Genomic DNA, 115,343 nt, shown 5'->3' with positions numbered 1-115,343 from the left:
GGCGTCACCTTCTTGGCCGCGCCTTTCGCGGGCGTCACTTTCTTGGCCGTGCCTTTCGCGGATGTCACCTTCTTGGCGGTGCCCTTCGCGGATGTCACCTTCTTGGCCGTCCCGGGTGCCGTCTTCTTCGTGTTCTTCCCGTCGGCCGCCTTCGCCGCCGCCCCCGACACGTCCTCCACCGGCACCGGGCCTGCCGCTTTTGTCGGTTCTTTGGTTCCGTCGGGGACCTGTTCGCCCACAGCGGAATCGCGACGTACAACCACCCGCCCAGCCCCCTTGGCCTGTGCTCTCACCGGCGATTTGGACACCCGGCCAGCCTAAAGCCCGGCACCGACATCCGCCCCGGACCCTGAAGATCGGCCCCCAATTGGCCCCCTGCCGCACTCGTCGGGACGCCAGTGCGGCAGACTTGTGACTGATCACACTGTTTGGACCGTCCGGCAAGATGGGGAACACGGTCCCCTGGTACCAAGGGGGAGCACGGTCCCCTGAGCAGGTCGACAAGGAGAGAACTCGTGGACGACGTTCTGCGGCGCGCCCCGCTCTTCGCGGCGCTCGATGACGAGCAGGCCGCGGAGCTCCGCGCCTCCATGAGTGAGGTGACCCTCGCGCGAGGCGACGCCCTCTTCCATGAGGGCGACCCCGGCGACCGCCTCTATGTGGTCACCGAGGGCAAGGTGAAGCTCCACCGCACCTCCCCCGACGGGCGCGAGAACATGCTCGCCGTCCTCGGCCCCGGTGAACTGATCGGCGAACTGTCGCTGTTCGACCCGGGCCCGCGCACGGCGACCGCCACCGCGCTCACCGAGGTCAAGCTGCTCGGCCTCGGCCACGGCGACCTCCAGCCCTGGCTGAACGCGCGGCCCGAGGTGGCCGCCGCCCTGCTGCGCGCCGTCGCCCGGCGCCTGCGCAAGACCAACGACCAGATGTCCGACCTGGTCTTCTCCGACGTGCCCGGCCGTGTGGCCCGGGCCCTGCTCGACCTGTCGCGCCGCTTCGGTGTGCAGTCCGAAGAGGGCATCCACGTCGTGCACGACCTCACGCAGGAGGAGCTGGCCCAGCTGGTCGGCGCCTCCCGCGAGACCGTCAACAAGGCGCTCGCCGACTTCGCGGGCCGCGGCTGGCTCCGCCTGGAGGCCCGCGCGGTGATCCTCCTGGACGTGGAGCGGCTCGCCAAGCGCTCGCGCTGACACCGTTCGGCCGTACGACGACGGGGTCCCGCCTCCCACCGAGGCGGGACCCCGTCGTCGTACCCCGTGGACAACGGGCACCCGCGGCCGTCCGGCGTCGGCCGCGCGCCCGTAAATGATCTGCGCGACGGCGGCCCCTCCCGGCACAGTGGGCGCATGGACGTGCAGGAACACCGCGGAGGAATCGACGCCGAGGGATACATCGAGCGCGAGGGATCACTCGCGCGCGTGCCGCAGGCCTTCAGACAGGTCGTCGCGGCGGCCCGTGAACGCCTCCTGGGCGTCTTCGGAGCCCGGCTGGACGGCGCGTACCTCTACGGCTCGATCCCGCGCGGCACCGCGCGCGTGGGGCGCTCCGACCTCGACCTGCTGCTGTCCCTGCGCGCCGAGCCGACCGAGACGGACCGCGCCGACGCCCGCGCGCTCGAAGCGGCACTCGACGGGGAGTTCGCAGAGATCGACGGCGTGGGAACGCTGCTGTTCGGCCGCGAGCGGCTGCTGAGCGACCTGGAGAGACACGACCTCGGCTGGTTCGTCGCCTGCCTGTGCACCCCGCTCCTCGGCGAGGACCTGGGCGCACACCTTCCGCGCTACCGTCCCGACACACTGCTGGCCCGCGAGACGAACGGCGACCTCGCCCTGCTGCTGCCGGGCTGGCGCGAGCGGATCGCCGCGGCAGAGGACACCGACGAGGCCAGACGCCCCCTGGTCCGCTCGATGTCCCGGCACCTCGTGCGCACCGGCTTCACGCTCGTCATGCCGCGCTGGAACGGCTGGACCAGCGACCTGGGGGAGATGGCCGGGGCGTTCGGCGCGTACTACCCGGAGCGGGCGGCCGAACTGAGGAACGCGGCCGTACGCGGACACGAGCCGACCGGCGACCCCGCCGTGCTCCGCTCCTACGTTGACGATCTCGGCCCGTGGCTCGCCGCCGAGTACGCGCGCGTGCACGGCATCAAGGCGCCCCGCCCGTGAGTCCTCCCCCGGACCACTGGAGAACGCCACCAAGGCCCGGGTGACCTAGATCAGCCCGTGCTCGCGCAGATAGTCCATCTGCGCCCGCACCGACAGCTCGGCCGCGGGCCAGAGCGACCGGTCCACGTCCGCGTAGACGTGGGCGACGACCTCTTCGGGAGCCCGCAGGCCGTTCTCCACGGCGGTCTCGACCTGGGCGAGCCGGTGGGCGCGATGGGCGAGATAGAACTCGACCGCGCCCTGCGCGTCGTCGAGGACCGGTCCGTGACCGGGCAGGACGGTGTGGACGCCGTCGTCGACCGTCAGCGAGCGCAGCCGGCGCAGCGAGTCGAGATAGTCGCCCAGACGCCCGTCGGGATGGGCCACCACGGTCGTACCGCGCCCCAGGACGGTGTCCCCGGTCAGCACGGCCCGGTCGGCCGGGAGATGGAAGCACAGCGAGTCGGCGGTGTGCCCCGGAGTCGGCACGACCCTCAGTTCCAGCCCGCCGAGGCTGATCACGTCGCCGGCGGCCAGCCCCTCGTCCCCGAGGCGCAGCGCCGGGTCCAGGGCGCGCACGGAGGTCCCCGACAGCTCGGCGAAGCGCGAGGCGCCCTCCGCGTGGTCGGGATGCCCGTGCGTGAGCAGGGTCAGCGCGACGCGCTTACCGGCCTTCTCCGCGGCGCCGAGGACGGCGCGCAGATGTACGTCGTCCAGGGGGCCGGGGTCGATGACGACCGCGAGCTCGGAATCGGGCTCGGACACGATCCACGTGTTCGTGCCGTCCAGGGTCATCGGGGAGGCGTTGGGGGCGAGGACGTTCACCGCGCGCGCGGTGGCGGGGCCGGAGAGGACCGTGCCTCGCGGCTGGCCGGGGAGCGCTGCCGCGTCGCTCATGCGGAGGCTCCGCCGGTCGGGATGTGCTTGGTGAACTCGTCGTGTCCGGGCCAGGAGAGGACGACCTCGCCGTCCTCCAGCCGGGCCTCGGCCAGGACGGGGGTCAGATCACGGGCGGCCGCGCCCGCGAGGGCGTCGGCGGACCTCTCGTACTCCACGATCCCGCGCAGCGTGGCGATGGTGGGCGGCATCATCAGCAGCTCGCCCTTGTCGTAGCCCGCCGCCGCGTCGGCCGGACGGATCCACACCGTGCGGTCGGCCTCCGTGGACGCGTTCCGTGTGCGCTGGCCCTCCGGGAGGACGGCGACGAAGAACCACGTGTCGTAGCGGCGGGACTCGAACTCCGGAGTGATCCAGCGGGCCCAGGCCCCGAGCAGGTCCGAGCGGAGCACGAGCCCCCTGCGGTCGAGGAACTCGGCGAAGGACAGGTCCCTGGCGACCAGGGCCGCCCGGTCCGCCTCCCAGTCGTCCCCGGTCGTGTCACCGACCACGCTGTCCGGGCTGGGGCCGGCGAGCAGGACGCCCGCCTCCTCGTACGTCTCTCGTACGGCCGCGCACACGATGGCCTGCGCGGAGGTCTCGTCCACGCCGAGCCGCTCCGCCCACCACGCGCGCGTGGGCCCGGCCCAACGGATCTGCTGCTCGTCGTCGCGCGGGTCCACGCCACCGCCCGGATACGCGTACGCGCCCCCGGCGAAGGCCATGGAGGCGCGTCGGCGCAGCATGTGGACCACCGGGCCGGTCTCGCCGTCCTTGACCAGCATCACCGTGGCGGCACGCCGGGGCGTGACCGGTGTCAGCGTGCCCTCGGCCAGCGCCCGAATCCGCTCCGGCCACTCCGCCGGAAACCATTGCCCATTCCCCATGGCCGGAGGCTATCCCGAGCCGGGCGGATGTTCGAGGCCCCACCGCCCCAGAGGCGACAGTGGCCCCTCCGTCCCATCCCCCGCCCCTGGAACGCCGGAGGGGCTGAAACTCACGCACGTGAGGGACGGCACCCAAGCCACAGCACTCCCGCAGCCGGGATGGGACGCGAGGGGCCGTGCCGGTACATCGATGGCCGTCGCCACCGACGGTCACTCCTCACCCAACGGCGACGGCCTGATGCACCGGCACGGCTCCGACCCACCCACCGGACCGAACCCGCAGCCGGGTCAGGCGACACCCGGAAGGGCTACGCGTGCGTCAGCTCCACCTGGATCTCGACCTCCACCGGAGCGTCCAGCGGCAGAACAGCGACACCGACCGCACTCCGCGCGTGCACGCCCTTGTCGCCCAGCACAGCCCCGAGCAGCTCACTCGCACCGTTCAGCACACCCGGCTGCCCCGTGAAGTCCGACGCCGAGGCCACGAACCCCACGACCTTGACGACACGCGCGATGCGATCGAGGTCACCCACGACCGACTTCACCGCCGCCAGGGCGTTCAGCGCGCACGTACGGGCCAGTTCCTTGGCCTCCTCGGCCGTGACCTCGGCCCCGACCTTCCCGGTGACCGGGAGCTTCCCGTCCACCATCGGAAGCTGCCCGGCGGTGTACACGTACACGCCCGACTGCACGGCGGGCTGGTACGCGGCCAGCGGCGGGACGACACCGGGAAGGCTCAGCCCGAGTTCGGCGAGCTTCGCCTCGACAGCCCCGCTCATGCGGACTTCTCCCGCTTCAGGTAGGCCACGAGCTGCTCGGGGTTGTTGGGCCCGGGCACGACCTGCACGAGCTCCCAGCCGTCCTCGCCCCAGGTGTCCAGAATCTGCTTCGTGGCATGGACGAGCAGCGGCACGGTGGCGTATTCCCATTTGGTCATGTGGCCGACTGTAGCCGCTGGCGACCACCGGCTCCCGCCCGAGCCACCCCCCGCCCCGCCGCCGCAGGCACGGCTTGTCCACAGCCTCCTGCGTACTCCGGCGGCGGACTGGTTAGGCTCGAATACGTGAGCAGGCTCCAGGTCGTCAGCGGCAAGGGCGGTACCGGCAAGACCACGGTAGCCGCCGCCCTCGCGCTCGCCCTCGCGACCGAGGGCAAGCGCGCCCTTCTGGTCGAGGTCGAGGGCAGACAGGGCATCGCGCAGCTCTTCGAGACAGAAGCGCTGCCCTACGAGGAGCGGAAGATCGCCGTCGCTCCAGGTGGCGGGGAGGTGTACGCCCTCGCCATCGACCCCGAACTGGCTTTGCTGGACTACCTCCAGATGTTCTACAAACTGGGCGGCGCCGGCCGCGCCCTGAAGAAACTCGGCGCGATCGACTTCGCGACCACCATCGCCCCCGGGCTGCGGGACGTCCTCCTGACCGGCAAGGCCTGCGAGGCGGTGCGGCGCAAGGAGAAGAGCGGCCGCTTCACGTACGACTACGTGGTGATGGACGCGCCGCCCACGGGCCGCATCACCCGCTTCCTGAACGTCAACGACGAGGTCGCCGGCCTTGCGAAGATCGGCCCGATACACAATCAGGCCCAGGCCGTCATGCGTGTCCTCAAGTCCCCGGAGACGGCGGTCCACCTGGTGACGCTGCTGGAGGAGATGCCCGTACAGGAGACCGCGGACGGGATCGCGGAGCTGCGCGCGGCGAAGCTCCCCGTGGGCCGGATCATCGTGAACATGGTGCGCCCGGCACTCCTCGACAGCGTCGATCTGGAGCTGGCGAAGGACGCTCCCCGTTCGGCGATCGCCAAGTCGCTCTCCTCGGCCGGTCTCGGCGGCGCGCGCCGCGGCGGGCTCGCGGAAAGGCTGGTGGACCCGCTTCTCCAGCAGGCCGAGGAGTACGGCGAGCGGTACACGCTGGAGACCGAGCAGCGGAGCGTGCTGGCCGAACAGGGCCTGCCGTTGCGCGAACTCCCGCTGCTCGCCGAGGGCCTGGACCTGGCGGGCCTGTACGAACTGGCCGCACTGCTGCGCAAGCAAGGGATGTCATGAGCCTGGACCCGGCACGCGTCCTCGATCTGGACCCGCTGCTCGACGACCCGGAGACCCGCATCGTGGTGTGCTGCGGCTCGGGCGGTGTCGGCAAGACGACCACGGCCGCGGCTCTCGGGCTGCGGGCCGCGGAGCGCGGCCGCAAGGTGGTCGTGCTCACCATCGACCCCGCGCGCAGACTGGCGCAGTCCATGGGCATCGACTCCCTCGACAACACTCCGCGCCGGGTGAAGGGGGTCGAGGGGAGCGGCGAGCTGCACGCCATGATGCTCGACATGAAGCGCACGTTCGACGAGGTCGTCGAGGCGCACGCGGACGGCGACCGGGCGGCCGCCATCCTCAACAACCCCTTCTACCAGTCGCTTTCGGCGGGCTTCGCGGGCACGCAGGAATACATGGCGATGGAGAAGCTCGGCCAGCTGAGGGCGCGCGACGCGTGGGACCTGATCGTGGTCGACACACCGCCGTCCCGTTCGGCGCTGGACTTCCTGGACGCCCCGAAGCGGCTCGGTTCCTTCCTCGACGGGAAGCTGATCCGGCTGCTGACTGCGCCGGCCAAGCTGGGCGGCCGGGCCGGCATGAAGTTCCTGAACGTCGGGATGTCGATGATGACGGGCACCCTGGGAAAGCTGCTCGGGGGCCAGCTCCTGAAGGACGTGCAGACGTTCGTCGCGGCCATGGACACCACCTTCGGCGGTTTCCGTACGCGCGCCGACGCCACGTACAAGCTGCTCCAGGCGCCCGGCACCGCGTTCCTGGTCGTGGCGGCCCCCGAGCGGGACGCGCTGCGCGAGGCCGCGTACTTCGTGGAGCGGCTGGCCGCCGAGGAGATGCCGTTCGCCGGGCTGGTGCTCAACCGGGTGCACGGCAGCGGGGCCACCCAGCTCTCCGCCGAGCGGGCACTCGCCGCCGCGGAGGATCTCGACTCCGCGGAGGCGGAGAACCCCGAACCGGGCACCACGGAGCCGACCGAGCCCGGCGCATCGGATTCCGCCGACGCAGAAAATCTTGCCGACGCCCGCATTGTGGATCAGGCGGACGGGAAGGCTGGACTTCGTAACTCTCCTGGCACGTACGGCAGTTCAGAAGTACCGGGTTCCGGTGCTTCAGCTCCTGACGAAGGCTCCCCCGCCATCACGGACAGGACCGCCGCCACGGCCCCGGAACGATCCGTCGACCAGCTCACCGCAGGCCTGCTGCGACTCCACGCCGAGCGGATGCAACTGCTCTCCCGCGAGCAGCGCACGCGTGACCGCTTCGCCGCCCGCCATCCCGAGGTGCCGGTGGCCGAGGTGGCCGCGCTGCCCGGCGACGTGCACGACCTCGCGGGACTGCGGGACATCGGCAACCGCCTCGCGGCCCACCGGCCGGAGCTTCCCGAAAGCTGAACGCGGAGCTGAAGCCGGACGCGGAGCGAAAGCCGAGCACGGAGCGAAAGCCGAGCGCGGAGCTAAAGCCGAGCACGGAGCCCCCGAAGGGACGCTTGTGGAGCCCCCAGGACGCTTCGTGGTGCCCTTGAGGGCGCGTTGGAGGCCCAGCCCGGCCCCCGCGGGCCTCCGACGGGCCGGGTGGGCCCGTACGAGTCCGAGGGGCCCTGGAGCGGCGCCCTGGCCGCGTGCGCATGAACGCGACGCCCTGACCCTGACCACGGTCCTGACCCTGACCACGGTCCGAAGCGGCGTCCCCGTCCCGATGGACGAACCCCCACCGGACGAACTCACCGCGCCGGAGAAATCCCCCGCGCCGGACGGACGCCCCACGATGAGCGACCCCGCCCACGACGGGCGAGTTCCCCTCACCCCACCGCCGCGTAGCGCTCGTACACCTCTTCCTCGTCGAGGGGCAGCAGCCCCGCCCCGCGTTCGTACTCCGTACGCGCGGTCTCGAGCAGGCGCCGCCACGAGGTGACGGTCGGCCGCCGGCGCAGCAACGCACGGCGCTCGCGCTCGGTCATGCCACCCCACACGCCGAATTCGACGCGGTTGTCGAGCGCATCGGCGAGGCACTCCGTGCGAACCGGACATCCGGTGCACACTGCCTTGGCCCTGTTCTGCGCTGCTCCTTGAACGAACAGTTCATCTGGATCGGTAGTGCGGCAGGCCGCCTGCGCACTCCAGTCGGTTACCCAGCCCATACCGGCGCCGTCCTCTCCCGAATCGAGGCTCCCCCACGGCGGCAGCGGCATATTCACCGCCGCCAGTTGAGGACGTTACGGAAGGTGGGCACAGCGCAACACCCCCTTCGGGCCCAATCTTGAATGGCCCGAACGGACTATGCGTAAGCGGCAGATCACCCGGGGGAGTGAGCCGAGGACATGCGCGACCATTCCGGCGAACCGGGACAGTCAGGTCGAGTCACAACGGACGCCATGTGACACACAAGGCTGATTCGGACACGCGCTCCACAAGAACGCGGAACCTCCGGAACGATTCGGGTTCGCCGGACGTATTGATACGTGGCCGCACTGCTGTGACAGTTGAGAGCAGCTTAGGCCAAGGCATATACGCGTGTCCGGCGAATGAGAACGTAGGCTGCCCTCATGCCAAAGAAGCGCTCGGGCGGTGGTCTGTCCCCTACGCAGCAGGCCGCCAAGTTCCTCGGTGTCAGCGTGCTCGCGGGCGCCGTCATGGCCGGAATCGCGCTGCCCGCCGCGGGCGCGCTCGGTCTCGCGGCCAAGGGCTCGGTCCAGGGGTTCGATGACATTCCGGACAATCTGAAGAGTCCGTCACTGAGTCAGCGGACCACGATCCTGGACAGCAAGGGCGGTCAGCTCGCGACCGTGTACTCGCGCGACCGCACGGTGGTCGACCTCAAGAATATCTCGCCCTACATGCAGAAGGCGATCGTCGCGATCGAGGACTCGCGCTACTACCAGCACGGCGCGATCGACCTGAAGGGCATCCTGCGCGCGGTCAACCAGAACGCGCAGAACGGCGGCGTGGCCCAGGGCGCCTCCACCCTGACGCAGCAGCTGGTGAAGAACTACTTCGTGGAGGAGGCGGGCGACGACCCGACCAAGGTCGCGCAGGCCACCCAGCAGACCATCGGCCGCAAGGTCCGTGAGCTGAAGTACGCGATCCAGCTGGAAGAGAAGCTGGGCAAGAAGAAGATCCTCGAGAACTACCTGAACATCACGTTCTTCGGGGAGCAGGCGTACGGCATCGAGGCCGCTTCCCAGCGCTACTTCTCCAAGCCCGCCAAGAACCTGAACCTCCAGGAGGCGGCGCTCCTCGCGGGCATCGTCCAGTCGCCGAGCCGGTACGACCCGGTGAACGACGAGGAGGAGGCGATCAAGCGCCGCAACACCGTGCTCCAGCGCATGGCCGAGGTGCACGACATCTCCCAGGAGCAGGCCGACGCCGCCAAGGCGACGAAGCTCGGGCTGCACGTCAGCCAGCCGAAGAACGGCTGCATCACGGCGGTCGAGGGCGCCGGCTTCTTCTGCAAGTACGTGGAGAACGTCTTCCTGAGCGACCCGGTCTTCGGCAAGACCAAGGAGGACCGGGCGAAGATCTGGAACCAGGGCGGCCTGACGATCCGTACGACGCTCGACCCGCAGTCCCAGGCGTCGATCCGGACCTCGCTGAAGAAGCACGTCTGGAAGACCGACAAGGTCGCCGCGGCGGCCACCCTGGTCGAGCCCGGCACCGGGAAGATCCTCGGGATGGGCCAGTCGAAGCCATTCGGCTACGGCAAGAACGAGACCGAGTACAACTACTCGGTCAACTACGACATGGGCGGCTCGAACTACGGCTTCCCGACCGGTTCGACGTTCAAGCCGTTCGTGGCCGCCGCGGCGCTGGAGCAGGGCCGGCCGGCGACGCAGGAGTACTCCTCGCCGAACTCGATGCTGTACCCCAGCCCCGTCCAGACGTGCGGCAGCAAGCCGTGGACGAACCAGGCGAACGAGCGGGTCCCGAACGAGAGCGCGTCCGAGAAGGGCCCGTACCAGCTGAAGGAGGCGATGGCCAAGTCGGTCAACACCTACTTCGTGCAGATGATCTCCGACATCGGCCTGTGCCCGGTGATGAACCAGATCGACAAGCTCGGCGTGGTCCAGGGCAACGGCGACAAGCTCCCCGAGGTGCCCTCCATCGCCCTGGGCGCCAAGGGCATCTCGCCGCTCACCATGGCGACGGCGTACGCCGCCTTCGCCTCCCGCGGCATGTACTGCACCCCGGTGGCCATCGAGTCGATCAGCCAGAAGATCGGCGGCCGCGAGAAGTCCCTGGACGTGCCCAAGTCGACCTGCTCGCGGGCCATGTCCGAGTCGACCGCGGACACCGTCAACAGCCTGCTGAGCGGTGTGATCGACTCCGGTACGGGCCAGCAGGCCGGTCTCACCGACCGCGCCAACGCCGGTAAGACGGGTACGACCGACGAGCGCAAGAACGCCTGGTTCGTCGGCTACACGCCGAACCTCTCCGGCGCCGTCTGGGTCGGCAGCGCCACCCAGCGGGTCCACATGGTGAACATCCAGATCGGCGGCGTCTACCAGGCGAAGGTGTACGGCGGTCAGGTCCCGGGCCCGATCTGGCGCGACCTGATGACCGGCGCCCTCGTGGGCAAGGACGCGCCGTCCTTCAACCTGATCAACATCCCCGACCCCGACAAGAACAAGGGCCAGGGCCAGGACGACAACAACAAGGGCCGCGGCCGCCACGGCGGAGGGAACGGCAACACCACCGACGGCAACACCATCAGCGGTCTGACCGACGGCGGAGTGACGTTCCCGTCGCCCACGTTCTCCCTCCCCAACGGGTGGATCCAGGGCAACACGAACAACGGCAACGGAAACGGCGGCCAGCGCTGACCCGTACACCGCGAGCCGGCACGTGAACGCGTGAACGCCCCGTGGCCCAGGAGTCGATCCTGGGCCACGGGGCGTTCGGCGTAAGGGGTGTTGCGGGGCGTCCCGTACGGAGACGGGAGCCTGCGTCAGCCCGCGAGCAGCTGCTTCACGGCGGCGGCGACACGGCCGCCCTCGGCCTGCCCGGCCACCTTCGGGTTCACGATCTTCATGACGGCACCCATCGCGCGCGGGCCCTCGGCACCGGCCGCCTTCGCCTCCTCGACGGCCTGGGCCACGATCAGCCGAAGCTCGTCGTCGGACAGCTGCTTGGGCAGATAGGCGGCGAGCACCTCGCCCTCCGCGAGCTCACGCTCGGCCGACTCGGGACGCCCGCCCTGCGCGAAGGCCTCCGAGGCCTCACGCCGCTTCTTCGCCTCGCGGGCGATCACCTTCTGCACCTCGTCGTCGGAGAGTTCGCGCTTGGTCTTGCCCGCGACCTCCTCGTTGGTGATCGCGGAGAGGGTGAGCCGGAGCGTCGAGGAGCGGAGCTCGTCGCGCCCCTTGATCGCGGCGTTGAGGTCTTCCTGCAACTTCGACTTGAGCGTGGTCATGCCGTCAAGTGTCGCAGGTGCGGTGACGCGGACGCCTGTTGATTTCGCAGCGCGCCCGCCCGAGCACCCAAGTCCCGTACATGACCGTCTCCCCCGCGGTCCCCGAGGGCCGTACGTGACCGTCTCCCCCGCGATCCCGGAGGGCCGTACGTGACCGTCTCCCCCGCGATCCCGGAGGACCGTACGTGACCCTCTCCCCCGCGGTCCCGGAGGACCGTGTGCGACGGTCTCCCCCGTGCTCCCGTACGGGACTTCCGGACTGTCCACAGCCGGGTAAGAGCGCTCACCGGAGTCTGACACGATGGACGTATGCGCGCGCGATACGGAGTACCCCTGGGAATCACGGCGGTGGGCGCCGCCGGTCTGCTGTACTCGGCGGGGTTCGAGGCCCGTTCCTTCCGCCTGCGGCGGGTGACCGTCCCGGTGCTGCCTGCCGGGATGCGTCCGCTGCGCATCCTCCAGGTCTCCGACATCCACATGGTGGGCGGACAGCGCAAGAAGCAGCGCTGGCTGCGCTCCCTGGCGGGTCTGCGCCCCGACTTCGTGATCAACACCGGGGACAACCTCTCGGACCCGGAGGCAGTGCCCGAGGTGCTGGACGCGCTCGGCCCCCTGATGGAGTTCCCCGGCGCCTACGTCTTCGGCTCGAACGACTACTACGGCCCCACGCTCCGCAACCCCGCCCGCTACCTCTTCGAGAAGGCGGCGGGCCGCCACGGACTGAACGGCAACAAGCCGGTCGTGGGCGCCGTCCACAACCCGTGGGAGGACCTGCGCGAGGGTTTCGACACCGGGGGCTGGCTGAACCTGACGAACACCCGCGGGACGCTGAAGATCGAGGGCGCGGAGATCGAGCTGACGGGCCTCGACGACCCGCACATCAAGCGCGACCGCTACGCACGCGTGGCTGGCGGCCCGTCCGCGTCCGCCGACTTCTCGATGGGCGTGGTGCACGCCCCGTACCTGCGCGCCCTGGACGCCTTCACCGCCGACGGATACCCCCTGATCCTGGCGGGCCACACCCACGGCGGTCAGATCTGCCTCCCCTTCTACGGCGCCTTCGTCACCAACTGCGACCTCGACACGGACCGCGTGAAGGGCCTCTCCCGGCATACGGCGGAGGACCACACCTCGTACCTGCACGTCTCGGCCGGCTGCGGCGCGAGCCGCTACACCCCGGTCCGCTTCGCCTGCCCGCCGGAGGCGTCGCTGCTGACGCTGGTGGAGCGGGGCTAGGAACCCTCGGAGATCCTGTCCCGGCCCCGGTTCTGCGTACTGGGCGTACGCGGGCCCGGGGCCGGAAACGTTCCGGAGCGCGACCGGCCGCACGGAGCGGACCGGCCCCACCCGTGTCACGGCCACCGGGATGACGGAGACGACGTCCCGCACGCCCCCGTAACCCACCCAGTCGCCCCATATCGCCCGAATGCCCTGATCCGCTTAGCGTGAGGGCATGATCAACCCCATACCGAGGGACATACCCGATCTCCCCGCGATACCGGGCATGATCCCTTCGACCCGCCCCTACGTCCCCGCGACGGCGGTGGTGGCTCCCGCCCGGCGCCCCGCCACGGCGGCGTACCGCGTCCTGGTGGCGCTCGCGGCCGCGACGGGCGTGGCCATCGAGATGAAGCTGGGCTCCCCGGTCCGGGTGCTGAGCTACTTCACGATCCAGACGAATCTGCTCGTCGCCGTCGTCTTCGCGGTGTCGGCCCGCCGGGCCTGGTCGGCGCGCAGGCCCCTGCCCGGGGTCCTGGCCGGCGGCACGTTGATCTACATCTCGATCACCGGTCTGGTCTACCACCTGATCCTGGCGAACGAGTCGACCCCGTTCTCCATGACCGGAGGCAACGGTGCGCCCTCCGGCTGGCAGGCGCTCGCCAGCCAGCTGCTGCACACGGTCACACCGATCGCCGTCGCCGTCGACTGGCTGCTCCTGACGCGCCCGACCCCCCTGGCACTGCGCGACGCGGCGACCTGGCTGATCTACCCCCTCGCCTACCTGACCTTCTCCCTGGCCCGCGGTGCGGCGCTGAGCGCCGGAACACCGGCGCGCTACCTCTACCCCTTCGTCGACGTGGACCGACACGGCTACGGCGGCGTCCTCGGCAACACCGCCGTGCTGGGCGTCGCCTTCTACGCCCTGGGCCTGTTCATCGTCGTCCTCGACCACCTGCGCCCCGACCCCGTCCGACGCCGCCTGCGGCGCCCCGAAAACCGGATTTCGTCTCAGGCCAGCGGTGGGCTAAAGTAAACGACGTCGCCGCGAGAGCAGCGACGATCGGGGTGTAGCGCAGCTTGGCAGCGCGCTTCGTTCGGGACGAAGAGGTCGTGGGTTCAAATCCCGCCACCCCGACAGCTGAAACACCAGGTCAGGGCCGGTTTTCCTTCACGGGGAACCGGCCCTGACTCGTTTCTCGTCCGAGAGTTCGTCGGGTGACCGCGCTCGGAGTCCTGCGCCCCGGCAGCATGGGAGCAGCCGTAGCCGTCCAGGCCCTGCGTTCCGGTGCTGAGGTTCTGTGGTGCTCGGGCAACGGACGCAGTACGAGGACCAGGGACCGGCGTCTCCCCCGCGACGATGGTCAACATCAGCGGCATCTTGCAGCGCTCCGGGGCGATCGTGGTGGACGGCTCCGTAGTCGGCACTCCGCCGTCGGATTCGAAGAGTCCTCGCCTCTACCTCGCTGGACCGACCAAGGCTCTGCCGTCAGTCGTTTCCACCGGTCCGAATGCAGGCATCGACGCCCCGGCCCCTTCGTACGCCGGATCGGAGCCGACGACATCGCCGAGACCACCCGGGCGATCCCCAACGAGCACTCCCCCGTCCTGGGCATCACCAACAACCCGATAACTTAAGGAAGTTGATCAAGTCCTGCGCCAGTGCAGCACCCACGAGAGCAACGACCCACGGACAGCCGGCAGACTTCACCTCACCGCGTGAAGATCACCAAGTGCTGGAGTACTGGGGCACCAGCACCCGAACGGGCGACCCGATCCCGCCTGTCGCCACACCTCAGGTTTCGCTCAACCGTGCGAGCGGAGGCGGGAGTCGGCGCTAGGGTCTCTCCTCGGCGGCTGTAGAGGCCGTTGTCGACCAAAGAAAACCGAGGGGAAACGCGTGAGCCGAATTTCGCGAATCATGTCGGCAGGCTGTGTCGCAGGGGCACTGGCCGTCATCAGCTCCACACCTGCATCCGCGGCTGTGCCCATGAGTTGCCCGATGACCAAGGGCTACGATTTTTCCGGCAGTTACAACTACTACCGGGACCTGGAACCCCGTTCCGGCGGCGACAGCGGTACCACGATCAGCATCACCTTCCACAAGGGCAAGACGACGACGTCCACCGTGGGCGGATCGATCTCGGGCGAAGCGAAAGTGGTCTTCGTCAAGGCGTCGGCGACGTTCGACTACCACTACGCATGGCAGTGGACGAACGGCACGACCCACACGTGGTCGTGGACAGTGCCGAACAACATGCGGCACGGTTACCTCCACGCGGGCGTGAAGGTCCGGTACACGAAGTGGAACTACAACCAGACGCAGCCCAACTGCTCCACCAAGGTGCTGCGCAGCGGATCGGCGCGGCTGGTCTACAAGGGCCAAGAAACCTGGCACGGAAAGAGCTAATGCGCAGAAGACATCTGGCCGTACTGCCAGTCATCGTCATCCTGGCCGCCGGGTGTGGGGGAGGCGGAGGGGGAGGGGGAAACCGGGCTCCTGTGGGCAGCCCGCCGACATCAGTTCTGGTGTCTGATCCGGACCGTCCAGACAGCGGAAAGGCGACGCCGGGCCATCTCGGGCCCGGGACGGTCAAACTTCCTGTTCCTGTTGACCGGATCGCCGAACTGGGCGTCCGCTACGACTGTCTCGGACCTGGCGGTCTCACTGTCACCAGCGGAACCGGCCTCAGCGCCGAGGCCGGTGGCTGCGACGACAGCGCCACGTTCGGCGCCCGCATCAAGGCGAAGGATTTGCACGGCAGAAAATTCGCCGACACGGTCACCGTCACGGTCGGCAAGGGTACGAGGTGGCGTATGTCCGTGGACATCACCACCAAGGACGGTATCAAGCAGACCGTCCACGGCTGATCGCGTGACGACACCCCCGCTGATGCTGATCTCTGGCTACGGGCTGACGCGGGGGCGACAACGTTCCAGGCCGGCTCCGGCCAGGAAACCGATGAGGAGTTCGGGGTGGCGCTGGGCGTAGCGCAAGGTGCTCTTCGTGGCCCAGTACTCCAGTCGTACTTGGTGATCTGACGGATCAACGGGGTGGCGGGTTCAGTCGAGGTCGGTGCGGCGTCGCTTGCGGTGGGAAGCCGCATCTCAACCGTTCTCGCAACCTGCCGGCCCCACGGGCTGCGCCACAGTGCGGCGTCGGGCTGCGCCTTCGCCCTCGTCGGCGTTGGCCGGGCTGAGCCGCTCCGCAAGATGCGACACGACGAGGTCGGGGTCTCCGGCTGTTCGCGCCGGCGGGTGTCCCAGGGATGGGGCATGACAGCGCATGCCGGGGCGGCTTCAACGGTGCGGCCTGGGCTTCCAACCACTCCGCAGCCCATCCGCAACAGCGGAGCTTCGACTCCCTCTCGGTAATTCCTTGTCCACGCCGAGTCAAACCGAATTCCGCCCGCTATCAGCGCGCCCATGTGACCGGTCGTCAGCCGATCGGGCCGAAGCCGGGCCGTCCATGGGGCGTCCGAGGTTGCCCAACAGCGGCCACCGCGACCAGGCGCACCATCCCACCGCCCCCGAGACGGGAAGCGGCCGGTCACCAGGATCTCCGACAAGACCCGGGGCAGGACGACAGATCTTCGCTGCCCATGGCGACTCCGCCGGCTGCTACAACTGCCGCGGATCTGCCCCCAGGACGGCGGGGTCTTCGGAGCGCAGGCGGAATGTCGCGGTGACACCCAGGCTCTTTCGAGCGGTGAGGTAGAACATGTCGCGTTGCTCCTGGAACTGCCTGAAAGCCCGCGTCCAGTCCTCCGGTGTTCCCGAGCGCTGGTCACGAGCGAAGTGCTCCAGCACCCAGGCGTGGCGCTGTAGTGCCCTGGCCGCCGAGATGGTTTCGGCGTCCCCCATGAGGAGGACGGCCTCGAACGCGTAGCCCCGCTCCAGCTCTGCGTCGGCCAGCATCGCCAGGCCGGCTTCCTGTCCGAGCGGCTGGGGAAGATCGAACAGTCCTTTGCCCGCGGCCAGGCGCCCCGCCAAGGACGTGAATCTCTTGATCGCGTCCGCGTACCGGAGGTAGGACTCCAGGCGGCGTTCATCCCATCGCGTCGAGAGTTGGCGACGCCAGCGCGACCTTTCCATGAGGGCTCCGCCCACGTAGGACGCTGCGGCACCGACGAGCACGCCTATCAACGTGAACAGTTGCCCCGACATGGCCCCCCCTGTCGACCGGTTCGTTCCCGGGACGACCTTACTGTCAGCTTCGATCGTCCACGCGCTGACGAGCAGTGGTCCAGCAGGGCTCCCTTCAGGCGCCGCGGGCTCGGAGGTGTCCGGAGCGGGCGGGTGCTCAAAGGATGTGCGAACAGGTGCAGTTGGCGGCATCGGCCCGTTCCGGAAACCCCTTGCTGTCCTGTCGGTGGCAGGCACTAGAGTTCGACCCGTTGCGTCATGTTCACAGCAACCGTACAGAGAGCGCGGCCGGCCTCCGGATGTCCGGGGCGGCGAGGCCGCGCCGTTCCCGTGGGGGGAAATCCAGCAGTGAGATCACGCTCTTTGGTGTCGGCGGCCCTGTCCGCCGCACTGGGCGCCGCGCTCCTCGCCGCGCCCGCGCTGGCGTACGCGGCGGACGGCGGCACGCCCGCGCGGAACGCGGCGGCCGCCGCGACCGCGGACGAGACGCCCGGTCCGACGCCGACGCCGACGGACACGCCCACCCCGTCCGACACTTCCTCGGACACCCCGGCCCCGTCCGACACACCCTCCGACACCCCGGCCCCGTCCGACACACCCTCCGACACCCCGGCCCCGTCCGACACGCCCTCCGACACCCCGGCCCCGTCCGACCCGTCGGCCACCACCCCCGGTCCGCCCGTCGACGAACCGTCGCCGACCCCGACCGACCCGAGCGGCACCCCGACGCCCGACCCGAGCGGCAGCGCGCCCGGCGCCGGCGTCCCGGTGTTCGGCGACGTCGGCTCCGACCCTTCCGACACCGGCTTCCTGACGGTCGCCGTCTCCTCCGACTCGCCGATCACCGAGGTGTCCGCCGACCTCACCGAGCTGCACGGCGCGAACCCCGCGACCGTCGCCGTCACCGGCTTCACGCTCGTCTCCGGCACGCCGCAGGACGGCGTGTGGCGCTCGCCTCGCATGTCGCAGCTGCCTTCGTACGGCACCTACGACGTGACGGTCGGCGCCGAGGACAGCGACGGCGACAGCACCACGGCGGCCGGCGTCACCACCGTGGACGTCGAGCCGAAGCCGGTCTTCGCCGACCGCAGCATCAGCCCCGCCGTGCTCGACGTGGAGCACAAGCACGTCCAGCTCAGCGGCCGTATCTCGCTCTTCGACCCGATCACCGGCGACACCTCGCCGCTGGCCGGGAAGGCGCTGAGTGTGGTGGCCGAGTACTCCTACAGCGCCGTCACCGCCGCCGACGGAAGCTACGCGATCGACGTGGCGCCGCGGCTGAACGGCGAGAACGCCACCTCCGTGCCGGTCTCGCTCTCCTTCTGGATCGCCAACCCCGACGGCACGAACACCTATGTGCTCGTCGACAGCAAGACCCTGCCGGTCAAGGTCAGCCCGAGCCGGATCCGGCTCGACCACGCCGGCGCGCAGATCAAGTTCGGCGCCAAGGCCTCCGCGTCCGGTGTCGTGGAGTACCTGTACGACGGCACCTGGCGCCCGGCCAAGGGCGTCGCGGTCGACATGGGCTACTACGCCACGGCGACCAGCGGTACCGGCGGGCGCTTCACGCTCACCGATCCCTACATGCCGTACGACGACGCCACGTACACGGTCGGGACGAGCCGCGACAGCTACCTGGCCGACCCGTATCTGACCGCCTCGCACGCGCAGTTCAAGGTCGACGTCATCAACCGGACGAACATCTGCTTCTGTTCGAGCTGGATCGACGCGTACTCCAACCTGCACGTCCAGGGCAGCATGAGCGCCAGCAACGGCAAGGTGCCGCCGAACCACAAGCTGTACCTCCAGCAGTCGGCCGACGGCAGGACCGGCTGGAAGTCGCTCGGCTGGTTCACCACGAAGTCCGACGGGACCTTCAACCTCGACGGGTACGTGGCGGTGCCGAAGGGCTACTGGCGGCTGTACTCGGCGGGTTCGTCGGACTACCAGCCCGGCTACTCCAACTCCGTGCACTTCAACCGCACCGCCACCAGGATCACCGGCTTCAACGCCGGTCCCGAGCCGGTGCGCAAGGGCCACACCGTGACCGCCACGGGCACCTTGCAGCGGCTGAGCGGCACGAAGTGGGCGGCGTTCGGCAAGCAGCGCGTCTACATCCTCTTCCAGGCCAAGGGCAAGAAGTCCTGGACGCAGCTGGGTTCGGTCAAGACCGACTCGCACGGCCGCTTCACCGCCCGCTTCACCGCGAAGCAGGACGGCACCTGGGTCGGGGTCTACCTCGCGTCCGGCTCCTACGTGGACGCCGAGAGCTACCACGACTACGTGGACGTGCGCTGACCGGGACGTTCTGACCACCGACGCGAAGGGCGCCCCGGAAACCTCCGGGGCGCCCTTCGCCGTCACGGCCGACCGGCCGCGCACCGTCTCAGGTCTAACGCCCGCGCCGGCGGCCCCCCTTGGAGCGCCCCGGGTACGGGAAGAGGCGGGGCCGGCGCTTGGCGGCCACGTCCTCGATCCAGCCGAAGAGCACGATCGCCAGGCAGATCAGCGGAACCGCGACCGCCAGCGGGGTCCACTGGCTCACCAGCAGCCACTGCGCGTGGTCGTAGAAGAAGGTGTTGTTCCACAGCTGGTCGATCAGCGGCTCGGTCAGCACCAGCGCGAACGAGTGCCACAGATAGACGGTGACCGCGCGGGAGTTGAGCAGGCTGATCACGCCGTTGAACCTCTCCAGCGGCTTGGGCCACTGCTCCCAGGACGGGCTCAGGTGGAGCAGCAGCATCACGGCGCCGAACGACCAGATCGCCTGGGCGACCGGCACCGCTTCCAGGTCGTGCCCGATCCGGGGGTTGTCCACCGGCGCCCGCAGCAGCCACCACAGGCCGAACATGAGCACCAGCGGCGCCACGGACGGCACGATGTACTGCGGGATCCTGCGGAGCAGCCCCTCCTGGTGGGCCATGCCGAGCAGCCAGCAGGAGCCGAAGGTGGTGAAGTCGGTGGCGGCTTCCATCAGCCGGCCGGACTGGTCGATCAGTCCGGAGTTGATGAGGAACGCGAGCGCCAGCGGCACCAGCAGGGTGACCCAGGGCATTTTCCGCATCGCCTTGAGCAGGAGCGGCGACAGCAGTACGTACCAGAGGTAGGCGCGCAGGTACCAGAGCGGCACACAGATCTGCTCGGCCCAGGAGCTCGGCAGGTGCCCGCCGAAGGTGTGCAGCGTCGCCCCGAAGGGCGGTTCGCTGAACGGCAGGACCCAGTACGCCAGATCGGCCCACCACCAGTCGGGGTGGTGGGCGGCGTCGGGCCGCCAGCCCTGGAGCAGCATCAGCGGGACCACGACCGCGCCGAACAGCCACATCGGCGGCAGCAGACGGCGCAGCCGGCCGCGGATCACGCTCAGCGCCGGCCGGTTCAGGGAGCGCACCATCAGCGAGCCGGCGAGCGCGAACATCACGCCCATGGAGGGGAAGACGATCGGCAGCCAGGTCCAGCTGAAGTTGTGGTAGACCACCACGCGGACCAGGGCGAGCGCCCGCAGCAGGTCGAGGTAGCGGTCACGGCCGGGCTTCCGCGCGGGTGCGGGGGCGGCCTCCTCGGGCTGCGGGGCGCGCGGCGTGGGTATCAGGTCGGGGTCCACCCTCAGGGCGACCGTGTCGGAAGGGCCTCGGGTGCCGTAGGCACCCCGTTCTGCGGTACTCATGAAGTCATCGCCCCCGTTGTGACATCGAGCCCCACCTCGCCGGTGCGCTTCAGCTTCTGCCAGCGCAACCGGCCTCCCGTCAGAGCGGTGATGGCGGACTGCATCAGCACCATGTACATGAGCACGCGGTAGACCACCTGCTGGGCCGGCAGCGTGATCAGATGCCACGCCTTCTCCTTGTCCAGCCGGAAGGACCACCAGGCGCAGACGGCCTGGAGGGCCATCACCGCGAACCACGCGGCCAGGGTCTTGTAGGCGTCGACGAAGACCACGCCGTAGACCATGCCGATGTCGAAGGCGGGCGCGAGCAGCGGGGTGACCACCATGAACAGGGCGACGAACGGCAGGCCCACGCGGCCGAAGTGGCCGGCCGCGCCGCGCTCCAGGAGCGCGTGCCGGTGCTTCCACATCGCCTGCATGGTGCCGTAGCTCCAGCGGTAGCGCTGCGACCACAGCTGCTTCATGCTGACGGGCGCCTCGGTCCAGGCCCGGGCGTTCTCCGCGTAGACGACCCGCCAGCCGGCCCGGTGCAGGGCCATGGTCACGTCGGTGTCCTCGGCGAGGGTCTCGTCGCTCATGCCGCCGGCCTCCTCGAGCGCGGAGCGGCGGAAGCCGCCCACGGCGCCGGGGATGGTCGGCATGCAGTTGAGCACGTCGTACATCCGGCGGTCGAGGTTGAAGCCCATGACGTACTCGATGTGCTGCCAGGCGCCGATCAGCGTGTCGCGGTTGCCGACCTTGGCGTTGCCCGCGACCGCGCCGACGCGCGGATCGCCGAAGGGCTGCACCAGTTCCCGCACGGTGGACGGCTCGAAGACCGTGTCGCCGTCCATCATGACGATCAGGTCGTACGAGGCGGCGGCCACACCGGTGTTGAGGGCGGTCGGCTTGCCGCTGTTCGGCTGCCGGATCAGGCGGACCATCGGCAGGTCGAGTTCCTCGACGATGGCGGAGGTGTCGTCGGTCGACCCGTCGTCGACCACGATGACCTCGATGGGGTAGTCGCTCGCGGCCAGCGAGAGCAGGGTGTTGGTGATGCACTCCTGCTCGTTGTACGCGGGGACGACCACGGTGACCGGTTCGGTGACCGGATCACCCCAGGTGAAGCCCGGTTTGCGGATGCGCCGTACGTGGATGGCCGAGAGCAGCAGCATCAGCACGAACCGCGCCATGACCAGCGCGCCGACGACCGCGAGCAGCCCGACCAGGAACGGCATCAGCCACACCGAGAAGGTGGTGCACCACAGGAACGCCTTGCCGACCCACAGGTTGTAGCTGGTGACCTTCGTATTGGCGGAGCCGGTGCCGAGCGCCTCGCCGGTGGTCTTGAAGGTGTAGCCCTGGGCCTTGAGCTTCTCGATGATGATCGGCAGCGCGGTCAGCGTCTGCGACCGGTTGCCGCCCGCGTCGTGCAGCAGGATCATCTCGCCCTGGCCGGGCAGGTCGGGCATGGCGGCCTTGACGATGGAGTCGACGCCGGGGCGCTTCCAGTCGTCGGTGTCCTTGTTGATGAAGGTGGTCAGGTACCCCTCGGACCCGGCCTGCTTGGTCACCGGCCACGACCAGTCGTCCAGCGCGTCCACCGTGGAGGAGTAGGGCGGGCGGAACAGGCTGGAGTGGATGCCGGCGACACCGGCCAGCGCGAGCTGGGTCTCGCCCAGTTCCCAGGTGAGCCGGCTGCCGGAGTGCAGCGCGAGGTCGGGGTGGGTGAAGGTGTGCAGGCCGATCTCGTGGCCGTCGGCCACGATCCGCCGGATCAGCGCCGGGTTGCGCGTGACCATCGAACCGGTGACGAAGAAGTCGGCGCGGACGTGCTCGCGCTTCAGCACCTCGAGGATCTTCGGCGTCCACTGGGGGGACGGTCCGTCGTCGAAGCTGAGGACGACCGTCTTGTTCGGGATCGTGTAGCTGACCGGCTTGCCGTTCTTGTCGCCGCGCGCGTCGACGACCGGACCGCCTTCCAGCACGCTGGTCGGGACGGTGACCTTGTCCACGGAGGTGGCGATGCGCTCGTCGTGGAAGACCTCGTTGTTCGCCATGCCCCGGAGCACCATCAGGGCGAGCAGGGTCGTCAGTACGGTCACCGGCAGAAAGAAACGCAGGGGAGGCGCGGCCAGGCGGCGCGGTCGCGCGAGGGACTGCCGAGGGCGCTGATGGCGGGAGCGGGACATGGACTTCCTGGTCGGTCGCGTCTGGCTACTGCGCGGTGGCAGTCAAGGGGCTCGACGCCGCCGTACCGGCTGTCGTCGTCGCGGGGGCGTCGGTCGTGGAGCCTGCCGCCGTGCCGGCCCCCGTTGTCGCGGTGGCCGACGGGAGGCCGCCGGTGACGGACGCGGTGGCGTCGGAGGTGGCCGCCGTGGCGGGGGTGTTGCCCGCGGCGCCGGGAGCCGCGGGCAGCGGCGCGTTCAGGTACTGGCTGGGCGGTGTGGTGTCGGCGGAGGCGGGGACGGTGAGCGCGGGTGCCTGCGACTGCGTTCCGACCAGGCCGGAGACCATCGCCACCACGCACCCGGCGCAGAGGATGCCCACCAGCCAGCCGAGTCCTCGCAGGCGGCGACCGCGCTGACCGGTCTGGTCCACAAAGACGGGAGCGGGCTCGACCTCCGTGGAGGTACTGGTCATCGACAGCCTCGAGCCTTCGTTCATCGTGTTACGTCCGCCGCTTCGGCACGCCGAGGGCAGCGAGTAATACGGAAAAGTGATGTATGCGCGAGGAAAGGGAGATCATTCAACCAACCCCCGTCATGCGGCTAGATTAGTATGCAGATTCCGTGAATGTCACGCAGGTCTCGTAGAGTCCCGGCGACGTCGCTTGCTTTCTGCCCGATGGGACCTGACGCATGGCCATAGCCAGCCGCCGCAGCCGCCTGACGGTCGCCGCGATCCTCATGATCGCCGTCTCGCTCCTGGCGGACGCCTGCGGCGGCACGGGAAGCGGGAGCGGCGCGAAGACGGGTGCGACCACCGCCCCGGCCGCGCACTTCCAGGTCACGTCCCTGCTCAAGCCGTCCGGCCGCGCGCTGGGTGTCGTCGACGACAAGACGCCCTGGCAGTACGGCATCGTCACCACCTTCGCCAAAGAGGCCGGGCGGACCCCTGACATCCGCGAGTACTACAGCTCCTGGGGCGACGACTTCGACACCGAGGGCAACGCCTTCCTGTGGCAGCACGGTCAGCTGCCGATGATGGCGCTGGTGCCCTCCGACACCTCGCTCGCCGACATCGGCAAGGGCCAGGACGACGCGTACATCCGCCAGTTGGCGAGCCAGATCGCCGCCTACGACGGCCCGTTGGCCCTCTCCTTCGCCGGCGAGATGAACGGTCCGTGGAACTCCTGGGGTCCCGGGCACGCCAAGCCCGCCGACTTCGTCGCGGCCTGGAAGCACGTGCACGACGTCTTCGCCGCGCAGGGCGTCACCAACGTGATCTGGGTGTGGACCCCGCACGTGGTCGACTCGGGAACCACCGCGAAGTTGCGCCCCTACTACCCGGGCAGCGCCTACGTCGACTGGGTCGGCCTCATCGGCTACTACGGGCCCATCGACGGCGTCGCCTTCTCCAGCCTGTTCGCCCCCACCCTGCGCGAGGTCGCGGCCTTCTCCGGCAAGCCGGTGCTGATCGCCGAGACCGGGGTGGCGCAGAGCGAAGGCAAGGAGGCGCACATCCGTGACCTGTTCCAGGGCGCCGCGAAAGCCGGCGTCATCGGGCTCGTCTGGTACGACCAGCGCAAGGACTGGCCGGGCGGAAAACAGCTGATGGACTGGCGTATCAGCACGTCGGTGGGCTCGCTGGCCGCTTTCCAGGTGGAGTCGACCCGGAGCAAGTTCGGCCATTCGTTCAAGAACGGCTGACTCCTCACAATTACGTGAATTCGGGATGAATCCCGCAAGAAACATCATTTATCACGGCGCATCACTGCGGCTGGCGCAAGCGGATGCCCGACCAGGGGGGAACACGGAGATGACGACGGAATCGTCACCGGGCCAGGGGGCTCCGCAGGAGGACCAGGGCTGGGCCTTCCGGCCGCGCACGTCGGCTCCCGGTCCGCAGCCGTACCGGGAGGAACGGCGGGCGTACCGGCAGGAGCAGCGCGCGTACGGCGACGACCGGCGGACCTACCGCGACGACCAGTCGGCGTACCAGGAGGAGCGGCAGACGTACCGCGACGAGCAGCCGGCTTTCCAGGACGAGCAGCAGACGTACCGCGACGTGCAGCCGACCTACGAGGACGAGCGGCAGAGCTACCGCGACGAGCAGCAGAGCTACCGCGACGACCAGCGGGCGTACCAGGATCAGCGGCAGGCGTACCGCCACGGCCAGCCGACGTATCCGGACCAGCGGCAGGCGTACCGCGACGACCAGCAGCCGTACCAGGACCAGCGGCAGAGCCACCGGCACGGCCAGCAGCCGTACCAGGAGGAACAGCCGACGTATCGCCGCGAGGAGCAGCGGGCGTACCAGGGCGAGCAGCGGACGGCGCCGGCCGGTCAGCGGGACGACGGGTGGCCCGCCCCTCCGTACGGCGCGTCCCCCGGCACCCGCTGGGACACCACCATGCCGATGCGGGCCCCCGAACCCCGCACCGGCGCCCACGACGCCCTGGACGAACAGGATCGCCGGACACCCCGGCGCGCCCGGCGCGGTGACGGCTCGGCCGACCGCTCCGGACAGCCCTCGGCGACGGCCGGCGTTCCCGCCCCCGCGGCCCCGCGCCGCCCCGAGCCGGCCGCCGCGCAGCCTCAGCCCCGTACCGGCTCGGGCGGTGAACCGGCCGCGAAGCCCAGGTGGGTGGGCAGGATGGCGCTCGCCCTCGTCGTCCTCGTCGCCGCCGGCGGGGCCTCCGCCGTCCTGTTCGAGGAGGAGGACGCCGCCGCCGTCGCCTCCAAGCAGCTGACGCAGGAATGGCAGATTCCGGCGCCCGCCGCCGACGACGCGCTGATCGGCAGCTGGCTCACCGACAAACTGCTCGTCCGGGCCAGCAGCCGGGGCGGTCTGCGGGCCTACGACCTGACCGACGGCAAGCAGGTGTGGAGCGCCAAGTTCCCCGCGCCCGCCAAGTCCTCCGCATCCGCGGGGTCGTCCGGCACAGCCACGTCTTCCGGTACCACCACGTCCTCCGGTACCACCACCACATCCGCCGGCACCGCCAGTCCCTCCGGCACTGCCGCCGAAGCCGGCACCGCCACGCCCTCCGGCACCGCCTCGTCTTCGGACACCTCCGCCGAGGCCGGCACCGTCCCCTGCGCGATGTCGCCGACGCTCGGTGCCCACGGCATCGGCACGGTCGCCTTCGGCAAGGACGGCAGCACCTGCACCCGGCTGGCCGGTGTCGACGCGTCCACCGGCAAGATCCTCTGGTCCATGCCGCTGACCAGCACCAAGCACCCGGCGGCGGCGACCGCCTCGACCTACGTGCAGGGCAACGTCGCCACCATCGTCAGCGAGAACTTCCTCGGCGGTGTCGACCTCCGAACCGGCAGCCGCGTATGGGGCTACAAGGCCCGCGGCCACTACTGCAACGCCTACGACTGGGGCACCGCAGGCACCGTGCTGGTGGACGACTTCTGCCTCGACCAGAAGACCCGGTTCACCCTCACCGCGTACGACGGGAAGACCGGGAAGGTGATCTGGCGGAAGCCCGAGAGCGCGCACTCGGACGTGACGCACATCCTGTCCGGCTCCCCGCTGATCGCCTCCGTCCACACCGCCCGCCAGGACGCCGTACGCGTCTTCGACACCCACGGGACCGGCCGCAAACTGGCCGTGGGCAACGACGAGCTCACGTCCGGCAACACCACGGGCGCCGACCACTCCGCCCGGCTCTACGGCAAGGTCCTGGTCACCCCGGCCTCGGCCGCCGGCAGCACGCTGATCGACGCCTTCGACACCACCACCGGCGCCAAGCTCTGGACCGCCCGCTCCGCCGCGCTCGCCGTTCCCGCGTCCGGCGCGCACGACAAGGTGTACGCCGTCACGCTGTCCGGCTCCCCGCAGCTCATCGGCATCGACCCGCGCACCGGTCGCACCACCCCGATCGCCGGACTGCCGGTGGGGACCGGGAAGTGGAGCTTCACCTCGGGCACGGTGTACGTCACCCCGGACGGCGGTGTGCTGGTCCTCAACGCCCTCGGCTCGAACGGCGGTGTGCGGCTCTACCGGTAGGGCCACCCGCCGACAGGGCCGAGGCCCTCCGCCCATCTCCCCGTGTCCGAAGGGACTTCCCCCTGGGAACCACCGTCCCCGTGCGGCAGTCTTCTCCTTCGTGGGGAATCTTCCGTCTCAGAGTCCGCCGGGTGACACCGTCGAGCACATGGTGGTGGCCGGGGACGACGCCCTGGCCCACCGGCTGGCCGCCGAGCTGCGGGGGGTGTACGGCGAACGGGTGACCCTGGTCGTGCCGCCCGCGCAGGGCGGTGTGCGGCCGCCGGTGGTCGGACGGCCGCGGGCCACCGCCCTGTTCGACCGGGTCTCCGCGGCGGTGAACCGGGCCTCCGGGAACGGGAACGGGGGCGGCAACGGAGGCGGAGGAGCCGATGAGCCGCCCGCTTCGGAGCGACTCGTGGAGACCGCCGAACTCGGCGAGGCGGCGCTCGCCTACGCGGGCGTCGAACGGGCCACCGCGCTCGCCCTCGTGTACGACGACGACGAGACCAACATCCGGGCCGCGCTCACCGCCCGCCGGCTCAACCCGCGGATCCGGCTGGTTCTGCGGCTCTACAACCGGCGTCTCGGGCAGCACATCGAGGCCCTCCTCGACCAGGCCTCGGCGCTGGCCGCCGCGCACTCCGCCGGGGGCGCACCCGGGACGGCCGGCTCACCGGACGGCGGGAACTCCGAGGCCTACGACGCCTCCACCACCGTCCTGTCCGACGCCGACACGGCCGCCCCCGCCCTCGCCGCCACCGCCGTGGCCGGGACGAGCAAGGTCGTCCAGACCGACGGGCTGATGCTCCGGGCGGTGGAACGTCCGCCTCCCGGTCCCGGCCAGGTCGCCGATCCGGGTCTGTGCACGCTGGCGTTGCTGTCCGCCACGACCAACGACCCGGCTGGCGCGGACGGTTCGGAGAGCAGCGGCGCACAGGGCCCCCAACTCCTGCCCGACGAAAGGGCGGTGGCCGCCGCCACCGGACGCGGAACCGTCGTCCTGGAGAACGTGGCGTACTCGGGGCCCGAACTGAGCTCGGGGCGGGGCGTCATGCCGTGGTTCGGCTCGCTGATGTCCCGACGGCTGCGCCTGTCGTTCGCGGGGCTCGTCGCGTGCGTGGTCGGACTCGCCGTGGCGTCGATGCTGGTCACCGGGGAGCGCCCGCTCCAGGCGACCTATCTGACGCTCCTCGACCTCTTCGCCATCAACAATCCGGCCATCGGGGAGCCGCTGGGGCGCCAGATCCTCCAACTCTGTTCGGGAATGGTCGGGTTGCTGCTCCTGCCGGTGCTGCTCGCCGCCGTCCTGGAAGCGCTCGGCACCTTCCGCAGCGGCACCGCACTGCGCAAGCCGCCCCGCGGACTGTCCGGACACGTGGTGCTGCTCGGGGTCGGCAAGATCGGCACGAGGGTGCTGGCCCGGCTGCGTGAGCTGCGCATCCCGGTGGTGTGCGTGGAGGCCGACCCCGAGGCCCGCGGGCTCGCGCTGGCGCGAAGTCTGCGGGTGCCCGTGGTGCTGGGCGACGTCACCCAGGAAGGGGTGCTGGAGGCCGCCAAGATCCACCGGGCGCACGCGTTGCTGGCGTTGACCAGCGCGGACACGATGAACCTGGAGGCCGTGCTCTCCGCCCGCACCCTGCGCCCCGATCTGCGGGTCGTCCTGCGGCTGTACGACGACGACTTCGCGACCGCCGTGTACCGCACCCTCCGGGCCGCGCATCCCGGCGCGCTCACCCGGAGCCGCAGCGTGTCCCACCTGGCCGCGCCCGCGTTCGCGGGGGCGATGCTGGGGCGGCAGATCCTCGGGGCGATTCCCGTCGAGCGGCGGGTGCTGCTGTTCGCGGCGATCGACGTGGCCGGGCATCCGCAGCTGGAGGGGCGCACGGTGGGAGAGGCGTTCCGGGCGGGGGCCTGGCGGGTGCTCGCGCTGGACACCGCGACCCCCGAGGAACGCCGGGCGGCATCGGCGTCCTCCCCGGGCGGTCCCCGGCTGGTGTGGGACCTGCCCTCCACCCATGTCCTGCGGCCCCAGGACCGCGTGGTGCTCGCCGCCACCCGCCGGGGCCTGGCCGAACTGCTCGGCCGACGGCCCCGGCAGCGGGCGGGGGCCTAGGGCCGGTCCGGCAGGTCCCGCCTCCCGGCGACGCCCACCGCTGCCTCTGACGCGCTGCCCCGCCCGGACCCGCGGACAGCCGGCGGGTGCACAGCCGGCGGGCGGGCCGGCGCGGTCCCGGGCGTCTCCTGAGCCCGGGCCCTCCCCGCGTCACCTCGGGGTCAGCGGCCCAGGTGCCGCTCCGCGAAGTCGAGCTCCAGGCGGACCTGCTTGATGCGTTCGTCGACGACCAGGGAGCCGTGGCCCGCGTCGTAGCGGTAGACCTCGTGGACGGCGTCGCGGGCGGCGAGACGGGTGACGTAGTTGTCGATCTGGCGGATGGGGCAGCGGGGGTCGTTGACACCGGCCGAGATGTACACGGGGACCTTGACGGCGTCGACGTAGGTCAGCGGGGAGGACGCCTCGAAGCGCTCGGGGACCTCCTCGGGGGTGCCGCCGAGGAGCGTGCGGTCCATGGCCTTCAGCGCCTCCATCTCGTCGTGGTACGCCGTCACGTAGTCGGCGACCGGGACGGCGGCGATGCCGAGGGCCCAGGCGTCCGGCTGGGTGCCGACACCGAGGAGCGTGAGGTAGCCGCCCCAGGAACCGCCGGTGAGGATCAGCCGGTCGGGATCAGCCAGTCCGGACGCGACCGCCCATGCGCGGACCGCCGCGATGTCCTCCAGCTCGATCAGACCGACGCGGTGCTTGAGCGCGTCGGTCCACGCGCGGCCGTAGCCGGTGGAGCCGCGGTAGTTGACCCGGACCACCGCGTAGCCGTGGTCGACCCAGGCCGCCGGGCCCGCCGCGAACGAGTCGCTGTCGTGCCAGGTCGGGCCGCCGTGGATCTCGAAGACGGTGGGCAGCGGGCCGGTGGTGCCGGCCGGCTTCTGGACCAGGGCGTGAACACGGCCGCCCGGCCCCTCGACCCACACGTCCTCCACGGGAACGGATCCCGGGGACTTCTCCCCGGGCGGGTCCAGGACGATCTCGCCGGTCGTCGAGCGCACCGCCGAGGGCTCGGCCGCCGACGACCACAGATACTCCACCGTGCCGTCCGGGCGGGCCGTCGCTCCGGAGACCGTGCCCGGCGGGGTCGGGACCTCGGTCAGCTCGCCGGTGGCGAGGTCGTAGCGCCACAGGTCGCTGCGCGCCTCGAAGCTGTGGGCGATGAGCAGGCCCGAGCCGTCCGGATACCACTCGGCGGCCACGTCACCGGGGAGGTCGAGGCCGAGGTCGGTCTGCGCGCCGGTCGCCACGTCCCACACCAGGGGTTCCCAGCGGCCGCGCCGCTGGTGCCCGATGAGCAGTCGGCTGTCCCCGTCCACGGGGGCGAAGCCCAGCACCTCCAGGCCCAGCTCGACCGTGCCGCCCTCGGTGTCGTCCAGTTCGGCGACCGCCGAACCGTCCGGGCGCAGCACCCTGAGCGCCGAGTGCATCGCGTCGCCGTGCTCGGTGTGCTCGACGGCGATCAGCGAGCCGTCGTGCGAGAGGTCGCCGACGCCGGCCGACTCGCGGTGGCGGTAGATCTCGACCGGGGTCTCGCCGGCGCGGGCCACGTGGATCGTCGATCCGTCGTCGTCCGTCGAGCGGCCGACCACGGCCGTACGCCCGTCGCGGCCGATGGCCAGGCCCGCCGGGTACGAGGGGTCGAGGCCGGGAACCGCCGGCTCGTCGACATCGCCCACGACCAGGGGCGCCTCGAACGGGCGGCGCCGCCAGACGCCGAACTCGTCGCCGTCCTTGTCGTCGAACCACCAGATCCACGCGCCGTCGGGCGAGAGCACCCCGTCCGTCGTGCCGTTCGCCCGGTGGGTGACCTGGCGCTGCTCGCCCGTCTCTCGGTCCCACGCGTACAGCTCGTACGTCCCCGTCGCGTTCGAGACGAACAGGGAACGGTGCGGGGCGTCCTCCGCCCAGTCCGGCAGCGACACCCTCGGTGCCCGGAAGCGCTTCTCCCAGTCGGGCATGTCCTGCTGCTGCGGCTCGGTGGACCTGGTGCTCTCAGTCATGGCCCCATAGTGCCTGGCCCGGCCCTCCTCGCGCCGACGAGGTCCCCAGCCTGTGGAAAACTTCGCGGACCCCGCGCCCACCTGACGCCCCGGACCCCGAGCCCACCCGACGTCCCGGACTCCGGGCCCTCCACCGGACCGGGGCCGTTGTCAGTGGCGGGGTGCAGACTTTTTCGCATGACCGATCTGCGCAAGGCCGTCGAGAGTTACTGGGCCGCCGCGGACGCCCGGGACTGGGAGGCGTTCGCCGACCTGCTCGCCGAGGACGTCGTCTACACCCTGCCGCAGACGCGCGAGCGCATCAGCGGCAGGGAGCGGTACGTCGAGTTCAACCGCGAGTACCCGGGCGACTGGCACGTCCGGACCGAGCGCGTCCTGGCCGAGCCGGGACAGGCCGTCACCTGGACCCTCTTCACGGTGGGCCTGGAGGAGATGCACGCGATCACGTTCTTCACGGCCGACGAGCGGGGCCTCATAGCCACCGTGACCGACTTCTGGCCCGACCCGTACGAGCCTCCGGCGGGCCGGGAGCATCTGGCCGAGCGGTACTGAGCGGGCCCCACGGCCGAGTCCGGCTCGGCCGCCCCGTACCGTGGACGGCGTGTACCGGTTCCTGCTGACGCCCCGCTGGTGGGGGATCAACGTCTTCGTGCTGTTGGCCATCCCCTTCTGCATCTTCATGGGCTCGTGGCAGTTGGGGCGGTTCGAGGACCGGGTGCGCGACCACCGCACGGCGGAGGCGACGGCCTCGACGGCCAGGACCGAACCCGCCCGGCCGCTGGCCACGATGCTCCCCGTGACCACGGAGACGTCGGGCAAGCAGACCATCGCCAAGGGGCGGTACGGCAAGCAGCTCCTCGTGCCCGGCCGGGAACTGGACGGCAGGAGCGGGTACTACGTACTGACGCTGCTGCGGGTCGACGGCGGCAAGGCGCTGCCCGTCGTCCGGGGCTGGCTGCCCGGCACGGCCGATCCGGCGAAGGCCCCGGCCGCGCCCACCGGCGAGGTCACGGTCACGGGCGCGCTCCAGGCGTCCGAGAGCCCCGGGTCGAACGGTGTCAGCACCGCGGGAGGACTTCCGGCGGGGCAGACGGCCGCGATCAGCGCCGCGTCGCTGGTGAACCTCGTGCCGTACACCCCGTACGACGCGTGGATCACGCTCGACAAGGCCGACTCCGGGATGAAGGCGGTGCCCCCGGCCGCGCCGGACAACACCGGCCTCGACCTCAAGGCGTTCCAGAACCTGGGTTACACCGGCGAGTGGTTCGTCTTCGCCGGCTTCGTCGTCTTCATGTGGTTCCGTCTGCTGCGCCGCGAGGTGGAGTTCGCCCGTGACGCCGAACTGGGACTGCTCCCGGAAACGCAGGGAGCCGAGGGCTCCGCGGAAGCCGGGGAGAAGGCGTCCGAGGAATCGGGCACCACGCCCGCGACGCCGTCCGCCACGGCCTGACGCACACGATCTGACCCGCACGGCTTGGCGCGGACGTTCCGACCTGCACGGTCCGACACCGACGGCGTGACGACCACGGCCTGACACGACCACGGCCTGACACGGCGAAACGGACCCCGGGCCCGGGAACAAGCCCGGGGCCCGGAGTCCGGAAGCCGGAGTCCGTCAGGACGAGGCCAGGATCCCCGTGTGGTAGACCGTGCCCGCGCAGGCGTCGGCCACCGTCACCGACGCGCCGGCGCCACCCGTCGAGGCCGTGCTGGAGACCACGACGCTGCCGTCCAGCGTGCCCTCCCCGAGGAAGAGCTGGGGTGCGGGGTTGGCGACCGCGGAGCCGGTGGTCGTGCCGCCGGTGTCGGTGGTGCCCTGTGTCGGGGTCGGGTCCGGCGTGGGCTCCGCGGCCGTCGGACACGTCGACGAGGGAACCCAGGCGAACTTCACGACGTACGAGGCGCCCGGCTGGAGCACCATGGACGTGACCTCGGTGGAGGGGTCCGGCAGGCCGGTGGCCGCGTCGCCCCCCACATGCGTCGCCACCCCGACCTTGGCGGGGTCCGCCGCGCCCTGGGCGAGCGCGGTGACCGTGCCGGCGCCGGTGACCGTGCAGGCCGTGGCGGAGACGTTCGAGACGGTGAACGAGCCGTAGACCGCGCCGGTGGAATCCGGTGCGGCGGCCGTGCCGGACGCCCCGCCGAGCTGGTCCGCCGTGCACGTGAGGGCGGCGGAGGCGGAGGCCGAGGGATCGGCACCGCCGGTGACGGCCCCGTTCGCGCCCTTGTCCGTGCCGCCCGGAGCCTGCGTCCTGCTGTCGGAGCCGTGGTCCTTGGAGGTGCCGCCCGAGCCGCCCGCGTCCTTGCCGGAGCCGCCGTCCGAGTTCTTGCCCTGGTTCGCGCCGCCCTGGGCCTGTGAGCTGTTGGCCGCGATGGACGGGTCGGGGTTCGACCCCGAGGAGTTGGAGACGTGCACGAACGCGGGGATCGCCGTGCCCATGAAGAGCGCCGCCGCCGCCATGCCGACCACGGCCTGCCGCTTGCGGGCGCGCCGGGCCGGTACCGCGCGGCGCAGATGGTCCAGGGTGCCGTCGGCGGGTTCGATCTCCTGAACGGCCTGGTGCAGCAGCCGGCGCAGGGCCAGCTCGTCTCCGCCGAGCCCTTCGGGTCCCAGTCCGTCCATGTCCGGTGTTCCGGGCTGTTCGTCGGGGCCGTGGTTCACATTTCCGTTCCCAGCGTGCGATTGCTTGTGCTCGTGTTCCGGGCTCCCCTGGTCCTCGGGGTGCCGCCGGTCGTCGTTGCCATTCATGCCGAAGCCCCCATGGCGACGCGGAGCGCGGCGATGCCCCGCGAGCCGTACGCCTTCACCGAGCCCAGCGAGACACCGAGCGTCTCGGCGACCTGGGCCTCGGTCATGTCCGCGAAGTAGCGCAGGACCAGGACCTCGCGCTGACGGCGCTGGAGTCCCTTCATCGCCTTGATCAGGGCGTCGCGCTCCAACTGGTCGTAGGCGCCTTCCTCGGCGCTCGCCATGTCGGGCATCGGCTTCGACAGGAGCTTGAGGCCGAGGATGCGCCGGCGCAGGGCCGAACGCGACAGGTTGACGACGGTCTGACGCAGATAGGCGAGCGTCTTCTCCGGGTCCCGGACGCGTTTGCGCGCCGAGTGCACCCGGATGAAGGCCTCCTGGACGACGTCCTCGCAGGAGGCGGTGTCGTCGAGCAGGAGCGCCGCGAGACCGAGGAGGGAGCGGTAGTGCGCCCGGTAGGTCTCGGTCAGATGGTCGACCGTCGTGCCCGCCGCCAGGCTGTCCTGGGCGCCGTCACGCTGATTCGGGATGCGGGCGGGCCGCGCTGAGGGCATGGGCGCGATCACCGGCATGCCGCCGGGCGCGCCGGGGCTGCGGGGTCGGCGGGGTGGACGCAGGGCCATGCCCCTCGTCTGGACCGCGGTGAATTCGAGTACCTCTGCCACGCCAGTTGGACACACGTCCCCCCGGCAGGGTTGTACGCGACGGGCATCACATTCGCGCCGGACACCACTTCGGCCGGAATCCTCTCCCCCGGAACGCCCCCCGGACCCCCCGCCGTTACGCCGCCGCGCCGACGCGACAGTGCATCAGATGCCCTCATGCGTAACAGCTCTTCTCCTGTGCCCAATGCTCCGCCGCCCCCCGGACGCCCCTGAATGGCGACGGCGAAGACGCTCCCCGTCCGCCGCGCGGTTGCGGGGACGACACCGAAATCTTCGAACGCCGACCCGAGTCCGTTCAAGTGGTCAGGACCATTAAGTTGATCACTGAACCGATAGAGATCCTACAAAGCCGTCCTTCGCGGGGCACCGGATTTACGGTCCCAGAGCACAAGGAACCCTCACCCGCGACGCTCTGACCAGCGACGACGCCGAATCCTGCGGGTCCGGGACCGGCGGAGGGCAGGCGCTAAGGGGTCTTGATGATCTCCGCCGCCACCAGCTCGGCGATCTGAGCGGTGTTCAGGGCGGCGCCCTTGCGCAGGTTGTCCCCGCAGACGAACAGTTCGAGGGCGGTCGGGTCGTCCAGCGCACGGCGGACCCGGCCCACCCAGGTGGGGTCGGTGCCCACCACGTCCGCGGGTGTGGGGAACTCACCGGCGGCCGGGTTGTCGAAGAGGACGACGCCGGGCGCGGTGTCCAGGATCTCCCGGGCCTTCTCGACCGTCACCTCGTCCTGGAAACGGGCGTGCACGGTCAGGGAGTGCGTGGTGACGACGGGAACGCGGACGCAGGTGACCGCGACCTTCAGCCGGGGCAGCCCGAGGATCTTGCGGGTCTCGTCGCGCACCTTCATCTCCTCCGAGGACCAGCCGTCCTCGGCGAGCGACCCGGCCCACGGCACCACGTTCAGGGCGACCGGCTCCGGGAAGGGTCCCGTGTCGTCGCCCACGGCCCGGCGTACGTCACCGGGGCTGTTCCCCAGTTCCGTGCCCGCGACCAGGGACATCTGCCGCCGCAGGGTGTCGATGCCCGCGCGGCCGGCTCCGCTGACCGCCTGGTACGAGGAGACGACGAGTTCCCGCAGCCCGAACTCGGCGTGCAGGGCACCCAGCGCCACGATCATGGACAGGGTGGTGCAGTTCGGGTTGGAGACGATCCCGCGCGGGCGCACCCGGGCGGCGTGCGGGTTCACCTCGGGGACGACGAGGGGCACCTCCGGATCCATCCGGAAGGCGCCCGAGTTGTCGACGACGACCGCGCCCTTGGCGGCGGCGATCGGCGCCCACTGGGCGGCCACCTCGTCCGGGACGTCGAACATGGCGACGTCGACCCCGTCGAAGGCCTCCTCCGACAGGGCCGCCACCTCGACCTCCACACCGCGCACGGCCAGCTTGCGGCCGGCCGAGCGCGGCGAGGCGATCAGTCGGATCTCACCCCAGATGTCCGCGTGCTGGGACAGGATCTGGAGCATGACCGTGCCGACGGCTCCGGTCGCTCCCACGACCGCGAGCGTCGGTCGCCGGGTCATCGCCCGGTGCCTCCGTAGACCACGGCCTCGTCGCTGTCGGAGTCGAGGCCGAAGGCGCTGTGCACGGCGCGGACCGCGTCGTTGACGTCGTCGGCGCGGGTGACGACGGAGATGCGGATCTCGGAGGTCGAGATCAGCTCGATGTTGACCCCGGCGTCCGTGAGCGCCTCGAAGAAGCCGGCCGTGACACCCGGGTTGGTCTTCATGCCGGCGCCGACGAGGGAGATCTTGCCGATCTGGTCGTCGTAGCGCAGCGACTCGAAGCCGATCACGCTCTTCGCCTTCTCCAGGGCGTCGATGGCCTTGCGGCCCTCGGTCTTCGGGAGGGTGAAGGAGATGTCCGTCAGGCCCGTGGTGGCCGCCGACACGTTCTGCACGATCATGTCGATGTTGATCTCGGCGTCGGCGATGGCGCGGAAGATCGAGGCGGCCTCGCCCGGCTTGTCCGGGACGCCGACGACCGTGACCTTGGCCTCGGAGGTGTCGTGAGCGACACCGGAAATGATGGCCTGCTCCACCTTCTGGTCCCCTTGCTTCATCGGTGCGCTGCTGACCCAGGTGCCCTGAAGTCCGCTGAAGGACGACCGCACGTGGATCGGGATGTCGTAACGGCGGGCGTACTCCACACAGCGGTGGAGCAGCACCTTGGAGCCGGAGGCGGCGAGCTCCAGCATGTCCTCGAAGGCGATCCAGTCGATCTTCTTCGCCTTCTTCACCACGCGCGGGTCGGCGGTGAACACGCCGTCCACGTCGGTGTAGATCTCGCACACCTCGGCGTCGAGCGCCGCGGCGAGCGCGACGGCCGTGGTGTCGGAGCCGCCGCGGCCCAGCGTGGTGATGTCCTTCTTGTCCTGCGAGACGCCCTGGAAGCCGGCGACGATGGCGATGTTGCCCTCGTCGAGCGCCGTACGGATACGGCCCGGGGTGACGTCGATGATCCGCGCTTTGTTGTGGACCGAGTCGGTGATGACGCCTGCCTGGCTGCCGGTGAAGCTCTGGGCGCTGTGGCCCAGGTTTTTGATCGCCATCGCCAGCAGGGCCATGGAGATCCGCTCTCCGGCGGTCAGCAGCATGTCGAACTCTCGTCCGCTGGGCATCGGAGATACCTGCTCGGCGAGATCGATCAGCTCGTCCGTCGTGTCGCCCATCGCGGAAACGACGACGACCACCTGGTGGCCGTTCTTCTTCGCTTCCACGATCCGCTTGGCGACGCGCTTGATGCCCTCGGCATCGGCTACGGAGGAACCTCCGTACTTCTGCACGACAAGGCCCACGTGCGCTCCTCGCTCAGTCCGTCTCTGCACCGCACTACTGCGGTCGGCTCAGTCTAACGAGCGGCCGGATTTCCCTTCCGGGGTATCGCATCGTGAGATGTCCCGCTCACGACGTGATCACTCCGGGCTGTCAGGTGGATAGGGAGATCCGGCCGCTCCGAGACGGCACCTGCCCGTGCCGGCGCCCCGCCACTCCGAACGTGCCTCAGCTCACACCGGGTGCGGGCCGGGAAGGGGGCGGCGGGGCCGGGAGGGGACGGGCTACTTGACCGTGCGCAGGCCGAGCGGTCCCGCGATCTCCTCCGCCATCACCTTGCCTGCCTCCTCCGCGAGCACTTCCTCGCCGAGGTCCTGGTCGGTGTCGAGGCCGTCCAGCTCCTCCAGGGGCTGGTTCAGCCGGACGTGGGCCACCACGGACTGGAGCGCGCGCAGGGTCGCGGAGGCGGTGGAGCCCCAGTTCGAGAAGTAGGAGAACTGCCACCACCACAGGGCCTCCGTGGTGCGGCCCGCACGGTAGTGGGCCATGCCGTGGCGCAGGTCGGCGATGACGTCGGCGAGGTCGTCGGAGATACGGGCCGGGACCGGGGCCTTGCGGGGCTCGTACGGGTCGAAGACCTCGGAGTAGACGTCGATCGGCTCCAGCATCACGGCGAGCCGCTCGCGCAGTTCGTCCACGTCCGCCTCCGGGCCGAGGTCCGGCTCGTAGCGCTCGTCGGGGACGATGTCCTCGTGCGCGCCGAGACGGCCGCCGGCCAGCAGGAGCTGGGAGACCTCCAGCAGGAGGAAGGGCACGGCCGAGTCCGGCTCGTCGCCCTTGGCGACCTCGGCGACGGCGACCAGGAAGCTCTCCACCTGGTCCGCGATCTGGACCACGAAGTCGTCGGGGTCCGGGCTCGTCTCGTGCAGCGTGGCGTCAGACATCTAGAAGTCGTCTCCCCTCGAAGGCGCGGCCGAGTGTGACCTCGTCCGCGTATTCCAGGTCGCCACCCACCGGGAGGCCGCTGGCCAGGCGGGTGACCTTGAGGCCCATGGGCTTGATCATGCGGGCGAGATACGTGGCCGTGGCCTCGCCCTCCAGATTCGGGTCCGTGGCCAGGATGAGCTCGGTGACCGTGCCGTCGGCCAGACGGGCCAGGAGTTCCCTGATCCGCAGATCGTCCGGGCCGACCCCCTCGATCGGGCTGATCGCGCCGCCGAGCACGTGGTACTTCCCCCGGAACTCACGTGTCCGCTCGACGGCGACCACGTCCTTGGGCTCCTCCACCACGCAGATGACCGTGAGGTCGCGGCGCGGATCGCGGCAGATGTTGCACAGCTCCTCCTGCGCGACGTTGCCGCAGGTCGCGCAGAAGCGGACCTTCGCCTTGACCTCCATGAGGGCCTGCGCGAGCCGGCGGACGTCCGTGGGCTCCGCCTGGAGGATGTGGAAGGCGATCCGCTGCGCGCTCTTGGGACCGACGCCGGGGAGCCGCCCCAGTTCGTCGATGAGGTCCTGGACAACGCCTTCGTACAACGGACTGCCTTCCGATTGCTCCGGTACCGCCTGGTCCCGTCCCGCTTGTCTTCCTGCTGTTTCTTCCTGGTGCGTACGGTAGTTGGATGCCGCCGGTCTTAGAAAGGCAGACCGGGGATGCCGCTGCCGCCGCCGAGCCCCTGGGTGAGCGGGCCGAGGGTCCGCTGCTGGAGGTCCTGCGCGTTCTCGTTCGCCGCGTGGACGGCCGCGACGATCAGATCGGCGAGCGTCTCGGTGTCCTCGGGGTCGACCGCCTTCGGGTCGATCACCAGGGCGCGGAGCTCTCCGGAGCCCGTCACGGTCGCCTTCACCAGGCCACCGCCCGACTGGCCGCCGACCTCCGTCCGCGCCAGCTCCTCCTGCGCGTTCGCCAGGTCCTGCTGCATCTTCTGGGCCTGCTGGAGCAGCTGCTGCATGTTGGGCTGGCCACCACCGGGAATCACGATCAGCTCCTGGTTACGAGTACGGCTGTCCGAGCGTTTTTTCCTGTCCAGCACGAGCCTACGTGGTCCACGGGCCCGTCGCCCAAGCACTCTTTCGAGTGACATCACAGCCGCTCCTATACCTGATCAAGGCCCTCTTCCGGGCGGAAAAGCCGGTAAACCCGGTCCATCGCCACCCATTGGGCGGTAGGAAGGGGGCGGCGCAAATGCACCACGTGTCACAGGACGTCACGCAGTGTCAGTGCCGTCACCGTCGTCACCGTCGTCCGTCATCACCGTCGTCAACTAGGGAGTGCCGGGTGAGTCAGCCGGAGATGCAGCCGGAGGGGCCGCTCCAGGACGGGCGGAACGAGTTCGCGGCGGGGCTGCGGCCGGGGGATCTGCTCGGCCGGCCGTTTCCGCTCGGCGACTGGGAGGAACCCGCCGAGCGGCTCCACGAGCTCTACCGATGGGTGGAGCAGGGGGCGCTCGACACGGCCGCCTGGTATCTCTCCGACCGCGTGTGGAAACGGCGGGCGGCGCGGGCGCTGCGCTGCGGTGCCTCGCTGGGGGCCGTCGCCGGGGCCGCGCTGCCGCTGCTCGACCTCACCGGCTCGCTGCGCGGGGTCGCTCCCTGGGGCTATCTGGCCCTGCTGCTCGCGGTCTCCTGCGCGGCCGTCGACCGGTTCTTCGGCGTGACCTCCGGATGGATAAGGGACGTGGCCACCGCGCAGGCCGTACAGCGGCGGCTTCAGGCACTTCAGTTCGACTGGGCGTCCGAGAGCGTCAGGGAGGTCCTCGGACCGGCCGACGGAACGGCCAGCGAGGCGGCCGACCGGTGCATCGGCGTGCTGCGGAGGTTCTCCGAGGACGTCACCGAGCTGGTGCGCACCGAGACGGCGGACTGGATGGTGGAGTTCCGCACCGGACCCGCGCCGCTGGGGATCCAGTCGGCGGCGGGAGCGCCCCGGCCCGAAGGCCCGCCGCTGAACGGCCGCACACCGCTGCCGCCCGGCACGCGCCCGAACATGCCCCGCCAGCGCCCGCCCGAGCCGCGCTAGAGGGGCTCGGGCGTCTCACCCGGCCCCGCAGATCCTCAGCCCGACCGGTGTCCCGCAGGGCAGATGGCCATGGGTGCGGACGACGTCCTGGCCACTGCCCCGGCCGATGTAGGAGAGGAAGCTGGAGGCGAGGGAGTCGGCGGGCGGCTGCCCGTAGGTGTAGGCGTACTCGATCTCGCGGTACGGGTAGTCCGAGGTGCCGTGCTCCAGGTCCTCGACGGAGGCCGCGTGACCGTCCAGGCCGATCCTGTGCAGGCCCTTGTGGCCGGTGGCGTCGTTGAGCTCGCTGTAGCCGATCGCGCCGCGCAGCCGGGCGACCGTGGCCAGCACCTGCTCGGTGGAGTCGAGTTCGCAGCGCACGAGCGGCGCCGTCGCGTCGTCCTTGTGGACGCAGTCCAGCGAGGAGTTGGCGATCTCGCCGCGCCCGAGCACCCGGCGCTGGAACACCTGCCGGGTCCCGGAGTCGGCGTCCCTGCTGACCAGCACGACGGGCAGGTCGGGGCCGCCGAGCTGGTCCCAGTTCCCGATCTCGCCGCGGTACAGCCGCCGTACGTCGGTCAGCGACAGGTTCCGGACCGGCACGGCGTCGTTGACGACCAGCGTGAAGACGGAGACCGCGATCCGGTTCTCCCGCAGTCGGGGGAAGTCGCCCGGCTTGGGACCGTCGGAGAGCGCGACCAGCGCCGGAGACCCCTTCTTCGACGCGCGCCCCGCCGCGTCGAGTTCACGCACGCCGGCCGTGCTGCCGTGGGCGTCCACCGTGATGGTGGAACCCTGGCAGTCGTGCTCGTACTTCTGCGCCAGTTCGCGGGCCACCGGCTCGAAGGCGGTCGAGCCGGTGACGGCCAGCGTGCCCCGCTCGCAGCCGATCGGGGGCGGGGTGCCGTCGCGCAGGACGACGATCAGGGCGAGCGTGACGACGCACACCGTCAGCAGCACGGTGAACAGCCGCGCGGCCCGGCTGAACAGCGGCGGCTGGTCGTCCGGTGTCGTACTGCGGTTGGGCCGGACCTCGCCGTCCCGGATGCCGCCGACGATCCGGACCGGACATCCCACGTCGCCGCCCGACAGCAGGACGAGCAGCTTGAAGTGCTCGCCCCGGTTCAGCGGGACCCGCGGGATGCGCAGCGTGCCGTTCTCGTAGCCGAGCCCGGCGGCCGGGGTGAAGTGGTCCATCAGATGGTCGGTGCCGGGTGGCTGGGTCACGGACACACCGCGGATGGTGCGGTCGGTGAACACCGCGGTCAGACCGTGCCGTTCGTGGCTGGTGTAGTCCTCCCCGGCGATGCTCTGCGAGCCGTCGTTCTCGATCCGCAGCAGCACGAGGGTGGCGTCGGACATGCCGGGCGTCTCGTCGAACAGCCCGAGCCGCACGTTCGCGCGTCCCGAGCGGACCCCGTCACCGATGGGGTTGTCCATCTGGACGCGGTAGCCGACGGTCTTGCGGCGCGGCACCCTCCGCTCGTACCAGACCATCACGGCGGAGGAGACGACGCCGATGACGGCGGTCCCGACGGCCACGACGTTCTCTGCGCTCAGCCACTCCACGTGAGCCACTCCCCCGAGCACTGCCCTGCGGTGCGGTCACCGTACGGCCCTGGCCGGAAACAGCCCACATACGGGGAGTGAACTTCGGCGGCCGCGGGCAGCGCGGCCGCCCGGGGCTCAGCCGCTCTTCGTGTAGGTCAGCTCGGCCTCGGCCGCCGAGCCGGTCTTCGCCCGCCGCAGCCGGCCGTCCGGCAGGAGGCTGACCTCGGAGGCGTCACCGGGCTTGCAGGACGGCGGTCCGCCGACGGTGACCGAGGAGGGGCCGATCTCCAGCGGCCCGCTCGGGCCCGGGGCCGAGGAGAGAGCCGCCTCGAAGACACAGTGGTAGCCGACCGAGCCGTCCGCGACGATCGTGAGCACCGTGTCGCCGACACCGCCCTGCTGGATCGTCATGCGGCGCGTGTGGTGGCCGGTGTCGTTGTCGATCACCGCGTCCCAGGTGCCGAGGAACGCCTGCGGGATCGTGCCGCCCGGGGTCGCCGGGGCACTGGACAGCAGCGGGGAGGCGGTGGTCGGCACCTGCGAGGCGCTCTGCCCCGGGGTCGTCCCGCCGGCGGCCGTGCTGGACGCCTTGGGGTCGTCCGTGCCGCCCCCGTTCCCCCGGCCGTTCAGCAGCGCGAACACACCGCCGCCCGCGCCGAGCGCGACGACCAGGGCCACGGCGACGAGCAGGGCGGTGGACCTGCTGTTGCGGTGCGGGGCCTCCGGGCCGAGCGGGGCGACACCGTGACCGTACGGAGGTGTCGGTCCGAAGGGCGGGGTCGCGCCGCCGGGACCGTACGGGTTGGCCGTCACGCCCGGACCGTAGGGAGGCGTCGAGCCGTACGGGGGCTGGGTGCCCCAGCCCGCCTGCGGATAGCCGTACGCGGGGTGTGCCGGGCCCTGCCCCGCGGGCTGCGGGTGCTGCTGCGGATAGCCGTAGGCGGGGTGCGGACCGGCCGGAGCCGCCGGAGGGGGCGTCGCGCCCGAGCCCGCGATCATCGTCGGCAGATGGTTCACCGGACCGGGCTGCCCCGGGGCGGGCGGGGTGGCGCCCCCGTCGGCGGGCGTGGACGCGTGCTCCGACGACACCTCGGCCGACGCGGCGGGCGCCGAGGAGGAGGCGGAAGGCGTCGAGGAGGAAGCCGAGGACGAGGAGGCGGAGGACGATGACGCGGGCGCGGGCGCGCCGGACGGCGGCTTGGAAAGGTCGGGGGCCGCGGCCGGGGCCGGCGGCAGGGCGAGCGCGGCACCGGGGGCCACGGCGCCGGGCGGGAGCTGCGGCGGTCCCGCGTCGGGGTTCTCCGTGTCGAGCAGCTGCACGGCGTGCCGCCCCAGCTGGGCCACCAGCGAGCCGGGCAGCCACGGGTCGAGGGTGCGTCCCTCGGCGACGGTGTCCTCCGCCCCCGTGCGCTCCAGGATCTCGTCGAGACCGGGCCGGGCGCCGGGATCCTTGCGCAGACAGTCCCGCACCAGGTCGGCGAGGCCCTCGGGCACCCCCGTCAGGTCGGGGTCCTCCTGCGCGATGCGGAACATCATGGCGTGCACACCGCTGTTGGCCGCGCCGAACGGAAGGGCGCCGGTGGCCGCGTACGACAGGACCGAGCCGAGGCAGAAGATGTCGCACGCGGGCGTGACCCGGTCGCCGCGCACCTGCTCGGGGGCCATGAACCCGGGGGAGCCGACGAGCGCCCCGGTGTGGGTGAGGCCGCCGTCGGTCACCGTCTCCAGCGCGCGGGCGATGCCGAAGTCGATGACACGGGGGCCGTCGATGGTGACGAGGACGTTCGAGGGCTTGAGGTCGCGGTGGATGAGGCCCGCGGCGTGGATGTCCTGGAGCGCGTGCGCGAGGCCCGCGGCGAGGATGCGCACGGAACGCTCGGGCAGCGCCCCGTGGTCCCGCCCGACGACACCCTGGAGCGAGGGACCGGCGACGTAGCCGGTGGCGACCCACGGGATCGGGGCCTCGGTGTCCGCGTCCAGGACGGGCGCGGTCCACAGTCCGCCGACCCGGCGGGCGGCCTGCACCTCCTGGCGGAAGCGGGCCCGGAACTCCTCCTGCTCGGCGAGTTCCGGCCGGACGAGTTTGACGGCGACGGTACGTCCCCGGTCGGACCGCGCGAGATAGACGTGGCCCATGCCGCCGGCGCCGAGTCTCGCCAGCAGTCGGTACACGCCGATCTGCCGCGGATCCCCTGCCCCCAGTTTCTCCATGACGGTGCCCACCCTCCCCCATATGTGTGCAACAGACCGAGGATAGTGCGCCGTTGCGGGAGGCGTGCCGAGCGGTGTCTACGGTTCCGTCACGACTGGTGCCGTTTTGGTAACGGCTCCCCCCGTTGTCCACGAGGTCCTCCGCCGGGAAGCGCACGGCAGCTGTCACCCAGCGCTCGCGGCGCCGTACGCGCCGGTGTGCGCGCCGGTGCCGCCGGTCCCCGCACCCGCGGCCAAGCCCGACAGTCTGTCGCGGAAAGCCCCCGACCGCAGACAGGACGCCGATACCGCGCCCGGTCCGTGGACATTTACGCTTCGCCGCATGACCCCTCAGCCCAACCCCCAGGCCGGCGCCGCCGTGAAGGCCGCGGACCGCGCGCACGTGTTCCACTCCTGGTCCGCGCAGGAGCTCATCGACCCGCTCGCCGTCGCCGGTGCGGAGGGGTCGTACTTCTGGGACTACGAAGGCAAGCGGTATCTGGACTTCACCAGCGGGCTCGTCTTCACCAACATCGGCTACCAGCACCCGAAGGTCGTCGCCGCGATCCAGGAGCAGGCCGCCACCCTGTCCACCTTCGCACCCGCCTTCGCCGTCGAGGCGCGCTCGGAGGCGGCCCGGCTGATCGCCGAGCGGACCCCCGGCGACCTGGACAAGATCTTCTTCACCAACGGCGGCGCGGAGGCCGTCGAGAACGCCACGCGGATGGCCCGGCTGCACACCGGCCGTCCCAAGGTGCTCTCCGCCTACCGTTCGTACCACGGGGCCACCTCCACGGCGATCAACCTCACCGGTGACCCGCGGCGCTGGCCGAACGACATCGGCGCGGCCGGTGTCGTCCACTTCTGGGCGCCGTTCCTGTACCGCAGCCCCTTCCACTCCGACAGCGAGCGGCAGGAGTGCGAGCGAGCGCTCCAGCACCTGGAGGACACGATCGCCTTCGAGGGACCGGGGACCATAGCGGCCCTGATCCTGGAGACGATCCCGGGCACCGCGGGCATCATGACGCCGCCGCCCGGCTACCTCGCCGGAGTGCGGGAGATCTGCGACCGGTACGGGATCGTCTTCATCCTGGACGAGGTCATGGCCGGGTTCGGCCGCACCGGCAAGTGGTTCGCGGCGGACCACTACGAGGTGACGCCGGACCTGATGACCTTCGCCAAGGGCGTGAACTCCGGCTATGTGCCGCTGGGCGGTGTGGCGATCTCCTCCGCCATCGCCGAGACCTTCGCCCGGCGGCCCTACCCGGGCGGGCTCACCTACTCCGGCCACCCGCTGGCCTGCGCCGCCGCGGTCGCGACGATCAACGTCATGGAGGACGAGGGGATCGTCGGCCAGGCGGCCGCCATCGGCGAGACCGTCCTCGGACCGGGTCTGCGCGCGCTGGCCGAACGGCACCCGAGCGTCGGCGAGGTACGCGGCACGGGCGTCTTCTGGGCCCTGGAGCTGGTGAAGGACCGCGAGACCCGGGAGCCGCTGGTCCCGTACAACGCCTCGGGCGAGGCGAACGCCCCGATGGCCGCGTTCGGTGCCGCGGCCAAGGCCCGTGGTCTGTGGCCCTTCATCAACATGAACCGCACCCACGTCGTCCCGCCGTGCAACATCACCGAGGCCGAGGCCAAGGAGGGTCTGGCGGTCCTGGACGAGGCGCTGTCGGTGGCGGACGAGCACACGCTGTGAGGCCGTAGGACGCGTCCGCGCCCCCGTGGGGGCCGGCCGCCCGGCACCCCGCGCCCCTTCGGGGGTGCCGGGGCACCGGGCCGCCGGCCCCCACGGCGTATGGTGGCCTGCTCGACGGGATACGCGAGCGGACACGCGCACCCAGCGACGCGACGGGGAGTGAGAACACCACCATGGCCGGGACCGGCGGCAGCGGCGCCGTCACACGCAGCACCCTGCGGCAGCAGATCGCGGACGCGCTCCGCGACGAGGTGCTCGGGGGTCGCCTCCGGCCGGGCCAGGAGTTCACGGTGAAGGAGATCGCCGAGCAGTACGGCGTCTCCGCGACCCCGGTCCGCGAGGCCCTGGTCGACCTGTCGGCCCAAGGTCTCCTGGACGCCGACCAGCACCGCGGCTTCCGGGTCCACGAGTACTCCGGCGCCGACTACCGCGGCATGATCGAGGCCCGCAGCCTGATCACGGAGGGCATGTTCCAGCACCTCGTGGCCAGCGGGATGCCGCAGGCCGACGACCCCGGGGCGCTCGCCGCCCTCGCGGCCGTACGGCGCCGCGGCGAGGAGGCCCAGCGCGCGGCCACCGCGGGTGACCTGAACATCCTCATCGGCTACGACCTCCGTTACTGGCGCGAACTGAGCAACCTGTTCGGCAACACCTACCTGGCCGACTTCCTGCACCGGATGCGGGTCCAGTCCTGGGTCTGCACGGTCCAGCACCTGCGCCACGTCTCGGACCTCAAGGGCCATCTGTGGTCCGGCCACACCCAGTTGGTGGACGCCCTCGCCCGCCGCGACGCCGACGGGGCACGGGCGATCGTGACGGCGTACAACGAGCACGCCCTCACCCTGATCGAGCGCCTCGACGCACCCTGAGCCACTGCCCGGGGCGGCGGCCCGCCGGTCCCGCGTTTGAGGACGCCCTCCGCGGGCGATCGAGGGGATGGGGGCGCGACCCCGGGGACGGACAACCCCGGTCCCTCGGGGGACGTACTTGTGTACCGGCCTCTTCACAGGACCGCCACGCGCATTACGCTGCCCTGACCACCCTGCACCCCAAGGAGCAAGAGGAGCCGTCTGTTGGCCTGTGACCTGTGGTTGGTCCCGCTCGTCGACGTGCTGTGCCACACCCCCGACAACCCCTTCGCCGAGGAACTGGCGCTCTACGACAAGGTGCTCGCCGAGGCCGGGCTTCCCCCGGTGCCGGTGTACGCGTACATGCCGGGCCTGTCGGGCGACGTGGCCCCGGTAGCCGGCTTCGACTACGACGCGCTGCACTTCCTGCGCCGCGCCTACCTGCTCCAGATGTGCGGGCTCGCGGTGGCGCCGGTCGACGAACTCGGCGGCGACTACGAGCAGTTGCTGGAGATGTTCGAGACGAACGCCCAGCAGTCCCATCTGGTCTGGCACTACGACCACGCGGGCGCCTACGTCCCCGTGGAGTTCCCCCACCCGCTCGCCAACGACGAACTCCTCGCGGGCGGCGGCCCCTTGGGCTCCTCGCAGGTTCTCCTGCGCGAACTCGAGTTCGTGGCGCCCTCCATCGGCATCGACCCGGCCAACCCCCCGGCTCCGCCGCTGCCTCCGAGCGCCCCGACGGAGCTGGAGGAGCCCGCGGCTCCCGCGCCCTACGACTCCAGCCCCTTCGCCCGCGAGCGCCATGTGTGGCTCGGTCTGCACGCGGCGGCGACCCGGAGCCTCGCCCAGGGCTCCATGATCGTCTTCAGCTGATCCGCGCTCCCGGCGTCTCCGGCTGCGGGCCCTCTTGTCCGGCCCCGCACCCGGAGACGCCGTGCGCCCGGATGTCAGCCCAGCTGCGACAGGCCCTTGTGGAGGTCCTCGGGGTTCATGACGGGCGCGAGATCGATCTTGGCGCCGAGTTCCATGAAGAACGGCTCGGCGATCACCGGGATCTGGCTGGTGTCCTCCAGGTCGAAGACCATGTAGCAGGCGCGGCTGCCCTCGTGGGTCGTGAAGTAGGACGCCTCCGGCTTGAGCCGCTCCATCGTCCGCTGCATCAGTTGCGGGAGCTTTCCGCTCCGGATCAGCTCATTCGCCTTCTCCGTGTCCATGGTCGCCCTGAGCATCACGCGCATCGCAGTCTCCTAGTCCGTCGGCCGACGCACGCAGAAGCACCCGCACGTGCGCTTTCAGGCTGTTCCCCCCACGGACGACCTCCTCACGGCGGCGGCCCGGACGTCACTCTCTCCAGTGAGGTCCGGGCCGTGCCGGTCAGGGGTGGCGCGTCGAGCGGGCGGGTCAGAAGACCGGCGTGCCGCCCTGGGTCAGCTTCCAGTTGACGGCCGCGAAGTCGGCCGGGTTCAGGGCTCCCTTGGCGATGACGTAGGCGATCATCAGGTCGCGGACCTGGTCCGGGGCGCTGAAGGCGGTCTCCGCGGCCGCGATGTGCGGGTAGCCCGAACCGCCGTTGGCGCGGTAATTGTTGACCGCGACGACGAAGACCTGGTCGTCGGCGACGGCCGCGCCGTTGTGGGTGAGGTTCTTGATCCGCGAGCCCTCGGCCGCGGCGATGTCGATCTCGTAGTCGACGCCCGCCGCGGTGTCGTACATGTAGTCCCAGAAGCTGTTGGCGTTGGTGAGGGTGGCGGTGTCCACGGCCGTGCCGGCCGGCACCTGGTGGTAGTACTTCGCCGCGTACTCCAGGTAGTCCTTGAGCTGGGCGCCCGTCAGCTTCTTGCCGTAGAGCGTGTTGTCGTAGATGTACAGCCCGGCGATGTCCTTGATGGTGACGCTGCCCGCCGGGATGTCCGCGGTGCGGCTGAAGGGCGCGGCGACCGAGATCAGCGGCAGCGCCGCGTCCGCGGTGGACAGGCCCGCCTTCACGGCTTCCGTCTGGACCTCGTGGATGAAGTCCATGACCGGGACGTCCTTCCAGCAGGACTCCGCGGCCGAGAGGTCCTCGGTGCAGGTGCCGACCGCCGTGTTGACGTACTTCACGACGAGCTCGTGGTCGGCTTCCAGGTGCTTCTTGATCTGCGGGTCCTCGTCCACCGCGGCGGGGTTGAGGGTCTGCGCGGTCTTGCCGACGACCTTCCAGCGGCCGTGCTCCAGCTCCATCTCGAAGTCGAAGACGCTCAGCCGGTAGCCCCAGCAGTAGGGCTCCGAGAGCAGGACGTCCTCGCCGGTCTCCGCGTTCTTCACCGTGTAGGAGGGGACCTCCACGTGGGTGTGGCCGACCAGGATCGCGTCGATGCCGGGCACCTGCTCGGCGACCAGGTTCGAGGCATTCTCCACGTACGGCAGCGCGTCACCCCACGACGACGAGCCGTCGAGGCCCGAGTGGTCGGTCAGGAAGACGACGTCGCAGCCGAGCGCACGCAGCCGGGGCACGTACTTCTTCGCCTGCTCGACCAGGCCCGGGAAGACCATCCTGCCGTTGACGTTGTCCTTGTCCCACAGCGCGATGCCGGGGTTGGTCAGGCCCATGATGCCGACCTTGATGTCGGGGGCCCCGGGCACACGGATGTGCTTCACGGTGTACGGCTGGAACGCGGGCCGCAGCGTCTTGGCGTCCAGCGCGTTCGCGGCGAGCAGCGGGAAGTCGCACTGGCTCTCGAACTTGCGCAGCGTCTCGATGCCGTAGTTGAACTCGTGGTTGCCGAGCGCGGCGGCGTCGTAGCGCATGAGGTTCATCGCCACGGCCATCGGGTGCTTGGGGCCCTTCTTGCCCTTCGCCCCGGTGATCGGGTCGACCCGCGCGAAGTAGTAGCCGAGCGAGGTGCCCTGGATGATGTCGCCGGCGTCGACGAGGAGCACGCGGTCCTCGCCCTTGGCGGCGCGCTGCTGCTTGATGAGCGTGGCGACCTTGGCGACGCCGACGGAGTTGCCCTTGGTGTCGGAGTAGGCGGCGTCCTTGTAGTAGTCCCAGTCGAAGACGTGGCTGTGCAGGTCGGTGGTGCCCAGGATCGAGAACGACCACGTCCGCGGCTTCTTGGGCGGCTTGCGGTCCGCCGCCTGCGCGGGCGTCGTCAGTGCGGCGCCGCCGACGGCCACGGCCGCGCCGGTGACGGCCGACGTCTTGACGAACTCCCGGCGGTTCAGGGGATTGACGGGCATACGGGCTCCTGGGACTGGGGTGTCGGGGCAGGGGGACGTGCCGTGCGTGCCGTGCGGAACTACACGCGTAGAGCGTGGTCGCCCGCTTGCCCCTCGAAAACCAGGAGAAGCCCATCTCCCGGTCAATAAAAGGTCAGTTCACGGCTCCACCGGACGCCGGAGACCGGGATGTCGAACCGTGTTCACCCCGATTCACCCCGTTGGCACACACCTTTGTGCCGCCGCGGTCGTCGACCGCTCGCACCGCGCCCCCGACTCCCGTGCCGCACACCCGCCTTCACCGGCATACGCGTGCGCCCCCGGCCGACGGCCGGGGGCGCACGCGTGGAACTGCCGGACGGACCCTAGATGAACGAGTTGATCTCGATCGTCTCGTCGCGGCCCGGTCCGACGCCGATCGCGGAGATCGGGGCGCCCGACATCTCCTCCAGCGCCTTCACGTAGGCCTGCGCGTTCTTCGGAAGGTCACCGAAGGTCTTCGCCTTGGTGATGTCCTCCGACCAGCCGGGCAGGGTCTCGTAGATCGGCTTCGCGTGGTGGAAGTCGGTCTGGGAGTACGGGAGTTCCTCGACGCGCTTGCCGTCGATCTCGTACGCCACGCAGACCGGGATCTCCTCCCAGCCGGTCAGGACGTCCAGCTTGGTGAGGAAGAAGTCGGTCAGCCCGTTCACGCGGGTCGCGTAGCGGGCGATGACCGCGTCGAACCAGCCGCAGCGCCGGTCACGGCCGGTCGTCACACCACGCTCGTGTCCGATGCGCCGCAGCGCCTCGCCGTCCGCGTCGAACAGCTCGGTCGGGAACGGACCCGAACCCACCCGGGTCGTGTACGCCTTGAGGATGCCGATGACCCGGCTGATCTTGGTCGGGCCGACACCGGCACCCGTGCAGGCGCCGCCCGCGGTCGGGTTCGACGACGTCACGAACGGATACGTGCCGTGGTCGATGTCCAGCAGCGTGCCCTGGCCGCCCTCGAAGAGCACGACCTTGTCCTGCTCCAGCGCCTGGTTGAGGATCAGGACGGTGTCCGCGACGTACGGCTTGAGCCGGTCCGCGTAGCCCAGCAGCTCCTCGACGACCTGGCCCGCCTCGATGGCGCGCCGGTTGTAGAGCTTGGTGAGCAGCTGGTTCTTGACCTCGAGAGCCGCTTCGACCTTCTGGGTGAGGATCGACTCGTCGTAGAGGTCCTGGATGCGGATGCCCACGCGGTTGATCTTGTCCGCGTATGTCGGACCGATCCCGCGCCCGGTGGTGCCGATCTTCCGCTTTCCGAGGAAGCGTTCCGTCACCTTGTCGACAGTGACGTTGTAAGGCGTGATGATGTGAGCGTTTCCGCTGATCAGCAGCTTGGAGGTGTCGACGCCGCGCTCGTTGAGCCCGTTCAGCTCGGAGAACAGGACGGACGGGTCGACGACGACTCCGTTTCCGATCACCGGAGTGCACTCCGGCGTGAGGATTCCGGAAGGGAGGAGGTGGAGGGCGTATTTCTGGTCGCCCACGACTACCGTGTGGCCGGCGTTGTTGCCGCCCTGGTAGCGCACCACATAGTCCACGGATCCACCGAGCAGGTCGGTGGCCTTTCCCTTGCCCTCGTCACCCCACTGAGCACCGAGCAGCACAAGTGCGGGCACAGGCGTACACCCCTTCCGGGCGGGGCATGTCCAAAGTCGGGGCGTACGCGGCCGGATCTGGCTGCGACTGCGTACACCGGCGACCACCATTGGCCGCGACCGTCGGACCGGATGCCCCGGAATAGACGAAGCCCCTGGCGCAAAGGCGCAAGGGGCTCTTGCAGAAAGATGCTACCCGAGGAAGCGAGGCAGGACCGAGGTGGCGGCTTCCGACCAGCTCCTGGTGGTCATCGACCCGGTCGCCCGACGGACGGACGGCGAGTCCGTCCGGATCGCGAAAGACGTGCTCAGCGCGGGTGCGGCGACGAAAGTGTGCCTCCCGGAGGGGCCCGAGGAATTCGCTCGGGCACTGATCCGACGGGGTGCCCGCAGACCCGTGGTCATCGGCGACGACGGCGCCCTGCTGCGGGCGGTGTCCCTGCTGCACCGGCGGCGGGAACTCGCCGCCTGCGCACTGTCCTTCGTACCGGTCGGGGGTGCGCTGTCGCTGTCCCGGTCGCTCGGGGTGCCGATGGGGGCCGTCGCGGCGGCCAGGGCGGTCCTCGACGGGGCCGAACGACGGCTCGACCTGCTCGTCGACGACAGTGACGGCGTGGTGCTCGGCGCACTGCGCATCCCCTCGCTGCCCGCGCTGCCCTCCCGGCCCACCGCGACCGCGTTCGCCGACCTGCCGGGGGAGGAGGCCGGCGGGCATCCGTGGCTGCGTACGTGCCAGTCGCTCGTACGGACCCTCGCCTCCCGGCCGTCCCGGCTCGCCGCGCCCCCGACGGGGCCCTCCCGGCTGCGGATCGAGGTCGACGGCGTGTGCGTCGTGGACCTGGACCAGCCCGTGGAGGCCGTGTCCGTGACACCGGGCGGCTCGGGAACCGGTGCCGAGATCGAGGTCCGCGCGGTGTCCCCGGGGGCCGCGCCCTCGCCCCTGCGGCTGCTGGGCCACAAGGTCACCGTCTCCGGCGCGGACTTCCGCTACGGCGCGGACTCCGTGGTGAGCGGCCCTGTCCGGACCCGGACCTGGACGGTGAGGGAATCGGCCTGGGGCCTGACCCTGCCGGCCACGACATGACAACACCCCCGCCCTGCCCCCTGACGTGGCCCTGAAGGGCCGGGCACCGCGGATAGGGGGCCCCGGGCCTCTGGGCGCGCCGGGGCCGGGCCAGGGCTCGGTTCTGGACGCCCCGGGCCGGGGCCGGGCCGACGGCACCGCAGGTGGCGCGAGCAGTCCGACGCGTCGGGGGTGGTCCATCCGGGGGGCGGGGCATCTGGATGGGCGGGCTTCCGGGCGCGCGCTGCCGGGAGCCCTGGTCACGCGCGTTGGGCGGCAGTCCACCAAGGGATGCTCCACCCGGGGGGCGGGGCGCCTGGGCGGGCGAGGCGTCCGGGATGCCCGGGCTACCGGGGGCGCTGTTGGGCTCGCCCCCCCCGTCAGGCATCGTCGTCGGCCAACCGCTCCCGTTGCGGCGCCCGGGCTGCCGGGGATGCGCTGCCGGAGTCCCCTGGTCAGGCGCCGTCGCCGAACAACTGCTCGCGGTGCGCTCGCCAGTGCTCCATCATCGCCGCGATCTCCCCCTCGACGAACTCGAAGAACGCGAGGGTCTCGGAGAGCCGCCGGCCCGCGGGCGTCGCGGAGCCGAGGGAGTCGACACCGGCCCGCAGGGCGAGTTCCCACCGCTTGAGCACCGCGTCACGGTTGGTCAGGGCCTCGTACCACTGGTTGCTGTGCACGCGGTACCGCTCACGCCGCGAACCGGGTTCACGCTCGCGCGCGACCATGTGCTGCTGCGCGAGATAGCGCACCGCGCCGGACACGGCCGCAGGGCTGACCTGGAGCTGCTCGCCGAGTTCTGCGGAGGTCATGGCCCCGGAGTCGGAGGCCAGCAGCGCGGCGAAGACACGTGCGGGCATCCGCTGCATCCCCGCCTCGACGAGCTGGGCCGCGAAGCCCTCGACGAACTGCGAGACCGCCTCCGGGTCCCGTTCCGCCGCACTCGGTTCCGCCATCTGCCGATCATCTCCCCTGCTCACGCATCGCCGTCGAGTGTATCCAGGGTTTATACGTTTCCTTAACTTCACAAACTTCTGAAGGAAGCGTACGTTCGGGCCATGACGAAGGCAATCAGCGTCGCCGGACTGCACAAGTCGTTCGGCAGGACGCACGCACTCGACGGCCTGGACCTTGAGGTCGGGGCCGGCGAGGTGCACGGCTTCCTCGGCCCCAACGGCTCCGGGAAATCCACCACCATCCGGGTCCTGCTGGGCCTGCTCCGTGCCGACTCGGGCACCGCCCGGATGCTGGACATGGACCCCTGGGCGGACGCGGTCGAACTGCACCGCCGGGTCGCCTACGTCCCCGGCGACGTCACCCTGTGGCGCAACCTCTCCGGCGGCGAGGTCATCGACCTGTACGGGAGGCTGCACGGCGGAGGCCGCGCCCGGCGCGGTGGACAGGGCGGCGGACGGACCGGCGGCCTCGACCCGGCGCGGCGCGCCGACCTGATCGAGCGCTTCGAACTCGACCCCACCAAGAAGGGCCGCACCTACTCGAAGGGCAACCGTCAGAAGGTCGCCCTCGTCGCCGCCTTCGCCTCGGACGTCGACGTCCTCATCCTGGACGAGCCGACCTCGGGCCTCGACCCGCTGATGGAAGAGGTCTTCCAGAAGTGTGTCCGGGAGGAACGCGACCGCGGCCGCACGATCCTGCTGTCCTCGCACATCCTGAGCGAGGTCGAGGAACTCTGCGACCGCGTCAGCATCATCCGCAAGGGCCGGACCGTCGAGAGCGGCACCCTCGCGGACCTGCGCCACCTCACCCGTACCAGCGTCACCGCGGAGCTCACCGGCCCGCCGAACGGACTGGCGTCCCTGCCCGGAGTCCACGAACTCGACGTCCAGGAAGCCGGGTTCCGGCACGACGGGGTCAGCTGCCGGGTCCGGTTCCACGTCGACACCGACCAGCTGAACGCCGTACTGAAGTCACTGACCGACTCCGGCGTACGGTCCCTCACCTCGACCCCGCCGACCCTGGAGGAGCTGTTCCTGCGGCACTACCAGGAGGACGGCGTCAGGGCCGGGGACACCCAGGAGCACGACGGGCACGCGGACGGATCCGAGGAGACGGTGACCCGATGACCGCCACGACCACCTCGGCCGCCGGCCCCTCCACCGCCCGCGTCGGCGGCTCCCGCCCCCTGGCCGGCACCGGAACCCTGCTGCGCTTCGCGCTGCGCCGCGACCGCGTCACGACACCGCTGTGGATCGGCGTGACCGCCCTGATGGTGCTCTCCCTGCCGGCCTCGCTGAAGAGCGTGTACAGCACCCCGGCCGAACGCGCTTCCCTGGCACGGCAGATGCTCGCCAACAACTCCCTGCGTGCCACCTACGGACCGGTGTTCAGCGACTCGCTCGGCGGACTCACCGCCTGGCGCATCGGGGCCTACGCGGGTGTCCTCGCCGCCATCATGAGCCTGACCATCGTCGTACGGCACACCCGGGACGAGGAGGAGAGCGGGCGTCAGGAACTCGTCTCCGCCGCGATGGTCGGGCGACGGGCCCCGCTGACGGCCGCCCTGCTCGCGGCCCTCGTCGCCAACGGCGTCCTCGCCCTTCTCGTCACGGGCGGCCTCGCCGGACAGGGCGCTTCCGGGGCGCTGGCGCTGGGGCTCGCGATCGGCGGAACCGGAATGGTCTTCGCGACCATGGCGGCGATCGCCGCCCAGCTGACGGAGAGCGCCCGGCTCGCCAAGGGACTGACGGGCGGTCTGATCGGCGCCGCCTTCGTCCTGAGGGCGGCCGGCGACTCCGCGACCGACGACGGATCGTCGGTGCTGACCTGGATCTCGCCGGTGGGCTGGCTGGAGAACGTACGCGCCTACGCGGACGAACGCTGGTGGGTCCTGCTGCTGTTCGTCGCGGCCGTGGCCGCGCAGGGTGCCACCGCCTACGTACTGGCCGGCCGGCGCGATGTCGGCATGAGCTTCCTGCCGACCCGTCCCGGACCCGCGACCGGTCGGCTCGGCTCGGCCGGAGCACTGGCCTGGCGGCTCCAGCGGGGTGCGGTGCTCGGCTGGAGCCTCGGCTTCCTCGCGGCGGGCGCCGCGTTCGGAGCCATCACGAAGGGCGCCGCGGACCTGGTCGGCGGGAACGCCAAGACCCGCGAGATCGTCGAGCGGATGGGCGGACAGGCCGGGATCACCGACGCGTTCCTCGCCGCCATGGTCGGCATGCTGGGCATGGTCGCCGCCCTGTACATCGTCTCCTCCGTACTGCGGCTGCACGGCGAGGAGACCTCTCAGCGCGCCGAGCCCCTGCTCGCGACCGCCGTCGGCCGGCTGCGCTGGGCCGGCGGCCATCTCGTCCCCGCCTTCGGCGGCACGGTTCTCATCATGCTGCTCGGGGGACTCGGCCTCGCTCTCGGCTACGGCTCCGCATTCGGCGCCGTCCTCGGCGCCAGTCTGGTCCAGGTCCCGGCGGTCTGGACCGTGGGCGGTCTCGCGGTCCTGCTCTACGGACTCTCGCCCCGGGTCGCCCGCGGCGCCTGGGCCGCTGCCGGCCTCGCCCTTCTCCTCGGCTGGATCGGCCCCGCCTTGAAGATCCCCCAGGCCGTCATGGACCTCTCCCCCTTCGGTCATCTCCCGAAGCTGCCGGGCGGCACCATGACCTGGACACCGGTCCTGGTCCTCACGGCGATCGCGGCGGCCCTGACGACAGCGGGACTGGCCTGCCTGCGCAGACGGGACATGACCGCATAGGAATCCGGTCCTGGAATTGGCAGGGCGGTTGCAAGTTCGAGCACTCCCCCTCCTGGGCATCACCAACGGTCCAGGCACCCACGGAACTTGATCAAGCCCGGTCCTTCAGGGACTGCCACAGGCCTGCCAGGGACACCTGCGCATCGAGGTGCCCCAGCTTCGCCCGGCGGAACCACGAGATCGCGTTGTCGAGGTCACCGAGATCGACGTAGACGAGCCCCAGGTTGTACTGAGCGTTCACGCTGCCGGACTCCGCCGCACGGAGGTACGCGTCACGCGCTTCCGTCAGTCCCTAAACGCAGAAAACCCCCGTACCGGTATCCCCGGCACGGGGGTTTTCTCAAAAATTGTTCGGCGGCGTCCTACTCTCCCACAGGGTCCCCCCTGCAGTACCATCGGCGCTGTGAGGCTTAGCTTCCGGGTTCGGAATGTAACCGGGCGTTTCCCTCACGCTATGACCACCGAAACTCTATGAAACTGTCAACCGGAGCCGTGGCATGGCTACGACGGTTGTTCGTGGTTTCAGAACCAACACAGTGGACGCGAGCAACTGAGGACAAGCCCTCGGCCTATTAGTACCAGTCACCTCCACCCGTTACCGGGCTTCCAGATCTGGCCTATCAACCCAGTCGTCTACTGGGAGCCTTAACCCCTCAAGGGGGTGGGAATACTCATCTTGAAGCAGGCTTCCCGCTTAGATGCTTTCAGCGGTTATCCCTCCCGAACGTAGCCAACCAGCCATGCCCTTGGCAGGACAACTGGCACACCAGAGGTTCGTCCGTCCCGGTCCTCTCGTACTAGGGACAGCCCTTCTCAATATTCCTACGCGCACAGCGGATAGGGACCGAACTGTCTCACGACGTTCTAAACCCAGCTCGCGTACCGCTTTAATGGGCGAACAGCCCAACCCTTGGGACCGACTCCAGCCCCAGGATGCGACGAGCCGACATCGAGGTGCCAAACCATCCCGTCGATATGGACTCTTGGGGAAGATCAGCCTGTTATCCCCGGGGTACCTTTTATCCGTTGAGCGACGGCGCTTCCACAAGCCACCGCCGGATCACTAGTCCCGACTTTCGTCCCTGCTCGACCCGTCGGTCTCACAGTCAAGCTCCCTTGTGCACTTACACTCAACACCTGATTGCCAACCAGGCTGAGGGAACCTTTGGGCGCCTCCGTTACTCTTTAGGAGGCAACCGCCCCAGTTAAACTACCCATCAGACACTGTCCCTGATCCGGATCACGGACCCAGGTTAGACATCCAGCACGACCAGACTGGTATTTCAACGACGACTCCACCCGAACTGGCGTCCGAGCTTCACAGTCTCCCAGCTATCCTACACAAGCCGAACCGAACACCAATATCAAACTGTAGTAAAGGTCCCGGGGTCTTTCCGTCCTGCTGCGCGAAACGAGCATCTTTACTCGTAGTGCAATTTCACCGGGCCTATGGTTGAGACAGTCGAGAAGTCGTTACGCCATTCGTGCAGGTCGGAACTTACCCGACAAGGAATTTCGCTACCTTAGGATGGTTATAGTTACCACCGCCGTTTACTGGCGCTTAAGTTCTCAGCTTCGCCACCCCGAAGAGTGACTAACCGGTCCCCTTAACGTTCCAGCACCGGGCAGGCGTCAGTCCGTATACATCGCCTTACGGCTTCGCACGGACCTGTGTTTTTAGTAAACAGTCGCTTCTCGCTGGTCTCTGCGGCCACCCCCAGCTCATGGAGTAAATCCAATCACCAGTGATGGCCCCCCTTCTCCCGAAGTTACGGGGGCATTTTGCCGAGTTCCTTAACCATAGTTCACCCGAACGCCTCGGTATTCTCTACCTGACCACCTGAGTCGGTTTAGGGTACGGGCCGCCATGAAACTCGCTAGAGGCTTTTCTCGACAGCATAGGATCATCCACTTCACCACAATCGGCTCGGCATCGGGTCTCAGCCTTAATGTGTGACGGATTTGCCTATCACACGGCCTACACCCTTACCCCGGGACAACCACCGCCCGGGATGGACTACCTTCCTGCGTCACCCCATCACTCACCTACTACCACCTTGGGTCGGCGGCTCCACCACTCCCCTCAACTCCGAAGAGATCAGGGCGGCTTCACGGCCTTAGCATTAATGGGCTCGATGTTTGACGCTTCACAGCGGGTACCGGAATATCAACCGGTTATCCATCGACTACGCCTGTCGGCCTCGCCTTAGGTCCCGACTTACCCTGGGCAGATCAGCTTGACCCAGGAACCCTTAGTCAATCGGCGCACACGTTTCTCACGTGTGTATCGCTACTCATGCCTGCATTCTCACTCGTGAACCGTCCACCACTGCCTTCCGGCGCGGCTTCACCCGGCACACGACGCTCCCCTACCCATCACAGCGGGCGTTGGCCCTATTGCTGCAATGACACGACTTCGGCGGTACGCTTGAGCCCCGCTACATTGTCGGCGCGGAATCACTAGACCAGTGAGCTATTACGCACTCTTTCAAGGGTGGCTGCTTCTAAGCCAACCTCCTGGTTGTCTCTGCGACTCCACATCCTTTCCCACTTAGCGTACGCTTAGGGGCCTTAGTCGATGCTCTGGGCTGTTTCCCTCTCGACCATGGAGCTTATCCCCCACAGTCTCACTGCCGCGCTCTCACTTACCGGCATTCGGAGTTTGGCTAAGGTCAGTAACCCGGTAGGGCCCATCGCCTATCCAGTGCTCTACCTCCGGCAAGAAACACACGACGCTGCACCTAAATGCATTTCGGGGAGAACCAGCTATCACGGAGTTTGATTGGCCTTTCACCCCTAACCACAGGTCATCCCCCAGGTTTTCAACCCTGGTGGGTTCGGTCCTCCACGACCTCTTACAGCCGCTTCAACCTGCCCATGGCTAGATCACTCCGCTTCGGGTCTTGAGCGCGCTACTGAATCGCCCTGTTCGGACTCGCTTTCGCTACGGCTTCCCCACACGGGTTAACCTCGCAACGCACCGCAAACTCGCAGGCTCATTCTTCAAAAGGCACGCAGTCACGAGGCAAGCACAAGTGCTTGCCCGACGCTCCCACGGCTTGTAGGCACACGGTTTCAGGTACTATTTCACTCCGCTCCCGCGGTACTTTTCACCATTCCCTCACGGTACTATCCGCTATCGGTCACCAGGGAATATTTAGGCTTAGCGGGTGGTCCCGCCAGATTCACACGGGATTTCTCGGGCCCCGTGCTACTTGGGTGTCTCTCAAACGAGCCGTTGATGTTTCGACTACGGGGGTCTTACCCTCTACGCCGGACCTTTCGCATGTCCTTCGCCTACATCAACGGTTTCTGACTCGCCTCACAGCCGGCAGACTGTGAAAGAGAGATCCCACAACCCCCCAAGCGCAACCCCTGCCGGGTCTCACACGCTTGAGGTTTGGCCTCATCCGGTTTCGCTCGCCACTACTCCCGGAATCACGGTTGTTTTCTCTTCCTGCGGGTACTGAGATGTTTCACTTCCCCGCGTTCCCTCCACATACCCTATGTGTTCAGGTATGGGTGACAGCCCATGACGACTGCCGGGTTTCCCCATTCGGAAACCCCCGGATCAAAGCCTGGTTGACGGCTCCCCGGGGACTATCGTGGCCTCCCACGTCCTTCATCGGTTCCTGGTGCCAAGGCATCCACCGTGCGCCCTTAAAAACTTGGCCACAGATGCTCGCGTCCACTGTGCAGTTCTCAAACAACGACCAACCACCCATCACCCCCGGTTACCACCGGAGTTCACTGGGGCCGGCACTGAAGGCAGCCGATTCGGCCGTACCTTCAGACACCCAACAGCGTGCCCGACACCCTCGCCACTCGTGATCAGCTTTCCACGCTCCGAAGAGCAGTACTGGCAGCCCGAGATGACTGAAAGTGCCGAATAATCAACGTTCCACCCATGAGCAACCAGCATCGAACATTCGCCGATGTACTGGCCTCTGACCGAGCGAACTCGGTAAGAAGTGCTCCTTAGAAAGGAGGTGATCCAGCCGCACCTTCCGGTACGGCTACCTTGTTACGACTTCGTCCCAATCGCCAGTCCCACCTTCGACAGCTCCCTCCCACAAGGGGTTGGGCCACCGGCTTCGGGTGTTACCGACTTTCGTGACGTGACGGGCGGTGTGTACAAGGCCCGGGAACGTATTCACCGCAGCAATGCTGATCTGCGATTACTAGCAACTCCGACTTCATGGGGTCGAGTTGCAGACCCCAATCCGAACTGAGACAGGCTTTTTGAGATTCGCTCCGCCTCACGGCTTCGCAGCTCTTTGTACCTGCCATTGTAGCACGTGTGCAGCCCAAGACATAAGGGGCATGATGACTTGACGTCGTCCCCACCTTCCTCCGAGTTGACCCCGGCAGTCTCCTGTGAGTCCCCATCACCCCGAAGGGCATGCTGGCAACACAGAACAAGGGTTGCGCTCGTTGCGGGACTTAACCCAACATCTCACGACACGAGCTGACGACAGCCATGCACCACCTGTACACCGACCACAAGGGGGGCACTATCTCTAATGCTTTCCGGTGTATGTCAAGCCTTGGTAAGGTTCTTCGCGTTGCGTCGAATTAAGCCACATGCTCCGCTGCTTGTGCGGGCCCCCGTCAATTCCTTTGAGTTTTAGCCTTGCGGCCGTACTCCCCAGGCGGGGAACTTAATGCGTTAGCTGCGGCACCGACGACGTGGAATGTCGCCAACACCTAGTTCCCACCGTTTACGGCGTGGACTACCAGGGTATCTAATCCTGTTCGCTCCCCACGCTTTCGCTCCTCAGCGTCAGTAATGGCCCAGAGATCCGCCTTCGCCACCGGTGTTCCTCCTGATATCTGCGCATTTCACCGCTACACCAGGAATTCCGATCTCCCCTACCACACTCTAGCTAGCCCGTATCGAATGCAGACCCGGGGTTAAGCCCCGGGCTTTCACACCCGACGTGACAAGCCGCCTACGAGCTCTTTACGCCCAATAATTCCGGACAACGCTTGCGCCCTACGTATTACCGCGGCTGCTGGCACGTAGTTAGCCGGCGCTTCTTCTGCAGGTACCGTCACTTTCGCTTCTTCCCTGCTGAAAGAGGTTTACAACCCGAAGGCCGTCATCCCTCACGCGGCGTCGCTGCATCAGGCTTTCGCCCATTGTGCAATATTCCCCACTGCTGCCTCCCGTAGGAGTCTGGGCCGTGTCTCAGTCCCAGTGTGGCCGGTCGCCCTCTCAGGCCGGCTACCCGTCGTCGCCTTGGTGAGCCACTACCTCACCAACAAGCTGATAGGCCGCGGGCTCATCCTTCACCGCCGGAGCTTTTAACCCCCACCCATGCGGGCAGGAGTGTTATCCGGTATTAGACCCCGTTTCCAGGGCTTGTCCCGGAGTGAAGGGCAGATTGCCCACGTGTTACTCACCCGTTCGCCACTAATCCCCACCGAAGTGGTTCATCGTTCGACTTGCATGTGTTAAGCACGCCGCCAGCGTTCGTCCTGAGCCAGGATCAAACTCTCCGTGAATGTTTTCCCGTAATCGGGACGACACCACGAGAGCGGAACCGGAGGGAGGAATAATCCCTCGGTTCACAGCGTCCTCGCTGTGCGCCTACCCCAGAGGGGCAGGACTTTTTCAAAGGAACCTCGCCCCAGCCATGATGGCTGGAGACGGGGTATCAACATATCTGGCGTTGATTTTTGGCACGCTGTTGAGTTCTCAAGGAACGGACGCTTCCTTTGTACTCACCCTCTCGGGCTTTCCTCCGGGCGCTTCCCTTCGGTCTTGCGTTTCCGACTCTATCAGACTCTTTCGGGCCTGACTCCCGGTCAGCGGGGTTTGTCTTCCCGGCCGTTGGGCCGTTCCGACGTCTCAAACTTTAGCGGATCTTCCCGGCAGTTCCTAATCGGGCCGCCGGACCCAAATCGAATTGAATTCGGGCACGCCGAATTCATCCCGGCTGGGAGATCGTGCTGGTGGTTTGATTGCCGCTACAGCGGCGGAGGTGCCGTCGCAGAACCGTTCCGGTCCCGCGACAACTCGAAGAACTCTACGGATCCGCCAGGGCCGTGTCAACCGCCCCTGTCAAGATCTTTTACAGGGGCGGTGAACGGCGGCGCGGCCCTCAGACCTCGACCGTCAGGCCCTCCAGGCCGCGGATCACGAAGTTCGGCTTGCGGACCGGTTCCTCGGCGAGGCTGAGGCCGGGGGCCTTGGTCAGCAGCGCCGTCATCGACGCGGCCAGTTCGAGCCGGGCCAGCGGAGCACCGATGCAGTAGTGGATGCCGGCGCTGAAGGAGATGTGCGGGTTCTCCGTCCGGGACAGGTCCAGCGTCTGCGGGTTCCCGAACGCCTCGGCGTCATGGTTGGCGGAACCGAAGAGCATGGCGATCTCGGCGCCGCGCGGAATCGTCGTACCGTCGATCTCGATGTCGTCCAGCACCCAGCGCTCGAAGAGCTGGAGCGGGGTGTCGTAGCGCATCAGCTCCTCCACCGCCGTGGGGATCAGCGCGTGGTCCGCCCGCAGGGCCGCCAGCTGCCCGGGATGACGGAACAGGGTCCACCAGCCGTTCACGGTGGCATTGACCGTGGCCTCGTGCCCCGCGTTCAGCAGCAGCACACAGGTGGAGATCATCTCCTGCTCGGTGAGCCGGTCGCCCTCGTCGTGCGCCGCGATGAGCCCCGAGATCAGGTCGTCCGCCGGTTCCTTGCGGCGGGCCTCGATCAGCCCGCGCAGATACTCGGTGAATTCCTCCGACGCCCGCACCGCCCTGCGTGCCACGTCCTCGGACGGATTCAGCTCGTACATTCCGCAGATGTCCGCCGACCAGGGCCGCAAGGGTGCCCGCTCGGAATCCGGGACACCCAGCATCTCCGCGATCACGGACACCGGCAGCGGCTCCGCCACATCGGTCAGCAGGTCCCCGCCGCCGGCCTCCACCAGCCGCTCGACCAGCTCACCCGCCAGACCCTCCACATAGGGCTTCAGCCGCTCCACCGTGCGCGGTGTGAACGCCTTCGACACCAGCCGCCGGATCCGTGTGTGGTCCGGAGGCTCCAGATCGAGCATCCCGTGGTCGTTGAGCACATGGAACGGCTCGTGTTCTGGCGGCGGCGCCGTCCGCCCGAAGTCCTCGTGCGTGAACCGGTGCTGATAGGTCCGGCCCAGCCGGCGGTCCCGCAGCAGTGCCGAGACATCCGCGTGGTGCGGCACCAGCCACTGGTTCGTCGGCTCGTAGTAGTGCACCCGGCCTCGCGCGCGCAGTTCCTCGTACGCCGGGTACGGGTCGGCCAGGAAGGCCGGATCCCACGGGTCGAAGGCCCGCGAACTCTCCATAGCTGCCATGAACGGACGCTAGCCCGGCCCGGCACCCGCTGACCAGGGCCGACCCGGACCGCGAGCGCCGGACGCCGTCAGCGGGGAGTGACCAGCCGTGCCTCGTACGCGAAGACCGCGGCCTGCGTGCGGTCCCGGAGCCCCAGCTTCACCAGGATGCGGCTCACGTGGGTCTTGATGGTCGACTCCGCGACGACGAGCCGCTCGGCGATCTCCGCGTTCGACAGCCCCTGCGCGATCAGCACCAGCACCTCCGTCTCCCGGTCGGTCAGATCCCCGTACGCCCCGTGCGCCGCCGACATCCGGGGCTCCTCCGCGAGCTTGGAGAACTCCGTGATCAGCCGCTTGGTGACCGAGGGGGCGAGCAGCGCCTCCCCGGCCGACACGACCCTCACGCCGTCGGCGAGCTGGCGGGCCGAGGCGTCCTTGAGCAGGAAGCCGGAGGCCCCCGCGCGCAGCGCCTGGTACACGTACTCGTCGAGGTCGAACGTCGTGAGCACCAGCACCTTCGCGGCTCCGTCCGCGGCGACGATCTCCCGGGTCGCGTCGATGCCGTTCATCTCCGGCATGCGGATGTCCATCAGGACGACGTCCGGTTGCAGCTCGCGGACCCGGTCGACGGCCTCCCTGCCGTTGACCGCCTCGCCGACCACCTCGATGTCGGGCATGGCGCCGAGCAGGACGGAGAAGCCCTCGCGGACCATCATCTGGTCGTCGGCGATCAGCACACGGATCGCCCGACTCGTGCCGCCCGTCATCCGCTCTCCTCCCCCGAGGGCACCGGCAGGAACACCGCCACCTCGTAGCCTCCGTCGTCCATGGGGCCCGTCGTCATCTCGCCGTCCAGCATGGTGACCCGCTCGCGCATGCCCGTGATGCCGTGTCCCGCGCCGTGCGTCGACTTCTCCAGGTTCGTCACCGGTGCGGGGCCGTTGACTATGCGCAGGCCCAGTCCGCCCAGCACATAGCCGATCTCCACACGGGCCGAGGCGCCCGGAGCGTGCCGCAGGGTGTTGCTGAGAGCCTCCTGCACGATCCGGTACGCCGAGAGCTCGACGCCCTGCGGCAGTTCGCGCACCGCACCGGTGACCGCCTTCTCCACGCTCAGACCCGCGTCGCGCACATTGGCGAGGAGTCCGTCCAGATCGGCGAGGGTGGGCTGCGGCGCGTCCGGCGCCTCGTAGTCCTCGGCCCTGACGACACCCAGCACCCGGCGCAGCTCGGTCAGCGCCGCCACCGCGTTCTCCCGGATGGTGACGAACGCCTGCTCCAGTTCCGGGGGCGGGTTCTCCACCCGGTAGGGCGCGGCCTCCGCCTGGATGGCGACCACCGACATGTGGTGGGCCACCACATCGTGCAGTTCGCGGGCGATCGTCGTGCGCTCTTCGAGCAGGGTGCGCCGGGAACGTTCCTGTGCCGTCTCCGACTGCTGGGCCGTGACCTCCTGCGCCGCCTCCTTGCGGATGTTCCTGACCGTGACGATCAGGAGGATCAGCGCGGACACGAACAGGAGCGGGAAGGAGTTGGCGCTGTAGTACCCCCCGCCGAAGAAGGTCTCGGCCGTCAGGCTGTACGCGGCGGTCAGCAGCCACATCCAGACCGCGACACGAGGACGCGACCGCAGGGCGACGACCGTCAGCACGGTGACGTGGGCCACGAAGCTGCCGGGCGCCCACGGCCAGTCGCCCCACGCGCCGTCGAAGACGGAGACGACCGGGACCGCCGCGATCGAGAACCAGAAGGCGCCGATCGGACGGACGAGGGTCGCCAGGACGGGGAGCAGGGCGAGGAGCCCGCACAGCAGGGACGCGAACGGTCCACTGCCGGGGCCGCCGGCGGCGGTGGAGCCCGCGGCCATGGCCAGCAGGCCCAGCGCGGCCACCACCGCGTGCGGGGTCCAGGCGGCGTACCTGCGCAGGCCCGGAGACAGGCGACGGGTGATGGGGCCGTCCGTGCGCATGCGGGGCAGCGGGCGGTAGGCGAAGGCGTCGTGGAACATGTCCTGCCGCAGGCCGCGCACGGCGTCCGCCGCGAGGCGGTACTCCGGGCTGTGGGGCTTGGCCCCGGCGCCGCCGGGGGGCGGGGACGTCGTCTGCGTCTGGGTCGTCTCGGTCACGTTCAGAACGGTAGGCCGGACGGGGGCCGCGGTCGTCACCTGCGAGGAGGGTCCTCGGGGATCCGTCTCAGGTACTACGAGGTGGGGGTTCGCCGGACGCGGACCACCCGGGAGGGGCGGCCGGCGGGGCGGCGGGGTGCCCGCTCGTGGACGCTGAAGGCGAACCAGCACAGGGTGAGGGCGCAGCCGAAGACGGGCAGCCAGGCGGCTCGCGCGGCCACCCAGACCAGGGAGTCGGGGACGGTGTGCAGGCCGGGAAGCCGGCCCGCGAGCAGGCCGAGGGCGGTCACCGCCATCAGGGACGTCTGGTGCCAGAGGAATATCGTCATCGCGGAGAGGTTGGCGAAGGCGATGCCGGCCCAGAGCACGGGCCGCCGCATCCCCCGGCGCAGCGGTTCGCGCAGCAGCAGTGCGAGGCCGCACTGGGCCAGTCCGAAGGTCACCGCGGCCAGCGTCGGCGGGTCCAGGTTGGAGACCGCGGCTCCCGGGACGCCGACCATGGACGCCGGATAGCCGGCCCACGCCACGAGGGCGGCCGTGCCCACCGCGCCGCCGCCGAACAGCACCCAGCCCGCACGCCGCCGCTCCAGTTCGCCGCGTGTCCAGGCGGCGCCCAGGGTGTACGGCACGAGCCAGCCCGCCGCGACGTTCACCCAGCCGAGCCAGGCCGGGCCGCCGAAGCCGAAGCGGACGACGTCCACATGGAGGACGACGGCGAGCGGCCACAGCGGGTTCAGCCGGGTCAGCAGGGGTGTCGCCGCGGTCAGCCCGGCGAAGACCACCAGGAACCAGAGCGGGGACAGCGCCAGTTTCACCAGGGTGTGGACCGTGCGGAAGTCCGCTCCGGACAGGAGCAGGCCGGCGGTCGCCACCGTCCAGAAGGTCAGCACGGCCGCCACCGGCCGCAGCAGCCTGCCCATGCGGGCGCGCAGCCACCGGCCGTACGTCGTGCCGCGGGCCCGCGCCGACGTGTAGCTCCTCGTCGCCACGTGGCCGCCCACGAGGAAGAAGACGGCGAGCGTCTGGAAGGCCCAGGACACCGGGGTCAGCCAGGGCATGTACCCCAGCGGGCTCGCCGTGCGCAGGGCGCCGCCGTCCGCGACGAGCGCGGTCACCAGCCAGTGGCCCAGGACGACGCCGAGGATCGCGAGGGCGCGCAGGGCGTCGACGGCCCGGTCCCGGTGCGTGGGGGTGGCCCGGTCGATACGTCGGATCGCGGCCCGTAAGCCGGTCGGGGCGGGCGTGCCGCTCGTACCCTTCCGTGCGGGCGTGCCGGGCGTGCCTTTCCGTGCGGGCGTGCCGGTCAGATCACGCACGGGTCACCTCCGAGGTGTCGCCGAGGACGATGCGGGTGAGGTTGGCCAGGGATGCGGACCCCGGCGCGAAGTAGTCGCTGTGGCCGGCGGCGCCCGCGTTGAAGACCCGGGCGCCGAAGGCGGGGGACACCGGGTCGGTGCCGAAGCCGACGGTCGTGCCGAAGAGGCCGAGGCTCGTGTGCGGGACGTGCGCGACCCAGTCGGCGGAGCCGCGGGCGGCCCAGACGCGGGCCCGGGTGCGCAGGGCGGCGGCCGAGGGGGCGCCGGTGCCGGGACTGCCGATGACGACGAGGTCGCTCACGTCCAGGCCGGGGGCGGCCCGGCCGCAGACCACCGAGCCGTACGAGTGGCAGAGCAGGGAGATGTGCGCCGCCGGGCCGACGACTCCGCGCAGTCGGTGCAGGAACGCCGTCAGCAGGGGAGCGGCTTCCTCGGCACGGCCGGGCGTCAGGACCGTCGTGCTGACGGTGCCGGGTGTCTCGTAGCCGAGCCAGGCGAGGACGGCGCCGCGCGGGCCGAGGCGCCGGTGCAGAGCGAGGGCGCCGGCGCGGAACCGGTCGTAGGTCTCCAGAGAGGTGTCCGAGCCGGGGACCAGGACGGCCACGCGGTCGGCGTGGGCGAGATCGCCGAAGACCTCGACGGCCCGGCCCGGACCGCGGCCGTCGTAGAAGAGGAGACGGCGGGAGGGCGCGGCCATGGCGCGGTCGGCGGCGGCGCGGGTGCGGTCGCCGTGGGCGGCGGCCATCCGGGCCGCCTCGGCGGCGTCCGCCCGGTTGGCCGCGTACGCCCCCTCCAGGTTCGACGCCGTCGGCGGTGGCAGGACCGCGGGCGGCGGTGCGGGGATCCGGGGGCGCGCGGCGGCGGACACCGGGACGACGACGGCGGCGGTGACGACCGCGGCGAGCAGCGCCCGCCGCAGCCGCCGGACGAGTCCCGGCCGGCGCCGCCGACCGGCGAGTCCCGCAGGGCCCGGGGTGTCGGTTTCGGGGCGGGGGTGAGGGGGCGCGGGGGCGTTTCCCCTCCGCACGGTGGCCGGTGTGGAGCGGTGATCCATGGTGTCCGTCCCTCCCCGTCCGCCCGGTCATCGGGCGTCGCTGGGAGGGAAATTACGGATCGTCACCTGTCGCCCGCGTCCCGCTGCGGACCCCATTCGAGACATACCTCTCAGGTACTACGGGTATGACAGGGTCGAGCAAAAGCCCTGGCTACCAGGCCAGTTGGGCGATCTCTTCCGCCACCACGGCGCAGGCGTCGGCCGCCGGGTCGATCAGCGGGAAGTGGCCGACGTCCTCCAGCAGCGTCAGCCCCACCACCTCGCCCGCCTTGGCCGCCGCGTCCGCGTACGACTCGGCGACCGCCTGCGGGACGACGACGTCGGTGCGGCCCTGGACGAGCGTGGTGGCGATGCCGGTGGGCAGCAGCCGCACCGGGTCGGCGTAGGGCAGCCGCTCCGCGAACGTGGTCTCGTCGCCGAGGAGTTGACGGGAGGCGCCGCCGCACACGGAGAGCTTCTCCGCGACCTCGAAGTCGGCGATCGGCGCGAGGGCGACGACGCCGCGCAGGGGTGCGGGGCGGTCCGTGTGCCACGGCGCGTCCTCGGGCAGGAGGTGACGGGCCGCGACCCAGAGCGCCAGGTGACCGCCCGCCGAGTGGCCGGTGATCACGATGCGCGCGGGGTCGGCCTGCGGGAGCGCGCGGCGGACGAGCGCGGGCAGCGCGTCGAGTGCGGCCGCGACGTCGTCGAAGGTGTCGGGCCAGCGGCCTGCCACCGGGGCTCCGGCGGCCGCGTCGGTCCCGGGCGAGGCCGCGGCGTCCGCGGGGCCGCTCTGCGCGGGGATCACGGACCCGGCAGGAGCAGGGGCCTCCCCGCGGCGGTACTCGATGTTCGCCACGGCGAAACCGCGTCGGGTCAGGAAGTCGGCGAAGGGGGTGATGTGGCGCCGGTCGTACGGGGCCCGCCAGGCACCGCCGTGCAGAACGGCCACGACGGGGGTGGGGACCGCCGGGTCGGGATCGCGCGGGGCGTAGAAGTCGATCACCTGGTCGGGGTGGTCGCCGTAGGCCAGGGTGACGTCCGGGTCCACGGCCGGGTGCGAGAAGGCGGACGCCTCCTCGGCGGCGTCGCGCGCGATGGCGGCGGCGTCGGCGTCGCCGTCCCGGGATGCGGCGTCGTCCTGCATGCTCCAACCTCTCAGCGGTGAAACGGATTTGGCGGGCGAGGGCACAATTCGGCCGTTTGCGGGGACGGTATCAGGCCGGTGACATGGGCCGAGCTGTTCGGGTATCCGGCGTACGGGTAGGGGCGGAGGGGATTTCGCCCCCTCCGCCCCTACCCTTCCCGTACCTGGGGCTCCGGCCCCGGACCCCCGCTCCTCAAACGCCGGAGGGGCTGAAACGTCCCCGGCCGGGGCTGAACTCAGCCCAGCGTCTCCGCCAGGATCCTCGCCGCCCGTTCCGCGTCCGCGAAGCCGACGTACAGGGGGGTGAAGCCGAAGCGGAGGATGTCCGGGTGGCGGAAGTCGCCCACGACACCCCGCTCGATCAGGCGCTTCATGACGGCGCCCGCGTCCACGCAGCGCAGGGCCACCTGGCTGCCCCGTTCCGCGTGGGCGAAGGGGGTCACCGACTCGACCCGGCCCTCGGGCACGTACGCGGAGACGCACTCCAGGAAGAAGTCCGTCAGGGCGAGCGACTTGGCACGGACGCTCTCGACGGAGACGCCGTCCCACACCTCGAGCGCCGCTTCCAGGGCCAGCATCGAGAGGATGTCCGGTGTGCCGACCCGCCCGCGCAGCGCACCCGGCGCCGGCTCGTACGACGCGCTCATGGCGAAGGGCTCGGCGTGCGAGTTCCAGCCGGGCAGCGGGGAGTCGAAACGGTCCTGGAGGTCCGCGCGGACGTAGAGGTACGCGGGCGAACCCGGGCCGCCGTTCAGGTACTTGTAGGTGCAGCCGACCGCCAGGTCCACCCCGTGCTCGTCGAGGCCGACCGGCAGGGCGCCCGCGGTGTGGCACAGGTCCCAGACGGCGAGCGCGCCCGCCGCGTGGATCTCGGCGGTGAGGGAGGGCAGGTCGTAGCACCGGCCCGTGCGGTAGTCGACGTGGTTGAGCAGCACCGCGGCCGTACGGGGGCCGAGCGCCGAGGACAGCTCGTCCGGGTCGACCGGGCGCAGTTCACAGCCCGTCATCCGTGCCGCCGAGGCGGCGATATACCCGTCCGTCGGGAACGTCGTCGCGTCGACGAGGATCTCGTCGCGGCCCTCGCCCGCCAGCCGTACCGCTCCCACCAGGGCCTTGAAGACGTTCACGCTGGTCGAGTCGCCGACCACGATCTGTCCGGGCGCCGCGCCGACCAGCGGGGCGATCCTGTCGCCGATCCGCTCGGGCGCGGTCCACCAGCCGCTCTCCTCCCAGGAGCGGATGCGCAGTTCGCCCCACTGCCTGCGCACGACGTCCTCGACCCGGCCGGGGACCTCGACGGACAGCGCGCCGAGCGAGTTCCCGTCCAGGTACACCACGTCGTCGAGCACGAACCGCTTGCGCAGCGCGGCGAGTTCGTCGGCCGCGTCCAGTTCCGCCGCCCGCGCGGCGAGCGCGGACGCGTGGGCTCGCTCAGACATAGGACCTCGCTGTCCACAGCTCGGGGAAGACGTTCTTCTGCGCGCGCTTCTCCAGCCAGGCCACTCCCGCGGAGCCGCCGGTGCCGGTCTTCGAACCCATCGCCCGCCGGGTAGCGACGAGATGGTCGTTGCGCCAGCGCCACACCAGCTCGGCCACATCGGTCAACGCCTCGCCCAGACGGGCGAGTTCGTCGCTGTCGTCACCGGAGTACAGGGACGTCCAGACGGCCTGCACCTCGGGCACGGGCTCGTAGCGGAGCGACACGTCACGGTCCAGCACCGAGGCCGGGATCGCGTGGCCGCGCCGCGCGAGGAGCCGCAGCACCTCGTCGTACAGGCTCGGCTCGTGCAGCGCCTTCTCCAGCTCGGCGTACACGCGCGGCGCGCCCCGGTGCGGGACGAGCATCGACGCGGACTTCTCGCCGAGCAGGAACTCCATGCGCCGGTACATCGCCGACTGGAAGCCGGAACCCTCGCCGAGGGCCGAGCGGTAGGAGTTGAACTGCGCGGGGGTGAGCTGTCCGAGCGGACGCCAGGAGGCGTTGAGCGCCTCCAGCTCACGCACGGACCGCTTCAGCGCGGCCACCGCGACGGGGATGTCGTCCGCGCGCAGCGCCTTGGCCGCGGTCTCCCACTCGTGGACGATGACCGTGAACCACAGCTCCATGACCTGGGTCGTCACCAGGAAGACCATCTCTCCGGGGTCGTCGGAGAGGGTGTGCTGGAGGTGGGTGAGCACGTCCGCCTGTACGTAGTCCTCGTACGGGGTCGTGCCCTGGAAGTCGAGATGCGGGGTCTCGGGCTCCTGAGCCTGCGCGGGCTGAGCCTGGTGGGACATCGCTGTCTCCCTGAATCGTGCTCCGGGTAGCGGTCCGCCCCTGCCGTTACCGACACGGGGGCCCCGGTCCCCACCGGGCATCCTCCACAATCGTCCCCCGAAACCGCAAGGTCCGCCTGGTCACACCAGACGGACCCCCTTCGGGAGGCCTCGCGGAGAGGCCCCGCACAGGCGCGCGGCCTAGCCCAGGGTCTGGGCCGCCGTCGGCGAGGAGTCCTTCAGGAACTGCGAGCAGCGCTCGTACTCCTCCTGCTCGCCGATCGCCTGCGCGGCGCGGGCGAGGCCGTGCAGGGCGCGCAGGAAGCCGCGGTTGGGCTCGTGCTCCCAGGGCACGGGACCGTGGCCCTTCCAGCCGTTGCGCCGCAGGGAGTCAAGACCGCGGTGGTAGCCCGTACGTGCGTAGGCGTACGACTCGACGACGCTGCCCCGCTCGAACGCGTCGTCGGCGAGCTGCGCCCAGGCGAGCGAGGAGGTCGGGTACTTCGCGGCGACATCGGCGGGGGCCGTGCCGTTCGCGAGGAGCTCGCGCGGCTCGGGGTCGTCGGGGAGACGGGTCGGGGGCGGTCCCCCGAGGAGGTTCTCGTGAATCGTCATGGGTTCCAGTCTGCTGCATCCTGCGTGATCGGTGACGGTTGCCCGGCGTGGTGGGGGAACGATCGGTTCCGCGGCCGGACCGCGATCCGCGCATGCCGGACGTGTTCACGCCCGACCAGGAGAGCACCCGGACCCGCCCACCGGACCGACGGATCCGGCGCGGTCACGAAGCTGGATCAGTGCTGGACGGCCCGGCGCTCCGGGGACCCGGGGTCCCGAGGGTGCCTCGGGAGCGTTGCGGTTCCAGCGGGGGTGCCGTCAGGGAGCCGTGTCTGCGGCACTCGGGGCGCAGGCAGCCCGGCGGCGGGCGGCGCACGGTCGTGAAGGCCAGCACCGCGCCGACCACCAGCACCCCCGCGCAGAGCGGCATCGCCCGGCGGAAGGCCGCGTCGAAGGCGTCCGCCGAGCGGTAGGCCTCCGGACCCATCCCGGTGAGCAGCGGCAGCGCGGCCACGGCGACGAGCCCGGCCGCGCGGGCCGCCGCGTTGTTGATCCCGCTGGCCAGACCGGCCCGCCCGGTGTCCACGGAGGCCAGGACGGTCGCGGTCAGCGGCGCGACCAGGGTCACCATGCCCAGGCCCATCACCAGCAGCGCCGGAAGCACGTCGGCGACGTACGACGCGTCCTTGCCCACCCGCAGCATCAGCAGCATGCCCGCCGCGCACAGCAGCGGTCCGACGGTCAGCGGGATGCGCGGCCCGATGCGCTGGGACAGTTCGCCGGAGCGGGCCGAGAAGAGCAGCATCAGGACGGTGGTCGGCAGGAGGGCCGTGCCCGCCTGGAGCGCCGAGTAGCCCGCCACGACCTGGAGCTGGAGCGCGGTCAGGAAGAAGAAGCCGCCGAAGGCCGCGTAGACGCACAGGGTCACCAGGTTGACGGCCGTGAACTGGCGCGAGGCGAAGATGTCCAGGGGCATCATCGGGTCGGGGCGCCGCCGCTCGACGTACACGAAGGCCACGCCCGCCGCCACGCCCGCGACCGCCGCCACCGGAACGAGCGGGGAACCGCCCTTGGCCTCGATCAGGGCGTACGTCACCAGGGCGAGCGAGAGCGCGCCGAGGACGGCTCCGAGGACGTCGAAGCCGCGATGGGGCGTCGCCTGCGCACCGGTCTTGTCTCCGGCCCCGTCCCCGGCCCCGTCTCCGGCCCCGTCCCCGGCCCCGTCTCCGGCCCCGGTTCCGGCCCCGGACCTGCTTCCGGCCGCGCGGAAGCCCGCCCCCATGGACTCCGGGACGTGGCGCAGGGCGACCGGGGCACACACCAGCGCCACGGGGATGTTCAGCAGGAACACCCAGCGCCAGCCGGGACCGTCCACCAGCCAGCCGCCGAGGAACGGCCCGACGGCGGCGCCCACGCCCCCGAAGCCCGACCACAGGCCGATGGCGCGGGACCGGTCGTCCGGATGGAAGGAGGCCTGGATGATCGCCAGCGAACCGGGGGTGAGCAGCGCCCCGCCGACGCCCTGGAGGACACGGGCCGCGATCAGCACGCCCACGTTCGGGGCGAGCCCGCACAGCAGCGAGGCGGCGGCGAACCACATCACCCCGAGGACGAAGATCTTCCGGCGTCCGAAACGGTCCCCGAGCGAACCGCCCAGCAGGATCAGCCCGGCCAGCGACAGCATGTAGCCGTTCACGGTCCACTGGAGGGCGGCGAGGCTCGCGTTCAGGTCACGGCCGATGGTGGGCAGGGCGACGTTGACGACGGTCGAGTCCAGCAGAGCCATGCTGGAGCCGAGGACGGTGGCCAGCAGGATCCACTTCCCCGTAGGGGAGGCGATCCGTACCGCAGGTCTGCCGTCCGCAGACATGCCGTCCTCGGGTCTGCCGTCCGATGCGTCCCGCGCGGGCACAGCCATACCTCGGAGCATACGGAAGGGCCCGGCACCATGGCAGGTGCCGGGCCCTTCCCGGGGGACGGTCACGAGGCGGTCGTACGACCACCGGACGGTCCCCGGCCGACTACTTGAGGCGGGTGCCCGTGGAGCGCAGGGCGGCGCAGGCCTCGGTCACACGCTGGGCCATGCCGGCCTCGGCGAGCTTGCCCCAGGTGCGCGGGTCGTACTTCGACTTGGTGCCGACCTCGCCGTCGACCTTCAGGACACCGTCGTAGTTGCGGAACATGTGGTCCACGACCGGACGGGTGAAGGCGTACTGGGTGTCGGTGTCGAGGTTCATCTTCACGACGCCGTTCTCCAGCGCGGTGGCGATCTCCTCGGCGGTGGAGCCGGAGCCGCCGTGGAAGACGAAGTCGAACGGGCTCGCCTTGCCGTACTTGGCGGCGACGCCCTCCTGGAGGTCCTTGAGGAGCTCGGGGCGCAGGACGACGTTGCCCGGCTTGTACACGCCGTGGACGTTGCCGAACGACGCGGCGAGCAGGTAGCGGCCCTTGTCGCCCAGGCCCAGGGCCTCGGCGGTGCGCAGCGCGTCGTCGACGGTCGTGTACAGCTCGTCGTTGATCTCGTGGCTGACGCCGTCCTCCTCGCCGCCGGTCGGGGTGATCTCGACCTCGAGGATGATCTTCGCGGCGACGGCCTTGGCGAGCAGCTCCTGGCCGATGGCCAGGTTGTCGGCGAGGGTCTCGGCGGAGCCGTCCCACATGTGGGACTGGAACAGCGGGTTCTCGCCCTTGGCGACGCGCGCGGCGGAGACGTCGAGCAGCGGACGTACGTAGCCGTCCAGCTTGTCCTTGGGGCAGTGGTCCGTGTGCAGCGCGACCGTGATGTCGTACTTGGCGGCGACGATGTGCGCGAACTCGGCGAGGGCGACGGCGCCGGTCACCATGTCCTTGTTGTGCTGGCCGCCCAGGAACTCCGCACCACCGGTGGAGATCTGGATGATGCCGTCGCTCTCGGCCTCCGCGAAGCCGCGCAGCGCAGCGTGCAGGGTCTGGGACGAGGTCACGTTGATGGCCGGGTAGGCGAACTTGCCTGCCTTCGCCCGGTCGAGCATCTCGTTGTAGACCTCGGGGGTTGCGATGGGCATCTGTCCGCTCCTTGTATGTGCGGGTCTGCGTACTGCTGCTGCGGTACGACGGGACTGGTGCTTCTGGCCCTGACCTAGGGGGGCGACGTCATCGTCGGCCCCATCTTTCCAGACATCGCCGGATGCTCCAGCCCCCCATCCGACATGCGGGACCCCACCGTCGGCGGGGTCCCGCGGGAGCTTCGTCAGTCGAGCCCCAACTCGCCCTTGGAGTAGGCGAAGAGGTACGGGACACCGGCTCCGGCCTCGATCTTCTCGGCTGCGCCGGTGGCGCGGTCGACGATCGTGGCGACGCCGACGACCTCGGCACCGGCCTCCCTGACGGCCTGGACGGCCTCCAGCGGGGAGCCGCCCGTGGTCGAGGTGTCCTCGACCACGAGGACGCGCCGGCCCTTGATCTCGGGGCCCTCGACACGGCGCTGGAGACCGTGCGCCTTGGCGGCCTTGCGGACGACGAAGGCGTCCAGCCGGCGGCCCTGCGCGGCGGCGGCGTGCAGCATCGCCCCGGCGACCGGGTCGGCGCCCATGGTCAGCCCGCCGACCGCGTCGAAGTCCAGGCCGGCGGTGAGGTCGAGGAGGACCTGCCCGACGAGCGGGGCGGCCTCGCCGTCCAGCGTGATCCGGCGCAGGTCCACGTAGTAGTCGGCCTCGAGACCCGAGGAGAGGGTCACCTTGCCGTGCACCACGGCCTTGTCCTTGATCTGCTTCAGCAACTCGCCACGTACTTCACTCATGGACGTCAGCTTAGAGGCGCCGCCAGCTCCAGGCCGTGGTGGCTTCGAGGGGTTCGATGGGTGTGACCAGCCGGGGGTGGGTGTTGAGCCCGTTCGGCGGACCGGTCTGCGGCTCCACGCACACGGCGGCCTCCTGCTCGTCGTAGACGACGACCCACCGCTCACGGCTCGCGACCTTCAGCTCCAGCCGGCCCGGCCAGGTGAGGGTGACGTCGACGCCCTCCGGCATGCCGAAGCAGTCGTCCCAGGGGCCGGGTGCCGGATCGACGCGGCGGCCGGTGGGCAGGTGGTCCTCGCCCCGCTCCTCCTGCCAGGCGGGGTGGAAGTCGACCCGGACGTCCTCGCCGCCGTCCCCCAGGTTCCTATTGAACCAGGGATGCCAGCCGATCTGCGCCGGGAACGACTCCCCGTACGTCTCCACCGACATGGTGACCGTCAGGCCGTCCGCGGTCAGCGCGAAGGCCTGGGTGACGCGGGCGGGGTGCGGCCAGGGCTCGACCAGGTCGTACGTGATCACGGCCTCGTCCGCGGTGACGCGCGCGGTCTTCCAGGCACCGTCGCGGGCGGTGCCGTGGATGGCGTGCGGCGGGGAGTTGAGCGGCATCTGCCGGACCGTGGCCCCGTCGAGGAATCTTCCGTCGCGGATCCGCCCGCACCAGGGGACCATCGGGAAGCACCCGAACTTGGCGCCCTGCCGCAGCAGTTCGGCGCCGCCGACCCGCAGACTGCCGATCCGTCCGCCGTTGCCCGGCGACACGGTCACCTCCGCGTCACCCGCGGTCAGCGTGATGTCTTCGTTACTCACGGGGTCGACCCTACTGGGGCGGGGGCGCCGCGGGGTTTCCCGCCCTCAACGACGTTTGCGCAGTGCCCGGGACAGGGCGAACGCCGAGGCCAGCGCGAGGGCCGCGGCGGGGGCCGCCCAGCGCAGGGTGGCGCGCGCGGTGGTGGCCTCCGGGGGCGGTACGGGGGCGTAGCGGCCGCGCGGAGGGGCGTGGTCGACCTCCTCGGCGCTGCGTCCGATCATCGTCCGGCGCGCGTGGGCGGCCTCGGCCATGGCGTCCGCGCGCCCCGGCACCGCCGCTTCCGCCACGAAGTCCTCCCCGTCGAACGCGCCGCCCTCGCCCGCCGGATCGGGAGACCGGGACGTCACGTCCGCCTCGAAACCCGCGGGGGTGTCGGTGTCGGCTTCGAGTTCGGCTTCCGTGTCGAACTCGGCTTCGGCGTCCGGCTCGGGTTCGGTTTCGACATCCGGCTCGGGCTCGGGTCCGGCGTCGATTTCGGGGCCGCGTCCCGGTCGCGCTTCGGGCTCCGTGCGGGCCGCAGGCTGGGCCTCGGCGTCCGGTTCGGCGCCGAGGCCCTGTCCGGCTTCGGGCTCGGGCACGGAGCCGGGTGACGGGGCGAGGTCCGTGGTCAGGGATTCGGCGAAACGGGTCAGCAGGCGCAGGCCCGTCGAGGACACCGCGTCGTGCGGGAGTTCCGCCACCCGGCCGTCCCCGGAGGCCGTGCCGCCGAACACGAGGGTGGTCCCGCCGTCGGCGGGAAGGAGCCGCAGGGTCAGCGCCAGCTTCACCGCACCGACGCCGCGCACCTCCGTGGCGTCGCCCTCGACGGCGTACGTGTCGCCGTCCTGCGCGATGACGCGGAACGCACCGCGATAGGTGATCGTGTGACCGGCGACGCGGACCTTCAGCCGCCCGGCGACCCGCGCGTCCCGCCCGGCCCCGGAGGCGGAGGCGGGCGGCGAGCCCGGGGCCGCGGACCCGGCGCCGTCGGTGACCGCCGACGCGTCCTGCTGGAGACCCGGGACGGCGCGGGCGACGCGGACGGGATCGGCCAGCGCCTCTCTCAGCCGCCCGGCCGGAAACGGAACGAACACCTCATGCTCCATGTCAGCCGAGCCTACCCAGCACGACCCGGACCGCACCCGCGTATCCGGGATTCCCCGGCCTCTCCCTCAGTCGGTGTAGCGCGGATGCACCAGCGTGGAGGGCGGGAGCGGACGGCGGGGGCGGCCGCGGGAGGCGGTGCGCGCGTCCGCCGTCAGGGCCGCCTGGGTGAGGGTGCGCGGGCGCGGGCAGGACGGGTCGAGGCGCAGGGGCGGGGGCGTACGGGAGGCGAGGACGAAACCCCAGTCGTTCCCGGACGGGCCCGTGCCCGCGGGACCCGGGGTCCGGCCCGGGCGGCGGCCGATCCCGGCCGAGGGGCCGGGGCGGGCGACTCCGTAGGGCCTGGTGGACAGACCCGCCGCGCGGATCGTGGCGTCGACCGTCCAGAAGGCCCGGTTCCGGCCGGCGAGCGGGCCCGCGTGGACCACGAGCCGTCCGCCGGGGGCGAGCGCGCGCCGCGCGAGGCCGTAGAACTCCTGCGAGTACAGCTTGGTGGCGGCGGTGACGCACGGGTCGGGCAGGTCCGAGATGACGACGTCGTACGTCGACCGGTCCCCGCGCAGCCGGCCGAAGGCGTCGGCGGTCACCTCGTGGACCCGGGGGTCGTCGTACACATGGCGGTTGAGGGCGGACAGCGCGGCGTCGTCGCGCGCCAGCCGGACCACGTCGGCGTCGGGTTCGGCGATGTCGACGCGGCGCACACCGGGATGGCGCAGCACCTCGCGGGCGGCGAGTCCGTCACCGCCGCCGAGGATGAGCACGCGCGCGTGCGGGCCGTTCATCGCGGGGTGGACGAGCGCCTCGTGGTAGCGGCGTTCGTCGCGGCCGGTGAACCGCAGCCGGCCGTCGAGGAAGAAACGGAGCGGACGGCCGTGGCCGCCTCCGCTGAGAACGGCCTCCTGGGCGCCGGTGCGCTGCGCGACCCGCGCGTCCGCCCCGTACAGCGCGTGCCGCGCGGCCCGCTCGAAGTCGTCGACCAGCATCGCGGCCGAGGCGAGGAGGCCGAGCACGACGACGTTGGCGACGACCAGGGTCCAGCGGGCGCGGCGGGTCAGGTCGCCGCGGAACAGGCCGAGCACGAGGGCGGCGCCGGCGACCACGTTCACCGTCCCGGTCAGCAGGGCGCCCGTCAGCTGACCGAGCCGGGGCAGCAGCAGGAACGGGAAGGCGAGGCCGCCGAAGAGGGCGCCGACGTAGTCCGCGGCGAACAGGTCCGCGACCGCTCCGCCGGGGTCCTGGCGGCGGATGCGCTGTATCAGCTCCATGAGGAGCGGCACCTCGGCGCCGATGAGCAGGCCGATGGTGAGCGCGAAGACCACGAGCAGACAGCGGGGCCCGTCGGCCCACAGGCCGCCCCATCCGCCCGTCCACGCGAACACCGCGTACAGGGCCATCGCGCTGCACCCGCCGACCAGGGCGAGCACCGCCTCGACGGCGCCGAATCCGGCGGCGGCGCACGGTCGCAGCCGTTTCGCGGCGAGGGAGCCGATGCCCATGGCGAAGACCATGACGGAGAGCACGACGGACGCCTGGGTGACGGAGTCGCCGATCAAGTACGAGGCGAGGGCGACGAGTTCGAGTTCGTACACGAGTCCGCAGGCCGCGCAGACGAACACTCCCGCGAGGACGAGGAACCTGCCGATGCCCGGACGGACGGGCAGCCGCGCCTGGCCCTGGACGCCCCAGGGCGGCGGCGCGCCGGGTGGGGCTGGCGCGTGCGGTTCGATCACGCCGTGAACGCTACGTCACGCCGCCACTACGTCTCGTCACCCACACGTGTGGAAAGCATCGCCCTTGGTGGGGTGCGGAGTTGACTTGGGCGGCTTCCCGCCACACCCTGCCCGAACTCCTTTGCCGCGCACGGCCGTCCGGCCCGCACCTCGGCGCCCGTACCTCCACGCCCGTGCCTCGCGCGCGCACCTCGCCGTGTCCGCCCGCGCGCTTCGCGGTGTCAGACGCCGGACGGGCTGAGGGCTTCCTTCCGTACGCCGACTCGCGTACGCGTCGCCACCAACTGGCCGTCCTGCGGGTACGCGTGCCACGTACGCCAGTGGACCTGGCCCTCATGACGCTGGGCGAGCATCGCCGTGAACGCGTGCGGGCTGCCGGGGAAGACACCGGCGAGACCCTGGGGGTGGTCGGAGACGAGGGCCAGCAACTCCTGGGCGCGGCCCGCGAAGGAGCCGGGCGACAGGATCTCGACGCGGGCCGCGAACTCGTACTCCCAGTCGCCGAACCTCTTCGCGACGCCGAGCGGCAGGGGGGTGCTGCTGCCCGCGATGCACGCGACGGTCTCCGAGCAACTGCCGCGCTCCTCCTCGAGAAGGACCTGGTGGGAGGCGCCGAGCAGTCTCAACTGGAGTTTCGCCCCGGCCAGTTCGAGATCGAGGGTGGCGAGGGCCGGCAGCGGTTCGCGGCCCAGGGCCCAGGCGAGATCGGCCGCGCGCGTGTCGGTGTACGAGGTGTTCAGGGTCGTGAGCATGGGTCGGCTCCGCTAACACGCAAAGGTGAGGTGGGGTTCATGCGCACCCGGTCAGCACCGGGGGAACGGCCCGGCCGGCCCGGCCGGAAGGGCATCCGGCGGACGCGTCCGATAGGACCATCCGATGGACTTCCAAGGCCTGTCGGCCCAGGGCTGCTTGGTGATGTACCAGGGCCGCTTTGGTGGTTTAGAGGGAATCATGAACTGTGCTGCCGCCACAGCGTTTTTACCCAACTTCGTGGGGTTTCCATCCCCCCGAGGGCTCCACAGCTCAACTGTTCAACCACGACGTGCGCCCGGCGCGCGAACGCGCCCGCCGGCCGACCGCCGACGGGCACCTCCGTGCTCCGGACGCGTGTGCCACCGGGAGACCGGCCGCCCGGTGTCAGTTGCCTCCGCCGCACCCGCCGCCACCGCACGAGGACCCGCCCCCGCAGGACGAACCTCCGCACGACGAGTGCCCCCCGCAGGAGTGACCCCCGTGTCCCCCGCCCCCTCCGTGGTGCCCGCCCCCTGAGTGGTGCCCGCCCGACGAGGCACCGCCGGCCCACCAGCTGCTGTCGCCCCCGCCCCCGCTGCCCTCGGACCGGCGCCTGCCCTTGGCGGAACCGCCGAAGGCCTTCATCACGACGACCAGCACAACGACCCCCAGGATGATGCCGAAGATCATGGCGCCACCCTCCTTCCATTCCCTGGAAGCGGCCCCCCGTGGGCCGTTCTCCTCGAATCCGCTCTCGCGTGACAGGGGGATGCCCTCATGCTTCCGGCCCCAAAACAGAGTTGAGGAAGTCCTGAGGATGTAATCGCGGGCACCGGCATGCCCCTTGTACCCCCACACGAAAGGCGCCACCCGGACCCTTTGGTCGAGTGACGCCGATGGTGCCCCCGGAACTCGGCTCCGGGGCGGTTGCCGATCAGGTGGAGGCCGATTTACCCCTGGAGCGATTCGTCTTCGCGAGCAGGAAGAAGACGACCAGACTGGAAACGAGCGTGAACGCGTATTCCGGCCAGCCGTCCGCGAGTACGAACTTGTTGACGGAGTAGAGAACTGCCGCCCATGCGAAGAATATTGCGAGCTTCAACACAGTTGACGCCTTTCATGGCCTCCCGGCCGAGATCAGAACCTAGCCGGCGAGAGCCGAGATGCAGGCGGTCGCACCCGCGGCCACGGTGTTCCGGGCTATCTTCTCGGCCAGGTCCTTGTTGAACCGCCCCACGATGAGGGCTCCGGCCCCTGCGACGGCTCCCTTGATCAGGCAGTCCTTCGCCTTCTTGGACATTTTGAGACCCTTGATCATGATCTCGCAGGACTCTTTGTCGCCGTAGTAGCACTTCCCGGCCGCAATATCCTGCCAGGTGTCGATCGCCACGACAGAAGAGGTCCGTCTTCCCGGCGCCTCGCCCTGAGTCTGGGCAGCGGCAGGCGCAGCTCCGAATGCCAGCGCACCCAATACGGCCATGGAAACGAGCTTGGTCTTCATTTTTCCCCCAGTTTTCTCTTGTACGGCGCGAAACGCGCCCACACTGCTCCGTGGTCAGCGGTGCAGTGGATGGGATCAACCTAGGAAGCCGACGCACGCAAGATCAACTCAATTGATCAATATTTGAGGTTGCCCCGGGCAACGGGAGAACACGTGACGAAGGCGCCCCCTGATCAGAGGCGACGCACGGCGCACTCGCGCAGGCCGCCGTCGCCACAGGTGAGTTGAGGAACTCCGGAGCTTGGGCGGAGGATGGCCGGTATGACCTCCAGCGTGCGACCCCTTTTGAACCGTCGGCTCGCCGAGTTCGGGACGACGATCTTCGCCGAGATGTCCGCCCTCGCGCTGAGCACGGGCTCGATCAACCTCGGCCAGGGCTTCCCCGACACGGACGGGCCCGAGGAGATCCGGGAGGCGGCCGTCCGCGCACTGCGGGACGGGCGCGGCAACCAGTACCCGCCGGGTCCCGGCGTGCCCGAGCTGCGCACCGCGATCGCCGAACATCAAAAGCGCCACTACGGCCTGTCGTACGACCCCGACACCGAGGTCCTGGTCACGGCGGGTGCCACCGAGGCGATCGCCGCCTCGCTGCTCGCGCTCCTGGAGCCCGGCGACGAGGTGATCGCGCTGGAGCCGTACTACGACTCGTACGCGGCCTCGATCGCCATGGCGGGCGGGACGCGCGTGCCCGTGACCCTGCGTCCCGACGAGGCCGACGGCGACGGCCGTCGTCGTTTCCGGCTCGACCTCGACGAACTGCGCGACGCGATCACCGGACGGACCCGGCTGCTGCTGATCAACACCCCGCACAACCCCACCGGTACCGTCCTCACCCGCGCGGAGCTGACGGAGATCGCGCGGATCGCCGTCGAGCGAGATCTGCTCGTGGTGACGGACGAGGTCTACGAACACCTCGTCTTCGACGACGCCGAGCACGTGCCGATGGCGAGCCTGCCGGGGATGCGCGAGCGGACGGTCACCATCGGCAGCGCGGGCAAAACGTTCTCGTTCACCGGCTGGAAGGTGGGCTGGGTGACCGCGCCCCCGGCCCTGGTCGGCGCCGTACGGTCGGCGAAGCAGTTCCTGACGTACGTGGCGTCGGGGCCCTTCCAGTACGCCGTCGCCGAGGCGCTCGCACTGCCGGACGCGTACTTCGAGGACTTCCGCGCGGACATGCTGCGCAAGCGGGACGTGCTGACGGCGGGTCTCACCGAGGCGGGCTTCGCGGTCTTCCGGCCGCGCGGGACGTACTTCGTCACCACCGACATCCGGCCGCTCGGCGAGAGCGACGGCTTCGCCTTCTGCCGCGCCCTGCCCGAACGCGCCGGTGTCGTGGCCATCCCGAACGCGGTCTTCTACGACCACCGCGAGGCGGGCGCGCCCTTCGTCCGGTTCGCGTTCTGCAAGAGGGACGAGGTGCTGCACGAGGCCGCCGGGCGGCTGCGCAGCCTGTCGTCCTGAACCCGGCTGCCGTCATGGACTCCCCCCGGCCCGGCGGGACCTGGGCCGGGGGGACGCGTCCCGCACCTCAGTGGAAGGCCCAGGCCAGGGCCACGGCGCCGCCGAGGACGAGCAGCGCGGGACCGAGCGGGACACCCCGGACGCGGCCCGAAACGGCTTCGGTGGGCCGCAGTTCCGGGTGGTCGCGGAGCGCGGCGACCTCCTCGGTCATCCGGACGTAGGAGGGGTTGCGGCCGAAGCGCCGTTCCAGCATCGGCATGCCGAGGCCGGGCAGCCGCCAGTCGTCGCCGTACGGCATCCCTATCTCCACGCCCCCGTCCCTGGTGTAGCGGGCCGACCGCAGGTGTTCCCACGGCAGGTGCCGCAGCTTCCACCCCCCGGACAGCCACAGGCCCGAACTGTCCGCGGTGACACGCCAGTTGAGCAGTTGCGCGGCGGTCGCGAGCAAGGACAGGAGGAGAAGCACGTAGAGGGCCGCCTTCACGCCGAACCCGTCCGTCACGAGCGTGCGGGCGTTCGCGGCGGCCCCCACGATCGCGACCAGGGCCAGGGCCGCGCCGACGGAGCGGCCGAGGTGGCCCGGTCCCCAGCTCAGCGGGCGTCCCGTCGTGATCAGAGTCGCCGGAACCGCGGCGGCGACGCCGCCGGCCGCCGCACGGGCCTCCGTTTCCGGGTCGGCCTGCGGTTCCCGGCCGGGGCGCGGCAGCCGGACGGGTCCGCTCGTCCGGACGACGGCGCTCCCGCCGTCGCGGAGCGTGGTGACGAGCAGCAGTTCACCACCGTCGCGGGGGGCGCCGAACATCACGGCCTCGCGCGGGAGCGGGGAAGCAGGGTTCAGCTCCTCCCCGCCGCCGGGGCGGACCCGTCCGCGTGGGTTCGGTGCCTCCTCGCCGCCGGGGCGGAGCCGTCCGCGCTCGTCCTCGCCCGGCGCCTCGGCGACGAAGCGCGCGGTGAGAACGGGCCTGCGGGCGGAGGTGTCGTCGCCCGCGTAGATCCACAGGAGGCCGTCACCGTCCCTGCGTTCCAGCACCCGCAGGACCGGGACAGGACCCCGTCGCAGGGCGGCGGCGCGGCGCCGGGCGAGCAGGCCGGTGACGAGCAGGGAGAGGCCGGGAAGACCGGCGGCCAGAAGCCCCAGCTGAGGGCCGGTGGCGTCGTACGGCTCGGCCGCCAGGCGCCGCCACGACCCGTCCTCCAGGACGGTCGGCGCGCTGCCCTTGCTGTAGTCCTCCGGAGAGAGCGAGTCGAGCCGCAGCAGCCGTCCGTCGTCGGTACGCACCCGGACCGACTCGTCGTCACGGCCGACCACCTCGGCCGCGGTGCGGACCGCGCGGTCCGCGTGCCGCGTGTCGTCGTGGACGCCCGCGATTCCCTCGGCCGCGCTGAAGGCGGCGACGGCCAGGAGCACGAGGCCCGCGCCCGTGGGGATCAGTCCGCGCCACAGCGGGGCGAGGGGCCCGGGGACAGGGTGCCGTGCGGTCGCGGCGGCCTCCGCCAGGTCCCGCTGCCGGCGGCGGGACGCGAGCCGTTCCGCGGCGGCCGCCCAGCCGAAGCCCAGAGCCGCGAGGACGCAGAGGTTCGCTGCCAGGGAGTTCGGCCCCGCGTCCGGTAGCTCCAGCCGGGCCACGATCGCGGCCAGGACGGGGGCCGCGACCAGCGTCACCTCCGGCAGCCGGGCGAGCCAGTACAGCAGCCCCGCGGCCAGACCCGTCTCCGTCATGCCGAGCCAGTCCGCACCGCACGGCGCCGCGTCGGTGCACGGCGGTTCCGGCGCGGCCGCGATCGCCCACACCACGGTGATCAGCAGCGCGAGCACCGACCAGAGCGGGCGCGCCCAGGGCCCGGGGCGGGCGCGCGACCAGCGGGCCGCGTCGCCCGAGGACCAGACGCCCGTGTCCGCGGGAACGGACGGGAGCGGTGGAGGAGCCGGGGCGGGGATCGGGACCGGTATGGGGGCCGGAGTCTCTGACACGCGAGGATTATGCGGGATCCCGTCCCGCCCGCCACTGCCCGGGGACGGCAGCGTTCCGGTCCCCACGGCTGCCCGAGGACGGCAGCGCCCGGGAACCCGGGAACAGCAACGCCCGGGAACCCGGGAACTGCCCGGGAACAGCAGCGCGGGAGGGGGCGGGATAGGGCGTTCCGGACCCCGGAGCCCCCCGGGAGACAGCAGCCCGGGAGGGGACGGGAAGGGGCCGGGACAGCAGCGTTCCGGGCCCCGGAGCCGCCGGGGACAGCAGGTCGGGACGGGGCGGGAAAGGGGCGTTTAGCATTGTCGGCACCCCGTCCCCGGGCGGCGCGCCGAAGGCCCCGCGACGGAACCCGCACGGACGATCAAAGCTCGCGAATACCCCGTACGGAACGCACAGTTCGGGGTGTGACCCACCCGAGTACCCTCGCTCGCCCCGCTCTCCAGGAGCCCCGCGACCGTGCCGTCCGCCCGTCCCGCGCCGCACGCAGCCTGCCGTACGCCGCGATCACGGCGCTCGGACTGTTCGCCGCCGCGCGCCTGGCCGGCCTCCTCGTGCTCGCCGGGACGGCCTGGGCCACCGGCAGACACCCGGTCGCCCTGCTCGCACGGTCCTGGGACTCGGCCTGGTACCTGGGCATCGCCGCGCACGGCTACGGCAGGACGCTCCACTTCCACCCCACGGTCGTCCACAGCGACCTCGCGTTCTTCCCGCTGTACCCGGCCCTCGTCCGGGCCGTGACCACGCTGACCCCGCTGACCGGGGGCTCGGCGGGCCTGCTGGTCTCCTGGGCCGCGGCGGCGGCCGCCGCGTGCGGGATGTACGCGATCGGCGCCCGGCTGCACGGCCGGGCGGTCGGTACGGCGCTGGTGCTGCTGTGGGGGCTGCTGCCGCACTCGGTGGTGCTGTCGATGGCGTACACCGAGCCCGTACTGACCGCGTTCGCCGTCTGGTCGCTGTACGCGGTGCTCGACGGGCGGTGGCTGTGGGCCGGCTCGCTGGCCGCGCTCGCGGGACTGTCACGGCCGAACGGCTTCGCGGTGGCCGCGGCGGTCCTCGTGGGGGCGGCGCAGGAGGTCTGGCGTCACCGCGGAAAAGTTTCCCACAGGGTGTGGACGGGCGCGGCGCTCGCGCCCGCGGGCTGGACCGGCTATGTGCTGTGGGTGGGCCACCGCGAGGGCCACTGGCTCGGCGGCTACTTCCAGGTGCAGCGGCTGTGGGGCTCGCGCTTCGACCTCGGCCGGGGGTCGCTCCACTTCGTCAAGCACCTGCTGCTGCACGGGGACCGGTTCGTGTTCCCCATGACGATGGTGATCGTCGCCGCGGCCGTCCTGCTGTACGGGCTGCTGATCGCGGACCGGGCACCCCTGCCGCTGCTGGTCCACAGCGGCGTCCTGCTGCTGATCGCGCTGGGCGGTTCGGGGTTCTTCGAGTCGAAGCCGCGCTTCCTGCTCCCGGCGTTCCCGCTGCTGCTGCCGCTGGCCCGCGCCCTGGTGCGCACGGCGAGAGCCCGGCCCTGGCACGCGACCCTGGTGGTCGGTGCCCTGGCCGGGCTCTCGTTCGCCTACGGCGCGTATCTGGTCGTGATCGCGCACACCCCGCTGTAGGACAGGGCATGGTGCCCGTCCCAGGGGCCGGTGCACGCGTGGAGAAGCGCCGCCGCGGGGGACGGACGGCCGCGGGAGGCGGACCTACTCGTCCTCGTCGTCCTCGGGCTTGTCCGCCTCGTTGATCTCCTGCTCGAGGCCGAGCTGCTCGACGAGCCACTTGTCGAACTCGATCGCGGCGCGCACCCAGCTGACCGTGGAGGACACGAAGTGCTCCAGGCTGACGCCGGTGCCGATCAGCATCTGCGCCTCGCCGATCAGGCGGACGGTGCCGTCGTCGTGGGTGTGGCTGTAGACCTTGGGCCACAGCGTGCGGCGGTTCCAGTCGTCGATCGACTCAAGGAGCGCGGGCTTCTCCTCGAGCTGGTGCGGCCGGTCGTAGAACGTCCGCACCGAGAAGACCTGCTGGTCCGCCTCGCCACGGAACATGAAGTACGTACGGAACTCCTCCCACGGCGCCGCGAGGTCACCCTCGTCGTCGACGACGTACTTCAGCTCCATCTGCTCCAGGAGCTGCTTCACGAGGTCCTGATCCGGGACCACGGGGCCGGCGGGGCCGCCGGACTGCGGCTCGGGCTGGCCCCCGAAATTCGGAATCGAGGACGGGTCGATGCTCACCGTGTATTTCCCTTCGTACGGATACCGCCATCCTCTCTCATGACGGGCGGGGAGTGGCAACCTCTGGCGGGCCCTGTCCGCCGGGGGCTGACAAGATCCGGTCACTCCCGGGCCTCGGAGCGGCACGAGGGAGGGCCCGCGGCGGTGTGCCGCGGGCCCTCCCAGGGCCCTCCCTCGCAGGTGCCTGTGCCCGGCCCCTTCCGGCTCCCGGTGCCCCTGCCGGCTCCCGGTGCCGGTGGCCGGTGCCTCTGCCGGCGCCGGTGCCTCCGTCGGCTCCCGGTGCCGCTGTCGGCCCGTGGTGCCGGTTACAGGGTCTTGCCCGTGGCCGGGCCCACGATCAGGCCGTCGCCGAAGGCGTCCACCCGGACCGTGTCGCCGTCCTTGACCTCGCCGGCCAGGATCTCCTTGGCCAGCCGGTCGCCGATGGCGGTCTGGACGAGGCGCCGCAGCGGGCGTGCCCCGTACGCCGGATCGTTGCCCTCCTCCGCGAGCCAGGCCAGGGCCGCGTCGGTGACCTCCAGGGTGAGCCGGCGCTCGGCGAGCCGCCGCGCCAGGGAGTCGATCTGGAGCCTGGCGATGCGCTCCAGTTCCTCCTGGTCGAGGGCGGAGAAGACCACGAGATCGTCCAGCCGGTTCAGGAACTCCGGTTTGAAGGAGGCGCGGACGACCTCCAGGACCTGCCGCTTGCGCTCCTCGTCGGAGGCCGACGGATCGGCGAGGCTCTGCCCGCCCAGGAACTGGCTGCCGAGGTTCGAGGTGAGGATCAGGATGGTGTTGCGGAAGTCGACCGTACGGCCCTGACCGTCCGTCAGCCGCCCGTCGTCCAGCACCTGGAGCAGGATGTCGAAGACCTCGGGGTGCGCCTTCTCCACCTCGTCGAGCAGGATCACGCTGTACGGGCGGCGGCGCACGGCCTCGGTGAGCTGGCCGCCCTCCTCGTAGCCGATGTACCCGGGCGGCGCGCCGACCAGCCGGGCCACGCTGTGCTTCTCGCCGTACTCCGACATGTCGATGCGGACCATGGCCCGCTCGTCGTCGAAGAGGAAGTCGGCCAGGGCCTTGGCGAGTTCGGTCTTGCCGACGCCCGTGGGGCCGAGGAAGAGGAAGGAACCGGTGGGCCGGTCGGGGTCGGCGATCCCGGCGCGGGTGCGCCGCACGGCGTCGGACACCGCTCCCACGGCCTCGGCCTGGCCGATCAGCCGACGGCCCAGCTCCGCCTCCATGCGCAGCAGCTTCTGCGTCTCGCCCTCCAGGAGGCGGCCGGCGGGGATGCCGGTCCAGGCGCCGACGACGTCCGCGATGTCGTCGGGACCGACCTCCTCCTTCACCATCGTGTCCTTGGAGACCTCCTCCTCGGCCTGCGAGGCTTCCTCCAAGTCCCGCTCCAGCGTGGGGATCTCGCCGTACAGCAGCTTGGAGGCGGTGTCGAAGTCGCCGTCGCGCTGGGCGCGTTCGGCCTGGCCGCGCAGTTCGTCGAGCTTCTCCTTCAGCTCGCCGACCCGGTTGAGGGACTGCTTCTCCTTCTCCCAGCGGGCGTTGAGCCCGCGCAGCTCCTCCTCCTTGTCGGCGAGGTCGCGGCGCAGCCGCTCCAGACGCTCCCTGCTGGCGGCGTCCGTCTCCTTGCCGATCGCCAGCTCCTCCATCTTCAGCCGGTCCACGACCCGCTGGAGTTCGTCGATCTCGACCGGCGAGGAGTCGATCTCCATGCGGAGCCGCGAGGCCGCCTCGTCCACGAGGTCGATGGCCTTGTCGGGGAGGAAGCGGGAGGTGATGTAGCGGTCGGACAGGCTCGCGGCGGCGACCAGCGCCGAGTCGGCGATCTGGACCTTGTGGTGGGCTTCGTAGCGCCCCTTGAGTCCGCGCAGGATGGCGATGGTGTCCTCGACGGTCGGCTCGGCGACCAGCACCTGCTGGAAGCGCCGCTCCAGCGCCGGGTCCTTCTCGATCCGCTCGCGGTACTCGTCGAGGGTGGTGGCGCCGACCATGCGCAGCTCGCCGCGGGCCAGCATGGGCTTGAGCATGTTGCCGGCGTCCATGGCGGAGTCGCCGCCCGCGCCGGCGCCCACGACGGTGTGCAGCTCGTCGATGAAGGTGATGATCTGCCCGTCGGAGTCCTTGATCTCCGCGAGCACGGTCTTCAGGCGTTCCTCGAACTCGCCGCGGTACTTCGCTCCGGCGACCATCGCGCCGAGGTCGAGCGAGACGAGCCGCTTGTTCTTCAGGGACTCGGGGACGTCGCCCTTCACGATCCGCTGGGCGAGGCCCTCGACGACGGCGGTCTTGCCGACGCCGGGCTCCCCGATGAGCACGGGGTTGTTCTTCGTGCGGCGGGACAGGACCTGCACCACCCGGCGGATCTCGTGGTCCCGGCCGATGACGGGGTCGAGTCTGCCCTCACGCGCGGCGGCGGTGAAGTCGGTGCCGAACTTTTCGAGCGCCTTGTACTGGCCCTCGGGATCCGCGGTCGTCACCCGGCGCCCTCCCCTGGTCTTCTGGAACGCGTCGAGCAGCTTCTTCGCGCTCGCTCCCTGCTGGGAGAGTACGTCGGCGATCCCCCCGCCCTTCGCGGCGATCCCGATGAGCAGGTGTTCGGTGGAGATGAACTCGTCGCCCAGCTCCTTGGCGCGCTCGGCGGCGTCCGCGATGACGGCGAGCGCCTCGCGGTTCGGCTGCGGGGGCGCGACGGTGGAGCCGGTCACGCTGGGCAGGCCCGCGAGGACGCGCTCGGCGCCGGCGCGGACCGAGGCCTGGTCGGCGTCGACGACCGCCAGCAGATCGATGATGTTCTCGTTGTCCTGCCCCTCGAGCAGAGCGAGCAGCAGGTGGGCGGGGGTGAGGTCCGGGTGCCCCTCCCGTACGGCGCGGTTGCTGGCCGCGTTGATCGCGTCCCGGCTCCTGTTGGTCAGCTCGGCGTCCACGTTCGCGTTCTCCTCCTCCTGGCGTTCCTGACCGTTCCCTGACTCATCCAGCGTACACAAAGTTGAGTCTATTCCGCTCAAGGCTGGAAGAGCCGGAAAATGGACAGCCACAGGCGTAGATTCAGGCCTCATGGCTTCCCATGCGGTGGACCCGCGGCGGCCCGACGCCGCCTATCTGAGCTTCTGGCGCGAGCGCCGTCTGTGCACGCTGACCACCCTCAGATCCGACGGCAGCCCCCATGTCGTACCGGTCGGAGTTACATACGACCCCGAGGCCGGTCTCGCTCGGGTGATCACGAACAAGTCCAGCCGGAAGGTCGCCCACGTCCTGGCGGCCGGGCCGGACGGGGCGCGTGTGGCGGTGTGCCAGGTGGACGGAGCGCGCTGGGCCACGCTGGAGGGGCGGGCACGGGTCTCCACGGACCCGGCGCGCGTCGCGGAGGCGGTGCGGCGCTACGCGGAGCGCTACGAGCGCACGCCGTCGCCGAACCCGTCGCGTGTGGCCATCGAGATCGAGCTCACGGCGGCGATGGGCCGCGGATGAGGCCGCGGACCAAGATCCGGCGGCCGGTCGCGGCCCCCGCGGGAACGGGCCGAAACCCGCTCACGCCCCCGGAAACTACAGCGGCGTCACCGTGTTCAGGTCACGGTGACGCCGCTGCGGGGGGAAGTACCTGCGCGATCTACTACGACGGGGGAATCGCGTCAGGCACTGCGGGGGGTGGCTGCGATGGTCTCGACGTCCGGGACATCGGGTCCGGTGAGCTGGTGGTCGCGCTGGTCGAGGTTCACGAAGATCATGCCGTAGCGGATGGCGCACCGGACGGGCTGCGGCGCCCCCCGAGGCCGCCGCAGACACCGGTACGCCCGTACGTCCTCGTCGTCGTCGCGGGTGACGACGACGGGCTCTCCGAAGACGGTCACCATCAGCGAGTCACCGCTGTAGGGGATGGCGGTGACCAGGTCGATGAAGTGCCAGCCGGACCGGTAGGCCGTCGCCATCTCGCGGCGGAAGGAGCGGTCGTCGGGAGGAATGCTCATGCTTCTGCGCTCGCGGAGACGATCGTCCAGCCGCTGTCCGACAGAGTCGTGGCCTCGGCGCCGTTCCAGCCGCTGTCCGCCACGGTCGCCTTCACGCTGTTCCAGCCACTGTCGCCCGGAAGCGCCGCGGCCTCGATGTCGGTCCAGCCGCTGTCCCCCGGGACCGCCTCGGCAGCGGTCCAGCCGCTGTCCGCCACGGTCGCCTTCACGCTGGTCCAACCGCTGTCCGGAACGGCCCAGGTCCGGGCACCCCCGGCATCAAGACCCGAGGCCCCCAGGGAGCCGGACGCCACAGCGACAGAGAAGACTGCGGCAAGCACTGAACCAAGCAATCTCGCTCGCATAGTCGGCTTCGTCCTCACTTGATGGAATCTTCTCCCCCGTCGTCACAAGACGATGGCTCATTCAGGCACGTCAATGCCACAGCAGCGATGCATCATGTTCCTGCACGTTCAGGACCCTGGGGGGTGGAGATTTGCCCACAAAGAACTCACAACCGACACATCCCCACGCTGTCACCACGTTGTGTGACGAAGGAACACGCCTTTACGCCAGTGCGTTGCACTCCGGCCGCATCACTCGGGTCGAAGTGGAAACGGCCCCTTGCCTCTTGGAGTTCGCGCTGCTTCATCCCGATCCCGACGACGAGAAGTGGCTGCGTCCCGTTCCGCCGTCCGTCGCGCTCGCCCAACGCCTCCAGCCCCTGGAACGGGAGATCCAGGAACGCCGGCGGCTCGCGATCGAACTGACCGACTCCTTCGACCCGTTCATCGCGATCAGCACGCAGAGCACCGCGAGCATCCACGCGATCACGGTCCTCGAGGGATTCGACCGGATCAACGCGGCACTCAATTCGGCCACCGCCGAGTGCCAGACGGAGATGCTGACGATCCAGCCGGGCGGCGGCCGGCCCGCCGACGCCCTGATGCAGGCCCTGGAGCGCGACCGGCCGCTCACCGACCGGGGGGTGCGCATCCGGACGCTGTACCAGCACACCGCGCGGCACAGCCAGGGGACGCTCGCCTACGTGGAGCGCATATCCGGCGGCCGGATCCAGGTCCGCACGCTGGAGGAACTCATCGAGCGGCTGATCGTCTTCGACCGGACCGTGGCCTTCATACCGGCCAGCGACGACCGGCGGGTGGCCCTCGAACTCCGCCACCCCGGACTGGTGCTGTATCTGAGCAAGGTCTTCGAGCAGCTCTGGCAGCGCGCGGTCCCGCTCACCGAGGACGTCCCGAACGACGTGGGCCCCAACGGCATCACGGGCGTGCAGCGTTCCATCGCCAAGCTGCTCATCGAGGGGCATGTGGACGAGGCCATAGCCCGCCGCCTGGGCATGAACGTCCGCACCTGCCGCGCCCACATCGCCAAGCTGGCCTCCGCGCTCGGCAGCGGGAGCCGGGCTCAACTCGGCTTCCTGATAGCGCAGTCGGGGCTCCTGGACCAGGCAGAGGGAGGGGAGTGACCCCGGCCGGCGGCACCTCGCGCGACCCGGCGCCCGCCGGGCCCCGCCACCGCGGCCCCGCCCCGGACGACCCGGCCGGGCCACCGCCGTCAGCGGCCCGCCGCCGATCCGCGATCCGGGACGGCGGGGGCCGCGGGCGCGGCCTCGGCGACGGCGCCGGACCCGGGAACGGGCCCCGGAGAACGCTGCGGTCCGTCGAGGCCCGCCTGGGCGATCCGTACGCCGAGCTGGGTCCGGCTCGCAGCGCCCAGTGTCTCCGACAGCCGGGCGATGTGCGCCCGGCACGTCCGCACGCTGATGCCGAGACGCTCCGCGACCACCGCGTCCTGATGACCCTCGGCCAGCAGCGCCGCGATGGACCGCTCCCGGTGGGTGATGCCCTCGATGCCCGTCTCGGGCATGGGTGAGGTCAGCGGGATCCCGAGGCGCCAGAGCCGCTCGAAGACCGTCACCAGATAGTCCACCAGCGCGGGGTGGCGCAGTTCGAGCGCGATCGTGCGGTCCGCGTTGGCGGGGATGAAGGCGACCGTGCGGTCGAAGAGGATGAGCCGCTCCACGACCTCGTCGAGGGTACGGGCCTCGGCCGCGTCGCCCATCAACTCCATGTAGTTCAGGAGGCCTTGGCCGTGCCGGGCCACGTGGGTGTACAGATCGCGCATGCGCACCCCGCGCCGGCGCATCTCCAGCGCCCGGTGCAGGCCCTCGACGAGTTCGTCCTCGCGCCGGATGCCGCCCGGCTGCACGGTGAGGACCTCGCGGGTGCACTCCTCGGTCGCCTTGTCCATGGCCGCGTGGATCCGCGGCAGTCCGTCGAGGACACGGATCGCCACGCCCTCGGCCGGCGCACGGACCCGGCCGCCGAGCCCCGCGTACCACTCGAAGGCCGACACCGCGTCGCCCACCCGGGCCTGGCTCGCGCTGACCTCCTCGTACACCCCGCGCAGGAGCCGGGTCATGACCTCCTGCGGCGAGGTGGGCACCAGCCAGCCCATGTCGTCCGGATCGGGGTGCAGCAGCGCCAGTTCCAGCAGGCAGGGCACCGGCTCGGCGTCCTCGCGGGGCACCCGGCCCCGCCGCACGGCCCGGGAGTACACCCGGTCGCCCGCGTCGCACAGCCGGTCAGCGCCGTGCGGATGCCTGTCCGTCCCGTGCCCGGCCATCTCCCACCCCTGGCTCCAGCTCCAACCCCTGGCGTGAGCCCCGCGTCAGGGCGTCCTCCGCAGCGCAACTATGCGCGGACGCGTCCGGCATCGCAACAAGGCTGCGTCGCCGCAGGACGTCCGTTCGCCCCCGCTCGTCCCCATAGATCCTGACCTCCGCGGCGCCTCTTGCAACAAGCTGAAGGGCCGCCGTCCTGACGCCGGGACGGCCCGCGGAACACCTTCCGAGCACTGCGCCGGCGCCCTCCCCGACCCGGCCGGGGAAGCACAACTCGGTTCTTCTCCAAGGGACTTGCGGTGGCCGCGCACTGCTCCGCCGGGGGCACCGGCCGATCCTTCGGCCCGCGGGCGGAAACCGCGAAGGAGGGGGCGGTGACGGAAAGTTCACAGGACCCGCAGATCGCGTGAGCGGCATCGGCGGGCCGGCGGCCGGCGTCACCCCTCGGCCGGACGATCGACGAACCCTCAGGGGCACCCGGCGCGACGGCCGGAAATCGACGGTGCGCCCGCGCCGCCGCGCCGACGCCGTCCGCGGCGGTATAACATCCCGCGCCCTCCGCCCCCGGGGCGCCGGCGTGGACGCGGCGCCCGGGCGAAGGCACGCGAAGACACCGAGGACACCGCGGACGCCGAGAACACCGAGGACGCCGAGGGCGGCGCGGGGAGCCCGGTGGACGCCCGGTGCGGGGAGCCGTGGGTTCCGGGTCGTCGAGGGGCCCTGTGGGGCCTCTGAGGCGCGTGGGGCCCTTGAGGGTGGATCGGCAACGGAACGGCCCCGGTCGGGGACGGGCGCCCGTGGCGCACACCCCCGACCGGGGCCGGAACCGTGTCTTCTTCGGCCCGCCGCCCCGGAACGGGACGGGGGCGGAACGTCCTACTTGATGCCGAGCGAGTTGCAGAGCGACTTGTAGGGCGCCACGCAGATCTTGCTGACGGGGTAGATGCCGTCCTGGACCACCGTGTTCTCGATGTTGTCCTTGGTGAGGGCGACAACGGGCACGAGCTGGGACGGGATGCCCTTGTTCGTGGGGCTGTCGACCTTGTCGCGGGTGAGCGCGTCGAACTCGATCGAGCGGCCCTGGACGCGGGCGACCGCCATCTCGGCGGCGGCGTTGGCCTCCTCCGGGTACGACTTGTACACGCTCATGAACTGGTCGCCCTTGATGATCCGCTGCACGGCGACGAGCTCGGAGTCCTGGCCCGTGACCGGCGGGATCTTGCTGACGCCGGCGGCCTTGAAGGCGTCGATGACCGCGCCCGCGATGCCGTCGTTGGCGGCGTAGACACCGGCGATGTTGCTCAGCCCGATGGCCTGGATGGACTTCTCCATGTTGACCTTGGCGTTGGCCGGGTCCCAGTCCTTGGTGTCGTACTGGGCGGCGACGATCACCTTGTCCTGGAGCTCCGACTTGGCGCCCGCCTTGAACTGCGCGGCGTTGGGGTCGGTCAGCGAGCCGTTCATCATGACGATCTTCTTCGAGGCCGAGCCGGCACCCAGCGCGCCGACCAGGGCCTTGCCCTGGGTCTCGCCGACCAGCTCGTTGTCGAAGGAGATGTACGCGTCGATCGGACCCTGGGCGAGGCGGTCGTAGGCGATGACCGGGATACCGGCCTCCTTCGCCTTGCGCACACCCTTGGCGATCGTCACCGAGTCCACCGCGTCGACGAGGATGACGTCGACCTTCTCGTCGATCATCTGCTGCATCTGGCGGAGCTGCTTGGCAGCGTTCTGCTCAGCGTTCAGATAGACGACGTCACCCTTCTTCTCGGTGAGCTTCAGAACCTGATCCCTGATGATCGGGTAGTCGAACTTGTCGTAACGGGTGTTCTGCTTCTCCGGAAGGAGCAGCCCGACCTTGATGTCATCACCCTTCGTGGGGCTGGCCGAGGTACCGCTCCCCCCGATGCCCAGGCCGCAGCCGGAGACGGTGACGGCCATGGCGGAGGAGGCCACGGCTATGGCGGTACGGCGGAGGCCGGTGTTACGAGTCTTCACATCAGGTGCCTTCCGGGCGAGGTTGCAGCATTGCGACCCAGGTGGCTGAAAGCCAACGCGGCGATCACCTCAGCGTCAAGGAGTAACCACTTAACGAGATGGCAACGGCGTTTCGTGTTCCACAAGTGAACACGACGGGAAAAGACTACGCCCATCCATCGACCGATCCCCTCAGCTTCACCTTCCGTCATTCACAGGTACAACCAACCTCCGTTCACAGGAGTCGTGATCGTCGACGGTTTTTAACTGCCGTTGACGATCAGTCAGACGAGAAGGAACGCATGTACAGAGCCACCGGCACGCGGGGCACCCTCGCCTCGGCCCTCGTGCTCGCCACCGCGGGCGGCCTGCTCGGCGCGGCCGGCCCAGCCGCCGCCGCAGTGACCAACTGCACATCGCCCGTCTATAAGCGGCAGTTCTACGCGAACACCACGTTCTCGGGCACACCGAAGAAGACGGACTGCGACTCCGCGATCGACCAGAACTGGGGCTCGGGCGCGCCCACGGCCGGTCTGCCCGCCGACAACTTCGGCGTCCGCTGGACCGTGACGCGCGACTTCGGCTCGGGCGGCCCCTTCTCCCTCCCCGTCACCGCCCAGGACGGAATTCGGGTCTATCTGGACGACATACGCAAAATAGACCTCTGGAAGAACGTCTCGGCCACACGGTCGAAAACGGTCGGCCTCGCCATTCCGGCGGGAAAGCACACCCTGCGCGTCGATTTCGCGAACTGGACAGGCAAGGCAAACGTAACGTTCGCCTACAAACCCGTCACGTCCGCGAAGACCGACAAAATCAAGCCACTTGTTCCCACCGGTTCCTCGGCGTCCTACGACACCGCGACCGGCAGGGCCAGGGTGTCCTGGTCCAGGAGCCCGGAGATGGACCTCGCCGGATACCGCGTCTACCGCCGCCCCAAGGGCAGCACCACCTGGACCCTGCGCACCACGACCACCGCCACCTCGTACACCGACACGTCCCTCCCGGCGACCGGCGCGACCTACTACTACGAGGTCCGCGCCCACGACCGGGCCGGCAACGAGTCCGCGGGCACGGCGGACCGCCCGGTGACCACCGCCGACCGCACGGCCCCGGAGCGCGTCACCGGTCTGTCGGGCCGCGGCACCACCGCGGGCAACGGCCTGTCCTGGCAGCCCTCGTCGGCGGACGTCGACCACTACGAGGTGTGGGCCGCGCCCGTCGGCGGGAGCGACCCCGACGGGCCTGAACCCGTGTTCGGGACGTCCTACACGGACCCGATCGCCCCGGTGGGCACCGACTACCGCTACACCGTCCACGCCGTCGACCGAGCCGGGAACGTCTCCCCCGTCTCCGACACCCTGACGCTCATGCGCCCTGAGGACTCCACGGCGCCCGCGCCGCACGCGCTCCTGGCCACGCCCGCCGACGCCTCCACCCGCGTCGACTGGACCCCGGCGGACGACCCCGAGGCGATGGTCACCGGGTTCCGCGTCTACCGCCGTACGACCGCGCTGGGCAGGTGGACCCTGGTGGGCGGCACCGACGCGACGGGCTCCTCCTTCGACGACACCTCCGCCCCGAAGGGCACCGCGCACTACTACGTCGCCTCGGTCGACGTCCGGGGAGCCGAGTCGAGCCCCTCGGCGCAGACCACCGTCGAGCGGCTCACGCCCGCCACCTCCACCGGTCCCGCCGCCCCGCTGCTGACCGTGGTCTCCGAAGGCGGGACCCGCTTCCCCGTCCAGGTCGGGATACGGCCCGGAACGGGCGACGGGGCACGGCTGCTCAAGGGGTACGCGTGGGACGTCTCCGGCGCCTGCGGCAGCAGCGGTCCGCGGTTCACCACCTCGGACACGGTCTCCTGGACTCCCTCGTACACGGGCCCGTGCACCGTCACGGTCCGCGCCGTGGACGTCTACGGCCGGACGGGCGAGGAAGCGGCCTCCGTCGAGGTCATGGTCGCCCGCTGACCGTGCGACGGCACGCGGAAGGGGCCCACCGGTTCGGACGAACCGGTGGGCCCCTTCGCTTCGAGAACTAGTCGGACGCCCGCTTGGGGCGCCACACCACCAGGGCGCTGGTCTGCTGGACCTCCTGGTACGGGACCAGGTCGCGCCGGTAGGAGGCGTGCACGGCGGCCTCCCGCTGCTGCATGGCGGCAGCGGCGCCGTCCAGGGCCGACTCCAGCTCCGCGACGCGGGACTGGAGCGCGGCGACCTGGTTCTCCAGTTCGATGATGCGCTTGATGCCGGCGAGGTTGATGCCCTCGTCCTGCGACAACTGCTGCACGGTGCGCAGCAGCTCGATGTCGCGGGCCGAGTAACGGCGGCCCCGGCCGGCCGTGCGGTCGGGAGAGACCAGACCGAGCCGGTCGTACTGACGCAGGGTCTGCGGGTGCAGTCCGGAGAGCTGGGCCGCCACCGAGATGACGTAGACCGGGGTCTCCTCGGTCAGTTCATAGGGGTTGCGTCGACGACCGGTCGTGTCCATGGCTCCGTCATGCTCCCTTCGCGGCCTGGAACAGCTCCGTCCGCGGGTCCTCACCCGCGGTCGCCTCTCGGTACGCCTCCAGGGCGTCGCGAGCCTTGTCGGACAGGTCCTGGGGGACCGTCACCTCGACGGTGACCAGCAGGTCGCCCCGGGTGCCGTCCTTGCGGACCGCGCCCCTGCCCCGGGCGCGCATGGTGCGCCCGTTCGGAGTGCCCGGCGGCAGCTTCAGCGTCACCGGAGGACCGCCCAGCGTCGGGACCTTCACCTCGCCGCCGAGCGCCGCCTCCGCGAAGGTGACGGGCACGGTGACGGTGAGGTTGTCGTCCTTGCGGCCGAAGACCGGGTGACCGTCCACATGGACGGTGACGTACAGGTCACCGGCCGGACCTCCCCGCTCTCCGGGAGCGCCCTTGCCGCGCAGCCGGATCCGCTGGTTGTCGCTGACTCCCGCGGGGATCCGGACCTGCATCGTGCGGGACGACTTGGCCCGGCCGCTGCCCGCGCACTCCATGCAGGGGTGCTCGGCGATGAGGCCGCGGCCCTTGCAGTCGGGGCACGGGTCCGTGAGCGAGAATCCGCCGCCCGAGCCACGCGCCACCTGGCCGGTGCCGACACAGGTCGGGCACACGCGCGGTGTGCCGTTCTTGTCGCCGGTGCCCGAACAGGCCTTGCAGGCCGCCTGCGAGGTCATGCGCAGCGGAACGGTCGCGCCGTCCACCGCCTCCGTGAAGGAGAGCGTGACCTCGGTGTCGATGTCCTGGCCGCGCCGGGGCTGCGTACGCGTGCCCGGTCCGGCGCCGCCGCGGTTGAACAGGCCCCCGAAGACGTCACCTATGCCGCCGCCGAAGCCGCCGGCCCCTCCCGCTCCCTGGCCCTGGGCGCCGCCTCCGAAGAGGTCACCCAGGTCGAAGTTGAAGTTGCCGCCGCCGGCGCCGGGACCCGGACGGAAGCCACCGCTGCCGAAGAGGGCGCGTGCCTCGTCGTACTCCTTGCGCTTCTTGGGGTCGCCGAGCACGTCGTTGGCCTCGGAGATCTCCTTGAAGCGCTCCTCGGCCTTGGCGTTGCCCTTGTTGGCGTCCGGGTGGAACTCGCGGGCGAGCTTCCGGTACGCCTTCTTGATCTCGGCCTCGGTGGCGTCCTTGGGGACGCCGAGGACCTTGTAGAAGTCCTTCTCGATGAAGTCCTTGGTGCTCATCCCCGACGTCCCTCCTTCCTCGTCCGTTCAAGCTCAGCCCTCGTCCGGGCCACCGCTCTCCTTGTCGTCGGCCGCCTCGCCCGAGTCCTCGGCCTTGACCGTCTGCGCCCCGGGCTGCGGTTCGGCGACCGCCACCCGCGCGGGGCGGATGGTGCGCTCGCCGAAGCGATACCCCGGCTGGAGAATCGCCACGCACGTCGTCTCCGTGACGTCCGGCGCGTACGAGTGCATCAGGGCCTCGTGGATGGTCGGGTCGAAGGGCTCGCCCTCCTTGCCGAACTGCTGGAGCCCCATCTTCGCCGCGACGGTCTCCAGCGATTCGGCGACGGACTTGAATCCGCCGACGAGCTCGCCGTGATCCCGCGCGCGGCCGATGTCGTCGAGCACGGGCAGGAGCTCGGTCAGGAGGCTCGCCACGGCGACCTCCCTGACCGCGATCCGGTCGCGCTCGACACGGCGGCGGTAGTTCTGGAACTCGGCCTGGAGCCGCTGGAGGTCCGTGGTGCGCTCGGTCAGTGCCATGCGCGCCTGGTCCAGCTGGGCCGTCAGGCCGGTCAACTGTGCTGCTGCGTCCCCGTCCGGGGCCGCCGCCCCCTCCGCAGAGGGGGTGGCGGTCTGCGGCTCGGCGTCGTCAGAGGTGGCGCCGGAAGGGACGTCGGGCTGCTCTTCGAAGCCCGGGGTCTCCTCCGTCACGCGGCACCGTCCCGGCGGTCCTCGTCGACGATCTCGGCGTCGACGACGTCGTCGTCGGCCTTCGGGGCCTCGGAGCCGTGGGCGTCGCCGCCGGTGGCCTGGCCGGCCTGGGCGTCGGCGTACATGGCCTGGCCGAGCTTCTGCGAGACCGCGGCGACCTTCTCCGTGGCGGTGCGGATCTCGGCGCTGTCCTCGCCCTTGAGCGCGGCCTTCAGCTCCTCGACGGAGGCCTCGACCTCGGTCTTGATCTCGCCGGGGACCTTGTCCTCGTTGTCCTTGAGGAACTTCTCCGTCTGGTAGACGAGCTGCTCGCCCTGGTTGCGGGTCTCGGCGGCCTCGCGGCGGGCGTGGTCCTCCTCCGCGTACTTCTCGGCCTCCTGGCGCATGCGGTCGACCTCGTCCTTCGGCAGCGAGGAGCCGCCGGTGACGGTCATCTTCTGCTCCTTGCCCGTGCCGAGGTCCTTCGCGGTCACGTGCATGATGCCGTTGGCGTCGATGTCGAAGGCGACCTCGATCTGCGGGACACCGCGCGGGGCCGGCGGCAGACCGGTCAGCTCGAACATGCCGAGCTTCTTGTTGTACGCCGCGATCTCGCGCTCGCCCTGGTAGACCTGGATCTGCACGGACGGCTGGTTGTCCTCGGCCGTCGTGAAGATCTCGGACCGCTTGGTCGGGATCGTGGTGTTGCGCTCGATGAGCTTGGTCATGATCCCTCCCTTGGTCTCGATGCCGAGGGACAGCGGGGTCACGTCGAGGAGCAGGACGTCCTTGACCTCACCCTTGAGGACACCGGCCTGGAGGGCCGCGCCGATGGCGACGACCTCGTCCGGGTTCACACCCTTGTTGGCCTCGTTGCCGCCGGTCAGCTCCTTGACGAGCTCGGCGACGGCGGGCATACGGGTGGAGCCGCCGACGAGAACGACGTGGTCGATCTCGGACAGCTGGATGCCGGCGTCCTTGATGACGTTGTGGAACGGCGTCTTGCAGCGCTCCAGGAGGTCGGCCGTCAGCTGCTGGAACTGGGCGCGCGTGAGCTTCTCGTCCAGGTGCAGCGGGCCCTCGGCGGAAGCCGTGATGTAGGGCAGGTTGATCGAGGTCTCGGTGGACGAGGACAGCTCGATCTTGGCCTTCTCGGCGGCCTCCCGCAGACGCTGGAGCGCCATCTTGTCCTTGGCGAGGTCCACACCGTGGCCGGAGCGGAACTGCTGCACCAGGTAGTCGACGACGCGCTGGTCCCAGTCGTCACCACCGAGGTGGTTGTCACCGTTGGTGGCCTTCACCTCGACGACGCCGTCGCCGATCTCCAGGAGGGACACGTCGAAGGTGCCGCCACCGAGGTCGAAGACGAGGATCGTCTGGTCGTCCTTGTCGAGGCCGTACGCCAGCGCGGCGGCGGTCGGCTCGTTGACGATACGAAGGACGTTCAGACCGGCGATCTCGCCGGCCTCCTTCGTCGCCTGACGCTCGGAGTCGTTGAAGTACGCCGGGACGGTGATGACCGCGTCGGCCACCTTCTCGCCCAGGTACGCCTCGGCGTCGCGCTTCAGCTTCTGAAGGATGAAGGCGCTCATCTGCTGCGGGTTGAAGCTCTTGCCGTCGAGCTCGATCTTCCAGTCGGTGCCCATGTGACGCTTCACCGAACGGATGGTCCGGTCCACGTTGGTGACCGCCTGGCGCTTGGCGACCTCGCCGACGAGCACCTCGCCGTTCTTCGCGAAGGCGACGACGGACGGCGTGGTCCTGGCGCCTTCGGCGTTGGTGATGACGGTGGGCTCGCCGCCTTCGAGAACGCTGACGACGGAGTTAGTCGTGCCCAGGTCGATGCCGACCGCACGTGCCATTTCGATTCCTCCAGCAATGACTTGAGTGGAACGGACTCAAGTGTGCACGACGTCCGCCGCCTGGTCAACAGACCTGAGTCGCCGGGGCTCAACTCTTATCCGCTCCTTACACGCATGGAGCCTCTGAGCTGCGGGTTTATCTCAGAGTCAGTGAACCTTCACCGCCCCAGGCGCCTCCGGACGGGGACGCCCAGGCCGTCCGAGCGACCTCGGGACGGGTCCCCCGGGGGCGGGGATGGCATGCGGATGGGCACGGCGCGGACGGGTCCCGGGACGCAGGGCCCCGGCGACGGCGACCGCCGCCACGGCGCCCACCACCCACCAGGCGGCTCCGGCCCCCAGCCATCCGAGGTCGATGCACAGCCCCACGGACACGGCCGCGAACGCGGCGAGACCCGTCACGACGAGGACCCCCTGCCGGGTGAGCCCCGCCCGCCGCAGCCGGTGCACGAGATGGTCCGGCGCCGGGCGCAGCAGCGGCCACCCGGCCCGCCTCCGTGACACCAGGACCAGGACGGCGTCCGCGCAGGCCACGGCCGTCAGCGCGAAGGCTGCGCCGAGACCGGGCCCGGCCGGCCCCTCCGCGTGCACCCGCACGACCGCCGAGGCCAGCAGGAAGCCGGCGAACAGCGACCCGCACCGCCCCGGCGCGATCCGGGCGGGGGGCCATCCCTGCATCAGGAAGCCGGTGAGGGCGGCGGCCAGCACGCTGAGCAGCGCCGCGAGCCCGTCCATGAGCCGGGCGGCCGCGCACCCGCTGAGGGCGAAGGCGGTGATGACGCCGACCGTCCCCATCACCCCGTCGGCGTGGTCGAGCGAGCGGAAGGCCTGGGTGACGAGGACGATCCAGAGCACGGCCAGCGCCCCGGCCGGCAGGCCGAGGTCGTCGAAGGGGACCGTCAGCGCGGCGGCGACGGCGACACCCGCCCCGCACACCACCGGGGGCACGGGCAGCAGATCCGCGGCAAGACCGAGCAGGGCGACCGCGATTCCGGCGGCCAGCAGGCGCCCGGCGTCCGCTCCGAGCGGGGCGGCGCCGGTCCAGTTCCCGGCCCAGCCGACGAGCGCGGTGGCGCCCGCCACGGCGATGCCGCCGAGGAGCGGGACGGGCCTCGGCCTCGTGGGGGCGGGCGCCCGGGGTTTCGCCCGGCGGTCGGGAAGCCCCGTCCCGTCGGCCGGGCCGAGGCGCAGGGAGAGCGACCGCAGCAGCGCGGCGAGCGTGGCGGTCAGGAGCAGAGCGGCGGTGGCGGCCGTGATTCCGTACAGCACGTCGCCAATTTAGGGGTAATTGTCACAGTATTGGGTGAATAACACGATCGGGTTTACGTGTCCTGTCGTCACGGGGTGAAACGGACCCCGTGCCCGCCCGCCGGGCGTCCACTCAGGCATCCCTCAGCGACGCAGATCACCGCACCGCTGACTACAGTGCGGCGGAGGAAGTGGGTAGTCTCAGACGGACTGCATAAGTTACCGCTTAGTAATCACCTTCGAGGTCACCTCGAAGAACACCTCGCAGGCCCGAGGAGCCCCCGAATGCAACTCGCCGCGATCATCGTGTCGCTGGTCCTGACCGTGGTCGGCGTCGCGCTGATCGCGCGGGCCGTCGCGCAGATCTACCGGTTCATCAAGCTCGGCCAGCCCGTACCCGCCGGCAGCCGCACCGACGACTGGAAGGCCCGCAGCGTCACGCTGGCCAAGGAGTTCGTCGGCCACACCCGGATGAACCGGTGGGGGATCATCGGCGTCGCGCACTGGTTCGTGGCCGTCGGCTTCCTGACCCTGGGCCTGACGATCGTCACGGCCTACGGCCAGCTGTTCAAGGCCGACTGGACGCTTCCGGTGCTCGGCGGCTTCCTTCCGTACGAGCTCTACACCGAGTTCATCGCCCTGTTCACGACGCTCGGCATCCTCGTACTGATCGCCGTCCGCCAGCTGAACCGGCCCTCGAAGCCCGGCCGCAAGTCCCGCTTCGCCGGCTCCAAGACCGGCCAGGCCTACTTCGTCGAGGCCGTGATCCTCGTCATCGGCCTCGCGATCATGACCCTGCGCGGCCTGGAAGGCGCGATCCACGGCGTCGACCACTACGAGGCCGCGTACTGGGCCTCGTACCCCCTGGTCGCCGCCTTCAAGGGCCTGAGCCTCGGCACCCTCCAGAACCTGGTCTACCTGACCGCCATGATCAAGCTCGGCGTCACCATGGGCTGGGCGATCACGGTCGGCCTCAACACCAACATGGGTGTCGCCTGGCACCGCTTCCTCGCCTTCCCGAACATCTGGTTCAAGCGCGACGCCAAGGGCGCCACCTCGCTCGGCGAGCTGCTCCCGATGACCAGCGGCGGCAAGGCCATCGACTTCACCGACCCCGGTGAGGACGACGTCTTCGGCGTCTCCCAGGTCGAGCAGTTCTCCTGGAAGGGCCTGCTCGACTTCTCCACCTGCACCGAGTGCGGCCGCTGCCAGTCGCAGTGCCCCGCCTGGAACACCGGCAAGCCGCTCTCCCCCAAGCTGCTCATCATGTCGCTGCGCGACCACGCGCACGCCAAGGCCCCGTACCTGCTGGCCGGCGGCGGCAAGGACATGGAGGGCAACGAGAAGGCGTCCGAGGAGCAGCTCAAGGACGTGCCCGCGGCCGCCCTGGCCGAGGCCGAGCGCCCCCTCATCGGCACCGCCGAGGAGAACGGCGTCATCGACCCGGACGTCCTGTGGTCCTGCACCACCTGCGGCGCCTGCGTCGAGCAGTGCCCGGTCGACATCGAGCACATCGACCACATCGTCGACATGCGCCGCTACCAGGTGATGATCGAGAGCGCGTTCCCGTCCGAGGCGGGCACGATGCTCAAGAACCTGGAGAAGAAGGGCAACCCCTGGGGTCTGGCCAAGAAGCAGCGCCTGGAGTGGACCAAGGAGGTCGACTTCGAGATCCCCGTCGTCGGCCGCGACATCGAGGACCTCAGCGAGGTCGAGTACCTCTACTGGGTCGGCTGCGCCGGAGCCCTGGAGGACCGCGCCAAGAAGACCACGAAGGCCTTCGCGGAACTGCTGCACATGGCGGGCGTCAAGTTCGCGATCATGGGCGGCGACGAGAAGTGCACGGGTGACTCCGCCCGCCGCCTCGGCAACGAGCCCCTGTTCCAGGAGCTCGGCATGGAGAACGTCGCCGCGCTGAACATGGCGTTCGGCGAGGACGACGAGGACGAGTCGACCAAGAAGCCGCGGACGGCGAAGAAGATCGTCGCCACCTGCCCGCACTGCCTCAACACCATCGGCAACGAGTACCCGCAGCTCGGCGGCGACTACGAGGTCATCCACCACACCCAGCTGCTCCAGCACCTCATCGACGAGGGCAAGCTGCTCCCGGTGACCCCGGTCGAGGGTCTGATCACGTACCACGACCCCTGCTACCTGGGCCGCCACAACAAGGTCTACACGCCCCCGCGCGAGATCATGTCCGCCGTCCCGGGCCTGCGTCAGCAGGAGATGCACCGCCACAAGGAGCGCGGCTTCTGCTGCGGCGCCGGCGGCGCGCGGATGTGGATGGAGGAGCGGATCGGCAAGCGCATCAACAACGAGCGTGTCGACGAGGCCCTGTCGCTGAACCCCGACATCGTCTCCACCGCCTGCCCGTTCTGCCTCGTCATGCTGACCGACTCGGTCAACGGCAAGAAGAACGAGGGCAAGGCCAAGGAGTCCGTCCAGGTCGTCGACGTCGCCCAGCTCCTCCTGGAGTCGGTCAAGGCACCGGTCGAGGAAGAGCCCCCGGCGGGCGCGGCCGAGTCGGAGAGCGAGCCGGAGCCGGAGCCGGTGAAGTAACCGGCGCCGCCGGTCCCGGAAGGCCCTGCCGTCCGGGACCGCCGCACGGCCACGGTCCGACACGCCTGTCTGACGCTGCCGCCTGACCCGGCCGTCAGGCACCACCGACCGGCCCGGTCCGATCGGTGCACCGACGCCCCCGCGCTCTCCGGAGCACGGGGGCGTCGTCGCGCCCGCCACCCACCGGTCACGGCCGGCCGCCGGTCACCCCGGGCAGCAGGCCGCCGGTCGCCGGTCGCCGGTCGCCGGTCGAAACGGAACCGAACTCACGTGCAACCCTTACCCCACTCCAGTGGTCTCCTGTTCGCCGATCAGTCAGTGAACTGCCGTACAACTCCAGGCAAACGCGGACGGCCGGCTCCCTATCGACAGGGGATGTGCGCACAGCGTCCCCGCATGCCGCAGGAGAATCCCGCATGCCCAAGCGTCACCCGCACCACGTGCGACTCGCCCTCGCGACCGCGACGGCCGCAGCGCTGACGGGCGGTCTGCTCACGTTCTCGGCCGCGACCGCGACCGCCGCCGACTCCACGAGGGTCCCGCAGGCCGACTTCAACGGCGACCACATCGGCGACGTGGCCCTGTCGGCCCACGGCGCCTACGTCAGCGGCCACGCCGGCGCGGGCCAGATCGTCGCCCTCTACGGCTCCGCCACCGGTGTGTCGTCCGCCAAGCGCTCCACGATCAGCCAGAACACCACCGGCGTCCCCGGCACCGCCGAGGCCGGCGACGCGTTCGGCGCCGAGACGGCGTACGCGGACTTCAACGGCGACGGATACGACGACCTCGCCGTCGCCTCCCCCTCCGAGAAGGTCGGCACCGACACGAACGGCGGCGCCCTCGCCATCCTCTGGGGCTCCCCGAGCGGCCTCACCGGCAAGAGCATCGACGTCCCCGACCCGTCCCCGTCCTCGCACGACTACTGGGGCAAGGACCTGGCCGCCGGCGACTTCGACGGCGACGGGAAGGCCGACCTCGCGGTCGGCAGCTCGGCGAGCACGATCTACGTCTACAAGGGCGGCTTCGGCACCTCCGGCACCCCCGGCGGCCGTACGACGATCAAGCCCCCGATCCAGTCGGGCACCAACGACAACCCCTACGGCCCGCTCAGCCTGACCGCGGGCGACGTGAACGGCGACGGCAGGACCGACCTGATCGTCGACGGCTTCGAGACGCAGACCAGCACCGGCTGGAACACGAACTACTACGTGCCCGGCACGGCGAGCGGACTGAGCGTGGCGTCCGCGAAGGCCCTCAGGCCCGGCATCGTCACCGGGATCGGCGACATCAACGGCGACGGCTTCGGCGACATCGTCAGCGGCGCCGGCTGGGACGCCACCCTGGACGACGGCACCCCGATCCCGGACTCCGCCAACGGCGGCAAGGTGAACATCACCTACGGCTCGGCCTCGGGCCCGGCCGGCACGACCGGGGTCACCCAGAACAGCGGCAGCGTCCCCGGCACGTCGGAGAAGGGCGACGGTTTCGGCTGGGACCTGGACATGGGCGACGTGAACGGCGACGGCTTCCAGGACCTGGTCGTCTCGGCGCCCGACGAGGACATCGACGGGGTCACCAACACCGGCATGGTCACCGTCCTGTACGGCTCCGCGGCCGGTGTCGACGTCTCCTCCGGCGCCCAGGCCTTCGCGCAGAGCACGGCGGGTGTTCCCGGCAACGACGAGAAGAGCGACCTGTTCGGCGCCGACGTCAAGCTGGACGACGTCACCGGCGACGGCAGGGCGGACCTGCTCGTCGGCTCGTACGAGAACGCCGGGAACGGCGCCGTGACGTACCTGCCCTCCAACGGCAGCAAGATCACCACGACCGGCTCCCGCAGCGTCTCGCCGAGCACCTCGGGCGTCTCGACCTCGGGCACCCCGCAGTTCGGCGCCGTCTTCGCCGACTGATCCGTCCGGACGGGCCGCCTGTCACCCTGCGGCCCGTCCACCAGGGCATTCGGTCGAACAGGGCTCCCGTACGGGCCGGTCGCGGTGTCCCTTAGGGGATGTCACAGCTCGGACCCAATGCCGGGCCCGTTGCCCCGGCCCCGGCACGTCACTCTTCGGGACCAGGTACGTTCGATAACGTGGCTGGATTCAGGATCGGACGCGGGGGCCGGGACAACCGCGCCCCGCAAGGGCGACCGCAACAACAACCGTACGGACAGTCCTCCCAGGGGAGCGGGCAGCAACCCCCCCAGGGAGGCGGGCAGCAGCCGTACGGCTACCCGCCCGCGCCCTCGCGGCCGCAGTACGGGAGACAGCAGCCGTACGGCGGACAGCCGCAGTACGGCGGGCGGCAGGGCGGACAGCCCCACCCCGGCGGGCAGCAGGGCTGGCCCCAGGGCGAGCCGGAGTACTTCGGCGACGGCCACCCGCAGCAGGGCCCGGACCCGTACGCGGCGAACAGCCCCGGCCACACGCAGGCCTTCTCGATCGGCGAGGACCCCTACTCCCAGGGGGACACCTACCGGGCGGGCCAGGCCGCCGCTCCGCCGGTCGGCCCGCGGCTGCACTGGAAGGACCTGCTCAAGGGCATAGTGACGGCCCCGAACCGGACCTTCCTCCAGATGCGTGACTACACGATGTGGGCCCCGGCCCTGATCGTGACGTTCCTCTACGGTCTGCTGGCCGTCTTCGGCTTCGACGGCGCCCGCCAGGACGCGATCAACGCGACCCTCTCCAACGCCGTCCCGATCGTCCTGACGACCGCTGTGGCCCTCGTGCTCAGCACGTTCGTCCTGGGCGTGGTCACCCACACCCTGGCCCGCCAGCTCGGCGGCGACGGCGCCTGGCAGCCCACGGTCGGCCTCTCCATGCTGGTCATGTCCATCACGGACACCCCGCGGCTGCTGTTCGCCATGTTCCTCGGCGGCGACGCGTCGTTCGTCAAGCTCCTCGGCTGGATCACCTGGGTCGCCGCGGGCGCCCTGCTGACCCTGATGGTCGGCAAGTCCCACGACCTCCCGTGGCCCAAGGCGCTCGCCGCGTCATCCATTCAGCTGATCGCCATCCTGTCGATCATCAAGCTGGGCACGTTCTGACGCCGACGACGGCACACGCGCCCGCGCAGGGCACACGAGAAGGGGCTCCCGGCACATCGCCGGGAGCCCCTTCCCCCATCACCCGTCCCGCCCGCCAACGGCCGCGACGACACCACCGGCCTACGAGTCGAGCACCTGCCCGTCGCGGCGGACCACCGGGGGTTCGACGCTCCACGGGAAGTTGATCCACTCGTCCGTGCGCTTCCAGACGTACTCGCACTTCACGAGCGACTGGGTCTTCTCGTAGATCACGGCGCTGCGGACCTCGGCGACCTCGCCCACGCAGAAGTCGTGCACGAGCTTGAGCGTCTTGCCCGTGTCGGCGACGTCGTCGGTGATCAGGACCTTCTTCTCGGAGAAGTCGATCGCGTTGGGGACGGGCGCGAGCATGACCGGCATCTCCAGCGTCGTCCCCACCCCCGTGTAGAACTCGACGTTCACGAGGTGGATGTTCTTGCAGTCGAGCGCGTAGGCGAGCCCGCCCGCGACGAAGACGCCGCCCCGGGCGATCGAGAGCACGATGTCGGGCTCGTACCCGTCGTCGGCGATGGTCTGGGCGAGCTCGCGTACGGCGACGCCGAACTTCTCGTAGGTGAGGTTCTCGCGCGCGGCGGACATGGTCATCGCCTCAGACCTGGGTGCGGTGGAAGTTCAGGAAGGACCGCGAGGGGGTCGGCCCGCGCTGGCCCTGGTAGCGGGAGCCGTAGCGTTCGCTGCCGTACGGGAACTCGGCCGGCGAGCTGAGCCGGAACATGCACAGCTGCCCGATCTTCATTCCCGGCCACAGCTTGATCGGCAGGGTGGCGAGGTTCGACAGCTCAAGGGTGACGTGCCCGGAGAACCCGGGGTCGATGAACCCCGCGGTGGAGTGGGTGACCAGGCCCAGCCGTCCCAGGGAGCTCTTGCCCTCGAGCCGCGAGGCGAGGTCGTCGGGCAGCGAGATGACCTCGTACGTACTGGCGAGGACGAACTCTCCAGGGTGGAGGATGAACGGTTCGTCGCCCTCGGGTTCGACGAGCCGCGTGAGGTCCGCCTGCTCGACCGAGGGGTCGATGTGGGGGTAGCGGTGATTCTCGAACACCCGGAAGTAGCGGTCGAGCCGCACGTCGATGCTCGACGGCTGCACCATGGATTCGTCGTAGGGATCGATCCGGACCCGCCCGGCGTCGATCTCGGCCCGGATGTCCTTGTCAGAGAGAAGCACGTCCTGAGGATACGCAAGGCGCGCGGGGCCACGACAATCGTGACGACCCGCGCGCCCGAACCACGGCAACTGCTCGCGCGTCCTACTGCTCCGACACGGCCGCCCTCTCCAGGGCCACCGGCACCACACTGCGGAGCCGGGCGCACCGCGGACACCGGAGCAGCCGGCCGGGGCCGAGCCGCTCGGCCTGCTGCATCGGGAACGAAGCGGTGCTGAACACGTGCCCCTCGGCACAACGGACGACGGTGCGCTCCATCAAGTCCCAGAGTCCCTTCCCCAAGAGCTGCGTCGGGCTGATGCCCTGACAACGAAAGCCACATTACGGGATCAAAGGGATGGCTCTCCAGGCGGCACTCCGGCCCCGCCCGGGCCCACTTGAACGCCCCCACCGTACGCCCCAACTCCGGTCCCCCGCAGCCGCATCCACGCTCCGAAACGCGCAGCGGCCCCCGCGGCTTCGACGCCCGGGGCCGGGCATGAGGTACAGTGAGCGGGCATTGGACACCGGCCCAACCGGCGTCTTACGCGGGTGTAGTTTAGTGGTAGAACATCAGCTTCCCAAGCTGAGAGTGCGAGTTCGATTCTCGTCACCCGCTCCATGACAGAGGCCCAGGTCACCGACCCGGGCCTTTTTTGCTGTCCGCCGCGACTGGGAAGTCTGGCGGCCTCATGCTCTGTGAGCGAGAGGACGATGGCCGCCGGACCTGCCGACAAGGCCCCGGGTCGATCACGTTCCGGGGACCTTGCCGGGCAGCGCGATGATTGTCTGGGGTTGCCACGAGAACGTGCGGGTGCGGCGGGCCGTGGTGTGGGGTCGCGTGGTCACGGGGTGCCCCGGCGTCGGTGGTCCGAGGGTGGCGGCCGGCGCCGGGGCGTTCGTCATGCCGGTGTGCAGTTACCGGTGGCCGTGGTCGGCCGGTCGTGGCCTGACTTCCCGTGACCCGGCTTGCCGTGATCGGACTTTCCGTGACCCGTCTTGCCGTGGCCTGGGCAGGGCACGACCCCGATCGCCACCCCGAACGGGAGGTCGCCTACGGGGATGGTGGCGACGACGGTGTTGGTGGCGGTGTTGATCACGGACACCGTGTCGGCGTTGGCGTTGGTGACGTAGGCGCGGGTGCCGTTCGGCGACACCGCCACCTCTCGAGGCGCGTCGCCGACGGGGATGGTGGCGACGACCGCGTTCGTCGCCGTCTTGATCACGGACACCGTGTCGGCGTCGGCGTTGGTGACGTAGGCGCGGGTGCCGTTCGGCGACACCGCCACCCCCTGGGGCGCATCGCCGACGGGGACGGTGGCGACGACCGTGTTCGTCGCCGTTCTGATCACGGACACCGTGTCGGCGTTGAAATCGGTGACGTAGGCGCGGGTACTGTTCGGCGACACCGCCACCCCGAACGGGAAGGCGCCGACAGGGACGGTGGCGACGACCGTGTTCGTGTTCGTCTTGATCACGGACACCGTGTCGGCGCCGGAATTGGTGACGTAGGCGCGGGTACCGTTCGGCGACACCGCCACCCCGATGGGAGCATCGCCGACGGGGACGGTGGCGACGACCGTGTTCGTGTTCGTCTTGATCACGGACACCGTGTCGGCGCTGAAGTTGGTGACGTAGACGCGGGTGCCGTCGCGCGACACCGCCACCCCCAGGGGCTCAAGGCCGACGGGGACGGTGGCGACGACCGTGTCGGTCGCGGTGTTGATCACGGACACCGTGTCATCGGCGCGGTTGGTCACGTAGGCGCGGGTGCCGTTCGGCGACACCGCCACTTCCCACGGCCCGGCGCCGACGGGAACCGTGACCGCCACCGTGTTCGTCGCCGTGTTGATCACCGACACCGTGTGGGCGTTGAAGTTGGTGACGTAGGCGTAGGTGCCGGGCGGCACGGCCTGGGCGGGCTGCGGGGCCACCATGGGCAGGGCCAGGCCGGCCACGACGACGAGACCTGCCACCACCGCCCGCAGCAACCCGTCCCACCATGAGCGACGCACGCGAAGATCAGGCGGAGCCGACGACGGGAGGGTCTCCTGCGCGCCCACCCCCCTCACGGTTTGACAGACAGTCACAGCAATCCTCTCGACCCGACCGACGGAATGCGACGCATTATGACAGTTCGTCATATTCGGTACGGCGGAGACGCGCGTCGGCAGCCGTCGAGGCTTGAGCCGGTCGACCGCCGGATGGCCCGGCTCAGGCCGGCAGGGGTACGGGGAGGCACACGGCCGACCGACCCGCCATCGTGGCCGACCGCCGTCGGCCGAGGCCCGGACGCTCCGCCGCGCAGCTCGGCTTCCCCAGCCGAGCGTGCGCGTTCGATTCTCGTCACCCGCTCCATGCGAAACCCCCGGGTCGATGACCCGGGGGTTCTTTGTTGTCGAGGCTCGCCGACAGCCCTAGAAAGCGACGTGAGGGCTCGTCAGTGCTGCTCCGAAGTAGCCCTTCACACCGTGAACGGTGATGCCGGCGCTCGTGCCGCACAGGCTGGCGGAGCCCCTGAGGACGGGTCCCGTGGTCGAGCCGCGGGCGATCCACAGGCAGCCGTCACTGTTCTCCGTGGGAACGCCGACGACCGTCTCGGCCTTGCCGTCCTTGTTGAGGTCGGCGAGGTGAACCGCCGCTCCGAACTGGTCGCCGGTCTCGGCGGTGCCGGGCACGTCGGCCGTGTTCTGGGTGTATCCGACCGCCTTGGTCGTGGTCAGACCTGTGGCGGAGCCGCGCAGCAGGACGGCCGAGCCTGCCGTCCCGTGCGCGCCGACCCCTTCACCGGGGACGCCGACCAGGACATCGGCGTACCCATCGGCGTTGACGTCGCCGACGCTGAGCGACTGACCGAAGCGGTCGCCGTTCTCCGCGGTGCCGGGAACCCCCGCCGTGTCCTGGTGGAAGATCTTCGGCCGCTGGTCGGCGGTGATGCCTTGTGCGCTTCCGTAGAGAACCTGGATCTCGCCGCCGCGGTGTGCGGCACCGGGCACGTTCATCGTGAAGTCGTCGTCCGCGATGCCGGTGACGAGGTCGCCGTAGCCGTCGCCGTTGACGTCGCCGATCTGGCCGGCGTGACCGTCGGCGAGTGGCAGTTTCGTGGGCCAGGTCGCCATGGGATCGTCGCCGATCGGGCCGTTGTCGACGAGCACGGTTCCGCGGATGTCGTCGTCCGAGGGGCCCGGCAGCCAGAACCGTTCCGCCCTGCCGTCGCCGTTCACGTCGCCCATCACCAGAGCGCGGGCGTTGGCCCGCCATTCCTGGTACTGGCCGGCGGCCTTCCCGGTGCGGGTGAAGGGGCCGGTGTAGGAGGCCCCCTCGCAGCGCGAGCCGATGCCCATTTCCGGGGCACCGTCCCCGTTCATGTCTCCCGTGGCCAGGGACAGCCCGAATCCGCAGGAGGTCATACCGTCCCCGAACCCGGAGGGAGGGGAGATGCTCGAACCGCCCTGCAAGCCATGGGCCCCACCCCACACGACGGTCACGGAGCCGCGGGACTTCTTGCCGTCGACGTCCTCGGCGGGAGTGCCGACGATCAGATCCGCGTACCCGTCCCGGTCCAGGTCGGCGCCGGCGACGGCCGAGCCGAACCCGTCCCCGTCCTCGGGTGCACCGGGGATCCCGGCGGTCGCCTGCGTGATCACGGTCCGACGCGTGGCGCTCACGGATGACGCCGATCCGTACAGGACGACCACGGCACCGGCTTCCTGCACCGAACCATTGGCGGCGTAGGGGGCACCGACGACCAGGTCGCGATAGCCGTCACCGTTGAAGTCGTCCTGCACGGCGGCGGTGTTGGCCCCCTTGTAGGGAGCGGCCGCCGAAGCCGTGGCCGGAGTGAGAGTGACGGCGAAGAGAGGGGCGAGCACGGCCATGGCCGTGACTGTTCTGCGCAACGGAATTCCTCGTTCGGGACGACGGAAGGGGATCGGCGGGCTCAGCTGGTGAAGGTGAAGTACTTCCAGGAGCCGTGCGTGGTCGAGTTGACGGTGTCGTTCGAGGAGTTGTTGATGTAGGACGACCGCACGCGCATCGAGTAGCCGGTCTGGTGCGTGCCGCCCAGTTCCACCAGCGACTTGCCCTTGGAGTCGAGCAGGAAGTAGTCGTACCCCCCGGACCGCCAGGCACCGCCGTAGTAGGTCTGGATCTCCAGCTTCTGCGCGCGGCCGTGGTACGCCGTCATCGTGGTCGTGAAGAGCGGATCGGTCTTCTTGTGGAAGTAGTACCTGGTGTGTCCGCTGACCGTGGCCGTCTTGTAGGAACGGCTCAGGCTCAGTGACACCTTGACCTGTGCGCCCACCCAGCTCGTGGCCGTCTTCGGGGCGGTCCGCGCGTCGCCGGAGAAGGTCGCGCTCACCGTGGTGTCGCGCTTCAGGGGCAGGGTGACCGACAGGTTGCCCGCGCTGTTGACCGTGCCGGTCTTGACCAGATACTTGGCCTTGCCGTCGCCGGCGGTGTCCGCGTAGAGCGAGAGCTTCCGGTTCTTGTACGTCGTGCCGAGGTGGGCGGTGAACGCCACGCTGCTGCCGTACGCGTAGGTGTTGCCGTTCTTGTTCACGGTCAGGGTCGCGGAGTTCCGGGAGACCTCGACCGTGTCGGACGCGGAGGCGGCCGTGCGGTCGGCGCCGCCGGCGTAGGAGACCTTGTACGTGACCTTGCTGCCCGCGGGCGGGGCGTCGGTGAAGGAGTAGGTCCCGTCCGCCTTCACCGTCGCGGCCGGGAGCGCCTTGCCGTTCGGGGACTCCAGATCCGTCCGGGTGACCGAGACGGTGGTCCCCGCGGGTATCCCGAGCGTGTTCGTGACCTTGCCGGAGACGGTCAGCGACTTGGCACGGACCCCCGTCGCCGGGGCGTTCACCGTGACGGTGGTGACGGCCTTGGCGGGGTCGGTGACGACACGCAGGCGGTAATAGCTCTGGAGGTCGCGTGTGACCGCGAAGAGCCGGCTGCTGTCGGGCGCGAAAGCGAGGTCGCCGTGGTCGAGCAGGGTCTCCTGGGCTACTCCACCTCGTTCGTCGGTGAAGTCGGCGGTCCGCCTCGGGGCCGTGCCACCGGGCTGGTAGACGGACACATGCGGGAGGAACATCGCGTAGGTGTCGGAGCCCACCGCGACGAGGCCGTCCGGCGCGACGGCCACCGACCGCTGTGCCCAGTAGGTGCTCGGATACCTGATGGTCTCCGACAGGTCCGAGGTCCGGAAGACCTGCTGGAAGTCGCCCGCCGTGGTGGCCACCACCAGCTCCGTGCCGTCCGGGGTGAGCGCCAGGTCCTCCGCGGTGTTGCCGATGGCGGCGTCCTGCCCGCCGAGGAACGCGGTCCGGCCGGCCGTGCCGGACGACACGTCGTAGATGCCGAGGGTGAAGTAGTACTGGCGCGAGCCGGCCGCCAGGGTGTTGGGAGCGCCGGGTACCGAGTCCAGCAGGGGGGCGTCCTTCCACGTCCCCTCGGACTCCTGGGCGAGCGAAACCCGCGTCTGCCCGCCGGACAGGTCGAGGGAGCCGATGTTGCCGTGTCCGTCGCCGCCGTAGCCGAACCAGAGTTTGCCGCCCGCGAGCGCCAGGTGCTGCGGGTCCGTGCCGTCACCCGTCGCGTACCGCCCGGCCACGGTGAGCGTCGCCGTGTCGACGGCTGCGATCTCGTCGGTTCCCGGCACGGCGACATAGAGCGTCGCCGAGTCCGCGGAGAGCTCCAGGCCGTCGGCCTGCGGCAGCGAGGTGATCGTCCCGACGACCTTGCCGCTGTAGTCGGTGGCGACGACCTTGCCTCCCGACGGGTCACTGATGAAGACCC

92 protein-coding genes, 2 tRNA genes and 3 rRNA genes (2 of these 97 running past the window's edge) are annotated in these 115,343 nt (G+C 70.4%); 32 read left to right on the top strand and 65 right to left on the bottom strand.

Features of this window, described 5'->3' with window-relative positions:
- A protein-coding gene (nth, locus tag WJM95_RS17415; protein ID WP_339135641.1) for an endonuclease III crosses the window boundary here: on the bottom strand, nucleotides 1–68 show its start. The gene continues 973 nt to the left of window position 1, outside the view; 68 of the gene's 1,041 nt are visible here — the first part of the coding sequence; it begins with the start codon at nucleotides 66–68; its stop codon lies beyond the left edge, outside the window.
- A 447-nt stretch (nucleotides 69–515) separates the two neighbouring features.
- Between nth and WJM95_RS17410 the strand changes: the two genes are divergently transcribed.
- Entirely contained in the window at nucleotides 516–1,190 is a 675-nt protein-coding gene (locus WJM95_RS17410) for a Crp/Fnr family transcriptional regulator (RefSeq protein WP_006382668.1), read from the top strand.
- A 156-nt stretch (nucleotides 1,191–1,346) separates the two neighbouring features.
- On the top strand, nucleotides 1,347–2,165 hold the full coding sequence (locus WJM95_RS17405) for a nucleotidyltransferase (RefSeq protein WP_339130638.1): 819 nt from the start codon (nucleotides 1,347–1,349) through the stop codon (nucleotides 2,163–2,165).
- Between the two features lie 45 nt (nucleotides 2,166–2,210).
- Here the strand turns inward: WJM95_RS17405 and WJM95_RS17400 are convergent, their stop codons facing one another.
- From WJM95_RS17400 to WJM95_RS17385, 4 genes are all read right to left on the bottom strand, one after another.
- Nucleotides 2,211–3,041, bottom strand: coding sequence for an MBL fold metallo-hydrolase (locus tag WJM95_RS17400; protein WP_339130637.1), 831 nt, complete (start codon nucleotides 3,039–3,041; stop codon nucleotides 2,211–2,213).
- The gene (locus WJM95_RS17395; protein ID WP_339130636.1) at nucleotides 3,038–3,907 is read right to left on the bottom strand and encodes an NUDIX hydrolase; all 870 of its coding nucleotides are present in this window, start codon (nucleotides 3,905–3,907) and stop codon (nucleotides 3,038–3,040) included. The genes WJM95_RS17400 and WJM95_RS17395 overlap by 4 nt, the downstream gene beginning before the upstream one ends.
- A 308-nt stretch (nucleotides 3,908–4,215) precedes the next feature.
- Nucleotides 4,216–4,686, bottom strand: a complete 471-nt coding sequence (locus WJM95_RS17390) for a RidA family protein (RefSeq protein WP_326786491.1) — start codon at nucleotides 4,684–4,686, stop codon at nucleotides 4,216–4,218.
- The gene (locus WJM95_RS17385; RefSeq protein ID WP_075033571.1) at nucleotides 4,683–4,844 is read right to left on the bottom strand and encodes a DUF4177 domain-containing protein; all 162 of its coding nucleotides are present in this window, start codon (nucleotides 4,842–4,844) and stop codon (nucleotides 4,683–4,685) included. Before WJM95_RS17385 ends, WJM95_RS17390 begins: the two co-directional genes overlap by 4 nt.
- Nucleotides 4,845–4,970: 126 nt before the next feature.
- Between WJM95_RS17385 and WJM95_RS17380 the strand changes: the two genes are divergently transcribed.
- Together WJM95_RS17380 and WJM95_RS17375 are read left to right on the top strand one after the other, a co-directional pair.
- Entirely contained in the window at nucleotides 4,971–5,948 is a 978-nt protein-coding gene (locus WJM95_RS17380) for an ArsA-related P-loop ATPase (protein ID WP_339130635.1), read from the top strand.
- Nucleotides 5,945–7,336 (top strand): ArsA family ATPase, encoded by a 1,392-nt coding sequence (locus WJM95_RS17375; protein ID WP_339130634.1) that lies wholly within the window; start codon nucleotides 5,945–5,947, stop codon nucleotides 7,334–7,336. Before WJM95_RS17380 ends, WJM95_RS17375 begins: the two co-directional genes overlap by 4 nt.
- Before the next feature lie 407 nt (nucleotides 7,337–7,743).
- Here WJM95_RS17375 and wblA read toward each other — a convergent pair whose 3' ends face one another.
- Nucleotides 7,744–8,082 carry a transcriptional regulator WblA gene (gene wblA, locus WJM95_RS17370; RefSeq protein WP_028799159.1) on the bottom strand — a complete coding sequence of 113 codons (339 nt, stop codon included), beginning with the start codon at nucleotides 8,080–8,082 and terminating at the stop codon, nucleotides 7,744–7,746.
- Between the two features lie 405 nt (nucleotides 8,083–8,487).
- Here wblA and WJM95_RS17365 point away from each other — a divergent pair, with 405 nt between their 5' ends.
- The gene (locus WJM95_RS17365; RefSeq protein ID WP_339130633.1) at nucleotides 8,488–10,761 is read left to right on the top strand and encodes a transglycosylase domain-containing protein; all 2,274 of its coding nucleotides are present in this window, start codon (nucleotides 8,488–8,490) and stop codon (nucleotides 10,759–10,761) included.
- A gap of 125 nt (nucleotides 10,762–10,886) precedes the next feature.
- Here the strand turns inward: WJM95_RS17365 and WJM95_RS17360 are convergent, their stop codons facing one another.
- Nucleotides 10,887–11,351 carry a GatB/YqeY domain-containing protein gene (locus WJM95_RS17360; RefSeq protein ID WP_339130632.1) on the bottom strand — a complete coding sequence of 155 codons (465 nt, stop codon included), beginning with the start codon at nucleotides 11,349–11,351 and terminating at the stop codon, nucleotides 10,887–10,889.
- A 309-nt stretch (nucleotides 11,352–11,660) separates the two neighbouring features.
- Here WJM95_RS17360 and WJM95_RS17355 point away from each other — a divergent pair, with 309 nt between their 5' ends.
- From WJM95_RS17355 to WJM95_RS17335, 5 genes are all read left to right on the top strand, one after another.
- Nucleotides 11,661–12,587: a metallophosphoesterase gene (locus WJM95_RS17355; protein ID WP_339130631.1), complete on the top strand. Its 927-nt coding sequence runs from the start codon at nucleotides 11,661–11,663 to the stop codon at nucleotides 12,585–12,587.
- Nucleotides 12,588–12,804: 217 nt separating this feature from the next.
- Nucleotides 12,805–13,605 carry a Pr6Pr family membrane protein gene (locus tag WJM95_RS17350; protein ID WP_339130630.1) on the top strand — a complete coding sequence of 267 codons (801 nt, stop codon included), beginning with the start codon at nucleotides 12,805–12,807 and terminating at the stop codon, nucleotides 13,603–13,605.
- Between the two features lie 28 nt (nucleotides 13,606–13,633).
- Nucleotides 13,634–13,707, top strand: a tRNA-Pro gene (locus WJM95_RS17345).
- An 864-nt stretch (nucleotides 13,708–14,571) separates the two neighbouring features.
- Entirely contained in the window at nucleotides 14,572–14,979 is a 408-nt protein-coding gene (locus WJM95_RS17340) for a hypothetical protein (RefSeq protein ID WP_339130629.1), read from the top strand.
- A gap of 92 nt (nucleotides 14,980–15,071) precedes the next feature.
- Entirely contained in the window at nucleotides 15,072–15,440 is a 369-nt protein-coding gene (locus WJM95_RS17335; protein ID WP_339130628.1) for a hypothetical protein, read from the top strand.
- A gap of 750 nt (nucleotides 15,441–16,190) precedes the next feature.
- Here the strand turns inward: WJM95_RS17335 and WJM95_RS17330 are convergent.
- A complete protein-coding gene (locus tag WJM95_RS17330; RefSeq protein WP_339130627.1) occupies nucleotides 16,191–16,736 on the bottom strand; it encodes a hypothetical protein in 546 nt (181 codons plus the stop codon).
- Nucleotides 16,737–17,063: 327 nt separating this feature from the next.
- On the opposite strand from WJM95_RS17330, the gene WJM95_RS17325 reads away from it, so the two are divergent.
- Complete coding sequence (locus WJM95_RS17325; protein ID WP_339130626.1) at nucleotides 17,064–19,013, top strand: hypothetical protein; 1,950 nt, start codon at nucleotides 17,064–17,066, stop codon at nucleotides 19,011–19,013.
- 94 nt (nucleotides 19,014–19,107) lie between these two features.
- Here the strand turns inward: WJM95_RS17325 and WJM95_RS17320 are convergent, their stop codons facing one another.
- The 3 genes from WJM95_RS17320 to WJM95_RS17310 form a co-directional block, all read right to left on the bottom strand.
- Nucleotides 19,108–20,379, bottom strand: a complete 1,272-nt coding sequence (locus tag WJM95_RS17320) for an acyltransferase (RefSeq protein WP_339130625.1) — start codon at nucleotides 20,377–20,379, stop codon at nucleotides 19,108–19,110.
- On the bottom strand, nucleotides 20,376–22,433 hold the full coding sequence (locus WJM95_RS17315; RefSeq protein WP_339135635.1) for a bifunctional polysaccharide deacetylase/glycosyltransferase family 2 protein: 2,058 nt from the start codon (nucleotides 22,431–22,433) through the stop codon (nucleotides 20,376–20,378). Before WJM95_RS17315 ends, WJM95_RS17320 begins: the two co-directional genes overlap by 4 nt.
- A gap of 142 nt (nucleotides 22,434–22,575) precedes the next feature.
- A complete protein-coding gene (locus WJM95_RS17310; RefSeq protein ID WP_339130624.1) occupies nucleotides 22,576–23,001 on the bottom strand; it encodes a hypothetical protein in 426 nt (141 codons plus the stop codon).
- 218 nt (nucleotides 23,002–23,219) lie between these two features.
- On the opposite strand from WJM95_RS17310, the gene WJM95_RS17305 reads away from it, so the two are divergent.
- The 3 genes from WJM95_RS17305 to WJM95_RS17295 all read left to right on the top strand — a co-directional run bounded on the left by WJM95_RS17305 (nucleotide 23,220) and on the right by WJM95_RS17295 (nucleotide 28,636).
- Nucleotides 23,220–24,230: a glycosyl hydrolase gene (locus WJM95_RS17305; RefSeq protein ID WP_339130623.1), complete on the top strand. Its 1,011-nt coding sequence runs from the start codon at nucleotides 23,220–23,222 to the stop codon at nucleotides 24,228–24,230.
- Between the two features lie 109 nt (nucleotides 24,231–24,339).
- Nucleotides 24,340–26,541 carry a PQQ-binding-like beta-propeller repeat protein gene (locus WJM95_RS17300; protein WP_339130622.1) on the top strand — a complete coding sequence of 734 codons (2,202 nt, stop codon included), beginning with the start codon at nucleotides 24,340–24,342 and terminating at the stop codon, nucleotides 26,539–26,541.
- Between the two features lie 148 nt (nucleotides 26,542–26,689).
- Nucleotides 26,690–28,636: an NAD-binding protein gene (locus tag WJM95_RS17295; RefSeq protein ID WP_339130621.1), complete on the top strand. Its 1,947-nt coding sequence runs from the start codon at nucleotides 26,690–26,692 to the stop codon at nucleotides 28,634–28,636.
- Between the two features lie 161 nt (nucleotides 28,637–28,797).
- Here the strand turns inward: WJM95_RS17295 and WJM95_RS17290 are convergent, their stop codons facing one another.
- Entirely contained in the window at nucleotides 28,798–30,627 is a 1,830-nt protein-coding gene (locus WJM95_RS17290; protein WP_339130620.1) for a prolyl oligopeptidase family serine peptidase, read from the bottom strand.
- A gap of 177 nt (nucleotides 30,628–30,804) precedes the next feature.
- Between WJM95_RS17290 and WJM95_RS17285 the strand changes: the two genes are divergently transcribed.
- Both WJM95_RS17285 and WJM95_RS17280 read left to right on the top strand, forming a co-directional pair.
- Nucleotides 30,805–31,179 (top strand): nuclear transport factor 2 family protein, encoded by a 375-nt coding sequence (locus WJM95_RS17285; protein ID WP_339130619.1) that lies wholly within the window; start codon nucleotides 30,805–30,807, stop codon nucleotides 31,177–31,179.
- Nucleotides 31,180–31,228: 49 nt separating this feature from the next.
- Nucleotides 31,229–32,077, top strand: a complete 849-nt coding sequence (locus WJM95_RS17280) for an SURF1 family protein (protein ID WP_339130618.1) — start codon at nucleotides 31,229–31,231, stop codon at nucleotides 32,075–32,077.
- A 165-nt stretch (nucleotides 32,078–32,242) separates the two neighbouring features.
- Here WJM95_RS17280 and WJM95_RS17275 read toward each other — a convergent pair whose 3' ends face one another.
- The 7 genes from WJM95_RS17275 to WJM95_RS17245 all read right to left on the bottom strand — a co-directional run bounded on the left by WJM95_RS17275 (nucleotide 32,243) and on the right by WJM95_RS17245 (nucleotide 38,799).
- The gene (locus WJM95_RS17275; RefSeq protein ID WP_339130617.1) at nucleotides 32,243–33,289 is read right to left on the bottom strand and encodes a hypothetical protein; all 1,047 of its coding nucleotides are present in this window, start codon (nucleotides 33,287–33,289) and stop codon (nucleotides 32,243–32,245) included.
- Nucleotides 33,290–33,372: 83 nt separating this feature from the next.
- A complete protein-coding gene (locus WJM95_RS17270; RefSeq protein WP_339135634.1) occupies nucleotides 33,373–33,999 on the bottom strand; it encodes a SigE family RNA polymerase sigma factor in 627 nt (208 codons plus the stop codon).
- Between the two features lie 508 nt (nucleotides 34,000–34,507).
- The gene (locus WJM95_RS17265) at nucleotides 34,508–35,569 is read right to left on the bottom strand and encodes an aspartate-semialdehyde dehydrogenase (protein ID WP_339130616.1); all 1,062 of its coding nucleotides are present in this window, start codon (nucleotides 35,567–35,569) and stop codon (nucleotides 34,508–34,510) included.
- Complete coding sequence (locus tag WJM95_RS17260) at nucleotides 35,566–36,843, bottom strand: aspartate kinase (protein WP_339130615.1); 1,278 nt, start codon at nucleotides 36,841–36,843, stop codon at nucleotides 35,566–35,568. The genes WJM95_RS17265 and WJM95_RS17260 overlap by 4 nt, the downstream gene beginning before the upstream one ends.
- Nucleotides 36,844–37,104: 261 nt before the next feature.
- Entirely contained in the window at nucleotides 37,105–37,764 is a 660-nt protein-coding gene (locus WJM95_RS17255; RefSeq protein ID WP_339130614.1) for a DUF5063 domain-containing protein, read from the bottom strand.
- A complete protein-coding gene (recR, locus tag WJM95_RS17250; RefSeq protein ID WP_100596382.1) occupies nucleotides 37,757–38,356 on the bottom strand; it encodes a recombination mediator RecR in 600 nt (199 codons plus the stop codon). Before recR ends, WJM95_RS17255 begins: the two co-directional genes overlap by 8 nt.
- Before the next feature lie 98 nt (nucleotides 38,357–38,454).
- Nucleotides 38,455–38,799 (bottom strand): YbaB/EbfC family nucleoid-associated protein, encoded by a 345-nt coding sequence (locus WJM95_RS17245; RefSeq protein WP_339130613.1) that lies wholly within the window; start codon nucleotides 38,797–38,799, stop codon nucleotides 38,455–38,457.
- Nucleotides 38,800–39,098: 299 nt separating this feature from the next.
- Between WJM95_RS17245 and WJM95_RS17240 the strand changes: the two genes are divergently transcribed.
- The gene (locus WJM95_RS17240; RefSeq protein ID WP_339130612.1) at nucleotides 39,099–39,839 is read left to right on the top strand and encodes an SLATT domain-containing protein; all 741 of its coding nucleotides are present in this window, start codon (nucleotides 39,099–39,101) and stop codon (nucleotides 39,837–39,839) included.
- 15 nt (nucleotides 39,840–39,854) lie between these two features.
- Here WJM95_RS17240 and WJM95_RS17235 read toward each other — a convergent pair whose 3' ends face one another.
- Together WJM95_RS17235 and WJM95_RS17230 are read right to left on the bottom strand one after the other, a co-directional pair.
- Nucleotides 39,855–41,387 (bottom strand): substrate-binding domain-containing protein, encoded by a 1,533-nt coding sequence (locus tag WJM95_RS17235; protein ID WP_339130611.1) that lies wholly within the window; start codon nucleotides 41,385–41,387, stop codon nucleotides 39,855–39,857.
- 117 nt (nucleotides 41,388–41,504) lie between these two features.
- On the bottom strand, nucleotides 41,505–43,580 hold the full coding sequence (locus WJM95_RS17230) for a protein kinase (protein WP_339130610.1): 2,076 nt from the start codon (nucleotides 43,578–43,580) through the stop codon (nucleotides 41,505–41,507).
- A 322-nt stretch (nucleotides 43,581–43,902) separates the two neighbouring features.
- Here WJM95_RS17230 and WJM95_RS17225 point away from each other — a divergent pair, with 322 nt between their 5' ends.
- The 3 genes from WJM95_RS17225 to WJM95_RS17215 all read left to right on the top strand — a co-directional run bounded on the left by WJM95_RS17225 (nucleotide 43,903) and on the right by WJM95_RS17215 (nucleotide 46,982).
- Nucleotides 43,903–45,258, top strand: coding sequence for an aspartate aminotransferase family protein (locus WJM95_RS17225; RefSeq protein WP_339130609.1), 1,356 nt, complete (start codon nucleotides 43,903–43,905; stop codon nucleotides 45,256–45,258).
- A 173-nt stretch (nucleotides 45,259–45,431) separates the two neighbouring features.
- Complete coding sequence (locus WJM95_RS17220) at nucleotides 45,432–46,127, top strand: GntR family transcriptional regulator (RefSeq protein ID WP_339130608.1); 696 nt, start codon at nucleotides 45,432–45,434, stop codon at nucleotides 46,125–46,127.
- 204 nt (nucleotides 46,128–46,331) lie between these two features.
- Nucleotides 46,332–46,982 (top strand): hypothetical protein, encoded by a 651-nt coding sequence (locus WJM95_RS17215; RefSeq protein WP_339130607.1) that lies wholly within the window; start codon nucleotides 46,332–46,334, stop codon nucleotides 46,980–46,982.
- Nucleotides 46,983–47,056: 74 nt separating this feature from the next.
- Here the strand turns inward: WJM95_RS17215 and WJM95_RS17210 are convergent, their stop codons facing one another.
- The 3 genes from WJM95_RS17210 to WJM95_RS17200 form a co-directional block, all read right to left on the bottom strand.
- Nucleotides 47,057–47,347, bottom strand: a complete 291-nt coding sequence (locus WJM95_RS17210; protein WP_339130606.1) for a DUF3303 family protein — start codon at nucleotides 47,345–47,347, stop codon at nucleotides 47,057–47,059.
- A 163-nt stretch (nucleotides 47,348–47,510) separates the two neighbouring features.
- Complete coding sequence (locus WJM95_RS17205; RefSeq protein WP_339130605.1) at nucleotides 47,511–49,328, bottom strand: 5'-nucleotidase C-terminal domain-containing protein; 1,818 nt, start codon at nucleotides 49,326–49,328, stop codon at nucleotides 47,511–47,513.
- Nucleotides 49,329–49,672: 344 nt separating this feature from the next.
- A complete protein-coding gene (locus WJM95_RS17200) occupies nucleotides 49,673–50,956 on the bottom strand; it encodes an adenylosuccinate synthase (protein ID WP_339130604.1) in 1,284 nt (427 codons plus the stop codon).
- A 199-nt stretch (nucleotides 50,957–51,155) separates the two neighbouring features.
- On the opposite strand from WJM95_RS17200, the gene WJM95_RS17195 reads away from it, so the two are divergent.
- Nucleotides 51,156–52,019 carry a diacylglycerol kinase family protein gene (locus tag WJM95_RS17195; protein ID WP_339130603.1) on the top strand — a complete coding sequence of 288 codons (864 nt, stop codon included), beginning with the start codon at nucleotides 51,156–51,158 and terminating at the stop codon, nucleotides 52,017–52,019.
- 434 nt (nucleotides 52,020–52,453) lie between these two features.
- Here WJM95_RS17195 and WJM95_RS17190 read toward each other — a convergent pair whose 3' ends face one another.
- Complete coding sequence (locus tag WJM95_RS17190) at nucleotides 52,454–52,954, bottom strand: MarR family transcriptional regulator (protein ID WP_339130602.1); 501 nt, start codon at nucleotides 52,952–52,954, stop codon at nucleotides 52,454–52,456.
- A 102-nt stretch (nucleotides 52,955–53,056) separates the two neighbouring features.
- On the opposite strand from WJM95_RS17190, the gene WJM95_RS17185 reads away from it, so the two are divergent.
- Together WJM95_RS17185 and WJM95_RS17180 are read left to right on the top strand one after the other, a co-directional pair.
- Nucleotides 53,057–54,082 carry an ABC transporter ATP-binding protein gene (locus WJM95_RS17185; protein WP_339130601.1) on the top strand — a complete coding sequence of 342 codons (1,026 nt, stop codon included), beginning with the start codon at nucleotides 53,057–53,059 and terminating at the stop codon, nucleotides 54,080–54,082.
- Nucleotides 54,079–55,701, top strand: a complete 1,623-nt coding sequence (locus WJM95_RS17180; protein ID WP_339130600.1) for an ABC transporter permease — start codon at nucleotides 54,079–54,081, stop codon at nucleotides 55,699–55,701. Before WJM95_RS17185 ends, WJM95_RS17180 begins: the two co-directional genes overlap by 4 nt.
- A 91-nt stretch (nucleotides 55,702–55,792) precedes the next feature.
- Here the strand turns inward: WJM95_RS17180 and WJM95_RS17175 are convergent, their stop codons facing one another.
- From WJM95_RS17175 to WJM95_RS17070, 22 genes are all read right to left on the bottom strand, one after another.
- Entirely contained in the window at nucleotides 55,793–55,990 is a 198-nt protein-coding gene (locus tag WJM95_RS17175) for a tetratricopeptide repeat protein (RefSeq protein WP_339135632.1), read from the bottom strand.
- 60 nt (nucleotides 55,991–56,050) lie between these two features.
- A 5S ribosomal RNA gene (rrf, locus tag WJM95_RS17170) occupies nucleotides 56,051–56,167 on the bottom strand.
- 86 nt (nucleotides 56,168–56,253) lie between these two features.
- Nucleotides 56,254–59,375, bottom strand: a 23S ribosomal RNA gene (locus WJM95_RS17165).
- Between the two features lie 308 nt (nucleotides 59,376–59,683).
- Nucleotides 59,684–61,209: ribosomal RNA gene (locus WJM95_RS17160) — 16S ribosomal RNA — on the bottom strand.
- The 16S, 23S and 5S rRNA genes sit together here, the layout of an rRNA operon.
- A 599-nt stretch (nucleotides 61,210–61,808) precedes the next feature.
- Nucleotides 61,809–63,029, bottom strand: coding sequence for a cytochrome P450 (locus WJM95_RS17155; RefSeq protein ID WP_339130599.1), 1,221 nt, complete (start codon nucleotides 63,027–63,029; stop codon nucleotides 61,809–61,811).
- A 68-nt stretch (nucleotides 63,030–63,097) separates the two neighbouring features.
- The gene (locus WJM95_RS17150) at nucleotides 63,098–63,778 is read right to left on the bottom strand and encodes a response regulator transcription factor (RefSeq protein ID WP_339130598.1); all 681 of its coding nucleotides are present in this window, start codon (nucleotides 63,776–63,778) and stop codon (nucleotides 63,098–63,100) included.
- On the bottom strand, nucleotides 63,775–65,136 hold the full coding sequence (locus WJM95_RS17145; protein ID WP_339130597.1) for a histidine kinase: 1,362 nt from the start codon (nucleotides 65,134–65,136) through the stop codon (nucleotides 63,775–63,777). Before WJM95_RS17145 ends, WJM95_RS17150 begins: the two co-directional genes overlap by 4 nt.
- A gap of 74 nt (nucleotides 65,137–65,210) precedes the next feature.
- Nucleotides 65,211–66,350 carry an acyltransferase gene (locus WJM95_RS17140; protein WP_339135630.1) on the bottom strand — a complete coding sequence of 380 codons (1,140 nt, stop codon included), beginning with the start codon at nucleotides 66,348–66,350 and terminating at the stop codon, nucleotides 65,211–65,213.
- Between the two features lie 94 nt (nucleotides 66,351–66,444).
- Nucleotides 66,445–67,506 (bottom strand): alpha/beta hydrolase, encoded by a 1,062-nt coding sequence (locus tag WJM95_RS17135; RefSeq protein WP_339130596.1) that lies wholly within the window; start codon nucleotides 67,504–67,506, stop codon nucleotides 66,445–66,447.
- A gap of 151 nt (nucleotides 67,507–67,657) precedes the next feature.
- Entirely contained in the window at nucleotides 67,658–68,632 is a 975-nt protein-coding gene (locus WJM95_RS17130; RefSeq protein ID WP_339130595.1) for an alpha/beta hydrolase, read from the bottom strand.
- Between the two features lie 236 nt (nucleotides 68,633–68,868).
- Nucleotides 68,869–70,071: a kynureninase gene (gene kynU / locus WJM95_RS17125; protein ID WP_339130594.1), complete on the bottom strand. Its 1,203-nt coding sequence runs from the start codon at nucleotides 70,069–70,071 to the stop codon at nucleotides 68,869–68,871.
- On the bottom strand, nucleotides 70,064–70,909 hold the full coding sequence (locus WJM95_RS17120; protein WP_339130593.1) for a tryptophan 2,3-dioxygenase family protein: 846 nt from the start codon (nucleotides 70,907–70,909) through the stop codon (nucleotides 70,064–70,066). Before WJM95_RS17120 ends, kynU begins: the two co-directional genes overlap by 8 nt.
- Before the next feature lie 180 nt (nucleotides 70,910–71,089).
- A complete protein-coding gene (locus WJM95_RS17115) occupies nucleotides 71,090–71,503 on the bottom strand; it encodes a DUF3151 domain-containing protein (RefSeq protein WP_339130592.1) in 414 nt (137 codons plus the stop codon).
- Nucleotides 71,504–71,666: 163 nt separating this feature from the next.
- A complete protein-coding gene (locus WJM95_RS17110) occupies nucleotides 71,667–73,313 on the bottom strand; it encodes an MFS transporter (protein ID WP_339135628.1) in 1,647 nt (548 codons plus the stop codon).
- Nucleotides 73,314–73,464: 151 nt separating this feature from the next.
- The gene (gene fbaA / locus WJM95_RS17105; protein ID WP_339130591.1) at nucleotides 73,465–74,487 is read right to left on the bottom strand and encodes a class II fructose-bisphosphate aldolase; all 1,023 of its coding nucleotides are present in this window, start codon (nucleotides 74,485–74,487) and stop codon (nucleotides 73,465–73,467) included.
- Between the two features lie 185 nt (nucleotides 74,488–74,672).
- The gene (gene pyrE, locus WJM95_RS17100) at nucleotides 74,673–75,221 is read right to left on the bottom strand and encodes an orotate phosphoribosyltransferase (RefSeq protein ID WP_339130590.1); all 549 of its coding nucleotides are present in this window, start codon (nucleotides 75,219–75,221) and stop codon (nucleotides 74,673–74,675) included.
- Nucleotides 75,222–75,231: 10 nt separating this feature from the next.
- Entirely contained in the window at nucleotides 75,232–76,026 is a 795-nt protein-coding gene (locus tag WJM95_RS17095) for an aldose 1-epimerase (protein ID WP_339130589.1), read from the bottom strand.
- Between the two features lie 45 nt (nucleotides 76,027–76,071).
- Nucleotides 76,072–77,112 (bottom strand): carbon monoxide dehydrogenase, encoded by a 1,041-nt coding sequence (locus tag WJM95_RS17090; protein WP_339130588.1) that lies wholly within the window; start codon nucleotides 77,110–77,112, stop codon nucleotides 76,072–76,074.
- Nucleotides 77,113–77,178: 66 nt separating this feature from the next.
- A complete protein-coding gene (locus WJM95_RS17085) occupies nucleotides 77,179–78,840 on the bottom strand; it encodes a polyamine aminopropyltransferase (RefSeq protein WP_339130587.1) in 1,662 nt (553 codons plus the stop codon).
- 221 nt (nucleotides 78,841–79,061) lie between these two features.
- Nucleotides 79,062–79,592, bottom strand: a complete 531-nt coding sequence (locus tag WJM95_RS17080; RefSeq protein WP_339130586.1) for a DUF2617 family protein — start codon at nucleotides 79,590–79,592, stop codon at nucleotides 79,062–79,064.
- Between the two features lie 914 nt (nucleotides 79,593–80,506).
- On the bottom strand, nucleotides 80,507–80,674 hold the full coding sequence (locus WJM95_RS17075; RefSeq protein WP_339130585.1) for a hypothetical protein: 168 nt from the start codon (nucleotides 80,672–80,674) through the stop codon (nucleotides 80,507–80,509).
- 42 nt (nucleotides 80,675–80,716) lie between these two features.
- Complete coding sequence (locus WJM95_RS17070; RefSeq protein WP_339130584.1) at nucleotides 80,717–81,073, bottom strand: hypothetical protein; 357 nt, start codon at nucleotides 81,071–81,073, stop codon at nucleotides 80,717–80,719.
- 252 nt (nucleotides 81,074–81,325) lie between these two features.
- Between WJM95_RS17070 and WJM95_RS17065 the strand changes: the two genes are divergently transcribed.
- Nucleotides 81,326–82,534, top strand: coding sequence for a pyridoxal phosphate-dependent aminotransferase (locus WJM95_RS17065; protein WP_339130583.1), 1,209 nt, complete (start codon nucleotides 81,326–81,328; stop codon nucleotides 82,532–82,534).
- Between the two features lie 67 nt (nucleotides 82,535–82,601).
- On the opposite strand, the gene WJM95_RS17060 is transcribed toward WJM95_RS17065, so the two are convergent.
- Nucleotides 82,602–84,506, bottom strand: coding sequence for a hypothetical protein (locus WJM95_RS17060; RefSeq protein WP_339130582.1), 1,905 nt, complete (start codon nucleotides 84,504–84,506; stop codon nucleotides 82,602–82,604).
- A gap of 405 nt (nucleotides 84,507–84,911) precedes the next feature.
- Here WJM95_RS17060 and WJM95_RS17055 point away from each other — a divergent pair, with 405 nt between their 5' ends.
- Nucleotides 84,912–86,111: a hypothetical protein gene (locus tag WJM95_RS17055; RefSeq protein ID WP_339130581.1), complete on the top strand. Its 1,200-nt coding sequence runs from the start codon at nucleotides 84,912–84,914 to the stop codon at nucleotides 86,109–86,111.
- 84 nt (nucleotides 86,112–86,195) lie between these two features.
- On the opposite strand, the gene WJM95_RS17050 is transcribed toward WJM95_RS17055, so the two are convergent.
- Together WJM95_RS17050 and clpB are read right to left on the bottom strand one after the other, a co-directional pair.
- Nucleotides 86,196–86,729: a YbjN domain-containing protein gene (locus WJM95_RS17050; protein WP_339130580.1), complete on the bottom strand. Its 534-nt coding sequence runs from the start codon at nucleotides 86,727–86,729 to the stop codon at nucleotides 86,196–86,198.
- Nucleotides 86,730–87,034: 305 nt separating this feature from the next.
- Complete coding sequence (clpB, locus tag WJM95_RS17045) at nucleotides 87,035–89,647, bottom strand: ATP-dependent chaperone ClpB (protein ID WP_339130579.1); 2,613 nt, start codon at nucleotides 89,645–89,647, stop codon at nucleotides 87,035–87,037.
- A gap of 130 nt (nucleotides 89,648–89,777) precedes the next feature.
- On the opposite strand from clpB, the gene WJM95_RS17040 reads away from it, so the two are divergent.
- Nucleotides 89,778–90,191 carry a TIGR03618 family F420-dependent PPOX class oxidoreductase gene (locus tag WJM95_RS17040; RefSeq protein ID WP_339130578.1) on the top strand — a complete coding sequence of 138 codons (414 nt, stop codon included), beginning with the start codon at nucleotides 89,778–89,780 and terminating at the stop codon, nucleotides 90,189–90,191.
- Nucleotides 90,192–90,352: 161 nt separating this feature from the next.
- Here WJM95_RS17040 and WJM95_RS17035 read toward each other — a convergent pair whose 3' ends face one another.
- Both WJM95_RS17035 and WJM95_RS17030 read right to left on the bottom strand, forming a co-directional pair.
- Nucleotides 90,353–90,688 (bottom strand): hypothetical protein, encoded by a 336-nt coding sequence (locus WJM95_RS17035; protein ID WP_037614653.1) that lies wholly within the window; start codon nucleotides 90,686–90,688, stop codon nucleotides 90,353–90,355.
- Complete coding sequence (locus tag WJM95_RS17030) at nucleotides 90,685–90,897, bottom strand: hypothetical protein (RefSeq protein WP_339130577.1); 213 nt, start codon at nucleotides 90,895–90,897, stop codon at nucleotides 90,685–90,687. The genes WJM95_RS17035 and WJM95_RS17030 overlap by 4 nt, the downstream gene beginning before the upstream one ends.
- 266 nt (nucleotides 90,898–91,163) lie before the next feature.
- On the opposite strand from WJM95_RS17030, the gene WJM95_RS17025 reads away from it, so the two are divergent.
- Nucleotides 91,164–92,156 (top strand): helix-turn-helix transcriptional regulator, encoded by a 993-nt coding sequence (locus tag WJM95_RS17025; RefSeq protein ID WP_339130576.1) that lies wholly within the window; start codon nucleotides 91,164–91,166, stop codon nucleotides 92,154–92,156.
- A gap of 89 nt (nucleotides 92,157–92,245) precedes the next feature.
- Here the strand turns inward: WJM95_RS17025 and WJM95_RS17020 are convergent, their stop codons facing one another.
- Both WJM95_RS17020 and WJM95_RS17015 read right to left on the bottom strand, forming a co-directional pair.
- The gene (locus WJM95_RS17020) at nucleotides 92,246–93,316 is read right to left on the bottom strand and encodes a helix-turn-helix transcriptional regulator (protein ID WP_339130575.1); all 1,071 of its coding nucleotides are present in this window, start codon (nucleotides 93,314–93,316) and stop codon (nucleotides 92,246–92,248) included.
- An 874-nt stretch (nucleotides 93,317–94,190) separates the two neighbouring features.
- Entirely contained in the window at nucleotides 94,191–95,255 is a 1,065-nt protein-coding gene (locus tag WJM95_RS17015) for a substrate-binding domain-containing protein (RefSeq protein WP_339135626.1), read from the bottom strand.
- A 338-nt stretch (nucleotides 95,256–95,593) separates the two neighbouring features.
- Between WJM95_RS17015 and WJM95_RS17010 the strand changes: the two genes are divergently transcribed.
- Complete coding sequence (locus WJM95_RS17010) at nucleotides 95,594–97,264, top strand: PA14 domain-containing protein (RefSeq protein WP_339130574.1); 1,671 nt, start codon at nucleotides 95,594–95,596, stop codon at nucleotides 97,262–97,264.
- A 67-nt stretch (nucleotides 97,265–97,331) separates the two neighbouring features.
- Here the strand turns inward: WJM95_RS17010 and WJM95_RS17005 are convergent, their stop codons facing one another.
- From WJM95_RS17005 to WJM95_RS16985, 5 genes are all read right to left on the bottom strand, one after another.
- Nucleotides 97,332–97,784, bottom strand: a complete 453-nt coding sequence (locus tag WJM95_RS17005) for a helix-turn-helix domain-containing protein (RefSeq protein ID WP_037614665.1) — start codon at nucleotides 97,782–97,784, stop codon at nucleotides 97,332–97,334.
- Between the two features lie 7 nt (nucleotides 97,785–97,791).
- Nucleotides 97,792–98,979: a molecular chaperone DnaJ gene (gene dnaJ, locus WJM95_RS17000; RefSeq protein ID WP_339130573.1), complete on the bottom strand. Its 1,188-nt coding sequence runs from the start codon at nucleotides 98,977–98,979 to the stop codon at nucleotides 97,792–97,794.
- 33 nt (nucleotides 98,980–99,012) lie between these two features.
- Nucleotides 99,013–99,672, bottom strand: coding sequence for a nucleotide exchange factor GrpE (gene grpE / locus WJM95_RS16995; protein ID WP_339130572.1), 660 nt, complete (start codon nucleotides 99,670–99,672; stop codon nucleotides 99,013–99,015).
- A complete protein-coding gene (dnaK, locus tag WJM95_RS16990; protein WP_339130571.1) occupies nucleotides 99,669–101,513 on the bottom strand; it encodes a molecular chaperone DnaK in 1,845 nt (614 codons plus the stop codon). Before dnaK ends, grpE begins: the two co-directional genes overlap by 4 nt.
- Before the next feature lie 147 nt (nucleotides 101,514–101,660).
- On the bottom strand, nucleotides 101,661–102,782 hold the full coding sequence (locus tag WJM95_RS16985) for an MraY family glycosyltransferase (RefSeq protein WP_339130570.1): 1,122 nt from the start codon (nucleotides 102,780–102,782) through the stop codon (nucleotides 101,661–101,663).
- Between the two features lie 264 nt (nucleotides 102,783–103,046).
- Here WJM95_RS16985 and WJM95_RS16980 point away from each other — a divergent pair, with 264 nt between their 5' ends.
- The 3 genes from WJM95_RS16980 (at nucleotide 103,047) to WJM95_RS16970 (ending at nucleotide 108,369) form a co-directional block, all read left to right on the top strand.
- Complete coding sequence (locus WJM95_RS16980) at nucleotides 103,047–105,323, top strand: (Fe-S)-binding protein (RefSeq protein ID WP_339130569.1); 2,277 nt, start codon at nucleotides 103,047–103,049, stop codon at nucleotides 105,321–105,323.
- Between the two features lie 416 nt (nucleotides 105,324–105,739).
- On the top strand, nucleotides 105,740–107,233 hold the full coding sequence (locus WJM95_RS16975) for an FG-GAP and VCBS repeat-containing protein (protein WP_339130568.1): 1,494 nt from the start codon (nucleotides 105,740–105,742) through the stop codon (nucleotides 107,231–107,233).
- Nucleotides 107,234–107,331: 98 nt separating this feature from the next.
- A complete protein-coding gene (locus WJM95_RS16970; protein ID WP_339130567.1) occupies nucleotides 107,332–108,369 on the top strand; it encodes a YIP1 family protein in 1,038 nt (345 codons plus the stop codon).
- A 120-nt stretch (nucleotides 108,370–108,489) separates the two neighbouring features.
- Here the strand turns inward: WJM95_RS16970 and WJM95_RS16965 are convergent, their stop codons facing one another.
- From WJM95_RS16965 to WJM95_RS16955, 3 genes are all read right to left on the bottom strand, one after another.
- Nucleotides 108,490–108,987, bottom strand: coding sequence for a phosphoribosyltransferase (locus WJM95_RS16965; protein WP_339135624.1), 498 nt, complete (start codon nucleotides 108,985–108,987; stop codon nucleotides 108,490–108,492).
- Between the two features lie 10 nt (nucleotides 108,988–108,997).
- Nucleotides 108,998–109,573, bottom strand: a complete 576-nt coding sequence (gene dcd, locus WJM95_RS16960; RefSeq protein ID WP_339130566.1) for a dCTP deaminase — start codon at nucleotides 109,571–109,573, stop codon at nucleotides 108,998–109,000.
- An 82-nt stretch (nucleotides 109,574–109,655) separates the two neighbouring features.
- Nucleotides 109,656–109,829, bottom strand: coding sequence for a hypothetical protein (locus WJM95_RS16955; RefSeq protein ID WP_339130565.1), 174 nt, complete (start codon nucleotides 109,827–109,829; stop codon nucleotides 109,656–109,658).
- Between the two features lie 269 nt (nucleotides 109,830–110,098).
- Between WJM95_RS16955 and WJM95_RS16950 the strand changes: the two genes are divergently transcribed.
- Nucleotides 110,099–110,172: transfer RNA gene (locus WJM95_RS16950), tRNA-Gly, on the top strand.
- Between the two features lie 280 nt (nucleotides 110,173–110,452).
- On the opposite strand, the gene WJM95_RS16945 is transcribed toward WJM95_RS16950, so the two are convergent.
- From WJM95_RS16945 to WJM95_RS16935, 3 genes are all read right to left on the bottom strand, one after another.
- Entirely contained in the window at nucleotides 110,453–111,565 is a 1,113-nt protein-coding gene (locus WJM95_RS16945; protein WP_339130564.1) for a beta-propeller fold lactonase family protein, read from the bottom strand.
- A 402-nt stretch (nucleotides 111,566–111,967) separates the two neighbouring features.
- Nucleotides 111,968–113,449 (bottom strand): hypothetical protein, encoded by a 1,482-nt coding sequence (locus WJM95_RS16940; protein WP_339130563.1) that lies wholly within the window; start codon nucleotides 113,447–113,449, stop codon nucleotides 111,968–111,970.
- A gap of 41 nt (nucleotides 113,450–113,490) precedes the next feature.
- Nucleotides 113,491–115,343: the 3' portion of an Ig-like domain repeat protein gene (locus WJM95_RS16935; protein WP_339130562.1), read on the bottom strand. It continues 151 nt past the right edge of the window; the window shows 1,853 of its 2,004 coding nt (coding positions 152–2,004); its start codon lies off the right edge, out of view; its stop codon occupies nucleotides 113,491–113,493.

It is taken from the genome of Streptomyces sp. f51 (assembly GCF_037940415.1).
Taxonomy (GTDB): Bacteria; Actinomycetota; Actinomycetes; order Streptomycetales; family Streptomycetaceae; genus Streptomyces.
Note: the sequence above shows the minus strand (reverse complement) of the source record. Positions and strands in the feature narration are given on the sequence as shown.

Excerpts from the sequence above, each read along its gene's own strand:
- WJM95_RS17070 (WP_339130584.1), bottom strand. The coding sequence starts at position 81,073 with ATGAAGACCAAGCTCGTTTCCATGGCCGTATTGGGTGCGCTGGCATTC.
- WJM95_RS17305 (WP_339130623.1), top strand. The coding sequence starts at position 23,220 with ATGGCCATAGCCAGCCGCCGCAGCCGCCTGACGGTCGCCGCGATCCTC.
- WJM95_RS16980 (WP_339130569.1), top strand. The coding sequence starts at position 103,047 with ATGCAACTCGCCGCGATCATCGTGTCGCTGGTCCTGACCGTGGTCGGC.
- WJM95_RS17355 (WP_339130631.1), top strand. The coding sequence starts at position 11,661 with ATGCGCGCGCGATACGGAGTACCCCTGGGAATCACGGCGGTGGGCGCC.
- WJM95_RS17390 (WP_326786491.1), bottom strand. The coding sequence starts at position 4,686 with ATGAGCGGGGCTGTCGAGGCGAAGCTCGCCGAACTCGGGCTGAGCCTT.
- WJM95_RS17255 (WP_339130614.1), bottom strand. The coding sequence starts at position 37,764 with ATGTCTGACGCCACGCTGCACGAGACGAGCCCGGACCCCGACGACTTC.
- WJM95_RS17385 (WP_075033571.1), bottom strand. The coding sequence starts at position 4,844 with ATGACCAAATGGGAATACGCCACCGTGCCGCTGCTCGTCCATGCCACG.
- WJM95_RS17040 (WP_339130578.1), top strand. The coding sequence starts at position 89,778 with ATGGCTTCCCATGCGGTGGACCCGCGGCGGCCCGACGCCGCCTATCTG.
- WJM95_RS17340 (WP_339130629.1), top strand. The coding sequence starts at position 14,572 with ATGACCAAGGGCTACGATTTTTCCGGCAGTTACAACTACTACCGGGAC.
- WJM95_RS17295 (WP_339130621.1), top strand. The coding sequence starts at position 26,690 with ATGGTGGTGGCCGGGGACGACGCCCTGGCCCACCGGCTGGCCGCCGAG.
- WJM95_RS17065 (WP_339130583.1), top strand. The coding sequence starts at position 81,326 with ATGGCCGGTATGACCTCCAGCGTGCGACCCCTTTTGAACCGTCGGCTC.
- pyrE (WP_339130590.1), bottom strand. The coding sequence starts at position 75,221 with ATGAGTGAAGTACGTGGCGAGTTGCTGAAGCAGATCAAGGACAAGGCC.
- WJM95_RS16975 (WP_339130568.1), top strand. The coding sequence starts at position 105,740 with ATGCCCAAGCGTCACCCGCACCACGTGCGACTCGCCCTCGCGACCGCG.
- WJM95_RS17230 (WP_339130610.1), bottom strand. The coding sequence starts at position 43,580 with ATGGAGAAACTGGGGGCAGGGGATCCGCGGCAGATCGGCGTGTACCGA.
- WJM95_RS17015 (WP_339135626.1), bottom strand. The coding sequence starts at position 95,255 with ATGGCCGTCACCGTCTCCGGCTGCGGCCTGGGCATCGGGGGGAGCGGT.
- WJM95_RS17190 (WP_339130602.1), bottom strand. The coding sequence starts at position 52,954 with ATGGCGGAACCGAGTGCGGCGGAACGGGACCCGGAGGCGGTCTCGCAG.
- WJM95_RS17205 (WP_339130605.1), bottom strand. The coding sequence starts at position 49,328 with ATGCCCGTCAATCCCCTGAACCGCCGGGAGTTCGTCAAGACGTCGGCC.
- WJM95_RS17080 (WP_339130586.1), bottom strand. The coding sequence starts at position 79,592 with ATGCTCACGACCCTGAACACCTCGTACACCGACACGCGCGCGGCCGAT.
- WJM95_RS17285 (WP_339130619.1), top strand. The coding sequence starts at position 30,805 with ATGACCGATCTGCGCAAGGCCGTCGAGAGTTACTGGGCCGCCGCGGAC.
- WJM95_RS17035 (WP_037614653.1), bottom strand. The coding sequence starts at position 90,688 with ATGAGCATTCCTCCCGACGACCGCTCCTTCCGCCGCGAGATGGCGACG.
- WJM95_RS17150 (WP_339130598.1), bottom strand. The coding sequence starts at position 63,778 with ATGACGGGCGGCACGAGTCGGGCGATCCGTGTGCTGATCGCCGACGAC.
- WJM95_RS16970 (WP_339130567.1), top strand. The coding sequence starts at position 107,332 with ATGTCACAGCTCGGACCCAATGCCGGGCCCGTTGCCCCGGCCCCGGCA.
- WJM95_RS17090 (WP_339130588.1), bottom strand. The coding sequence starts at position 77,112 with ATGGAGCATGAGGTGTTCGTTCCGTTTCCGGCCGGGCGGCTGAGAGAG.
- WJM95_RS17395 (WP_339130636.1), bottom strand. The coding sequence starts at position 3,907 with ATGGGGAATGGGCAATGGTTTCCGGCGGAGTGGCCGGAGCGGATTCGG.
- WJM95_RS17120 (WP_339130593.1), bottom strand. The coding sequence starts at position 70,909 with ATGTCCCACCAGGCTCAGCCCGCGCAGGCTCAGGAGCCCGAGACCCCG.
- WJM95_RS17350 (WP_339130630.1), top strand. The coding sequence starts at position 12,805 with ATGATCAACCCCATACCGAGGGACATACCCGATCTCCCCGCGATACCG.
- WJM95_RS17010 (WP_339130574.1), top strand. The coding sequence starts at position 95,594 with ATGTACAGAGCCACCGGCACGCGGGGCACCCTCGCCTCGGCCCTCGTG.
- WJM95_RS17180 (WP_339130600.1), top strand. The coding sequence starts at position 54,079 with ATGACCGCCACGACCACCTCGGCCGCCGGCCCCTCCACCGCCCGCGTC.
- WJM95_RS17265 (WP_339130616.1), bottom strand. The coding sequence starts at position 35,569 with ATGACCCGGCGACCGACGCTCGCGGTCGTGGGAGCGACCGGAGCCGTC.
- WJM95_RS17115 (WP_339130592.1), bottom strand. The coding sequence starts at position 71,503 with ATGACGATTCACGAGAACCTCCTCGGGGGACCGCCCCCGACCCGTCTC.
- WJM95_RS16965 (WP_339135624.1), bottom strand. The coding sequence starts at position 108,987 with ATGTCCGCCGCGCGCGAGAACCTCACCTACGAGAAGTTCGGCGTCGCC.
- WJM95_RS17220 (WP_339130608.1), top strand. The coding sequence starts at position 45,432 with ATGGCCGGGACCGGCGGCAGCGGCGCCGTCACACGCAGCACCCTGCGG.
- WJM95_RS17185 (WP_339130601.1), top strand. The coding sequence starts at position 53,057 with ATGACGAAGGCAATCAGCGTCGCCGGACTGCACAAGTCGTTCGGCAGG.
- WJM95_RS17300 (WP_339130622.1), top strand. The coding sequence starts at position 24,340 with ATGACGACGGAATCGTCACCGGGCCAGGGGGCTCCGCAGGAGGACCAG.
- WJM95_RS17155 (WP_339130599.1), bottom strand. The coding sequence starts at position 63,029 with ATGGCAGCTATGGAGAGTTCGCGGGCCTTCGACCCGTGGGATCCGGCC.
- WJM95_RS17360 (WP_339130632.1), bottom strand. The coding sequence starts at position 11,351 with ATGACCACGCTCAAGTCGAAGTTGCAGGAAGACCTCAACGCCGCGATC.
- WJM95_RS17290 (WP_339130620.1), bottom strand. The coding sequence starts at position 30,627 with ATGACTGAGAGCACCAGGTCCACCGAGCCGCAGCAGCAGGACATGCCC.
- WJM95_RS17375 (WP_339130634.1), top strand. The coding sequence starts at position 5,945 with ATGAGCCTGGACCCGGCACGCGTCCTCGATCTGGACCCGCTGCTCGAC.
- WJM95_RS17405 (WP_339130638.1), top strand. The coding sequence starts at position 1,347 with ATGGACGTGCAGGAACACCGCGGAGGAATCGACGCCGAGGGATACATC.
- WJM95_RS16955 (WP_339130565.1), bottom strand. The coding sequence starts at position 109,829 with ATGGAGCGCACCGTCGTCCGTTGTGCCGAGGGGCACGTGTTCAGCACC.
- WJM95_RS17365 (WP_339130633.1), top strand. The coding sequence starts at position 8,488 with ATGCCAAAGAAGCGCTCGGGCGGTGGTCTGTCCCCTACGCAGCAGGCC.
- kynU (WP_339130594.1), bottom strand. The coding sequence starts at position 70,071 with ATGTCTGAGCGAGCCCACGCGTCCGCGCTCGCCGCGCGGGCGGCGGAA.
- WJM95_RS17005 (WP_037614665.1), bottom strand. The coding sequence starts at position 97,784 with ATGGACACGACCGGTCGTCGACGCAACCCCTATGAACTGACCGAGGAG.
- WJM95_RS17270 (WP_339135634.1), bottom strand. The coding sequence starts at position 33,999 with ATGGCCCTGCGTCCACCCCGCCGACCCCGCAGCCCCGGCGCGCCCGGC.
- WJM95_RS17135 (WP_339130596.1), bottom strand. The coding sequence starts at position 67,506 with ATGGATCACCGCTCCACACCGGCCACCGTGCGGAGGGGAAACGCCCCC.
- dnaK (WP_339130571.1), bottom strand. The coding sequence starts at position 101,513 with ATGGCACGTGCGGTCGGCATCGACCTGGGCACGACTAACTCCGTCGTC.
- WJM95_RS17210 (WP_339130606.1), bottom strand. The coding sequence starts at position 47,347 with ATGCGCGTGATGCTCAGGGCGACCATGGACACGGAGAAGGCGAATGAG.
- wblA (WP_028799159.1), bottom strand. The coding sequence starts at position 8,082 with ATGGGCTGGGTAACCGACTGGAGTGCGCAGGCGGCCTGCCGCACTACC.
- WJM95_RS17130 (WP_339130595.1), bottom strand. The coding sequence starts at position 68,632 with ATGCAGGACGACGCCGCATCCCGGGACGGCGACGCCGACGCCGCCGCC.
- WJM95_RS17110 (WP_339135628.1), bottom strand. The coding sequence starts at position 73,313 with ATGTCTGCGGACGGCAGACCTGCGGTACGGATCGCCTCCCCTACGGGG.
- WJM95_RS17400 (WP_339130637.1), bottom strand. The coding sequence starts at position 3,041 with ATGAGCGACGCGGCAGCGCTCCCCGGCCAGCCGCGAGGCACGGTCCTC.
- fbaA (WP_339130591.1), bottom strand. The coding sequence starts at position 74,487 with ATGCCCATCGCAACCCCCGAGGTCTACAACGAGATGCTCGACCGGGCG.
- WJM95_RS17320 (WP_339130625.1), bottom strand. The coding sequence starts at position 20,379 with ATGAGTACCGCAGAACGGGGTGCCTACGGCACCCGAGGCCCTTCCGAC.
- WJM95_RS17330 (WP_339130627.1), bottom strand. The coding sequence starts at position 16,736 with ATGTCGGGGCAACTGTTCACGTTGATAGGCGTGCTCGTCGGTGCCGCA.
- WJM95_RS17020 (WP_339130575.1), bottom strand. The coding sequence starts at position 93,316 with ATGGCCGGGCACGGGACGGACAGGCATCCGCACGGCGCTGACCGGCTG.
- WJM95_RS17315 (WP_339135635.1), bottom strand. The coding sequence starts at position 22,433 with ATGGTGCTCCGGGGCATGGCGAACAACGAGGTCTTCCACGACGAGCGC.
- WJM95_RS17310 (WP_339130624.1), bottom strand. The coding sequence starts at position 23,001 with ATGACCAGTACCTCCACGGAGGTCGAGCCCGCTCCCGTCTTTGTGGAC.
- dnaJ (WP_339130573.1), bottom strand. The coding sequence starts at position 98,979 with ATGAGCACCAAGGACTTCATCGAGAAGGACTTCTACAAGGTCCTCGGC.
- WJM95_RS17225 (WP_339130609.1), top strand. The coding sequence starts at position 43,903 with ATGACCCCTCAGCCCAACCCCCAGGCCGGCGCCGCCGTGAAGGCCGCG.